This is a genomic window from Pseudomonas oryzihabitans (assembly GCF_032027545.1).
Classification (GTDB): domain Bacteria; phylum Pseudomonadota; class Gammaproteobacteria; order Pseudomonadales; family Pseudomonadaceae; genus Chryseomonas; species Chryseomonas oryzihabitans_F.
This window is the reverse complement of the sequence record NZ_JAVSJB010000001.1, coordinates 1-114171: the sequence shown is the minus strand read 5'-3', so window position 1 is coordinate 114171 and position 114171 is coordinate 1. Positions and strand designations below refer to the sequence as shown.

107 protein-coding genes and 1 pseudogene (1 of these 108 only partly in view) are annotated in these 114171 nt (G+C 64.5%); 62 read left to right on the top strand and 46 right to left on the bottom strand.

From position 1 onward, the window contains the following. The 10 genes from RND78_RS00535 to aroC all read right to left on the bottom strand — a co-directional run. On the bottom strand, positions 1-830 hold the 5' portion of the coding sequence (locus RND78_RS00535) for an alpha-E domain-containing protein (protein ID WP_312725147.1). 124 nt of this gene lie to the left of the window's left edge; the window shows 830 of its 954 coding nt (coding positions 1-830); the start codon lies at positions 828-830; the stop codon falls past the left edge of the window. Between the two features lie 62 nt (positions 831-892). Then, entirely contained in the window at positions 893-2302 is a 1410-nt protein-coding gene (locus RND78_RS00530) for a circularly permuted type 2 ATP-grasp protein (RefSeq protein WP_312725146.1), read from the bottom strand. 255 nt (positions 2303-2557) lie between these two features. Next, positions 2558-2899, bottom strand: a complete 342-nt coding sequence (locus tag RND78_RS00525) for a ribonuclease E inhibitor RraB (RefSeq protein ID WP_295460864.1) — start codon at positions 2897-2899, stop codon at positions 2558-2560. 247 nt (positions 2900-3146) lie between these two features. Further along, positions 3147-3998 (bottom strand): polyamine aminopropyltransferase, encoded by an 852-nt coding sequence (gene speE / locus RND78_RS00520; protein ID WP_312725145.1) that lies wholly within the window; start codon positions 3996-3998, stop codon positions 3147-3149. A gap of 156 nt (positions 3999-4154) precedes the next feature. Next, entirely contained in the window at positions 4155-4367 is a 213-nt protein-coding gene (locus RND78_RS00515; protein WP_372237634.1) for a PLD nuclease N-terminal domain-containing protein, read from the bottom strand. Positions 4368-4470: 103 nt separating this feature from the next. Further along, entirely contained in the window at positions 4471-5157 is a 687-nt protein-coding gene (gene mtnC / locus RND78_RS00510) for an acireductone synthase (RefSeq protein WP_312725143.1), read from the bottom strand. Continuing rightward, positions 5154-5705, bottom strand: a complete 552-nt coding sequence (locus RND78_RS00505) for an acireductone dioxygenase (RefSeq protein WP_312725142.1) — start codon at positions 5703-5705, stop codon at positions 5154-5156. Before RND78_RS00505 ends, mtnC begins: the two co-directional genes overlap by 4 nt. Further along, entirely contained in the window at positions 5702-6316 is a 615-nt protein-coding gene (locus RND78_RS00500) for a methylthioribulose 1-phosphate dehydratase (protein ID WP_059227433.1), read from the bottom strand. Before RND78_RS00500 ends, RND78_RS00505 begins: the two co-directional genes overlap by 4 nt. Positions 6317-6439: 123 nt before the next feature. After that, positions 6440-7603 carry an MFS transporter gene (locus RND78_RS00495; protein WP_312725139.1) on the bottom strand — a complete coding sequence of 388 codons (1164 nt, stop codon included), beginning with the start codon at positions 7601-7603 and terminating at the stop codon, positions 6440-6442. 14 nt (positions 7604-7617) lie between these two features. Further along, complete coding sequence (gene aroC / locus RND78_RS00490) at positions 7618-8709, bottom strand: chorismate synthase (RefSeq protein WP_312725137.1); 1092 nt, start codon at positions 8707-8709, stop codon at positions 7618-7620. A gap of 132 nt (positions 8710-8841) precedes the next feature. Here aroC and RND78_RS00485 point away from each other — a divergent pair, with 132 nt between their 5' ends. The 12 genes from RND78_RS00485 to RND78_RS00430 all read left to right on the top strand — a co-directional run bounded on the left by RND78_RS00485 (position 8842) and on the right by RND78_RS00430 (position 21936). Further along, entirely contained in the window at positions 8842-9810 is a 969-nt protein-coding gene (locus RND78_RS00485; RefSeq protein ID WP_312725136.1) for an alpha/beta hydrolase, read from the top strand. 42 nt (positions 9811-9852) lie between these two features. Next, positions 9853-10632 carry a hypothetical protein gene (locus RND78_RS00480; RefSeq protein WP_312725134.1) on the top strand — a complete coding sequence of 260 codons (780 nt, stop codon included), beginning with the start codon at positions 9853-9855 and terminating at the stop codon, positions 10630-10632. A gap of 139 nt (positions 10633-10771) precedes the next feature. Then, positions 10772-13144, top strand: coding sequence for a penicillin acylase family protein (locus RND78_RS00475; protein ID WP_312725132.1), 2373 nt, complete (start codon positions 10772-10774; stop codon positions 13142-13144). Between the two features lie 198 nt (positions 13145-13342). Next, the gene (locus RND78_RS00470; RefSeq protein WP_312725130.1) at positions 13343-14539 is read left to right on the top strand and encodes a CmpA/NrtA family ABC transporter substrate-binding protein; all 1197 of its coding nucleotides are present in this window, start codon (positions 13343-13345) and stop codon (positions 14537-14539) included. An 11-nt stretch (positions 14540-14550) separates the two neighbouring features. Further along, complete coding sequence (locus tag RND78_RS00465; protein ID WP_312725127.1) at positions 14551-15123, top strand: ANTAR domain-containing response regulator; 573 nt, start codon at positions 14551-14553, stop codon at positions 15121-15123. A gap of 68 nt (positions 15124-15191) precedes the next feature. Next, positions 15192-16436 (top strand): phosphatase PAP2 family protein, encoded by a 1245-nt coding sequence (locus RND78_RS00460; RefSeq protein ID WP_312725125.1) that lies wholly within the window; start codon positions 15192-15194, stop codon positions 16434-16436. 268 nt (positions 16437-16704) lie between these two features. Next, positions 16705-17028: a TM2 domain-containing protein gene (locus RND78_RS00455; RefSeq protein WP_312725123.1), complete on the top strand. Its 324-nt coding sequence runs from the start codon at positions 16705-16707 to the stop codon at positions 17026-17028. 151 nt (positions 17029-17179) lie between these two features. After that, positions 17180-18421, top strand: coding sequence for an alanine transaminase (alaC, locus tag RND78_RS00450; RefSeq protein ID WP_312725121.1), 1242 nt, complete (start codon positions 17180-17182; stop codon positions 18419-18421). 94 nt (positions 18422-18515) lie between these two features. Next, positions 18516-18710, top strand: coding sequence for a hypothetical protein (locus RND78_RS00445; protein ID WP_312725119.1), 195 nt, complete (start codon positions 18516-18518; stop codon positions 18708-18710). Beyond that, positions 18710-19465, top strand: a complete 756-nt coding sequence (locus RND78_RS00440; RefSeq protein ID WP_312725117.1) for a hypothetical protein — start codon at positions 18710-18712, stop codon at positions 19463-19465. Before RND78_RS00445 ends, RND78_RS00440 begins: the two co-directional genes overlap by 1 nt. Before the next feature lie 116 nt (positions 19466-19581). Then, complete coding sequence (locus RND78_RS00435; protein ID WP_312725115.1) at positions 19582-20097, top strand: DUF4142 domain-containing protein; 516 nt, start codon at positions 19582-19584, stop codon at positions 20095-20097. Between the two features lie 627 nt (positions 20098-20724). Further along, complete coding sequence (locus tag RND78_RS00430) at positions 20725-21936, top strand: nitrate/nitrite transporter (RefSeq protein WP_312725113.1); 1212 nt, start codon at positions 20725-20727, stop codon at positions 21934-21936. A 177-nt stretch (positions 21937-22113) separates the two neighbouring features. On the opposite strand, the gene RND78_RS00425 is transcribed toward RND78_RS00430, so the two are convergent. From RND78_RS00425 to RND78_RS00400, 6 genes are read right to left on the bottom strand one after another with little or no spacing between them, the layout of a single operon-like run. Further along, entirely contained in the window at positions 22114-22686 is a 573-nt protein-coding gene (locus RND78_RS00425; protein WP_312725111.1) for a GNAT family N-acetyltransferase, read from the bottom strand. Then, positions 22683-23219 carry a GNAT family N-acetyltransferase gene (locus tag RND78_RS00420; RefSeq protein ID WP_312725109.1) on the bottom strand — a complete coding sequence of 179 codons (537 nt, stop codon included), beginning with the start codon at positions 23217-23219 and terminating at the stop codon, positions 22683-22685. The genes RND78_RS00425 and RND78_RS00420 overlap by 4 nt, the downstream gene beginning before the upstream one ends. Further along, a complete protein-coding gene (locus RND78_RS00415) occupies positions 23216-24868 on the bottom strand; it encodes a dipeptide ABC transporter ATP-binding protein (RefSeq protein WP_312725107.1) in 1653 nt (550 codons plus the stop codon). Before RND78_RS00415 ends, RND78_RS00420 begins: the two co-directional genes overlap by 4 nt. Then, positions 24865-26322: an ABC transporter permease gene (locus tag RND78_RS00410; RefSeq protein WP_312725105.1), complete on the bottom strand. Its 1458-nt coding sequence runs from the start codon at positions 26320-26322 to the stop codon at positions 24865-24867. Before RND78_RS00410 ends, RND78_RS00415 begins: the two co-directional genes overlap by 4 nt. 5 nt (positions 26323-26327) lie before the next feature. After that, on the bottom strand, positions 26328-27305 hold the full coding sequence (locus tag RND78_RS00405) for an ABC transporter permease (RefSeq protein WP_312725104.1): 978 nt from the start codon (positions 27303-27305) through the stop codon (positions 26328-26330). Then, positions 27302-29527 carry an ABC transporter substrate-binding protein gene (locus RND78_RS00400; protein ID WP_312725101.1) on the bottom strand — a complete coding sequence of 742 codons (2226 nt, stop codon included), beginning with the start codon at positions 29525-29527 and terminating at the stop codon, positions 27302-27304. Before RND78_RS00400 ends, RND78_RS00405 begins: the two co-directional genes overlap by 4 nt. A gap of 88 nt (positions 29528-29615) precedes the next feature. Between RND78_RS00400 and RND78_RS00395 the strand changes: the two genes are divergently transcribed. After that, the gene (locus RND78_RS00395) at positions 29616-30125 is read left to right on the top strand and encodes a cupin domain-containing protein (protein ID WP_312725099.1); all 510 of its coding nucleotides are present in this window, start codon (positions 29616-29618) and stop codon (positions 30123-30125) included. 180 nt (positions 30126-30305) lie between these two features. Here RND78_RS00395 and RND78_RS00390 read toward each other — a convergent pair whose 3' ends face one another. The 4 genes from RND78_RS00390 to RND78_RS00375 form a co-directional block, all read right to left on the bottom strand. Then, positions 30306-30752: an Hsp20 family protein gene (locus RND78_RS00390; protein WP_059227389.1), complete on the bottom strand. Its 447-nt coding sequence runs from the start codon at positions 30750-30752 to the stop codon at positions 30306-30308. 129 nt (positions 30753-30881) lie between these two features. Beyond that, the gene (locus RND78_RS00385; RefSeq protein WP_312725096.1) at positions 30882-31040 is read right to left on the bottom strand and encodes a hypothetical protein; all 159 of its coding nucleotides are present in this window, start codon (positions 31038-31040) and stop codon (positions 30882-30884) included. Then, complete coding sequence (locus tag RND78_RS00380) at positions 31037-31621, bottom strand: alpha-ketoglutarate-dependent dioxygenase AlkB (RefSeq protein ID WP_312725095.1); 585 nt, start codon at positions 31619-31621, stop codon at positions 31037-31039. The genes RND78_RS00385 and RND78_RS00380 overlap by 4 nt, the downstream gene beginning before the upstream one ends. 3 nt (positions 31622-31624) lie before the next feature. Beyond that, positions 31625-31891, bottom strand: a complete 267-nt coding sequence (locus tag RND78_RS00375) for an aspartate-semialdehyde dehydrogenase (protein ID WP_312725093.1) — start codon at positions 31889-31891, stop codon at positions 31625-31627. Between the two features lie 106 nt (positions 31892-31997). On the opposite strand from RND78_RS00375, the gene rapA reads away from it, so the two are divergent. Further along, on the top strand, positions 31998-34832 hold the full coding sequence (gene rapA / locus RND78_RS00370; RefSeq protein ID WP_312725092.1) for an RNA polymerase-associated protein RapA: 2835 nt from the start codon (positions 31998-32000) through the stop codon (positions 34830-34832). Between the two features lie 401 nt (positions 34833-35233). Here rapA and dhbA read toward each other — a convergent pair whose 3' ends face one another. From dhbA to RND78_RS00350, 4 genes are read right to left on the bottom strand one after another with little or no spacing between them, the layout of a single operon-like run. After that, complete coding sequence (gene dhbA / locus RND78_RS00365; RefSeq protein WP_409457002.1) at positions 35234-35989, bottom strand: 2,3-dihydro-2,3-dihydroxybenzoate dehydrogenase; 756 nt, start codon at positions 35987-35989, stop codon at positions 35234-35236. Between the two features lie 11 nt (positions 35990-36000). Continuing rightward, positions 36001-36861, bottom strand: a complete 861-nt coding sequence (locus RND78_RS00360; protein WP_312725091.1) for an isochorismatase family protein — start codon at positions 36859-36861, stop codon at positions 36001-36003. Between the two features lie 8 nt (positions 36862-36869). Beyond that, positions 36870-38495, bottom strand: coding sequence for a (2,3-dihydroxybenzoyl)adenylate synthase (locus tag RND78_RS00355; RefSeq protein ID WP_312725089.1), 1626 nt, complete (start codon positions 38493-38495; stop codon positions 36870-36872). Next, entirely contained in the window at positions 38492-39679 is a 1188-nt protein-coding gene (locus RND78_RS00350; protein ID WP_312725087.1) for an isochorismate synthase, read from the bottom strand. Before RND78_RS00350 ends, RND78_RS00355 begins: the two co-directional genes overlap by 4 nt. A 285-nt stretch (positions 39680-39964) precedes the next feature. Between RND78_RS00350 and fepB the strand changes: the two genes are divergently transcribed. Next, positions 39965-40933, top strand: coding sequence for a Fe2+-enterobactin ABC transporter substrate-binding protein (gene fepB, locus RND78_RS00345; protein ID WP_312725086.1), 969 nt, complete (start codon positions 39965-39967; stop codon positions 40931-40933). A 97-nt stretch (positions 40934-41030) separates the two neighbouring features. On the opposite strand, the gene entS is transcribed toward fepB, so the two are convergent. Further along, positions 41031-42260, bottom strand: coding sequence for an enterobactin transporter EntS (gene entS, locus RND78_RS00340; protein WP_312725084.1), 1230 nt, complete (start codon positions 42258-42260; stop codon positions 41031-41033). A gap of 126 nt (positions 42261-42386) precedes the next feature. On the opposite strand from entS, the gene fepD reads away from it, so the two are divergent. The 3 genes from fepD to RND78_RS00325 are packed head-to-tail and all read left to right on the top strand — an operon-like array spanning position 42387 to position 45180. Next, positions 42387-43382, top strand: a complete 996-nt coding sequence (gene fepD / locus RND78_RS00335; RefSeq protein ID WP_312725082.1) for a Fe(3+)-siderophore ABC transporter permease — start codon at positions 42387-42389, stop codon at positions 43380-43382. Further along, positions 43379-44377: an iron-enterobactin ABC transporter permease gene (gene fepG / locus RND78_RS00330; protein ID WP_312725080.1), complete on the top strand. Its 999-nt coding sequence runs from the start codon at positions 43379-43381 to the stop codon at positions 44375-44377. Before fepD ends, fepG begins: the two co-directional genes overlap by 4 nt. Further along, positions 44374-45180: an ATP-binding cassette domain-containing protein gene (locus RND78_RS00325; protein WP_312725078.1), complete on the top strand. Its 807-nt coding sequence runs from the start codon at positions 44374-44376 to the stop codon at positions 45178-45180. Before fepG ends, RND78_RS00325 begins: the two co-directional genes overlap by 4 nt. 139 nt (positions 45181-45319) lie before the next feature. On the opposite strand, the gene RND78_RS00320 is transcribed toward RND78_RS00325, so the two are convergent. The 7 genes from RND78_RS00320 to RND78_RS00290 all read right to left on the bottom strand — a co-directional run bounded on the left by RND78_RS00320 (position 45320) and on the right by RND78_RS00290 (position 55618). Continuing rightward, a complete protein-coding gene (locus RND78_RS00320) occupies positions 45320-49255 on the bottom strand; it encodes an enterobactin synthase subunit F (RefSeq protein ID WP_312725077.1) in 3936 nt (1311 codons plus the stop codon). 11 nt (positions 49256-49266) lie between these two features. After that, positions 49267-49473, bottom strand: a complete 207-nt coding sequence (locus RND78_RS00315; protein ID WP_312725076.1) for an MbtH family NRPS accessory protein — start codon at positions 49471-49473, stop codon at positions 49267-49269. 21 nt (positions 49474-49494) lie between these two features. Continuing rightward, on the bottom strand, positions 49495-50742 hold the full coding sequence (gene fes, locus RND78_RS00310) for an enterochelin esterase (protein ID WP_312725075.1): 1248 nt from the start codon (positions 50740-50742) through the stop codon (positions 49495-49497). Positions 50743-50853: 111 nt separating this feature from the next. After that, complete coding sequence (locus tag RND78_RS00305) at positions 50854-53040, bottom strand: TonB-dependent siderophore receptor (RefSeq protein ID WP_312725074.1); 2187 nt, start codon at positions 53038-53040, stop codon at positions 50854-50856. A gap of 275 nt (positions 53041-53315) precedes the next feature. Further along, positions 53316-53579, bottom strand: a complete 264-nt coding sequence (locus RND78_RS00300; protein ID WP_312725073.1) for a hypothetical protein — start codon at positions 53577-53579, stop codon at positions 53316-53318. A gap of 133 nt (positions 53580-53712) precedes the next feature. Beyond that, complete coding sequence (locus RND78_RS00295; protein WP_312725071.1) at positions 53713-55236, bottom strand: APC family permease; 1524 nt, start codon at positions 55234-55236, stop codon at positions 53713-53715. Between the two features lie 100 nt (positions 55237-55336). Continuing rightward, positions 55337-55618 carry a hypothetical protein gene (locus RND78_RS00290; protein ID WP_312725070.1) on the bottom strand — a complete coding sequence of 94 codons (282 nt, stop codon included), beginning with the start codon at positions 55616-55618 and terminating at the stop codon, positions 55337-55339. 296 nt (positions 55619-55914) lie between these two features. Between RND78_RS00290 and RND78_RS28110 the strand changes: the two are divergent. Together RND78_RS28110 and RND78_RS28105 are read left to right on the top strand one after the other, a co-directional pair. Further along, positions 55915-57333, top strand: a pseudogene (locus tag RND78_RS28110) (methyl-accepting chemotaxis protein); the annotation flags it as partial. Beyond that, positions 57319-58191: a methyl-accepting chemotaxis protein gene (locus RND78_RS28105; RefSeq protein WP_409457007.1), complete on the top strand. Its 873-nt coding sequence runs from the start codon at positions 57319-57321 to the stop codon at positions 58189-58191. The pseudogene RND78_RS28110 and the gene RND78_RS28105, both read left to right, overlap by 15 nt. 31 nt (positions 58192-58222) lie before the next feature. On the opposite strand, the gene RND78_RS00280 is transcribed toward RND78_RS28105, so the two are convergent. Both RND78_RS00280 and RND78_RS00275 read right to left on the bottom strand, forming a co-directional pair. Next, a complete protein-coding gene (locus tag RND78_RS00280) occupies positions 58223-58648 on the bottom strand; it encodes a hypothetical protein (protein WP_312725068.1) in 426 nt (141 codons plus the stop codon). A 316-nt stretch (positions 58649-58964) separates the two neighbouring features. Next, on the bottom strand, positions 58965-59333 hold the full coding sequence (locus RND78_RS00275; protein WP_312725067.1) for a hypothetical protein: 369 nt from the start codon (positions 59331-59333) through the stop codon (positions 58965-58967). Between the two features lie 164 nt (positions 59334-59497). Here RND78_RS00275 and RND78_RS00270 point away from each other — a divergent pair, with 164 nt between their 5' ends. Beyond that, entirely contained in the window at positions 59498-59641 is a 144-nt protein-coding gene (locus RND78_RS00270) for a hypothetical protein (RefSeq protein WP_312725066.1), read from the top strand. A 101-nt stretch (positions 59642-59742) separates the two neighbouring features. Here RND78_RS00270 and RND78_RS00265 read toward each other — a convergent pair whose 3' ends face one another. After that, on the bottom strand, positions 59743-59892 hold the full coding sequence (locus RND78_RS00265) for a hypothetical protein (RefSeq protein WP_312725065.1): 150 nt from the start codon (positions 59890-59892) through the stop codon (positions 59743-59745). 587 nt (positions 59893-60479) lie between these two features. Between RND78_RS00265 and RND78_RS00260 the strand changes: the two genes are divergently transcribed. Next, complete coding sequence (locus RND78_RS00260; protein WP_312725063.1) at positions 60480-60875, top strand: DUF4280 domain-containing protein; 396 nt, start codon at positions 60480-60482, stop codon at positions 60873-60875. A gap of 145 nt (positions 60876-61020) precedes the next feature. On the opposite strand, the gene RND78_RS00255 is transcribed toward RND78_RS00260, so the two are convergent. The 11 genes from RND78_RS00255 to tssB all read right to left on the bottom strand — a co-directional run bounded on the left by RND78_RS00255 (position 61021) and on the right by tssB (position 74168). Then, positions 61021-61578: a toxin-antitoxin system YwqK family antitoxin gene (locus RND78_RS00255; protein WP_312725062.1), complete on the bottom strand. Its 558-nt coding sequence runs from the start codon at positions 61576-61578 to the stop codon at positions 61021-61023. A 1-nt stretch (position 61579) separates the two neighbouring features. Next, the gene (tssI, locus tag RND78_RS00250) at positions 61580-63586 is read right to left on the bottom strand and encodes a type VI secretion system tip protein TssI/VgrG (protein ID WP_312725060.1); all 2007 of its coding nucleotides are present in this window, start codon (positions 63584-63586) and stop codon (positions 61580-61582) included. A 265-nt stretch (positions 63587-63851) separates the two neighbouring features. Continuing rightward, entirely contained in the window at positions 63852-64325 is a 474-nt protein-coding gene (locus RND78_RS00245; RefSeq protein WP_312725059.1) for a hypothetical protein, read from the bottom strand. 383 nt (positions 64326-64708) lie between these two features. Then, positions 64709-65575 carry a hypothetical protein gene (locus tag RND78_RS00240; RefSeq protein ID WP_312725057.1) on the bottom strand — a complete coding sequence of 289 codons (867 nt, stop codon included), beginning with the start codon at positions 65573-65575 and terminating at the stop codon, positions 64709-64711. Between the two features lie 241 nt (positions 65576-65816). Then, positions 65817-68363: a type VI secretion system ATPase TssH gene (gene tssH / locus RND78_RS00235; protein ID WP_312725055.1), complete on the bottom strand. Its 2547-nt coding sequence runs from the start codon at positions 68361-68363 to the stop codon at positions 65817-65819. A 1-nt stretch (position 68364) separates the two neighbouring features. Continuing rightward, a complete protein-coding gene (gene tssG, locus RND78_RS00230; RefSeq protein ID WP_312725053.1) occupies positions 68365-69384 on the bottom strand; it encodes a type VI secretion system baseplate subunit TssG in 1020 nt (339 codons plus the stop codon). Next, positions 69348-71141: a type VI secretion system baseplate subunit TssF gene (tssF, locus tag RND78_RS00225; RefSeq protein WP_312725051.1), complete on the bottom strand. Its 1794-nt coding sequence runs from the start codon at positions 71139-71141 to the stop codon at positions 69348-69350. Before tssF ends, tssG begins: the two co-directional genes overlap by 37 nt. Beyond that, positions 71138-71536 carry a type VI secretion system baseplate subunit TssE gene (tssE, locus tag RND78_RS00220; protein ID WP_312725049.1) on the bottom strand — a complete coding sequence of 133 codons (399 nt, stop codon included), beginning with the start codon at positions 71534-71536 and terminating at the stop codon, positions 71138-71140. Before tssE ends, tssF begins: the two co-directional genes overlap by 4 nt. A gap of 15 nt (positions 71537-71551) precedes the next feature. Then, positions 71552-72049, bottom strand: coding sequence for an Hcp family type VI secretion system effector (locus tag RND78_RS00215; RefSeq protein ID WP_312725047.1), 498 nt, complete (start codon positions 72047-72049; stop codon positions 71552-71554). A 71-nt stretch (positions 72050-72120) separates the two neighbouring features. Then, positions 72121-73599, bottom strand: coding sequence for a type VI secretion system contractile sheath large subunit (gene tssC / locus RND78_RS00210; RefSeq protein WP_312725046.1), 1479 nt, complete (start codon positions 73597-73599; stop codon positions 72121-72123). Positions 73600-73625: 26 nt separating this feature from the next. Next, a complete protein-coding gene (tssB, locus tag RND78_RS00205; protein ID WP_312725045.1) occupies positions 73626-74168 on the bottom strand; it encodes a type VI secretion system contractile sheath small subunit in 543 nt (180 codons plus the stop codon). 195 nt (positions 74169-74363) lie between these two features. Here tssB and RND78_RS00200 point away from each other — a divergent pair, with 195 nt between their 5' ends. The 40 genes from RND78_RS00200 to pilV all read left to right on the top strand — a co-directional run. After that, on the top strand, positions 74364-74825 hold the full coding sequence (locus RND78_RS00200) for a type VI secretion protein (RefSeq protein ID WP_312725043.1): 462 nt from the start codon (positions 74364-74366) through the stop codon (positions 74823-74825). A gap of 68 nt (positions 74826-74893) precedes the next feature. Continuing rightward, positions 74894-76222 (top strand): type VI secretion system baseplate subunit TssK, encoded by a 1329-nt coding sequence (tssK, locus tag RND78_RS00195; protein WP_312725042.1) that lies wholly within the window; start codon positions 74894-74896, stop codon positions 76220-76222. Between the two features lie 23 nt (positions 76223-76245). Continuing rightward, positions 76246-77004, top strand: a complete 759-nt coding sequence (locus RND78_RS00190; protein ID WP_312725041.1) for a DotU/TssL family secretion system protein — start codon at positions 76246-76248, stop codon at positions 77002-77004. Next, entirely contained in the window at positions 77004-80831 is a 3828-nt protein-coding gene (locus RND78_RS00185) for a type VI secretion system protein (RefSeq protein ID WP_312725039.1), read from the top strand. Before RND78_RS00190 ends, RND78_RS00185 begins: the two co-directional genes overlap by 1 nt. A gap of 31 nt (positions 80832-80862) precedes the next feature. After that, on the top strand, positions 80863-81915 hold the full coding sequence (tssA, locus tag RND78_RS00180; protein WP_312725036.1) for a type VI secretion system protein TssA: 1053 nt from the start codon (positions 80863-80865) through the stop codon (positions 81913-81915). Positions 81916-82793: 878 nt separating this feature from the next. Continuing rightward, on the top strand, positions 82794-82985 hold the full coding sequence (locus tag RND78_RS00175) for a hypothetical protein (RefSeq protein ID WP_312725035.1): 192 nt from the start codon (positions 82794-82796) through the stop codon (positions 82983-82985). A gap of 51 nt (positions 82986-83036) precedes the next feature. Further along, a complete protein-coding gene (locus tag RND78_RS00170; RefSeq protein ID WP_312725034.1) occupies positions 83037-83228 on the top strand; it encodes a hypothetical protein in 192 nt (63 codons plus the stop codon). 160 nt (positions 83229-83388) lie between these two features. Beyond that, positions 83389-83772: a GNAT family N-acetyltransferase gene (locus RND78_RS00165; RefSeq protein ID WP_312725032.1), complete on the top strand. Its 384-nt coding sequence runs from the start codon at positions 83389-83391 to the stop codon at positions 83770-83772. Positions 83773-84133: 361 nt separating this feature from the next. After that, positions 84134-84523, top strand: coding sequence for an FUSC family protein (locus RND78_RS00160; protein ID WP_312725031.1), 390 nt, complete (start codon positions 84134-84136; stop codon positions 84521-84523). Between the two features lie 24 nt (positions 84524-84547). After that, positions 84548-85249, top strand: a complete 702-nt coding sequence (locus tag RND78_RS00155; protein WP_312725030.1) for an FUSC family protein — start codon at positions 84548-84550, stop codon at positions 85247-85249. 324 nt (positions 85250-85573) lie between these two features. After that, a complete protein-coding gene (locus tag RND78_RS00150) occupies positions 85574-86434 on the top strand; it encodes a ParA family protein (RefSeq protein WP_312725776.1) in 861 nt (286 codons plus the stop codon). A 1-nt stretch (position 86435) separates the two neighbouring features. Beyond that, entirely contained in the window at positions 86436-87137 is a 702-nt protein-coding gene (locus RND78_RS00145; RefSeq protein WP_312725029.1) for a DUF2786 domain-containing protein, read from the top strand. Further along, entirely contained in the window at positions 87134-88546 is a 1413-nt protein-coding gene (gene dnaB / locus RND78_RS00140; RefSeq protein ID WP_312725027.1) for a replicative DNA helicase, read from the top strand. The genes RND78_RS00145 and dnaB overlap by 4 nt, the downstream gene beginning before the upstream one ends. Next, on the top strand, positions 88543-89133 hold the full coding sequence (locus RND78_RS00135; protein ID WP_312725025.1) for a hypothetical protein: 591 nt from the start codon (positions 88543-88545) through the stop codon (positions 89131-89133). The genes dnaB and RND78_RS00135 overlap by 4 nt, the downstream gene beginning before the upstream one ends. A 364-nt stretch (positions 89134-89497) precedes the next feature. Then, complete coding sequence (locus RND78_RS00130; protein ID WP_312725023.1) at positions 89498-89821, top strand: hypothetical protein; 324 nt, start codon at positions 89498-89500, stop codon at positions 89819-89821. 1 nt (position 89822) lies between these two features. Beyond that, positions 89823-90212: a hypothetical protein gene (locus tag RND78_RS00125; RefSeq protein ID WP_027601808.1), complete on the top strand. Its 390-nt coding sequence runs from the start codon at positions 89823-89825 to the stop codon at positions 90210-90212. Beyond that, entirely contained in the window at positions 90209-90448 is a 240-nt protein-coding gene (locus RND78_RS00120) for a hypothetical protein (protein ID WP_007160909.1), read from the top strand. The genes RND78_RS00125 and RND78_RS00120 overlap by 4 nt, the downstream gene beginning before the upstream one ends. Beyond that, positions 90445-90723: an Arc family DNA-binding protein gene (locus tag RND78_RS00115; RefSeq protein ID WP_145154955.1), complete on the top strand. Its 279-nt coding sequence runs from the start codon at positions 90445-90447 to the stop codon at positions 90721-90723. The genes RND78_RS00120 and RND78_RS00115 overlap by 4 nt, the downstream gene beginning before the upstream one ends. Continuing rightward, the gene (locus RND78_RS00110; RefSeq protein ID WP_312725018.1) at positions 90720-92468 is read left to right on the top strand and encodes a ParB family protein; all 1749 of its coding nucleotides are present in this window, start codon (positions 90720-90722) and stop codon (positions 92466-92468) included. Before RND78_RS00115 ends, RND78_RS00110 begins: the two co-directional genes overlap by 4 nt. Before the next feature lie 37 nt (positions 92469-92505). After that, positions 92506-93282: an STY4526/YPO1902 family pathogenicity island replication protein gene (locus RND78_RS00105; protein ID WP_312725016.1), complete on the top strand. Its 777-nt coding sequence runs from the start codon at positions 92506-92508 to the stop codon at positions 93280-93282. Further along, complete coding sequence (locus RND78_RS00100) at positions 93279-94574, top strand: STY4528 family pathogenicity island replication protein (protein ID WP_312725014.1); 1296 nt, start codon at positions 93279-93281, stop codon at positions 94572-94574. Before RND78_RS00105 ends, RND78_RS00100 begins: the two co-directional genes overlap by 4 nt. Then, positions 94571-95308: a hypothetical protein gene (locus tag RND78_RS00095; protein WP_312725013.1), complete on the top strand. Its 738-nt coding sequence runs from the start codon at positions 94571-94573 to the stop codon at positions 95306-95308. Before RND78_RS00100 ends, RND78_RS00095 begins: the two co-directional genes overlap by 4 nt. Beyond that, positions 95301-96098 (top strand): PFL_4669 family integrating conjugative element protein, encoded by a 798-nt coding sequence (locus tag RND78_RS00090; protein ID WP_312725012.1) that lies wholly within the window; start codon positions 95301-95303, stop codon positions 96096-96098. Before RND78_RS00095 ends, RND78_RS00090 begins: the two co-directional genes overlap by 8 nt. A 5-nt stretch (positions 96099-96103) precedes the next feature. After that, positions 96104-96679, top strand: coding sequence for a DUF3158 family protein (locus tag RND78_RS00085; protein ID WP_312725010.1), 576 nt, complete (start codon positions 96104-96106; stop codon positions 96677-96679). A 1-nt stretch (position 96680) separates the two neighbouring features. Then, a complete protein-coding gene (locus RND78_RS00080) occupies positions 96681-97145 on the top strand; it encodes a single-stranded DNA-binding protein (protein ID WP_312725008.1) in 465 nt (154 codons plus the stop codon). A 433-nt stretch (positions 97146-97578) separates the two neighbouring features. Continuing rightward, the gene (locus RND78_RS00075) at positions 97579-97827 is read left to right on the top strand and encodes a hypothetical protein (protein ID WP_312725007.1); all 249 of its coding nucleotides are present in this window, start codon (positions 97579-97581) and stop codon (positions 97825-97827) included. A gap of 44 nt (positions 97828-97871) precedes the next feature. Then, positions 97872-98132, top strand: a complete 261-nt coding sequence (locus RND78_RS00070) for a hypothetical protein (protein WP_312725005.1) — start codon at positions 97872-97874, stop codon at positions 98130-98132. Between the two features lie 100 nt (positions 98133-98232). Continuing rightward, entirely contained in the window at positions 98233-98433 is a 201-nt protein-coding gene (locus tag RND78_RS00065) for a CrpP family ICE-associated protein (protein WP_312725003.1), read from the top strand. A gap of 97 nt (positions 98434-98530) precedes the next feature. Next, a complete protein-coding gene (locus RND78_RS00060; protein ID WP_312725001.1) occupies positions 98531-99511 on the top strand; it encodes a hypothetical protein in 981 nt (326 codons plus the stop codon). Continuing rightward, entirely contained in the window at positions 99504-101384 is a 1881-nt protein-coding gene (locus RND78_RS00055) for a hypothetical protein (RefSeq protein WP_312725000.1), read from the top strand. Before RND78_RS00060 ends, RND78_RS00055 begins: the two co-directional genes overlap by 8 nt. Next, the gene (locus RND78_RS00050) at positions 101381-103348 is read left to right on the top strand and encodes a DEAD/DEAH box helicase (RefSeq protein ID WP_312724999.1); all 1968 of its coding nucleotides are present in this window, start codon (positions 101381-101383) and stop codon (positions 103346-103348) included. Before RND78_RS00055 ends, RND78_RS00050 begins: the two co-directional genes overlap by 4 nt. Before the next feature lie 445 nt (positions 103349-103793). Continuing rightward, positions 103794-104993, top strand: coding sequence for a TcpQ domain-containing protein (locus tag RND78_RS00045; RefSeq protein ID WP_312724997.1), 1200 nt, complete (start codon positions 103794-103796; stop codon positions 104991-104993). Further along, positions 104990-106726, top strand: a complete 1737-nt coding sequence (locus tag RND78_RS00040) for a PilN family type IVB pilus formation outer membrane protein (protein ID WP_312724996.1) — start codon at positions 104990-104992, stop codon at positions 106724-106726. The genes RND78_RS00045 and RND78_RS00040 overlap by 4 nt, the downstream gene beginning before the upstream one ends. A gap of 4 nt (positions 106727-106730) precedes the next feature. Then, positions 106731-108065 carry a type 4b pilus protein PilO2 gene (gene pilO2 / locus RND78_RS00035; RefSeq protein ID WP_312724994.1) on the top strand — a complete coding sequence of 445 codons (1335 nt, stop codon included), beginning with the start codon at positions 106731-106733 and terminating at the stop codon, positions 108063-108065. Next, on the top strand, positions 108055-108705 hold the full coding sequence (gene pilP, locus RND78_RS00030; protein WP_312724993.1) for a type IV pilus biogenesis protein PilP: 651 nt from the start codon (positions 108055-108057) through the stop codon (positions 108703-108705). The genes pilO2 and pilP overlap by 11 nt, the downstream gene beginning before the upstream one ends. A 31-nt stretch (positions 108706-108736) precedes the next feature. After that, positions 108737-110329, top strand: a complete 1593-nt coding sequence (locus tag RND78_RS00025) for a GspE/PulE family protein (RefSeq protein WP_409457006.1) — start codon at positions 108737-108739, stop codon at positions 110327-110329. Then, positions 110322-111410 carry a type II secretion system F family protein gene (locus RND78_RS00020; RefSeq protein WP_312724990.1) on the top strand — a complete coding sequence of 363 codons (1089 nt, stop codon included), beginning with the start codon at positions 110322-110324 and terminating at the stop codon, positions 111408-111410. The genes RND78_RS00025 and RND78_RS00020 overlap by 8 nt, the downstream gene beginning before the upstream one ends. A 142-nt stretch (positions 111411-111552) precedes the next feature. Then, positions 111553-112020 carry a type 4 pilus major pilin gene (locus tag RND78_RS00015; RefSeq protein WP_177323760.1) on the top strand — a complete coding sequence of 156 codons (468 nt, stop codon included), beginning with the start codon at positions 111553-111555 and terminating at the stop codon, positions 112018-112020. A gap of 6 nt (positions 112021-112026) precedes the next feature. Continuing rightward, complete coding sequence (locus RND78_RS00010) at positions 112027-112962, top strand: ATPase, T2SS/T4P/T4SS family (protein ID WP_312724989.1); 936 nt, start codon at positions 112027-112029, stop codon at positions 112960-112962. Beyond that, positions 112959-114171, top strand: a 1213-nt coding sequence (gene pilV / locus RND78_RS00005; RefSeq protein ID WP_312724987.1) for a shufflon system plasmid conjugative transfer pilus tip adhesin PilV, incomplete at its 3' end; no start/stop codon positions are given. The genes RND78_RS00010 and pilV, both read left to right, overlap by 4 nt.

Genomic DNA, 114171 nt, shown 5'->3' with positions numbered 1-114171 from the left:
CGTGCTTCGAGACCGGCGGCCAGGCGCTTGGTCTCGCGACCGTTGTCCCCCGGCAGGCTGGCCAGGACACGGTGCAGTTCGATCACGCAGGCGAGCAGCGAGCGGGGCAGGTCTTCCTGCAGGAGCAGCAATTCGGCGCCGTTGCGCACGTTGAGAGCATCGCGATAGAGCTCGGTGTAGGCCTCGAAGGCGCTCAGGGCGCGCAACAGGGCGCTCCACTGGTAGAAGCCGCGCGCCGAGGAATCGCTGATGGCCTCGGCCTCCTCCTCCCCCAGCACCTGATAGCGGGCGTCGAGCATGCGCAGGGTGTTGTCGGCGCGCTCGACGAAGGTTCCCAGGCGGATGAAACGATAGGCATCGTTTCTCATGATGGTGCCGACGGTGGCACCGCGGAACAGGTGGGAGCGCTCCTTGACCCACTCGCAGAAACGGCTGATGCCGAAGCGGATCAAGCCGGTGACGGCGATCTCGCGCATCTCCAGCCAGGTGGCGTTGACGTTCTCCCACATGTCGGCGGTGATACGACCGCGCACGGCGTGGGCATTGGCGCGGGCGGCCTGCAGGCAGCAATAGATGCTGCCCGGATTGCGCTCGTCGAGGGCGAAGAAATGCAGCAGGCGTTCAGGGTGCAGGGCGCCATGCTTTTCCCGGTAGTCATCCAGGGTGCCGGTGATGAGCAGGGGCATGGCGAGTTCGTCCAACCCACCCCCCTGCCCGCTCTGCGGCATCATCGACAGCGAATAGCTGACGTCCAGCATCCGCGCGAGATTCTCGGCGCGCTCCAGGTTGCGGGACATCCAGTACAGATCGGCAGCGGTACGACTCAACATGGTGGGGTCGCCTTTCGAGAGTCCTTGCGGGGCCGCCGTGGCGGCCACTGATTCATGGCGGTCTAGTCCTGGACCACCCAGGTGTCCTTGGTGCCGCCGCCTTGGGATGAGTTCACCACCAGGGAACCTTCGCGCAGCGCGACCCGGGTCAGGCCACCGGGCACCAAGCGCGTCTTGCGGCCGGACAGCACGAAGGGCCGCAGGTCGATGTGGCGCGGGGCGATGCCGTTCTCGACGAAGGTCGGGCAGGTGGACAGCGACAGCGTCGGCTGGGCGATGTAGGCACTGGGATTGGCCTTGAGCCGGGCCCGGAAGACCTCGATCTCGGCGGCGGTGGCCGCGGGACCGACCAGCATGCCGTAGCCACCGGAGCCATGGACTTCCTTGACCACCAGCTCGGGCAGGTTGGCCAGCACATGGGACAGCTCCTCCGGCTTGCGGCACTGCCAGGTGGGCACGTTGTAGAGGATCGGCTCCTCGCTCAGGTAGAAGCGGATCATCTCCGGCACATAGGGGTAGATCGACTTGTCGTCGGCCACGCCGGTGCCGATGGCATTGGCCAGGATGACGTTGCCCGCCCGGTAGGCGGCCAGCAGCCCAGGGACGCCGAGCATGGAGTCCGGGTTGAAGGCCAGGGGATCGAGGAAGGCGTCGTCCAGGCGGCGATAGATGACGTCGACTTTCTGGAAGCCCGAGGTGGTACGCATGAACACCTGCTCGTCACGCACCAGCAGGTCGGCGCCTTCCACCAGTTCCACGCCCATTTCGCGGGCGAGGAAGGCGTGTTCGAAGTAGGCGCTGTTGAAGCGGCCGGGTGTGAGTACCGCCACCGTGGGGTTGTTCACCGGCGTCGAGCTGCGCAGGGTATCCAGTAGCAGGTTGGGATAGTGATCGATGGGGGCGATGCGCTCGAGGGTGAACAACTCGGGGAACAACCGCATCATCATCTTGCGGTTCTCGAGCATGTAGGACACCCCGCTCGGGGTGCGCAGGTTGTCTTCGAGCACGTAGTAGGCGCCATCGCCATCGCGGACCAGGTCCACCCCGGCGATGTGGGCATAGATGCCGTTGGGCAGGTCCAGCCCCTGCATCGCCAGCTGGTACTGGTCGTTGGCCAGCACCTGCTCGGCGGGGATGACCCCGGCCTTGATGATGCGCTGGTCATGATAGAGGTCGTGGAGGAACAGATTCAGCGCCTGGACGCGCTGGATACAGCCACGCTCGATAATCTGCCATTCGCTGGCGGGAATCGCCCGCGGCAAGGCATCGAAGGGAATCAGGCGTTCCGTGCCCTGCTCGTCGCCATAGAGGGTGAAGGTGATGCCGGCCCGGTGGAACAGCAGGTCGGCTTCGCGACGGCGCTGGGCCAGCAGCTCGGGGGGTGTCTCGCTCAGCCATTTGGCATAGCGACCATAGTGCGGCCGACACTGCGCCTGGACGTCATACATCTCGTTATACAGTGGGCGGCTCATGCCGATCTCCTTATCACTCGCCTAGCGAGCGTCGCAAGCCGCGTGCCAGAGCGCAAGGTGTCAAACCCTGGCCTTTGCCAGCCCAGAGATCCGACTCTGCACCAGATTCAAGCACACTGCATTGCCCGCGCACCGTTACGTTTCGGTGTTGTGGCTAAGACGGTGCGCGCCAAGGAAAGTGCGATGCCAGGCGGGGGGAGGAGCGGCAAAAAGAAACCGGCGCTGCCTCGCGGCAGGCCGGTTGCGGAGAACGGATCAGGCGTGGGTACGGGTGACTTCCTGGGTGACACCCCAGCCGTCCAACTGACCACCAAGCGGTAACACCACGGCTTCGAGGTCGCTTTCGAAATCGTCGATGGTAGCGTGGGTGGCGAACATCACCTTGCTGACCTGCAAATGCCAACCACCGTCCTCATGGGGCATCACCTGGGTGTTGAGTGACTCACCGTGGAACTGGTCCGCCGCCAGGCGGGCCCTGCGTTCGTCGGCGAAGATGGCGAAGAAGTCGATCGGGTGGAAGCGGGCGAAATCGAAACCGCCCTCCTTCATCCGCTGCAGCAAGTTCAAGCTCACATCATCGGCAAACGACAAGGACATAGGACTTCCCTCCTCTGGTTCGGATGATCTTCTCGTCGGAACGTCATACCGACGTCCGTCGAGTCGCGGCTGAGAACTCGAACGGTGCCGCGACCGCCAGGGCTTAGAAGCCTGTTCACGCTCTCGCGAGCTAGCGCCAAACAAGGCGAAAAGGTCTGAGAAAGCGCAGTTTACGAGTGGTAAATGAGCATTTCGAAGGCCTTTTCAACGCCATTTGGCCGACGCGCAGCAGATCGTGGACAGCTTCTTACGCCTTGCCGATGGCCTCCAGCACGTATCGAGGTAGAGCAAAAGCAGCAGCATGCAGCTCCGGAGTGTAGTAGCGAGTCTGGATGCCTGTATCACTGTAGCGCTGCGCCAGGGTTTCGGCATTCTGCCGACGCAAGGTCGTGTCCTTGCTACCCCAGGCGAGGGTCATGACGCCCCCTATGTAGGTAGGCACCGCCGACAAGTAAAAGTGCCAGTCGGCGAACAGCCCGGCCATCCGGCTGGCGGTGGTCTTGACTTCGTCCAGTTGCAGGAAGGGCGTGCCGTTCTGCGCGACCATCACGCCGCCGTCGTTCAGACAGCGATGGCAGGCCTGGTAGAAGTTCTCCGAAAACAGCACTTCGGCCGGACCGATGGGATCGGTGGAGTCGGAGATGATGACGTCGTAGCGCTCGTGGGTGTTGGCGACGAAGTTCATGCCATCGTCGATCACCAGGTTCAGGCGCGGATCCTCGAAGGCGCCGGCCGAATGCCCCGGGAAGAATTGCTTGCACATCTCTACCACCGAGCCGTCGATCTCGACCATGGTGATGTGCTCGACGCCCCGATGCTTGGCCACTTCGCGCAGGATGCCGCCGTCGCCGCCACCGATGATGAGCACACGCTTGGGCGCCGGATGGGCCAGCAGCGGCACGTGGGTAAGCATCTCGTGGTAGATGAATTCATCGGCCTCGGTGGTCTGGATGACGCCATCCAGGGCCATCACCTTGCCCAGCACGGCATTCTGGAAGATCACCAGATGCTGATGTTCGGTGCGCACCTCGTGGAGCAGGCGTTCGACGGTGAATCTCTGGCCGTAGCCGTCGTAGAGGGTTTCCAGGTAGTCGCTCATGTCGCTCTCCGCAGGTGGCCGGCCGAGACAGACAATGCCCGGCCAAAAGCCGGGCATTGTAAGAGCTGGATGTGACAGGCTCCAGCGTCGCACCTGGGGCGACTGAAGAAAGCCGGGCGCTTCCCCGAGAAAGACCCACCCTTTGCGCCGAGGGCGCTAGCCCTTGTGGGTAGGCGCCGTGGCGGATCGATTGCCGCGCGGACCGGCGGCGGCCCAGGCGATGAGGCCGATCACCGGCAGCACGATGATGAGCACCGTCCAGCCGATCTTGGCGTTGTTGGTGCTGTCACTGCGGATGACGTTGACGATGGCCCAGATGTCGAGCAGGAAGACGATGAAGCCCAGTACACCGCCGATGGTGGAATTGATCATGTCGCGACTCCGTTACGAGGACACAGGTCTCGTCACTTGGGACTGGCGACCACGGCGTCGAGTTCGGCCGGCTCGCTTGGCAGCGTGCCGGCCGCCGAACTCAGCCGAAGCGGGCCAGGTCGATGTCGGCGAAGGACGCAACACAGGGATGATCGCCCAGCTGGCCGCCGGCACGGACCAGGCCGCAGGTCGGCAGGCCCGCCTGGCGCGCGGCGTCCAGCTCTTCCACCACGTCGGAGAGGAACAGCAGCTCCGCCGGCTCGTGGGTGGTAGCCGAAGCGATGCGCGCATAGGACGCAGGCTCGCGCTTGCCGCCGGTCAGGGTATCGAAATATCCGGAAAACAACGGCGTGAGATCGCCATGTTCGGAGCAGCCGAAGATCAGCTTCTGCGCCTGCACCGAGCCGGAGGAATAGACGTACAGCGGCAGCCCGGCGGCGTGCCACTGGCGCAGGGCCTGGACAGCGTCCGGATAGACATGCCCCTTGAGCATTCCAGCGCGATAGCCCTCTTCCCACACCTGGCCCTGCAGGGCCTTAAGCGGCGTGGCCTTGCGGTCGGCGGCGATCCATTCCAGCAGGATGCCGATCACCCGCCCCAGGTCGGCGTCCAGCTCCCCGGCCTCGGCGCGCACGGCGTCGAGCTGTTCGGCCACCGCGGGTTCCTGGGCATGGGCGCGGACATAGGCCGGCAGATGTTCGCGGGCATAGGGAAAGAGCACGTCGAAGACGAAGCTCACGGCGCTGGTGGTGCCCTCGATGTCGGTGAGGATGCCCTTGATGGTCACGCCTCGACCTCCAGACGCGGGAAGCGCCGGGCGATGTCGACACCGGTGAAGTGGGCGACCCAGCCGTCGGGATTGTCGAACAGGCGGATGGCGACGAAGGACGGCGACTCGCTCATGTCGAACCAGTGCGGGGTACCGGCCGGCACCGAGATGAGGTCGTTCTTCTCGCAGAGCACGGCGTAGACGTGATCGTCGATATGCAGGGTGAAGAGGCCCTGGCCGGCGACGAAGAAGCGCACCTCGTCTTCGTTGTGGCGGTGCTCTTCGAGGAACTTGGCCCGCAGCGCCTCCTTCTGCGGATGCTCGGGATGCATGCTGATGACGTCGACGGTCTGGTAACCGCGCTCCTCGATCAGGCGGTCGATCTCCGGCCGGTAGGCGGCGATCACCGCCTCCTGGCTGGCGCCGGGCGCTACCGGGGCGGTGGCCTGCCAGCGCTCGAAACGCACCCCGACCTCGGCCAGGGTAGCGGCGATGTGCTCGCCGTCGCTGATCACCTTCAAGGGTTGGTTGGGTTCGGCATCGTGGTAGACGGTCAGTCGGCTCATGCTCGCAGGCTCCGGGTCTTGAGTTCGCACTCGAAGAGGAATTCGAAGGCTTCCACGTGACGCAGGGCATCGGCCATGCGTGGCCCCCAAGTATAGAGGCCGTGACCGCGGATCAGGTACCCCACGCAGTCGGGATGCACGTCGAGCCAGGTCTGCACCTGGTCGGCCAGGCGCGGGATGTCCTGGTCGTTGTCGAAGATCGGTACCTCCACCCGCACCTCGTGGGTGGTGACGCCATGCAGGGCCTTCTGCAGCTCGTAGCCGTCCAGCAGCAGACGATCTCCCTGCAGCTCGCGGGAGAGCACGGTGGAGTTCACGGAATGGGTATGCAGCACGGCGCCGATCTCGGGTTGCCAGCGATAGAGCTGGGTGTGCAGCGCCGTCTCCGCGGAGGGCTTCTTCGCCTCCAGCGGGGTACCGTCGAGATCGGTGGCGAGGACGTCGTCCAGCTCGAGCTGGCCCTTGTGCTTGCCGGAGACGGTCAGCAGCAGACGACTGTCGGACAGCCGTACCGAATAGTTGCTGCTGGTGGCCGGCGACCAGCCGCGGCCATAGAGGAAGCGACCGGCGTCGATGATTTCCTGGGCCAGTTGCTCACGCTGCTGGATCATGGACGGTTCTCCTAGGTTCTGTACGAAAAGTCGCCGAGCGACGGTCAGGCGAGGCGAAAAATGCTGAGGAAGCGGAGTTTACGACTGGTAAATGAGCATTCCGAAGCGTTTTTCAACGAAGCATCACCGAGCGCAGGCACTTTTCGTGCTGGACCTAACGGACAAGAGGATGAGGAAGGCGCCCACCAACGCCGCCAGGCTGGCGCCTACGAAGGCTGCGAGGGCGCCGGACACCTGCCAGGCATAGCCAGCATACAGGGCGCCGAGCGCACCGCCAGCCCCGGAAAGCGCCGCATAGAGCGACTGCGCCTGTCCCTGGCGACGGCGATCGAAATGGGATTGCACGAACTGGATGGCAGCCGCGTGGAAGCAACCGAAGGTAGCCGCGTGCAACAACTGGGCGAACAGCAGTACCCCGAGCTGGTCGGCCAGGGCGCCCAGCAGCAGCCAGCGTCCGGCAGCGATCAGGAAGGCGGCGATCAGCAACCTGGACAGGGCGATCCGCGCCAGCAACTGCGGCATGACCAGGAAGATCACCACCTCGGCGATCACGCCCAGCGACCAGAGCTGGCCGATGACGCCGCGGCCATAGCCCAATTCTTCCAGGTGCAGGGTGAAGACGGTGTAGTAAGGGCCGTGGGACAGCTGCATCAGTGCGGCCGCCACGAAGAAGGCCAGCACCCGGGGCTGGCGCAGGGTGGTCAGGAAGGGCTCGGCCGGTGGCTCGGGGCGCTGACCGGGGTCCACCTTCACCCCGGGCACCGCGAGGGACGCCAGCAGGATGATCGCCATCACCAGCAGCAGGTAGGCGGGATAGAAGTCCAGACTGACGAACTCGAAGGCACAGCCAAGCCCCGCCACCGCGGCGATGAAGCCGACGGAGCCCCAGAGGCGGATCCGTGCGTAGCGCTGCGGCTGGTCGCGCAGATGGGCCAGGGTGATGGCTTCGAACTGCGGCAAGACGGCGTGCCAGAAGAAGGCATGACCGGCCATGATCAGCGCCAGCCAGGCGAAGCCCTGGCCAAGGTAGATGCCGGAGAAACACAGCAGGGTGCAGGCAGCGCCGAGGCGGACGATGCTCAAGCGGCGCCCCGTGCGATCGGCCAGCCAGCCCCAGAGATTGGGCGCCAGCACCCGCATCAGCATGGGGATGGCCACCAGTTGGCCGATGGCGCTACCGGAAAAGCCCAGATGGTGGAAGTAGAGTCCGAGGTAGGGGGCAGTGGCCCCCAGCAGTGCGAAGTAGGCGAAGTAGAAGCCCGACAGGCGCCAATAGGGAACCGGCATCGTCCGCCCGAAAATCAGAGTTGCGGCAGCACAGGCGTATTGACCCGCACCTCGGCGTTCTGCGCGCGATGGCGCAGCAGGTGATCCATCAGCACCAGGGCCATCATGGCTTCGGCGATGGGCGTGGCGCGGATGCCCACGCAAGGATCGTGGCGGCCCTTGGTGATGACATCGACGGCATTGCCGTGCACGTCGATGGAGCGGCCCGGGGTGGTGATGCTGGAGGTAGCCTTGAGTGCCAGGTGGGCGACCAGGGGCTGGCCGGAGGATATACCGCCCAGCACGCCACCGGCATTGTTGGTCAGGAAACCTTCCGGGGTCAGCTCGTCGCGGTGCTCGGTGCCGCGCTGGGCGACACTGGCGAAGCCGGCACCGATCTCCACGCCCTTCACGGCGTTGATGCTCATCAGCGCATAGGCCAGCTCGGCATCGAGGCGGTCGAAGATCGGCTCGCCCAGGCCCGGCGGCACGCCGTCGGCAACCACGCTAATGCGCGCACCCACCGAATCCTGGTCGCGGCGCAGCTGGTCCATGTAGGCCTCAAGCTCCGGCACCTTGCTGGGATCGGGGCTGAAGAAGGCATTCTCTTCCACGCTGTCCCAGGTCTTGAAGGGAATTTCGATGGGGCCCAGCTGGCTCATGTAGCCGCGCACGCGGATACCCTGGGTGGCCAGGTATTTCTTGGCGATGGCACCGGCGGCCACGCGCATGGCGGTTTCCCGCGCCGAGCTGCGACCGCCGCCGCGGTAGTCGCGCAGGCCGTACTTGTGGTGGTAGGCGTAGTCGGCGTGGGCCGGGCGGAACAGGTCCTTGATCGCCGAGTAGTCCTTGGACTTCTGGTCGGTGTTACGGATCAGCAGGCCGATGGGGGTGCCGGTGGTGACCCCTTCGAAGACCCCGGAAAGTATCTCAACCTCGTCCGCTTCCTGGCGCTGGGTGGTGTGACGGCTGGTGCCGGGCTTGCGCCGGTCCAGGTCGCGCTGCAGGTCGGCGGTATCCAGCGGCAGTCCGGGCGGGCAACCATCGACGACGGCGACCAGCGCCGGCCCATGGCTCTCGCCGGCGGTGGTGACGGTGAACAGCGTGCCGAGGGTATTGCCGGACATGCGAAGGCTCCGCGCTACGGGTGAAAGTGGATGCAACTTAAGTTGGGCGATTTTACACGAGTCGTTGTCTTTTAAACGGATTGTGTGCGGGATAGGCCCCACACGCCCTGTTCTTCCGGTGCTCTCGTCCTCATGCGTCTGCTGTTTTCGATCCTGCTGAGTTTCGCCCTTCCCTCCCTCGCCAAGGCGGCCGATCCGGTGCTGTACCGTCCTATCCAGCTCGATACCGGCAGCGGTGTGCTCCAGGGCAGCCTGATCCTGCCGCGCAGCGAGCGGCCGCAACCAGTGGTGCTGTTCGTCTCCGGTTCTGGGCCTACCGACCGCGACGGCAATGGTCCCGGTGCCCGCAACGCCGCCCTGCAGCGGCTGGCAGAGGCGCTGGGCAAGCGCCGCATCGCCAGCGTGCGCTTCGACAAGCGTGGCGTCGCGGCCAGCCGCGGGGCCGAGCCGGACGAAAGCCATCTCAGCGTGGAGCGCTACGTCGCCGACCTGGTCGCCTGGATCAGGGTGCTCAAGGCCGATCCGCGCTTTTCCCGGGTGATCCTGCTCGGCCACAGCGAGGGCGCCCTGATCGCCAGTCTCGCTGCCGACCAGGTACCGGTCGCCGGAGTGGTGACCCTGGCCGGCAGCGGGCGCCCCATCGACGTGGTGCTGCGCGAACAACTGGCCGGCAAGCTGTCGCCCGCCGCTTTGGCCAGCGCCCAATGGATCATCGACCAGTTGCTGCGTGGCACCCCGGTGCCCGAGGTACCGCGCGAGCTGCTGGTGCTGCTGCGTCCCAGCGTGCAGCCCTACCTGATCTCGCTGTTCCGCCAACATCCGGCCCAGGCTTTCACGGCCATCCGGGCGCCGGCGTTGATCGTCCAGGGCACCCATGACGTGCAGGTGGACGTCGAGGATGCCCAGGCGCTCAAGCGCGCCAAGCCGGACGCCGAACTGGCCATCATCCCCGGCATGAATCACGTCCTGCGCATCGCCCCGGCGGACTTCCGGGCGCAGTTGCCCACCTACGACGATCCCGATCGACCGCTGGCCCGTGAACTCATCGAACGGGTGGCTAATTTCGTCGAACGCTCAGGTTCCGCAGGCCCCGGCCGATAAGCCGGCAAAGGCGCCCAAAGGCGCACCACCTGGAGCCTGCCCGTGGAAGCCCCCGAACAAGAATCGCCGCCCGTCGAAGCCGCTCCCGTCGAGCCCCATCCCTGGGCCGACCTGCCACCCGAGCGGTTCCAACTGCTGCGGCTGATGCCCCTGCCGGTGGATCGGCGGGTCGGCCCGCGGCCGCTACGCTTCGTCCAGCTCGGCCTGGTGGAACGCCACAGCGCGACGGAAAGCCTGCTGCGGCTGACGGTGCAGATCCCTGGCCAGTTGCTGCACCGGGAGGTGAATGTGCTGGAGGTCTGGGTCGACCATCAGCTCGACGAAGTGCGCCTCGGCCCGGAACGCGGTCTGCAGGTCGAACCCGAGGAGCGCGGCCTGGGCCGTTTCCTGCTCGCGCGCGCGGCGGCCTGGGCCAAGCCGCGCTGGGGCCACTATGCCGTGCGCGACCTGCCGCTGGCGCGCCGCGATGCCCTCGACGAAGAGAGCCGCACGCGCCGTGATCACGTCCTCACCAGCCAGGGCTTCGTCGTCGAGGCGGCGGCCGACAACGAGCGCCAGTTGCTCTGCCGGGCCGCCCGGGTCAGCCAATTGCGCGAGGACTGGAATACCGACAAGGTGCAGCTGCTGTCGCTACTGGATGGCGCCACCCTGCTGGAGCAGTGCGACCGCGCCATCGACGAGCGCGACGCCAGCCTGCGCCAGCTGGAGGATCGTATCGCCCTCTATCGCCGCGATGACGTCTCTCTGAGATTCGCCATAGGCTGCCTGGCGGTGTTCTGCCTGTTCCAGGCAGCCCTGCTGATCTGGATGGCGTTGCGCTGAGCGCGTCCCATGGTGGTCGGCCAAGCACGTTCATCGAGCCGGCCATAGCTACCGACCAGCGTCGGCGGACTTGCCCCCGACGTGGACCCTGCTAACGTAGCGCACCCTTGGTATCCACCCACCGGAGTGCCCGCTCTTCATGGTCTCGTCCCTTCGTCTTCGCCAGCGCGCGCCCCTGCGCCTCGCCACCCTCGGGCTGCTGGTCTCCCTCGCCGGCTGCCAGTACTTCGCCGAGGAGTCGCCGACCCGTGGCCAGCCGCAACTCAAGGGCAGCCTGCCGCTACGCGGCCTGGCGCAGACCGCCTCGGTGCGGCGCAACGCCGAAGGCCAGCCGCTGATCGAGACCACCACCTTCCACGACGCCCTGTTCGCCCTGGGCTACGTCCACGCCAGCGAGCGCCTGGCGCAGATGATCGAGCTGCGGTTGCTGGCCCAGGGCCGGCTCGCCGAAGCCTATGGCGACAGCCGGCTGGATACCGACCGCTTCATGCGTGCCGTGGACCTGCGCAAGGCGGCCCAGGTGGCCTTCGCCAACGCCTCGCCGCGGCTGAAGACCTTCTTCGAGGTCTATGCCCGCGGCGTCAACGCCTATCTCTACCGGGCCGGCGAGCGGGTCGAACTGGGCGGGCACGACTATCGCGCCGAATACTGGAAACCCGAAGACAGCGCCCTGCTCTTCGAACTGCTGAACTTCGCCCAGGCCGTGGACCTGCGCAAGGAGACCGCGGCCCTGGCCCTGGCGGCCCAGGTCGGCCCCGAGCGCCTGGCCTGGCTGCTGCCCACCTACCCCGACGAACCCCTGCCCGAGGAGGAGACCGCCAAGCTGCGCGGCCTGAACCTGCGCGGCCAGGTCCCCGGTCTCGATGCCTTGCTGGACGTCCAGCGTCAGCTCGCCCAGCTCGCTCCCTTCGGCGGCCCTACCGGCACCGCCTGGGCGGCGACGCCCGGCCATACCCGCAGCGGCCGCAGCCTGCTGGGCGTGGACAAGGTCAGCGCCTTCAATGGCCAGTCGCCCTTCACCCTGGTAACCCTGCGCGCGCCGCGCTTCGAAGCGGTGGGTACCAACCTGCCCGGCCTGCCGCTGCTGCTGGATGGCTACAACGGCAAGCTGGCCTGGGGCGCAGCCACCCTGATGGGTGATAGCCAGGACCTCTACCTGGAACGCCTGCAACGCCAGGGTGGTCGCCTGCAGGTGCAGAACAACGGCCAGTGGCAGCCCGCCAGCGAGCGGGTGGAAACCTTCTTCGTCCGCGGCGAGAGGCCGCGCCGGGAAACCCTCTACAGCAGTCCACGCGGCCCGCTGCTCAACCTGGCGCTGGCGCCGGACGCCAATGGCTACGGCCTGGCCCTGCGCAGCAGTCGCCTGGAAGCCGACAAGAGCCTGGATGCCCTCTTCGACCTCTCGCGCGCCAAGGACGTGGAACGGGCCTTCGAACTGGCGCGGGACCTGCGCGCCAGCGACTGGAACCTGGTGTTCGCCGATGCGGAGCACATCGGCTGGCAGGTGACCGGTCGCTACCCCAACCGGCGCAGCGGCCTGGGCCTGTTGCCTTCGCCTGGCTGGGACGAGCGCTACGCCTGGGACGGCTACGCCGACCCCATGCTGCACCCCTACGACCAGGACCCCGCCCAGGGCTGGCTCGGCACCGCCAACAACCGGGTGGTGCCGCGTGGCTACGGCATGCAGCTCTCCAGTAGCTGGGCCGGCCCGGAGCGTCAGGAGCGCCTGGCGCAACTGGCCGGCCGCTCCGCGCGTCTGGACTCCCGCGATGCCATGGCCCTGCAGCAGGACCAGACCACCACCCTGGCCGCCAAGCTGAAGACACAACTCGGCGCCCCCGGCTTTGCCGCTCCGCTGCACCAGGCCATCGCCGCGCTGCCCGCCGACCAGCGCCGCGCGGCAGAAGAAACCCTGAGCCGCCTGCTGGCCTTCGATGGTCGCCTGGCAGCCAGCTCGGCCGATGCGGCGATCTACGAGACCTTCCTCCAGGTCCTGGCCGAGCAGACCTTCGCCAAAGCACTCGGAGGGAGCGACAGCCCGGCCTGGCACGCCTTCACCACGCTGAGCGATACCGGCTACAACCCCATCGTCGACCACCTGCTGGCACGGGACGACAGCCCCTACTGGGGCGACGGCCCCCAGGCAGGCAAGCCAGCCGTCTTCGCCCGCGCGCTGGCCGCCACCATCGACCGCTGCGTGGCGCAACTGGGCAGCGACCGCGCCACCTGGCAGTGGGGTCGCCTGCATCGCCTGGCCGGTGCCGCCTCCGGCGGCGATGCGTCCACCCTGGACCTGACCGCCAGCCACTGGGGCGGCAACCAGCAGGCCTGGCTGGCACCGGCCCTGCGCCTGGTGGTGGATTTCGGTCTGACCGAACCGCTGCAGGCAAGCCAGGCCGGCACCGCGGGCAATGGCTGGAGCAAGGGGCAGTACCAGAGTCTGCCGCTGCAACCGCAGAATCTGGACCGCATCTATGGCCGCGACCGACTGCTGTTGCTTCCGCAGCGGTGAAGACCCGTGATGAACCCGCGCCACGTCGCGGGTTCATCACTTCGCAGCGGACACTGGACGAGACGACCGCTGCAGGACCTGGATAGCGCCCTCGCGGGGTTCGCGCCTCTCACAAGGCTTGACGCTGCCCGCGTGCCTGTCACCACAATGATCCACGAAAGGTCGCGTGAACACCCAAAGACAGCCGCCGGAGACCCCATGCCCGCCTCGTCCCCTTCTTCTGCCGCTCACCTCTGGGTCGCCGGTTCGGATGCCCCGGAGAGGCCCGAACTCAACCTGGGCTTCCTGCCGCTGAGCGACGCCGCCTCGCTGATCGTCGCCGCCACCCAGGGTTTCGGCGAACCCCATGGTCTGACCCTGCACCTGCACCGCCAGCCGTCCTGGTCCGCCCTGAGAGACAACCTGCTCGGCGGCCGCCTGGATGCCGCCCATAGCCTCTACGGCCTGGTCTACGGCATTCAGCTGGGCCTGGGCGGCGCCCCGGCGACCGACATGGCGGTGCTGATGGGCCTGGCGCAGAACGGCCAGAGCATCAACCTGGCCCGTAGCCTGGCGCTGGCGGGCGTAACGGACATCGCCTCCTTCGTTGCCCGTGTCCGCGAGCCCGGCGCCCAGCCGCTGACCCTGGCGCACACCTTTCCCACCGGCACCCACATCTTCTGGCTCTATTACTGGCTGGCCGCCCAGGGCATCCACCCCCTGCGCGACGTGCGCACCGTCCTGGTGCCGCCGCCGCAGATGCCGGAGCACCTGGCCGCCGGCCGGGTGGACGGCTACTGCGTGGGCGAGCCCTGGGGCGCGGCCGCGGTGGCCGGTGAGCAAGGCTTCACCCTGACCACCTCCCAGGCCATCTGGCCGGATCATCCGGAAAAGGTGCTGGCCTGCACCCGCGCCTTCGCCGAACGCTATCCCAACACCGCCCGGGCGCTGATCCGGACCCTGCTCGATGCCAGCCGCTTCATCGAGGAAAACGCGGAGAACCGTGCCAGCACCGCCCAGCTCATCAGCGGCGCGGCCTACGTGAACGCCGAGCCGGCACTGGTGGCCGAGCGCTTCCTCGGCCGCTATCAGGATGGATTGGATCACCAATGGGAAGATGCCCACCCCCTGGCCTTCCATCGGCAGGGCGCGGTCAACCCGCCCTATCTCTCCGACGGCCTCTGGTTCCTCACCCAATTCCGTCGCTGGGGCCTGCTGCGCGAAGATCCGGACTACCTGGCCATCGCCGAGGCGGTGCAGTGCACCGCCCTGTATCGTGACGCTGCCACCAGCCTGGGCCTGGACGTGCCGGCCAGCCGGCGCCACAGCGTCCTGCTGGATGGACGCGCCTGGGACGGCAGCGATCCGGCCGGCTATGCCCGCAGCTTCGACCTCCACGCCCTCGCCGACCACTAGGGAGAACGACCTTGCGCATCCTGCTCATCGACGATACCCCCAAGAAGGTCGGGCGGCTGAAGACCGCACTGATCGAAGCCGGCTTCGACGTCATCGAGGAGTCCGGCCTGACCATCGACCTACCGACGCGCATCGAGGCCTTGCGGCCGGACGTCATCCTGTTCGATACCCAATCCCCCGGCCGCGACGTCATGGAGCAGGTCTGCCTGGTCACCCGCGACCAGCCCCGGCCCATTGTCATGTTCACCGACGAGCACGATCCCCAGGTGATGCGCCGGGCCATCCAGTCCGGGGTGAGCGCCTATATCGTCGAGGGCATCCAGACCAGCCGCCTGCAGGCCATCATCGACGTGGCCCGGGCGCGTTTCGAAACCGACCAGGCCCTGCGCGCCGAACTCCAGGCCCGTGAGCAGCAGTTGCTGGAGCGCAAGAAGATCGACCAGGCCAAGGGCTTGCTGATGAAGATGCGCGGCTGCAGCGAGGACGAGGCCTACACCCTGATGCGCCGCCAGGCCATGAGCAAGCAGCAGAAGCTGATCCAGGTAGCCGACCAGATCATCGCCATGAGCGAATTACTGGGCTGACACACTCTGTAACATTCTGGCAATCAGCGCCGCGGAGACTGGAGCAAATTCTCCCGGAGAGCCCTAGCATGCGCCTTGCCATCCTCGCCCTTGCCTGCGGGCTGCTGCTCACGCCCATGACCCAGGCGGCCAGCACCCAACCCCAGGCCTTCCTCACCAACCTGGAGCGGGCCGGCAAGACTGGACCCTTCGCCCAGCTGGAACAGCGTCAACGGGAACTGCTGGTGCAGCGTCTGCGCCAATCCGCCCAGCCCTTCGACCAGAAGGGCATCGAGCACGTCCACCAGGACGCGCCCCTGGCGGACGACACCTGGCTGACCGCCCAGGGCTACGACTTTGCCAAGGAGCAGTTGCAGCAGGCCGACATCCAGGTGCTGGAAGGTTTCCGCCAGGTGCCCGCCAGCCTGCTGGCGGCCAGTACCGCTACCGTCGCCCGCATCAATCACAGCGCCTCACCAGTGCTGCAGGATCGCGCGGTGCTCGACGCCGACGGTATCGCCTTCCTCTACTACCTCGCCGACGCCCTGGGACCGCGCCTGGGCCAGGCCTTTCTCGACACCTACGAGCGTGGCGACCTGGGCAAGGCCGCCGCCCTGATCAAGGCGTCGGAGGTGAGCACTGCGCCGGCCAAGAAGTACTTCGATTATCCACGTCCCTTCCTGCTGCCGGACAAACCGGTGACCCTGGTGCCGGATCGCGTGGTGGTGGGCGATGGCAAACCCTATGTCGCCTCGGCCGGCGCCTTCCCCAGCGGCCATAGCACCGTGGGCTACACCGATACCCTGCTGCTCGCCGCCATGCTGCCCGAGCGGGCCCCGGCGCTGATTGCCCGCGGTGCCGGCTACGGCTACTCCCGGCAGGTGCTCGGGGTGCACTATCCGCTGGACGTCATCGGCGGACGCATGATCGCCCAGTACAACGTCTCCCACTACCTGGCCGATCCGGCCTACCGCCGCCTGTTCGACGAAGCGCGGGAGCAACTGCGCACGGCGCTGACCAAGGCCTGCGGTGTGGCGCTGGCCCAGTGCGCCGCGAGCACCCCGGCCGATCAGGACCCCTGGAACAGCCGCGCGGCCTTCGCCTTCAATCATTACACTCTGACCTACGGCCTGCCCACTGCCGCTGCCGCCACCCAGCCGGTCCAGGTCCCCGAAAACGCCCCGGTCATGGCCGTGGCCATGGCCCCGGGACTCGACGCCACCACCGCGCAAAAACGCCTGGCCAAGCCCCACGGCGTCGCCGAACTGGGCCTGGACCCGGCGCATGCCCAGTGGCAACGGTTGGATCTGCTGGAAGCCATTCATCAGCCCTGAGAACCTGTTCACGATCTGCTGCGCGTCGGCCAAACGGCGTTGAAAAGCCCTTCGGAATGCTCATTTACCACTCGTAAACTCCGCTTCCTCAGGCCTTTTCGCCTTGTTTGGCTCTAGCTCGCGAGATCGTGAACAGGCTCTGAGTGACCAATGATCTGAACGCCAGACAATAGCGGCAGGGACGCCAGTTCGGGCACGTGGCAGGGGACGGAGAAGAGTGTCAAAATCCGCCCTCCACGGACTCGCTCAACCAAAAGGACTTATGCCCATGAGCTCGCTGCAAGCCGAAATGCTGGTCGAACAAAAGGTCGCCAACGCGCGCAAATCCACCGGGGCCGCCTATGTCATCTGGTTCTTCCTCGGCATACTCGGCGGTCATCGCTTCTACCTCGGCCACAATGGCAGCGCCTGCGTCATGCTGGTGCTCTGGTTGATCGGTTGGGTCACCTTTTTCATCCCCTGGATCGTGACCGGCATCTGGTGCCTGGTCGATGCCTTCCTCATCCCCGGCATGATCAAGGAGCATCAGGACAAGGTGCGCCAGCAGGCACGTCTGGAAGTCGCCGTACTGCAGGGCAACCCATCGCTCTGATAGTGGCCGGGGCGCTCGGCACGAGCTGAGCGCTCCGCTCGATTTTTTCCTCGACAAGCGCAGCGACCTGCGGCTAATGTCCGCGGCAGGTCACCTCCTGTGACCCACGTCGCTCGGACGGTTCCGGGCGCTTACGTACTTCGAGGAACGCATGACTGACTCCAGTCCCGTGCGCCGCTTTGCGCGCATCGATCGCCTGCCCCCCTACGTCTTCAACATCACCGCCGAACTCAAGATGGCCGCGCGCCGTCGCGGTGAGGACATCATCGACCTGTCCATGGGCAATCCCGACGGACCCACTCCGCCGCACATCGTCGAGAAACTCTGCCAGGTCGCCCAGCGCGAAGACACCCACGGCTATTCCAGCTCCAAGGGCATCCCCCGCCTGCGTCGCGCCATCTCCCACTGGTACCGCGACCGCTACCAGGTGGAAATCGATGCCGACAGCGAAGCCATCGTCACCATCGGCTCCAAGGAAGGTTTGGCGCACCTGATGCTGGCCACCCTGGATGCCGGCGATACCGTGCTGGTGCCCAATCCGAGTTATCCGATCCACATCTACGGTGCGGTGATCGCTGGCGCCCAGGTGCGCTCGGTGCCCCTGGTGCAGGGCATGGACTTCTTCGCCGAACTGGAAAGAGCCATCCGCGAGAGCATTCCCAAGCCGAAGATGATGATCCTCGGCTTCCCCTCCAACCCCACCGCCCAGTGCGTGGAGCTGGATTTCTTCGAGCGCGTGGTGGAACTGGCCAAGCGCTACAACGTGCTGGTGGTGCACGACCTGGCCTATGCCGACATCGTCTTCGACGGCTGGCAGGCGCCCTCCATCATGCAGGTGCCTGGGGCCAAGGACATCGCGGTGGAATTCTTCACCCTGTCCAAGAGCTACAACATGGCCGGCTGGCGGATCGGCTTCATGGTCGGCAATCCCGAACTGGTCGCCGCACTGGCGCGGATCAAGAGCTATCACGACTATGGCACCTTCACCCCCCTGCAGGTGGCGGCCATCGCCGCCCTGGAAGGTGACCAGCAGTGCGTGCGCGATATCGCTCAGCAGTACCAGCAGCGCCGCGACGTGCTGGTGCGTGGCCTGCACGAAGCCGGCTGGATGGTGCAGAATCCCAAGGCCTCCATGTACGTCTGGGCGAAGATTCCCGAGCCCTATGCCCACCTGGGGTCGCTGGAATTCGCCAAGAAGCTGCTGGCCGAGGCCAAGGTCTGCGTCTCGCCGGGGTTGGGCTTCGGCGACTACGGCGACGACCATGTGCGCTTCGCCCTGATCGAGAACCAGGACCGCATCCGCCAGGCCGTGCGCGGCATCAAGCAGATGTTCCGCACCGATGGCCTGCTGCCCAAGGCTGCGACCCGTAAGTCCGGGATCGAATCGGCGTGAAGCCCCGCCGCGCCGGCGACCGGCGGCGCGGCGAATTCTTGCCGGTTCTGGTGTTCCAAGCTATAAGCGCCTAGTGCATCCCCGGGATATCGTCATGCTAAAAGGCCTGTTCAACCTGCTCAAATCGCCCTCCGCGGACGAGCTCAAGCTGGCCGCGAGCATCAACAATTCCTACAAATCCATGCGCGTCGTCGGTCGCGGTACCGTGCGCATCGATCCAGCGGAAGTCTTCGACTCCCCCGAGTTCAAGGAAGACCTGGCCCGCGCCCGGCGCCTCATCGAACTCTGATGTTCCTGCTGCTGCTCCTGCCCATCCTGGTCAGCGGCTTTCTGGTCTGTCACAAACATCCGCTCTACTTCTATCGCCTGCATCGCTACGAGGGCCAGTACCTCTACTTACAAAGCGCTCGCTTCGGTCTTTTTTGCACGCTGCTCGCCGTCGCCCTTCACCTGGGCATCGCCCAGCTCCTGCAGGAGCGCATCTGGTCGCTGGGCGGTTGGCACTTCTCGCTCGACTATTTCACTGGCCTCGCCGAACTCCTGCGCCGTACCGGCACCTTGGACGATCCGCTGCAAGCCGCCTGGATCCTGCTGGTGACGGTGACCGCACTGGTCGTCCCCAGTGCCTGGGCGGCATTGGCGCGCTTCACCATCCTGCGCAAGTATGGCCTGACGGAAGACAACTACCGCACCTTCATCCTCGCCGGCATCCTCAAGGACAGCCCGCTGGATGACCTGCTGATGACCGCCTCCATCAACAAGGAGACTCTGATGCTCACCCTGGAGGAGCGCAAGGTGTACGTCGGTCGCATCACTACGCTGGGCGAGCCGAGCGAAACGGAAGGGGCAGACCAGGACGTCTGCATCAAGCCGATCATGAGTGGCTACCGCGACAAGGACAAACTCTGGGTGACCTTCACCACCCACTACGCCGACAAGGGCAAGGACATCTACCTGACCCTGAAGCAGAGCCAGATCGTCTCGGCCACGCGCTTCGATTTCGACGCCTACGAGGCGTTTCGCTCAAGCGTAAGCCGCGGCTGACGCGGCTTTCAGGGGCTCCCCAAGGGAACGTATGACTTTTTAGGCAGGTCCCATTTGCAATGGCGGACACCCGGAGGTGCCGCCTTTCATTCTGCCGAGAAATCAGGAGCACCCCCATGACGCCCATGCTGAAGAAAGCCTCCAGCCTGTCCCTCGCCATCCTGCTGGCCGCCGGTGCCAGTCTGGCCCAGGCCGCCGACAAGCTCTCCCCGGCCCAGTTCGTCGACGACGCCTCGGCCAAGGGCATCGCTGAAATCGAAGCGGGCAAGCTGGCGCTGGACAAGAGCCAGTCCCAGGACATCAAGACCTTCGCCCAGCAGATGATCGATGACCACACCAAGGCCAACGAGCAACTGAAGAGCCTGGCCCAGCAGAAGAAGCTGGAGGTTTCCAGCGACGCCGAGCTGATGGACAAGGCCAAGGCCATGATCCTGCAGGTACGCGATGACTCCTTCGACCGCTCCTATGCCAACAACCAGGTCGTGGCCCACGAGCAGACCATCGCGATCTTCCGCAGCGAAGCCCAGACCGGCAAGGATGCCGAGCTGAAGGCCTTCGCCGAGAAGACGCTGCCGGCGCTGGAGCATCACCTGAAGCAAGCCAAGGCGCTGCAGACCAAGTACGCCAAGTAATACCTGGAAAGGCCGTAGGAGCGCCGTTCTCCACACTAGGTGGCCATTATCGTGCAGCTAGGGGCCTATCGCGGCCATGGGCCGCTCCTACAGGTCTCGACCTCATTCGTAGGAGCGGCCCATGGCCGCGATAAGGGCCTTTCAGCAGGCACCGAGGCGTGACAGTCGGTCCGCAGCCTTTCCATCGGGGCTTCGTGGCGAAGGCCCCGCTGCTCTACAAAGCGCCAATAGAGGGCAACCTCCGGCGGCAGCGCCCGATCATTGTGCAGCACTTGTCTTGGCTGAACGCTGCCAGTGCCATGAAGTCCAGCGACCAGCGGGCTTAGAACCTGTTCACGATCTGCTGCACATCGCCCAAACGGCGTTGAAAATGACTTCGGAATACTCATTTACCTCTCGCAAACTCCGTTTCCCCAGCTATTTTCGCGGGGCCGCCTAGGCCTCGTTTAGCTCTAGCTCGCGAGATCGTGAACAGCTTCCTAAGTAACTTGGCGTCGCTCTTGCAAAGCATCCGGTAGCGGTGGCCAACGGCGGTCACCTCAACCGACAAAGGCGTCAGTTCACCTCCCGGCAACGGGGCGGGTGACTGGCGCCTTTTTCATGCCTGCGATGTGCCCGAGGTGCCCCATGAGTCCCAGTTTCTGGAAAGCCGGCCATGCGCCGACCCTGTTCGCCGCCTTCCTCTACTTCGACCTGAGTTTCATGGTCTGGTACGTGCTCGGCCCGATGGCGGTGCAGATCGCCACCGACCTGCAGCTGACCACCCAGCAACGCAGCATGATGGTCGCCACGCCCATCCTCGCGGGTGCGGTATTGCGGCTGATCCTCGGCTTCGTCGCCGACCGGCTGTCGCCCAAGACCGCCGGCATCATCGGCCAGGTGGTGGTGATCCTGGCGCTGCTGGTGGCCTGGCAACTCGGCGTGCACAGCTACGAGCAGACCCTGCTGCTGGGCCTGTTCCTCGGTTTCGCCGGCGCCTCCTTCGCCGTGGCACTGCCGCTGGCGTCCCAGTGGTATCCGCCGCAGCACCAGGGCAAGGCCCTGGGCATCGCCGGGGCCGGCAACTCCGGCACGGTGTTCGCTGCCCTCTTCGCCCCGGCCCTGGCCAAGGCCTTCGGCTGGACCAATGTGTTCGGCTTCGCCCTGGTCCCGCTGGTATTGACCCTGGTGGTCTTCGTGCTCTGCGCCCGCAATGCCCCGGAGCGGCCGGCGCCCAAGACCCTGGGCGACTACGCCCGCGCCCTGGGTGATCGCGACAGCTGGTGGTTCATGTTCTTCTACAGCGTGACCTTCGGCGGCTTCCTGGGCCTGGCCAGCACCCTGCCCGGCTACTTCCACGACCAGTACGGACTGGATCCGGTGGTGGCCGGCTACTACACCGCGGCCTGCGTCTTCGGCGGCAGCCTGATGCGTCCCCTGGGGGGCGCCCTGGCTGACCGTATCGGTGGCATCCGCGCCCTGCTCGGCATGTATACCGTGGCCGCCATCTGCATCGCCGCGGTGGGCTTCCACCTGCCCAGCGCCATGGCCGCCCTGGCCCTGTTCGTGGTCGCCATGCTCAGCCTGGGCGCCGGCAACGGCTCGGTGTTCCAGCTGGTGCCCCAGCGCTTCCGCAAGGAAATCGGCGTCATGACCGGCCTGATCGGCATGGCGGGCGGTATCGGCGGTTTCGCCCTCACCGCCGGCCTGGGCGCGGTCAAGCAGGCCACCGGTGACTACCAGCTCGGCCTCTGGCTGTTCGCCGCCCTGGGTATCCTCGCCTGGTTCGGCCTACTCAGCGTCAAGCGCCGCTGGCGCACTACCTGGGGCTCGGCGGCGGTCACCGCGGCGCGGGTCTGAGACCCTATTCAAAGCCTGCTGCGCGTCGGCCAACTGCGTTGAAAAGGCCTTCGGAATGCTCATTTACCACTCGTAAACTCCGCTTCCTCAGGCCTTTTCGCCTTGCTTGTCTCTAGCTCGCGAGACTTAGAACAGGGTCTGAGGGAAGTCCGGCGGCCAGGTGCCGCCGGTTTTCATTCAGGGGGCGGGACGGACATAGCTGGTGAGCACGTGATCCCGCCAGACGCCATCGATCTCCAGGTAACGGCGCGCCAGCCCCTCGCGTTCGAAGCCAAGGCTCGTCAGCAGGTGGGCACTGCGGGCGTTCTCCGGCAGGTGGTTGGCCATGATGCGATTCAGGCCAAGGTGCTCGATGACGAAGTCCCGCCCCAGGCGGACGGCAGTGCGCATCAGCCCGAGCCCCTGCCAGGTCTCGTCCAGGCCGTAGCCCAGGTAGCAGGCCTGGAAGCCGCCACGCACGATCTGGCTGAAATTCACCGTGCCTATCACCAGAGGTCCCGCGCGCAGGACCAGGCGCAATTCGCTCAGCCCTGGTCCACCCGCGCGATAGGCTGCCCCCTGCCCCTGCCATTGCGCCAGGGTGTAGAAAGCCTCGGAGCGCCGTGGCATCGATTGCGCCAGATGCAGGCGATTGCGCCGGTAGTAGTCGGCCACGGCAGCGGGATCGGCCAGGGTCAGGTCGATCAGCTCCACCGCCTCGGTCACCGCGAAGCGAGGAGGATACTGCAGGGGCACGCTCAGGCTGCTCATCGCGGGGTGTCCGGTGGAAGTTCGTAGACCCAGGTCGCGCAACGTCCGCCGTCGGGGCTCTCGCGATCATCTTGCACTATCCGCACCCGCCGGAAACCGACCCGCTCAGCCAGCCGTTGGCTGGGAATATTGGCAGCCGAGGTGGTGAGATAGAGGCCCGCTGGTCCACGCTGTTCGACGAAATGCCGCAGCGCAGCGGTCATGATGCCCTGGCCGGTATGCAGGCTGTGCATCCAATAGCCGATCTCATAGCGCCGTCCGCCGTCCAGCGGTGTGAGCCCCAGGCAACCGAGCAACTCCTCGCCACGGACCAGGAAGTAACGTTTCTCGCCTTGGGCCAGGGTGAAGGCACCACGGGCGGCGAGCAGGCTATCGCGGGCCTGGGCGACGGTGGTCTGTTCGCGGGCCCAGCCAAGGAAGCGGCGGTGCTCGGCATAGCTCCAGTTCAGCGCTTCGGCGAAGGCCGCGGCCAGGCGAGGCTGCGGCCAGACCAGGTCGAAATCGGCCAGGGCGATGCGCGGCGGAAAGTTCAAGGTATGGTCCCGACATCGAACCGCGGCACGGCGGCCAGCAGGCGCTGGGTCATGGCATGGTGGGGAGCACGCAGCATTTGCTCGGCACTGCCCTGCTCGACGATGCGGCCGCCGTCCATGACCGCAATACGGTCGGCCAGGTATTCGACGACGCCGAAGTTATGGGTGATGAACAGATAGGCCAGGCCCATCTCCGCCTGGAGTTCGCGCAGGAGATCGAGGATCTGCGCCTGCACCGAGACGTCCAGCGCCGAGGTGGGTTCGTCGCAAACCAGCACCTGGGGTTCGACGATCAGCGCCCGGGCGATGGCGATGCGCTGGCGCTGGCCGCCGGAGAACTCATGGGGAAAGCGCTGCAGGGTGTCACCCGGCAGGCCGACCCGCTCCACCAGGACGGCGGCACGGCGCTGGCGCTCGGTAGCGTCCAGCTCCGGGCGCAGGGCCAGCAGCCCCTGCTCCAGGGTGGCGCCGATGCGCATGCGCGGATCGAGGGAGGCGAAGGGGTCCTGGAAGACGATCTGGATCTGCCGCCGCAGCCGTTGCAGGGTGCGTCTATCGGCGCTGAGCAAATCCTCGCCACCGAGATGAGCGCTGCCCTGGATGCGTGGACCGTCGAGCAGCCGCAGCAGCGCCTTGCCGGTGGTGGTCTTGCCGCAGCCGGATTCACCCAGCAGCGCCAGGGTCTCGCCGGCGTGCAGGTCGAAGGTCACGCCATCCACTGCCTTGACCCAGTCGCGGGTCCGCCCCCAGGCGCCACGGCGGATCGGATAGTGTACCGCCAGTTCGCACACCTCCAGCAGCCGCTCACCCGGCCGCCGCTCGGGCAAGGTACGCGGCGTACCGGCCAGGCTCTGACCACGCTTGGCGAAGGTGGGGATGGCGGCGAACAACTCTCGGGCATAGGGATGCCGGGGCGCCCTGAAGAACTCGGCTGCCGGGGCGCTCTCGACGATCTCGCCATGGCGCATCAGGGCCACGTGATGGGCCACCTGGCGCACCACGGCCAGGTCATGGGTGATCAGCAGGATGGCCATGCCCAATTCGCGCTGGATATCGGCGAGCAGGTTGAGGATCTGCGCCTGGACGGTGACGTCCAGCGCCGTGGTGGGCTCGTCGGCGATCAGCAGGTCCGGTTCGGCGGCCAACGCCAGGGCGATCATGATGCGTTGCTTCTGGCCACCGGAGAACTGGAAGGGATAGTCGTCGATTCGCCGCTCCGGCTCGGGGATACCGACCCGGCGCAACCACTCCACCACCTTGGCACGAACGGCGGCGCCGCGCAGCGGGGTGTGGGCACGCAGCGTCTCCTCGATCTGCTCACCGACGCGCATCACCGGATTCAGGCTGGTGGCGGGCTCCTGGAAGATGGTGCCGATGCGCCCACCGCGCAGTTCGCGCAGACGGCGCTCCGGCAGACGGTGCAGATCGGTACCGGCCAGTAGCGCCGCGCCCTGGGTGATGCCCAGCGACGGGGGCAGCAGCCGCAGCAGCGAAAGCGCCGTGACGCTCTTGCCGCTGCCGGATTCGCCCACCAGGGCAAAGGTCTCCCCTTGGGCGATTGCCAGGGCCAGGCCCTTGACCGCCTGGCGGGTACCCTCCTCGCCGTCGACCAGGATCTCCAGGTCGCGAATCTCCAGCACCGGCTTCATGGCTGCACCTCACCCTGGCCAGGGCGGCGTCGGAGCCAGGCCGAGCGCAAGCGGCGACTGCGCGGATCGAAGGCGTCGCGTACCGCATCGGCGAACAGATTGGCCGCCAGCACCAGGGCCAGCATGAAGGCGAAGGCGCTGAGCAGATTCCACCAGATCATCGGCGTTCGCGACATCTCGGTGCGGGCGTCGTTGATCATGGAGCCGAAGGAATTCATGGTCGGGTCGACGCCGATGCCCAGGTAGGACAGCACCGCCTCGTAGAGCACCAGGCTGGAGAATTCCAGGGTCAGGGTGATGAGCACCAGGTAGAAGACGTTGGGCAGCAGATGCCGGCGCAGGATGGTGAAATGGGAAACACCGAAGGCCCGCGCCGCCTGCACATATTCCAGCTCGCGCAACTTGAGCGCCTCGGCGCGCAGCAGGCGGCAGAGGCCGGCCCAGCCGGTGAGGCCGAGGATCAGGCAGAGCATGAAGAGGCGCAGGTCGGCCCGCGCCGCGCCGGTGTCGAACAACTCGGGGTGGCGGTCGATAAACACCTGCATCATCAGCACGCAGGCGGCCACCAGCAGCACCCCGGGAATGGAGGTCAGGGTGGTGTAGAGGTAGGTGATGACGTCATCCACCCGGCCCTTGAAGTACCCGGCGGCCAGGCCGAAGCCGATGGCCGGCGGCAGCATGGCGAGGGTGGTCAGGCTGCCGATGACGAAGGCGGTGCGGATGCTCTTGAGCGACTGATAGAGGACATCGTTGCCGGTGCTGTCGGTGCCCAGTACGTGGTAACCACTGGCCAGGCCGATCACGCTGCCGGTCACCAGGCAGACGCCCAGCCAGGTCAGCAGGATGGCGCGCCAGGGCGTGGCGGCATGGCCACGGAGGATGAGCCCGCAGCGTGCAGTGAAGCTACCGGCCTCGCGCAGCCGGGCCGCCGCCAGGGCAGCGCTGGCCAGGGCGACGGCAAGCCCGCCGAGCAGGCCCAGCGCCAGGCGCCGCAACACGTCGCCCCGCCATTCGCTCGCGGGATCGCCCAGGGTGGTGCCGGCATGCTTGAGGCGCGGGAAGTCCCGCAGTGGCTTGCCGTCGGCGGTGGTGCCCAGGGTTTCCTTGGTGAACTGGTGGGTAGCGAGCGGCGCGGAATAGGTCTTCTCGCGCTGGGTAAGGCTGGTGTCGGCCAGCAGGCCATCCAGGGCCGAGAGCACCGTGGGGGAATAGACCGGCGCCGTGGCCCCGGGCACGGGCGGCAATTGCGGTCGATAATGCACCGAATCCAGCAGGGCGATAGCGACGAAGCTGGCCAGCACCACGGCCGCGCTCATCGCCGGCGCATCCTGCAACACCCGGCGCCAACTGGCACGCAAGGCGGGTTGGCGGCGGGCACGCCAGGCGTAGACCAGGGTACCGGCCACCAGCAGGTAGAGGGCGAGATCGGTCCAGAGCAAGACGAAGGTCGGCATGGCAGCTACTCGAAACGGACGCGCGGATCGGCGAGGGTGTAGGACAGGTCCGCCAGGATCAGCCCAATGATGTAGAGCACCGAGCCCAGGAACACCATGGTGCGCACCACGGCGAAGTCCTGGCCGTTGATGGCGTCGATGGTGTAGCTACCCAGGCCCGGGATGCCGAAGAAGGACTCGGCGATCAGGCTGCCCATGATCAGCAGCGGAATGGCCGAGACCACCCCGGTGAGGATCGGCAGCGCCGCATTGCGCAGTACATGGCGCAACAGCACCTGGCGCTCGGCCAGGCCCTTGGCGCGAGCGGTGCGCACATAGTCCTTGCCGATCTCCTCGAGGAACAGCGCGCGATAGAAGCGCGCCTGGCTGCCCAGCCCGGAAATCACCGCCACCAGCACCGGCAGCACCAGGAAGCGCAGCAGGTTCCAACCCTCCTCGTAGCCGGAATAGGGCACCAGGCGCAGGATCTTCGCGAACAGCCACTGGCCAGCGATGATGTAGAACAGCGAAGAGATCGACAGCAGCAGCACGCAGAGCACCACGCCCCAGAAGTCCAGGCGCGTGGCGCGGAAGAACACCAGCAGCAGGGCGAAGCCGACGCTGGCCACCAAGCCAAGGATGAAGGTCGGCAGGGCCAGCGCCAGGCTCGGCCCGGCGCGCTCGGCGATCTCCCGGCCGATGTCGCGGCCGCTATCGGAGGTGCCGAAGTCGAACATCAGTAGGCTGACCGACCGCTCGAAGAAGAGCGTATCGGTGAAACTCTCCACCCCTGCACGGGTGGTATTGATGAGCAGCGGCTTGTCGTAGCCGTGCTCCGCCTTCCAATCCTCGATGGCCTCGGCGGTGACGTACTTGCCGCCGATGGCCAGGCGCGCCATGTCGTCCGGGGTGTTGACGGTGAAGAACAGCACGAAGGTCAGCAGATTCACGCCGATCAGGATGAGCACACCATAGGCCAGGCGCCGCAGCAGATAGCCGATCATGGCCGTTCCTCCCCTGCCGAACTGCCAAAGGCGGTCTGCCGCTCACGGCGTTTGAGGATGTGCCAGGCCGGCCACACCAGCAGCAGTGCCAGCCCCAACAGCAACCACAGCGGCCAGAGCACCGGCTGGTTCCACTCCAGCACCTTGCGCTCGCGCAGGGCCGGGTCCAGGCGCAAGTAGCGCAGTTGGTCGCGCACCATCTGGGTCGGTTTGGCGTTGTAGACCCACTGTTGGTAGGCCCCCCCGGAGAGCGGATTCCAACCGAACAGCCAGGGCGCGTCCTGCTGCACGATGGCCACCATGCGCCGGATCAGAGCGACCTTTTCCGGACCGTCGTCGAGACTCTTCATCTGTTCGAACAGCCGGTCGAACTCGGGGTTGCTGTAATTGCCGGCATTTTCGCCGCCATGCTTGGCCTTGCCCTGGAGTCCGTAGAAGAGGAAGAGGAAGTTCTCGGCATCGGGATAGTCCGCATTCCAGCCCCAGAAGAACAGCTGCGCCGCGCCCTTGCGCATCTTGTCCTGGAATCTGTTGTAGTCGGTGCCGCGCAATTCCAGCTGGATGCCCAGCTTGGCGGTCTGCTGGCGCATCCAGTCGAACATGGCACTGTCGCCACTGCTCTGGGCATCGTACTGCAGGATCAGCGGCCGGCCGCTCTTGGCGTCGCGACCGTCGGGATAGCCGGCTTCGGCGAGCAGGCGTCTGGCCTCTTCGATGGGCCGCCGCTCGGGCTTGCCATCCACCAGCTTATAGACCACCGGGTTGCTACCCGCGGGGGGCGCCTCGTAGCCCAGCACTCCAGGCGGCAGCGGCCCGTTGGCGACCAGGCCGTTACCGTTGAGGAAGACGGTGATGTAGCTCTCCCAGTCGAAGGCGATGGACAGCGCCTGGCGCAACTTGCGATTGCGCTCCTGCTGATCGGGCGTGGCGCCCTGCCCCACCACCGGGTCCAGCCAGTTGAAGCCCAGGTACCAGTTGGAGGCCTCCACCGCCGTGGGCAGCTTGAGACCGCGCTCGCGATAGAGTTCGGCGGAATCGGCCGAGTCGCCGGCACGGGTGCGCAGGGCCACGCCGTATTCGCCGCGCTCGATCTGGGGGGCGTCGTAGTAGCCCTGGATGAACTTGCCCATCAGCGGCACGCCTTCCTTTTCCAGGCTGAACACCGCCCGGTCGATCAGGGGCATGGGCTGGCCGCAGTCGTCCAGCCGGCCCTGTTCGCGATCACCGGGCTCACCCTCGCAAGGATAGGGATCGGCGTGATAGTTGGGATTGCGCTCCAGCACGTGGCGACGGTTGGGAATGGACTCGGCCAGGCGATAGGGCCCGGTGCCTACCGGCCAGCTGTTGAGGCTGAGATTGTGCTCCGCCATGCCGGGCTGGCTGTAGAAGCGCTCCGCCTCCCAGGGCACCGGCGCGGCGAAGGTCATGGCCAGCCAATAGTTGAACTGGGGATACTTGCCGATCACCCGCAGCCTCAGGGTGTGGTCATCCAGCACCTCAACGCCGGGCAGGTCGCCCTGGCGCAGGTCCAGCCAGGGTAGCGGCGCGCCCTTGGGCAGGTTGGCCCGCAGGGCCTTGTCGGCGGCGCGCAGGCCATCGCCGAAGGCCTGCATGCCGACCAGGTGCTCGGCGAAGATGGCGTAGCTGGGTGAGACCAGGCGTGGACTGGCCAGCCGGCGCAGGCCATAGGCGTAGTCGGCGGCGGTCAGGGCGCGGCTGTCGGTCTCGGGGAAGTCGGGAATCTGGTAACGATCGGCCAGATCCTCGGGCTTGATCGGGAAGTAACGATAATTGCCCTGGGCATCGCGGGCGAAGGCCGGATGGGGCGCGTAGCGGGCGTCCCGGCGGATAGGGATGTCGTAGACGCTCTGGGCGATCCGTTCCGGCGGCGCATCGTCCGGCAGCCGCCGGCCCTGGGCGTCCAGGTAATAGGGCGCGACCACCCGCTCGGCGCCACGCGGGATCAGCTCGTAGGGTCGTTTGAAATAGTGGTAGCCGTAGAGCGGCTCATAGATGTTGTAGGTGAAGTTGGTCTCGTCGCCAGAATAGGAACTGGCCGGATCGAGGTACTTCGGCGAACGGGTGGTGAAGGCGGTATAGAGGGTATTCTGACCCTCGGCCCCGGCGCGGTACGGGCTGTTGATCGGCGTGTCGCTTGGCGAGCAGCCACCGAGCAGCGCCAGGCTCAGCAGCGCGAGGAGTTGTCTGGACAGTCTGGGCATCGCGTTCCTGCACCGATGGATACCTGAGGCGGCAGCATCCGCCCAAGCGGCTAAGCTTGAGCTATTTTCCCGCGAGGCGCAGCACCCCATGCAATCCCGGAAAGATTTCGACAAGATCGTCCACTGGTCCCGGCTCCAGGCTCCCGAAGGCCCCGGCTATCCGGACAGCGACGAGTGCTTTTCCCTGGGCGCCGCCTTCGGCCGCCACTTCGGCTTCGCTCGCCTGGGCATCCATCACGAGCTGCTACCACCCGGCCGCCGCACCTCGCGGCCCCACGCGGAAGCTACCGAGGACGAATTCATCTACGTGATCTCAGGCCACCCCACCGCCTGGATCGACGGCCATGCCCATCGACTCAAGCCGGGTGACGGTGTGGGTTTCAAGGCCGGCGACGGCGTCGCCCACACCTTCATCAACGAGACCGACGAGCCGGTGGAATTGCTGGTGGTGGGTGATATGAGTCGTCCGGACAATCGGCTGCACTACCCGCTGCATCCGGAATTCACCGAGAGCCTGGGTGACAAGCAGTGGCGGGACTGTCCGCAGCGAGCCCTGGGGCCGCATCCAGGGCGGCATGCCCCTGAGCTTGAGAAATAGCCCGCCGCAACGGCTTTCGCGGGCAGCCTCCACGTGGAAACGCTGCGCGGCTTTCCACGCTACGCCAGGCTCGCCATTGGCGCCCCCTCTCCCCTTGGGAGAGGGCCGGGGTGAGGGCTGCCCCAAACGAAGAAGCCCCAGCACGGGGCTGGGGCTTTCCTTGGCAGGACGCCTGGACGATCAGTGGTCCAGGGCCGGGCGCTGGCCGGCAATGGCGATGCGCTTGGGCTTGGCTTCTTCCGGGACCACCCGTACCAACTCGATGCTCAGCAGGCCATGCTTGAGATCGGCGCCTTTCACCTCGATATGGTCGGCGAGGCGGAAGGACAGCTTGAAGGCACGTTGGGCGATGCCTTGGTGCAGGAAGGTCACGCTCTCGGCGCTGTTTTCGCGCCGGCCACCCTTGACGGTGAGCACGCCACGCTCGACTTCGATTTCCAGGTCATCCTCCTGGAGACCGGCGGCGGCGATCACGATGCGATACTGGTCGTCACCGTGCTTCTCGACGTTGTAGGGTGGATAGGAGCTGCCAGCGTCGTTGCGCAGCGCGGATTCGAACAGGTCGTTGAACCGGTCGAAGCCGACGGAATGACGGAACAGCGGAGCCAGGGATAGTACGTTGCTCATGGTGAATCTCCTGATAGGTTCAGCAAGTTTCGGTATTGCCTGCGGGACCCGACTTCGGCATCCCGCACGAACCTAGATAGGAATTCGCCAAAAAATTTCAAGGGCGAAACCCGACGAACGGTAGTACCCCTAGCTCTTCTTCGGCTTGCGCTTTTTCTTCTTGGCCTTGGCCAGCGGCAGCGCCTGCTCGAAGGCCGAACGGACCTCCTGCAGGCGGCGCTCCTTGAGGTCGTGGATGCGCTTGCCGCGTTCGGTGGTGAAGTCGATGAGATTGCTGTCGTCGCTCATGTCACTATCCGGCGAAAGGTGAGATTCAGCCGCAGCCCGCTGGCTCTGCGGGTCTTGGCGATCTGATGCTGCCAATGATGCTGGGTCGCGCCGGCCATGACCAGCAGGCTGCCGTGCCCGAGTTCCAGGGAATGGCCGATGCGGCTGGTGCCCTTGCGGCGAAAGTCGAAGCGCCGCGCAGCGCCCAGGTTTAGCGAGGCGATCAGTGGATTGGCGCCGAGACTGGTCTCGTCATCGCTGTGCCAGCCCATGGAGTCCTGGCCATCGCCGTAGCGATTGAGCAGCACACCATTGAAGGCCTGGCCGCAGGCCGCCTCGACCGCCGCGCGGATCTCCTCCAGCAAGGGTGTCCAGGGCAAGGCCGCGTGGTCCAGGCCGGCGTAGCCGTAGACTACCCCGGGATCGGCGTACCAGGCGACCTGCCGCGGCACCGGGTGCCAGCGGTTGAACACCCGCACCTGCGGCTGGGTCCAGGGGGTTTCGGCCTCCAGCCGCTGCAGCCAGGCGTCGGCTCGTTCCGGCGGTAGCCACTGGGGGTGGAAGTCCAACTCGGCGTCGTCCAGCTCGGGAATACCGACCATGGGCTAGACGCGCAGATCCACCTGGGCGCCCACCTGCTCGGGCTCTTCCAGCACCTGGGCGCGCTCGGCACCGAGGCCCTGGCGCAGGGCTTCGCGCTGACGGCGCCGCCGGCGGGCCTCGCGATCCAGGGTGGCCTCGTCTTCCAGGGGGGCATGGGCCGTCTCGGCCGCCGGTTCCACGGGTGCCACCGGGGCCACGGGTGGGCGTACCGGGGCCGGGTCCAACTGGTTCGGCGGGGTCACACCAAGGGGTGGAATGATGGGGATCATGACGGGCACCTCGAATTTAGCGGCCTGCGGCAAACAGCAGGTTGGGCTTATGACTCCGCTTTGGCTAAAATAGCCGGCTTTTTGATAGCAGGGGAGAGGCTTCTACATGGCGTCACATCAACCGGGACAACGCTGGATCAGTGACAGCGAGGCCGAACTGGGCCTGGGAACCATCCTGGCCCTGGACGGCCGCCTGCTCACGGTGCTCTATCCAGCCACCGGTGAGACGCGCCAGTATGCCCAGCGCAATGCGCCCCTGACCCGGGTGCGCTTCGCGCCGGGCGACGAGGTGACCCATTTCGAGGGCTGGAAGCTCACCGTGCGGGAGGTCTCCGAAGAGGACGGCCTGCTGACCTACCACGGCTTCACCGCCGAGCGCGAGGCACGCAGCGTGCCCGAGGCCCAGCTGTCGAACTTCATCCAGTTCCGCCTGGCCAGCGACCGCCTGTTCGCCGGGCAGATCGATCCCCTGCCCTGGTTCGGCCTGCGCTATCACACCCACGAGCACCGCAACCGGCTCTTGCAATCCAGCCTCTGGGGCCTGGGCGGCGCCCGCGCCCAGCCCATCCCGCACCAGCTGCACATCGCCCGCAGCGTGGCCGACCGGGTCGCGCCGCGCGTCTTGCTGGCCGACGAAGTGGGCCTAGGCAAGACCATCGAAGCCGGCCTGGTGATCCATCGCCAGCTGCTCAGCGGTCGTGCCAGCCGCGTGCTGATCCTGGTGCCGGAGAATCTCCAGCACCAATGGCTGGTGGAGATGCGCCGCCGCTTCAACCTGGAAGTGGCGCTGTTCGACGCCGAGCGATTCATGGCCAGCGAAGACGGCAATCCCTTCGAGGACGCCCAGCTCGCTCTGGTCTCCCTGGACTGGCTGGTACGCGACGAAAAGGCCCAGGATGCCGCCTTCGCCGCCGGCTGGGACCTGCTGGTGGTCGACGAGGCCCACCACCTGGTCTGGCACCCCGAGGGCGCCAGCCGCGAGTACAGCCTGGTCGAGCAACTGGGCGAGGTCATCCCCGGCGTGCTGCTGCTCACCGCTACCCCCGAGCAACTGGGCCAGGACAGCCACTTCGCCCGGCTGCGCCTGCTCGACCCCAGCCGCTTCCATGACTTCGCCGCCTTCCAGCAGGAGTCCCAGCACTACCGCCCGGTGGCCGAAGCCGTGCAGCAACTGCTCGACGCCGGCGCCCTGAGCCCGGCTGCCCAGGACGCCATCGGTGGCTTCCTCGGCCAGGAAGGCGAGACCCTATTGGCTGCTGCTGCAGCCGGCGATGCCGACGCCCGTGCCCGCCTGGTGCGCGAGCTGCTGGATCGCCACGGCACCGGCCGGGTGCTGTTCCGCAATACCCGCGCCGCGGTCAAGGGCTTCCCCGAGCGCGAGCTCCACGCCCACGCCCTGCCCTTCCCGGATGCCTACCTGGACGAGGGCGTGATGCCCGGCCAGTCACTGCAGCCGGAAACCGAATTCGCCCCGGAAGACGACGACGACCGCTGGTGGCGCCACGACGGCCGCGTCGAATGGCTGATAGACACCCTCAAGGCGATCAAGCCGCACAAGGTGCTGGTCATTTGCGCACGCATGGAAACCGCGCTGGATCTGGAAGACGCCCTGCGGCTGAAGTCCGGTATTCCGGCCACGGTGTTCCATGAGGGCATGAGCATCCTCGAACGCGACCGCGCCGCCGCCTACTTCGCCGACGAGGAATTCGGCGCCCAGGTGCTGATCTGCTCCGAGATCGGTAGTGAAGGCCGTAACTTCCAGTTCGCCCATCACCTGGTGCTGTTCGACCTGCCGGCCCACCCGGACCTGCTGGAACAGCGCATCGGCCGCCTGGACCGGATCGGCCAGCGCTACACCATCCAGCTGCACGTGCCCTATCTCGAAGGCAGCCGCCAGGAGCGGCAGTTCCAGTGGTACCACCAGGCGCTGAACGCCTTCCTGGCTACCTCGCCGACCGGCAGCGCCCTGCAGGCACGCTTCGCCAACGAGCTGGAGCAGCAGCTGGCCGGTGGCGACGATGCCGCCTGGCAGGCCCTGCTGGAACAGGGCGCCCAGGCACGCGCCGCCCTGGAGACCGAGCTGCACAATGGTCGCGACCGCCTGCTGGAACTCAATTCCTCGGGTGCCGGTGCGGGCGAGCAACTGGTCGAGGACATCCTCGAACAGGACGACCAATTCGCCCTGCCGATGTACATGGAAGAGCTGTTCAACGCCTTCGGCATCGACAGCGAAGACCACTCGGACAACGCCCTCATCCTCAAGCCCAGCGAGAAGATGCTCGACGCCGGCTTCCCCCTGGGCAACGACGAAGGCGTGACCATCACCTATGACCGCAACGTGGCCCTGGTCCGCGAGGACATGCAATTCCTGACCTGGGAACATCCCATGGCCCAGGGCGGCATGGACCTGGTGCTGTCCGGCTCCATGGGCAACACCGCGGTGGCGCTGATCAAGAACAAGGCGCTCAAGCCGGGCACCGTGTTGCTGGAGCTGATCTACGTCAGCGAGGCGGTGGCGCCGCGCGCCCTGCAACTGGGTCGCTACCTGCCGCCGCTGGCGATCCGCTGCCTGCTGGACGCCAACGGCAACGACCTGGCCGCCCGGGTGGCCTTCGAGACCCTCAACGACCAGTTGGAAAGCGTGCCGCGCACCAGCGCCAACAAGTTCGTCCAGGCCCAGCGCGACTCCCTGGCCAAGCTGATCGGTGGCGGCGAAGACAAGGCCCTCCCCCGCCACGAGGAGCGCGTCGCCAAAGCCCGCGAGGCCTATCTGTCGGGGATGGACGAGGAAATCGCCCGCCTGGAAGCCCTGCGCGCGGTCAACTCCAGCGTCCGCCAGGACGAGATCGACCGCCTGCGCCAGCAGCGCGAAGAAGGCCTGACCTATCTGGACAAGGCTTCGCTGCGGCTGGAAGCCATTCGGGTGTTGGTGGCGGGCTAAAGAGCGTTGATGCCGGGGCTTGGTTGACAAGCTCCCGGCGACTCCAATCGCGGCCAGGGGCCGCTCCTACGAGAGCATCGTTGCCTGTAGGAGCGGCCCATGGCCTCGATTGGTTTCATGACAATGCCCTGCATGGTGACGGGGTTGGCCAGGTCCGTAGCGTGGAAAACGGCGCAGCCTTTTCCACTGATATTTCTTGGTTCGAGGGCGCCCTCACCCCAACCTTCTCCCGAGGGGAGAGGGAGCTATCCGAGCGAGCGCTCCGCTTCATCAGCCCCGGCAAGCTCGTGATCGATCACCGCGCCCAGTCTTAGGTTGGGTTGAGACGGCTCCATCGTCGAAGCCCAACGGACGGACGCGAACCCACCGCGCTGGCGCTCAACCCAACCTACGCAAGACCCTCAAGCCGCCAAGGTCGCCCCACCGTCCACCACGATGTCCTGCATGGTGATATGGCTGGCCAGGTCCGAGGCCAGGAACAGCACGGTGTTGGCGATCTCGTCGGGCTGGGCGATCTTGCGCAGCGGGATGCCCAGCTTGAAGTCTTCCGGCAGGCCGTCCACCAGCCGCTGATAGCCCTCGGGCGAGCCGAGCATGCCGGCCAGCATGGGCGTCGCCGTGGAGCCCGGCGAGACCACGTTGCAACGTACCCCAGACCCCGCCAGCTCCAGGGCCACGCAGTGGCTCAGGGAGACCAGCGCCGCCTTGGAGGTGCAGTAGCCGGCCATCTGCAGGCGTGGCACGTGGGCGGCATTGGAAGCAATGTTGACGATGGCGCCCCGGCCCTGGGCCTTGAACAGCGGCACCAGCTGGCGGAACAGGTAGAAGGGCCCGGAGACGTTGACGTCCAGCAGCGCCTGCCAGTCGTCCAGGCTCAGGCTGTCACTGGTGCCCAGGCGCAGCACGCCGGCACCATTGACCAGCACGTCCAGGCGCCGTTCTTCCGCCAGCAGCCCCTGGCAGACCTCCTCCACCTGGGCCGCGTCGGCGACGTCCAGCTGCTGGGTGCGAAAGGGATAGTCGCTCTCGGCGAACTGCCGGTCGAGACCGATCACCTCGGCGCCCGCGGCCTGGAAGCGGCGCGCCACCTGTAGGCCGATGCCCTGCCCCGCGCCGGTCACCCAGACGCGCTTGCCGGTGAAATCCAGTTGCGTCATCAGGAGATTCCTCAGGCGCGCGCGCGCAGCAGATCCAGCCAGCCCTGCAGGGTCGGCTGGGCGGCTAGATCGGCGAAGGTCACCGACAGGCCACGTTTCTGCCAGTCGCCCACCAGGGTCATGACTTGCACCGAGTCCAGTCCGAAGTCGGTGAGGTTGTCGTCCAGCGCCGGCTCTTCGTCGTCGGCGTCCAGCAGCGGCTGGACCTGGGCGCGCAGCCAGGCTTCGTCCAGGGTCAAAGCGCCACCGGTGACCTGGGCGGTGCTCAGGGTGCTACCGCAGCGGGTGGCCACGTAGCGCAGCGCCATGCGGTGCTCTTCCTCGCTGAAGTCGGCCACGGCGTCGCCGACCAGAAAGGCCTGGATGTCCCTCATGAAGGCGTCGGTACAGGTGGTCAGGCAACCGATGTGGGCATAGACGCCGCAGACGATCAACTGGTCGCGCCGCCACTCGGTCAGCAGGTCCTGCAGGTTGGATTTGTGGAAGGCGCTGTAGCGCCACTTGGTCAGCACCAGGTCACCGTCCTTGGGCGCCAGCGCGTCCACCACCTGCTGCAGCGCGGGATCGGCCTGGGTCAGGCCCGGGCCCCACATGTCGTTGAGCAGGGCGCGGTCGGCCGGCGGCTGGTCGGTGGGCTGGGCGGTATAGACCACCGGCACGCCCTGGGCATCGGCCCAGGCGCGCAGGGCGGCGATATTGGCCACCACCTGGTCGATCAGCGGGCTGTTGTCGCCATAGAAATCGACGAAATAGCGCTGCATGTCATGGATCAGCAGCACGGCGCGATCGGCAGCGGGGGCCCAATCGACCTTGTTGGCGGGAAAGCCGTCGGGCTGGGGCAAGGGATAGGAGGCAAGACGGGGAATAGCCATGGGAAACCTTAGGAACGCTCGGTGGAAGGGGTCTGTAGCTGCTCGCGCAGTCGCCGCTTGTCGATCTTGCCGACGGCGGTGAGCGGCAGCTGGTCGAGGAATTGGAAACGGTCGGGCAACTTGTACTCGGCCACGCCCTGCTCGCGCAGATAGCGACGCAACGCCACCGGCTTGAGCGCCGGATCGCTGACCACCAGGCAGGCGCAGCTCTTCTCACCCATCAGCTCGTCGGCGATGGCCACCAGGGCCGCGTGGGTGATGCCGGGATGCCGCAGGAGCAGGCCCTCGATCTCGGCTGCGGCAATCTTCTCGCCACCGCGGTTGATCTGGTCCTTCACCCGACCGACCACCTTGAGGTAGCCGGCGGCATCGCGCTGGACCACGTCGCCGGAGAAGTAGAAACCCTCGGCATCGAACACCTGGGCGTTATGCTCGGGGCTGCGGTAGTAGCCGCGGAAGGTGTAGGGACCGCGGGTCGATAGCAGACCGGGCTGGCCATCGGGCACCGGGTTGCCGTCTTCGTCGGTGATGCGTACCTCATCATCCGGGCTCATGGGCCGGCCCTGGGTGGTGAAGATACGCTCGGGGTCGTCGTTCAGCCGGGTGTAGTTGACCAGGCCTTCGGCCATGCCGAACACCTGCTGCAACTGGCAACCCAGCTCGCCGGGCACGCGGCGGGCCTGGGCCTCGGCGAAGCTGGCACCGCCCACCTGCACCACGCGCAGGCTGGCCAGCCGCGCGCGCTGCTCGGGTGCGGCCGCGGCCTGTAGCCAGAGCGCCACCGCCGGCGGCACCAGGGCCACCCAGTCCACCCGATGGCGTTCGATCAGCTCGAAGCAACGCAGCGGCTCGGGATCGCGCGCCATGACTACGCAGCCGCCGGCGATGAAGACGCCCAGGGCGCCGGGCGAGCTGAGGGTGTAGTTGTGCCCGGCGGGCAGCGCGCAAAGAAAGCGCGTCGCGGGGCTCAGCTGGCAGATTTCCACACTGCGCCTGAGGCTGTAGTAGTAGTCGTTGTGGGTGCGCGGAATCAGCTTGGGTGTGCCGGTGCTGCCGCCAGAGAGCTGGAAGAAGGCGACCTCGCCACCAGCGGTGGGTGTCAGTTGGTAGCCTTCGAGCGGGGTATCGAGGCGCCGTTGCAGACTGCGCGAATCCTGCGCGCCGTCCAGCAGTACCTCGGTCAGCCCGGGCGCCACGTCGCGCAGCTCGTTGACGAAGGTGTCGTCGCGGAACAGGTTGTGCTCGGTGGAAGCGATCAGCAGCCTGGGCTGGATCTGCTGGGCATAGGCCAGGAGCTCCAGCTTCTGGTGGCTGAACAGTGCGTTGACCGGTGCGATGCCGGCCTTGAGCAGCGCGAAGAAGACCACATAGAACTCGGCCACGTTGGGCAGTTGCACCAGGGCCGTATCGTGGCGGCGCAGCCCAGCGGCCTGCAGGTGGGCGGCCAGGCGACTGGAGCGCTCGTCCAGCTCGGCATAGCTCAGCTGCCGCTCGCCACAGAGGATCGCCGGCGCGTCCGGCAGGGCGGCGCGGCTGCGGGCCAGGATCTCGGTCATCGGCAGGTCGAGCCAGTAGCCCAAGGCGCGATAGCGGGCCGCCAGGTCGTCCGGCCAGGGGGTGAATTCCAGACTCACGCGGGGTTCTCCTCGTCGAGCAAACCACAGGCGGCACGCATGGTGCCCAGTTTGGCGGTGACCTCGGCCCACTCCGCCGCCGGATCCGAGGCTTCGACGATGCCGGCGCCAGCGAACAGCCGCAGCCAGTCGCCCTGCACCGTGCCGCAGCGGATGGTGACCACCCACTCGCCGTTGCCCTGGGCATCGCACCAGCCGACCATGCCGGTGAAGAGGCCGCGGTCGAAGGGTTCGATGCGCTCGATCAACTGGCGCGCCGCCGCCGTGGGATAGCCGCAGACGGCCGGCGTGGGGTGCAGGCGGCAGGCCAGTTGCAGGGCCGAGGTGCGGCTGTCGGCCAGTTCGCCGTCGATGGCGGAGGAGAGGTGCCACATGGCGTTGGTGCTGAGCAGCGACGGGGCCTCGGGCACGTCCAGCCGGCTGCACAGGGGTGCCAGCTGCTGGCGGATATCCTCGATCACCAGGCGGTGCTCGTAGTGGTCCTTGCTGGAATCCAGCAGTTCGCGGGCGACCCGCTGGTCTTCCAGCGGATCGGTACGGCGCTTGGCGGAGCCGGCCAAGGGGTTGGTATGCACCCGGGCGCCCTGCTTGCGCACCAGCAACTCGGGGCTGACGCCGACCAGTTCGCCGCCCGCGGCAATGGGGATGCGGAACTGGTAGCCGGTAGGATTCTGCCGCGCCAGGCTGGCAAGGATGGCGTCCACGTCGGCGGGGTCGGCCAGGCGGATCTCCTGGACGCGTGACAGCACCGCCTTGCTCAGCTCACCGCGGCGGAAGGCGTCGATGGCCTCCTCCACCGCCAGGCAAAAACCATCCTGGCTTGGCAGGTTGCGCACTTCGCGCACCTCGGCCGGTGCCACCGCCGCCGCGGCGACCGGCACCGGCCGCGCCATCCAGGCATGCTCCCGGGGCACATAGAGGCAGGAAGGCTTGGTGGTATCGAAGGGAATGGCGCCCATGATCACCGGCTCGGCGATGCCGGCCTGGCGGGCACGGGCGAAGGCGTCTTCCACGGCATGCAGGAACAGGCTGTCTCTATGGGCACCGCCACTGGCGGGTGTCTCGACCCGGGCACAGATGCCGTGCCCTTGCAGCACGCGGTCACCCGACTGGAACAGGAAGGCGGCCTGTTCCTGCTGCTCGGTGGCGATCTGCCCGACCACGTCAGCCCTTTTACTCGACATCGCTGTGGACCTCTACATCAAATGATAATGCTTATCAATAAGAAGAAATTAACTTTTGTATCCGCGGAAGTCAATTCGTTAGCTGCCAAACGGTTTCCATCCACACCACGCCACTCCTGGATCTCTCCGCCCAATCACCACTGGGCAGAACAGCGGAAAAGGCTGTTTGATCGCTCTGGCATGCGGCTTTACGCCTGCTCCCCCTCGGCTACCAACCGCAGCCCTTGCTGTCGCGGGGTGCATCTTTGAAAATGAGAGTGATTATCTTACAACCGGAAGGCGTCCATGTTCAGCTTGTTGTCATCGTTTCGCATTCTCACCACCCTGACACTCGCCATCCTGGCGCTGGGTGGCACCGCCCAGGCGGCGGGCTGGCCGCGGCAGATCAACGCCGACGGCAGCCAGGTGACCCTGCCGGCCAAGCCGCAGCGCATCGTCTCCACCAGCGTCACCCTCACCGGCTCCCTGCTCGCCATCGGCGCGCCGGTGGTGGCCAGCGGTGCCACCGCGCCCAACAACAGATTCGCCGATGACCAGGGCTTCCTGCGCCAGTGGGGCCAGGTCGCCAAGCAGCGGGACGTGAAGCGGCTGTACATCGGCGAGGCCAACGCCGAAGCCGTGGCCGCCGAGGCGCCGGATCTGATCCTGGTCAGCGCCGCGGGCAACGATTCGGCCCTGCGCCTGGTCGACCAGCTCAGGGCCATCGCGCCGGTGCTGGTGGTGGGCTATGACAATCGCAGCTGGCAACAGGTGGTGGAGCTGCTTGGCCAGGCCACCGGTCGCGAGGACGCCGCCACCCAGGTAGTGGCCGATTTCGACCAGCGCGTAGCCAGTCTCAAGGCACGCCTGCAACTGCCGCCGCAACCGGTCTCGGCCTTCGTCTACAACCCGGCGACGCGCCAGGCCAATCTCTGGACCGCGGCCTCCTCCCAGGGTCAGTTGCTGGAAAGCCTGGGCTTCACGTTGGCGGAGCTGCCAGCCGGCCTGAAGACGGGCCACAGCCAGGGTCAGCGCCACGACATCCTCCAGTTGGCCGGGGAGAACGTCGCCACCGGCCTCAATGGCCAGACCTTCCTGCTGTTCGCCGCGGATGCCAAGGAAGCCGAGGCGGTACGCGGCAATCCGCTGCTGGCGCACCTGCCGGCGGTCAAGGACAACCGCGTGGAAGCCCTGGGCGCCGAGACCTTCCGCCTCGACCCCTACAGCGCCAACCTGCTGCTGGATCGCCTGGAACAGCGCTACGCCAAGCCTTGAGCAGCCCGTAGCGTGGACAACGGCGCAGCCTTGTCCACTACTCATCACCATGGCCCAGTGGAAAACGCTGCGCGGTTTTCCACGCTACTTACAGCAATCAGGCGCCGAGGCTTTGCGCCCGACGCAGTCCGCTGGCCAGCGCCCAGCACAGCGCTGCCACCAGCATGGCGACCAGACCGAAGACCAGCGCGGCCTGGGCCGGCAGCAGCAGACTGGCCAGGCCGCCGAACAGCGCCGCGCCGATGGCCTCACCGCCGATGTTCTGCGCGGTCCACAGCGCATTGATACGCCCCAGCAGGCGATCCGGGGTGAGTTTCTGGATCAGCGCGTACTGCACCAGGGCATTGAGCGCGCCCAGGTAGCCGAACAGCACCAGGCACAGTGCCGCCAGCCAGAAGCTCGGCAACAGGGCGAAGACCGCCACGGTCAGGAAGGTGGCCACCGCCGTCATCAACAAGGTCCGTCCGGGGCGTGCCGACTGGTTCAGGCGACCACTGGTGAGGGCGCCGAGAGCCGCGCCGAGCGGCGCGGCGGCGTAGAGCCAGCCAAGATGGCCGGTATCCAGCCCCCAGCCCTCCCCCAGCGCCGGATAGAGCACCCGCACCGCATTGGCCATGGTCACCAGGGCGCCGACCAGGGCCACGGCGCCCAGCAGGCGGTTCTCGAAGAGGAAGACGATACCGCCACCCAGAGCCTGCCAGGGTGTCTCGCGCGGCTGTTCCGGCGCAGGCAGCGGCGGCAGGCGCAAGAGCACCAGCAGGGTGATCAGGGTGCCGCAGGCGGTCAGGCCATAGTTCCAGACCACGCCGCTCTGGGCGATCAGCAGGGTACCCAGCGGCGGCGCGACGATGGCCGCCACCCGCACGCTGAGCATGTTGAGGGCGCCGGCCTGCACCATGGATTCGCGGCCGACCAGGATCGGCGTCACGGCGAGCAGCGCGGTCACCCCCAGGGCGCCGAAGAAGCCGTCCCACAGGGCCAAGAGATAAATGGCGGCCAGCGACGGCGCGGGCAGGCTGGCATTGATGGCCAGGGCGATGAAGCCCAGCCCGCAAATGGAGCGCGCGGCCAGGATCAGCCGACGCCGCTCCAGGCGATCGGCCAGCACCCCGCCGGTGAGCAGGCCGACGAACATGCCGATCCCGGCCAAGCTCAGTGCCAGGCCCACCTTGAGTGGCGAGTCGGTCAGGGCCTGGACCTGGATGGGTACCGCCACGGCCAGCAGGCCGAGGGACAGTACGGATACCAGGCGGGCGATGAACAGGGTGCGAAAGGCGGTGTGGGACCTGAGCAGGCCGAAGTCGAGCAGGAAGGACGTCTTGGACATGGATCACCGGAAAAACACGGGGGACGCTATCGAGCCGCCGAGGCAAGGCTGTTAGCATGTAATACAGACTAGCATGTGTTAATACGCCTTGTTCTCACTTACCCCTTCCCTCGCCTGCCGTCACGGATGACCATGCGTCGCTTCCTCGTCCTCGGCTGCGCCGCTTTCCTGCTGCTTCTGGTGCTGGCGGCCAGCCTGGCACTCGGCTCGACCGCCATTCCCCTGAGCGAGGTCTGGCAGGCGCTGGGCCACGGCTGCGGCGAGCCGGCCTGCCTCATCGTGCGCGAGGCACGGCTGCCGCGGACCCTGGCCGGTCTGCTCGCCGGCGCCGCCCTCGGCGTGGCCGGCACCTTGATGCAGGCGCTGACCCGCAATCCCCTGGCCGACCCAGGCATCCTCGGCGTCAATGCCGGCGCCAGCTTCGCCGTGGTGCTGGGCATCGCCCTGTTCGGCGCCAGCGGTCCCGAGCACTACCTGGGCTACGCTTTCGGCGGCGCCCTGCTGGCCAGCCTGGTGGTGCTGCTGGCCGGCATCGCCGGTGGCGGTGGTTTCAACCCCATGCGCCTGGTGCTGGTCGGCGTGGCCCTGGGGGCCATGCTCGAAGGCGTCAGCTCCGGTATCGCCCTGCTCGATCCGCAGGTCTACGACCAGCTGAGATTCTGGCAATTCGGCTCGCTGGACGTGCGTCAACTCGAGCTGCTGCGCAGCGCCAGCCTGCCAGTGCTGGGCGGGGTGGTGATCGCCCTGCTGCTGGCCCCGGCGCTCAATGCCCTGAGCCTGGGCAGCGATCTGGCCGTGGCCCTAGGCACCCGGGTACGCCAGGCCCAGCTGCTCGGCCTGCTGGCCATCACCCTGCTCTGTGGCGCCGCCGCGGCCGCGGTCGGTCCCATCGCCTTCGTCGGCCTGATGGTGCCGCACCTGGGTCGCTGGGCCATCGGCGAGGATCATCGCTGGCTGCTGCCCTTCGTCCTGCTGTTCACCCCTAGCCTGCTGCTCACCGCCGACATCGTCGGTCGCCTGCTGGTGACCAACGAGCTGCGCGTCTCGGTGGTGACCGCCTTCCTCGGCGCACCCTTGCTGATCTGGCTGGCGCGCCGTCAGCGCCAGGGAGGTCGGGCATGAGCCGCCCAAGTCGCCTGCGCCTGCCCGGCGTACTGCTCGCCCTGCTCGGCGGTGCCCTCTTGCTGGCCGTGTTCGCCCTGGGCAGTGGCAGCCTGGCCCTGGATCCCTCCCAGGTACTGGCCGCGTTGCTCGGCGAGGCCCCCCGCGGCATCGAACTGGTGGTCAGCCAGTGGCGCCTGCCGCGGGTGGTGCTGGCGCTGCTGATCGGCGCCGCCCTCGGCCTGAGCGGCGCGCTTTTCCAGTCGCTGCTGCGCAATCCCCTCGGCAGTCCGGACATCATGGGCTTCAACACCGGCGCCTACAGCGGGGTGCTGGTGGCCCTGGTGCTGTTCCAGGCCAGCATCCTCTGGAGCACCACCGCCGCCCTGATCGGCGGCCTGGCCAGCGCCGCCCTGGTCTACGCCCTCACCTGGCGTGGCAACGGCGTGGATACCCTCAGGCTGATCATCGTCGGCATCGGCGTGCGCGCCCTGCTGATGGCACTCAACACCTGGCTGATCGTCCACGCCTCCCTGGAAGCCGCCTTCAGCGCCGGCCTGTGGAGTGCCGGTTCGCTTAACGGTACCACCTGGGCCAAGGCCTGGCCGGCGGCGGTCTTCATCCTGCTGGCGGGCGCGGCCAGCCTGGCGCTGAGTCGCCGGTTGTTCCTGCTGGAGATGGGCGACGACACCGCCTGTGCCCTGGGCGTGCCAGTGGAGCGCACCCGGTTGACGCTGCTGGGCCTGGGCGTGGTGCTCACCGCCGCCGGCACCGCGGTGGCCGGGCCTATCTCCTTCATCGCCCTGGCCGCACCGCAGATCGCCCGTCGGCTGACCGGCACCCAGCGCCTGGCGCTGCCGGCCGCCGCCCTCACCGGCGCGGTCTTGCTGCTGGGTGCGGATCTGCTCGCCCAGCGCCTGTTCCTGCCCTATGTCCTGCCGGTCGGCCTGGTCACGGTGAGCCTAGGCGGGCTCTACCTGATCGGCCTGCTCATCTGGGAGTCCCGCCGCTCATGAACGACGCCCCCACTTCGCGCCTGCACGCCGAGCGCCTGACCCTGGGCTATGGCCGCAAGCTGATCGCCGAGGACCTCTCGCTGGCCATCCCCGATGGCGAGCTGACGGTCATCATCGGTCCCAACGGCTGCGGCAAGTCGACCCTGCTGCGCACCCTCAGCCGGCTGCTGGCGCCCAGCCAGGGCCAGGTCTGGCTGGACGGCCAGGCGATCCAGAGCTATCGCACCAAGGAGGTGGCCCGTCGGCTGGGGCTGTTGCCGCAAAGCTCCCAGGCTCCGGGCGACATCTCGGTACGTGACCTGGTGGCCCGCGGGCGCTATCCGCACCAGACGCTGTTCGGGGGGGTGCGCGCCGATGACGAGCGCGCGGTGACCCACGCCATGCAGGCCACCGGCGTCTTCGAGCTGGCCGACCGGGCGGTGGACACCCTCTCTGGCGGCCAACGCCAGCGGGTATGGATCGCCATGGCCCTGGCCCAGGAAACCCCGCTGCTGCTGCTCGACGAGCCCACCACCTGGCTCGACATCACTCACCAGATCGACCTGCTGGAATTGCTGGAAGACCTCAATCGCCAGCAGGGCCACACCCTGGTGATGGTGCTGCACGACCTCAACCACGCCTGTCGCTACGCCACCCACCTGGTGGCCATGCGCGACGGCAAGGTACTGGCCACCGGCCGCCCGCGCGACGTGGTCACCCCCGCGCTGATCAAGGCGGTCTACGACCTGAACTGCCTGATCATCGACGACCCGGTGGCCGGGACCCCCATGGTGGTGCCCCTGGCGCGGCGCTCGGCTGTCTAAGGCTTGTCTGAAAAGTCGCCGAGCGAAGGTCAGGCAAGGCAAAAATCCGTGAGGAAGCGCAGTTTACGCGTGGTAAATGAGCATTCCGAACGGATTTTTAACGCCGCATGACCGAGCGCAGGCACTTTTCAGGCAAAGCCTAGAGCGCCTTCAACGCCCGGTTGAGCACTGGGCCGATCTGCGCCAACTGGGCCGGGGCGATGATGTCGACGTGGGCGCAATCCACCTCATGGGCCTGCAGACGGGTGATCCAGGGTGCCCAGGTAGCCTTGACGTCCATCCCCGCCCGCAGGGTGCGCCGGGCGACGAACATCAGCGCCTCGCCGTCGAAGCGGGCACTGCGCGCCGTGGCCAGCAGCCGTACCGAATCGGCATAGTTGCCCTCGATGGTGGCGAACAGCTCGGCCCCCTCGCCCAGCGCCGGATCGGCCAGGCCCTGCTGGGCCGCCAGGAAGGCTTCGCGCTCGCGATTCACCTCGGCCAGCACCTCGGGGTCCAGCTCGCGCTGGCCTTCACGCTCCTGCCAGTTCTGGGTTTCCGGCGGATAGGTGTCGAGCAGGCCGAGGAAGGCGACCTCCTCCCCTGCCGCCTGCAACCGCGCCGCCAGCCCCTGGGCCAGGGTGCCGCCCAGGGAGTAGCCGAGCAGATGATAGGGACCTTGCGGCTGCACCTCGCGCAGGGTGCGCAAATGGCGTTGGATGACGTCTTCCAGATCGGCACCCTGGGCCAGCGGACCGTCCGGCCGTGGCGACTGGATGCCGAGCAGCGACCAACGCGGATCGAGATGGCGTTGCAGTACGCTGAATTGCCAGGCGAAGCCCGAGGCCGGGTGGAAGCAGAACAGCGTCGGCCCATCGCCCGGGCGCAGCGGTAGCAGGGTCTCGAAACCGGCGCGGCGATCAGGGGCATCCTGCTCCAACTCGCGCGCCAGGCGGGCGACGCTGGACGCCACCATGATCTGGCCGATGGACACCGGCCGTGCCAGGCGCCGCCGCAGATTGGCCGCCAGGGTCATGGCCAGCAGCGAATGGCCGCCCAGGGCGAAGAAGTCATCGTCCGCGCCGACGATGGCGCAACCGAGCACCTCGGAGAAGGCTGCAGCCAGGTCGCTTTCCAGCCCCGGCGCCAAAGGCCGGCTAGCCGCGCGGGTGACGCCTTGGGGCGCCGGCAGGGCCTTGCGATCCAGCTTGCCGGTGGCGCCCAGGGGCAAGGTGTCCAGCTCGACCAGCGCCACCGGCACCAGATGTGGCGGCAGGCTTGCGCCGAGGCGGGCACGCAGACGCTCCAGATCCAGGGCGGCACCGGGTTGGGCGATCAGATAGCCCACCAGTTGGCGGGCATCGCCGCCGGTGGAATTGGTCGCCTCACCCAGCACCCGCGCATGGGTAACCGCCTGGGCGACGCCGGGCAGCGCCAGCAGGGCATGGTCGATCTCCGCCAGCTCGATGCGCTGACCCCGGATCTTCACTTGGTCGTCACTGCGGCCCAGGTATTCGACGACGCCCTCGGGCAACCAGCGCGCCACGTCGCCGGTGCGATAGAGCCGCTCGCCCTGGCCGCTGGGCGCGGCGATGAAGCGCGCGGCGGTCAGCTCGGGGCGGCCCAGGTAGCCGTCGGCGAGTTGTACCCCGCTCAGATAGAGCTCACCCGCCACACCCGGCGGTACCGGTCGCAGGCGTTCGTCGAGGATGTGCAGCCCGGTGTTCCATACCGGCTTGCCAATGGGCACGCTGCTGCCACTGACGGCGGCCAGGGCGGCGCCATGGGCCGGATGGTAGGAGACGTCCACCGCGGCCTCGGTCGGGCCATAGAGGTTGTGCAGGGGCGCGCCGACGCGACGCTCCCAGGTGCGGGCCAGCTCGGTGGGCAGGACCTCGCCGCTGCAGAAGACCTGGCGCAGACCGACGCAACGGGCCACCGCGGCCGGCCCGTCCAGGCTGGCGACGAAGGCCGCCAGCATCGAGGGCACGAAATGCACCGTGGTCACCCGCTCCCGGGCGAACAACTCCTGCAGCGCCGCGGGATCGCGATGGGCCTCGGGCGGCGCCAGGTACAACCGGGCGCCCACCAGCAGCGGCCAGAAGAATTCCCAGACCGAGACGTCGAAGCTGCTCGGCGTCTTCTGCAAGACGGTGTCGCCGGCGCCGATGGGATAGCTGTCCTGCATCCACAGCAGGCGGTTGACGATGGCGGCATGCCCCACCACCACGCCCTTGGGTCGTCCCGTGGAGCCAGAGGTATAGAGCACATAGGCCGGATCGCTGGGGCGCGGCCCCTCGAAGGTCGGCGCGTGATCCAGCCCCTTCAGGGGTGCATCGAGGATCAACACCTGGTCGTCGCCTAGCCCTGGGAAACGGCCACGCTGGCTGGGGTCGGTCACCAGCACCCGTGGCCGGGCATCGTCGAGCATCAGCTGCAGGCGTTCATCCGGGTAGCCGCTGTCCAGCGGCAGGTAGGCGGCGCCCAGCTCGACCGTGGCCAACAGCGCCAGGGACAGGAACACCGAGCGTGGCAGCGCCACCGCGACGATATCGCCCCGCCCTACCCCGGCCGCGCTCAGGTGCTGGGCCAGGGCCAGCACCTGCTGGCGCATCTCTTGGTAGGTGAAGGCCAGGTGTCCATCGGCTAGCGCCGGAGCGGCAGGCGTACGGGCCGCTTGCTCGGCCAGCAGGGACGCCAGGGTAGCGGGCGGCAGTGCGCGTTCGGTGGCATTGATGTTCGCCAGCCAGGCACGGTCCGCGGGCCCCAGCAGCTCGGCCTGCCCCAGCATGAGTCCGGGCTGCGCGGCGAATTGCTGCGCCAGCAGGCCGAAGCGCTCGACGTGCCCCTGTAGCAAGTCGGCGGCGTAGCGCTCGGCGTTGCCCAGCAGCTTGATGTCCAGGGCACCGCTCGCCTCCAGATAGAGGGCGATTTCCAGGTCGCGCACCGGTCCCGAGGCCAGTTCGTGGGTGATGCCGGGCACCCCGGCGAAATCCAGGGCGAAGTCGAACAGCTTGAGGTTGATGACCGGCCCGGTCAGGGGCTCGGCATCGCCTGGCCGACCCAGATCACGGGCGATCTGCTCGGCGTCGTAGCGCTGGTGGCGGCGGATCTTCTTCAGCTCGGCGGCCAGCGCCGCGGCGAGCTGCGCCAGCGTCTGGGTCGCGTCGGTGTGTACGCCGAGGGGCAGGACGTTGAGCGTCGCGCCGCCCGACTTGAGCGCCACCGACCCCATCCGCCGCATGAAGATGAAACCGGCACTGAAGGCGGGCTGGCCGCTCAGACGCGCGAACCAGGTAGCGGCCAGGGCCACGGCCAGATCGGCGGGGGTCACGCCCTGGGCCTTGCCCTGCTCGGCCAGGGGCACGAAGACCGCGGCGGGCACGCGCGTACGGGCCTCCACCACCCGCGGCGTCGGCACCTGGCCAGCCAGGCCGCCCGGCGCCAGGGAGGCAGCCGGCGGCAACATCGCACCCCGCTCGCGCCAGAACGCCGCATCGCGCTCGCGAACCGCCGATTGCTGATAATCCTGATACTCGCGCACCACCTCGACGAAGGAGACGAAGGGCGACGCCTCAGGCGTCTCGCCCCGCACCCGGGCGCTGTAGAGCGCTGCCACCCGTTTGGCCAGGGCGGCGAAGCCATAGCCGTCGATCAGCAGGTGGTGATAGCGCTGGTACCAGAACAGGTGGTCGTCACCCAGCTGGAAGATCCGGTTGAGCCACAGCGGACCGCCGCGGGTGGCTCTCAGATCGCTATCGAGATCGGCACGAATGGCCGCTCGCGCCGCGCCTTCCGGATCGCTCGCGGTGCGCAGGTCCAGCCATTCGGGCGCAGGGATGGTCGTCTCGGCATCGATCCATTGCACCAGCTCCCCTTCCTGCTCGGCGAAGTTGAGTCTCAGACTGTCCAGCTCACCCAGCCCCTGGACAATGGCCGCGACCAGGGCCTCGCCCTGGAGGGGGCCGCGCAGCTCCACCAGATGGGCCACGGCGAAGGCGTTGGCGTGGGGCGATAGCTGGTCGGCCATCCAGATGCCGGGCTGGGCGGCGACCAAAGGCAGTTCGATGATGGAAGAACGGGCAGAAGAAGACACGATGACTCCTGTCAGGAAGGGGAAGCGACGACTGGGTGGATGTCGCGCCAGTGGGCCTTCAGCCAGTCGTCGCAGGCGGGGCGCAGGGCCGGGCCGAACACCGGCGTCCAGCCAGCGGGACAGGCCATGTCCTCGGGCCAAAGGCTGCACTGGCCCTGGGCGTTGCGCAGGATCACCAGCACTTGCGCGGGATCATCGAAGGGATTGGGAGCGTCCATCGGGCCTCCAGGCGAAAAGGGTTAGCGGTCGGGATGACGCGTCGGCAAGGGTTGCCAGAGCCGCACCAAACCATCGAGCAGGCCGCCGCGCCACCAGAGGGCGTCATGACCGCCGTCGATCTCGCGATAGTCGAGTGCATGGCCCTGCTCGCGCAGCCGCGGAACCAGGGCGCGCGACGCCTCGAGAATGGCCGGCTCGCGCAGTCCGGCCTCGATGAACAACCGCAGCGGCTGTCCGGTCCCCTGCCCCGCCTCCAGCGCTTCGAATAGCCGACCCGGCGCACCGCGCTGCGGCCACCAGAAGGAGCCGGATTGGCTCAGGGCGCAGCCGAAACGCTCTGGCCAATGCAGGGCGGCATAGAGCGCCGCCAGGCCGCCGAAGCTTTGCCCGGCGACGACGGTCGAAGCGGATGCCTGGGCATGAGGCACCCAGGCCCTGACCTGCGGCAGCAATTCTTCCTGCACCGCCAGCCAGAACTCCGGATTGCAGGGCAGCTCGCGGCTGCGCAGGGCGCGGTCGCTGTTGTCGATCAGCAGATAGACCGCCTCCGGCAATTGACCGGCATCGGTGAGCCACTGCAGCGGCGCGCCCACCGGCATTGTCTGCGCCCAGAACTGCCCATCGAGCAGAATGGCCAGCGGTCGCTCTTCAGGGGCGGTATTACCGGTAGTGAACCACCAGACGGTTCTGCTGTTGCCGAGGCGCGCGCTGTCCCAGCGCTGCTGCTGCAGCCTGGGCGAGACAATCGTCGGTGCGTCGACGGCGGCATCGAAACCGGCCCAGGCCGACTGCGGTGTCGCCTCGGGCAGGTGTACCCCCGAGACCGCCAGGCCGCGACCACCCTGCCAGGCGCGGCGCGGGTTGAGACGATCGGACTGGGCCAGGGGGAAGACGCTGCGCCACCAGAGACGGATGCCCTGGAGGTCGGGCTGGGCCACGTCTTCGAAGTGTGCTGGCTCATCGGTGGGGATCAGGCAATAGCTGCCCCGCCAGCGACCGTCCAGTTCGATCTCCCAGGCCCAGACATCGGTGCCCGGCAGTCGCTGCAGGCTCTGCGGCAATCCTGGCTGGTGGTGATCCGTCACCCCGGTGACATTGAGCCAGACCCGCTGGGTGCCGGACGCCACCCCTGCAGGATCTCGCCAGAGAAAGGTCAGGCGATAGCGCCCGCCCACGGTGGGTTCGATCAGCGGCGTACCACGCTGGGCCACGGCCTGCCACCAGGGCTCGCTGCCCAGGTCGTCACGCTGGAAAAGGGAATCGTTCATCGCGTTGCAGTACATCGTCTCGAAGGATCGTCGGCGGCTAACTCAAGGTCACCGATTCTGAAGCTCCTGTCCGGGCGGAACGCCTGAAGCGCCACCCGGACAGGGAGAGCGTCAGAAGTCGTAACGCGCCCCGACCATCACGCTACGCGACGGTCCCTGGAAGTTGAAGGTGGAAACCGAACCTACGCGGGACCAGTATTCCTTGTCGAGCAGGTTGTTCACGTCCAGGGTCGCGGTGAGCTGCTTGGTCACTGGGTAGGAGAGTTTGGCATCCACGGTGGCGTAGCCGGGCGCTGAGACGGTGACGTTGTTGTTGGTCTGGGAGAAATCGCTCATCGCGGTCACTCCGCCGCCGATGCTCAGCCCGGTCAGCGGCCCGCCCGCCAATGTGTACTTGGTCCACAGCGAGGCCATGTGCTTGGGCATGCTCTCGAAGAGGGTATTGGCCACGCCGCTGAGATTTTCGCTGCGCATGTAGGTATAGCCGGCCAGCACCTCCCACCGCTCGGTCAGCTTGCCGCTGGCCTCGATCTCGGCACCCCGTACCCGCGTCTTGCCCGAATTGGTGTAGAAGCCGGTGGAAGTGCCGTTCGGATTGAGCAGCGCGCCAGCGCGATTTTCATCGGTGAGCTGGAACAGCGACAGGCGTGTATTCAGGTCGCCGTGGAAATAGCTGCCCTTGATACCGGTCTCGTACTGCTCGCCTTCGCGCGGATCGATAGGACTGCCGTCCGCTTCCAGGTAGGAAGTTTGCGGCTTGTAGACCCTAGAGTAGCTGGCATAGAGCGAATGATGATCGTCCAGGTCATAGACCAGGCCTGCGTAGGGCGTCACATAGCCGTCATGGCTCTGATCGGCAGGCGCGTTACGTTCCGGGGCGCTCGCGGTGGCGAAGGTCCTGGTATTAGCCTCACCGCGGTACCAGCCGACCCGGGCGCCACCGATCAGCGCCAGTCGCTCTATCGGGCGGAAGGTCAGCTTTGAATAGAGACCGAATTCCTTCTCGTCGCTGGTGACCTGGGTCTGATAGCTCTTCGCCGGCTTGGCAAACAGTGTCGGCCTATAGGTCGCAAGATCGATGCTACCCAGATTGATGTTCCCATTGAGATAGTCGGTGTCGTAATGCTTGTAATCAGCACCTACGACGAACTCGCTGACCTGTCCCAACGCCTCGAATGGCTGACTGTAGCTGGCGTCGAGCGAATAGGCATCCTGCTTGAAATCGCGGTTGCTGGCCTGGAGTCGATAGGCGTTGTTGTTCTGGGCGGTGAAGGCATACAGATAATCCGCCTCCCGATGCGACGCCCGCGCCGCCACCCGCCCATAGCCGCCGTTGTCGAATCTGTGGGTCAGCTCGAAGATGCCGTCGGTGGTCTGGCCATCGAAGTAGTTCCAGTCGGCGCCAAGGAAGCGCGATTGGCTGAAATCCAGCAGGTTGCCCCTGGCATCGGTCGGATAGCCGTTGTTCGGCGTGATGTCCTTGACCTGGTGGATCAGGCCGAAGGAGATCTGGGTGGCGTCGGACAGGTCGATGTCCAGGTCGCCGTAGTAGCTCTCGTTGGTGCTGGCGTTGTAGTCCACCTCGCCATTGGTGTCGGCGCGGGAGGCGACGAAGCGGCCGCGTACGTTCTTGCTCTCGGTGAGCGGGCCGGCCAGGTCGATTTCCTGGTAGTTGGTGTCCCAGGAGCCGTAGCGCCCGGTGATGTGCCCCTGGAAGTCCTCCGTACCACGCTTGCGCACCATGTTGACGATGCCGCCCAGCTCGCTGGTGCTGTTGAACAGCCCCGAGGGCCCGCGCATGATCTCGACCCGGTCGAAGGGCGAGAGGATGGGCACGGTGCCGAAGATGCTGGTCATGGGCGCCGGCAGGCCATCGATGTTGTATTCATCGTACTCGTAGCCGCGGGAATAGATGGAGGAACGGCCGCTGTCGTTGGTCAGCACCCGCAGGCCGGCAGTCGACTTGGCCAGGTCGTCCAGGGTGTTGAAATTGCGATCCTTGATGTAGTCGTTGGTGTACGAAGTGATCGACTGGGGAATGTCGCGCAAGGCGGCTGGCGTCTTGGTGCCCACGGTCGCCGAATCCACGGTGTAGCCGCCGCTCTGCTCCGAAGGCGCCATGTCGTAGAGACGGTTGCCTTCGATGGTCAGGGTGTCCAGTTCCGTGGCGTTCTGCTCAGCCACCGTGGCGGCCAGGGCCGTCAGGGGAAAGGGTATCAGCGCACTGACCAGCAGCAACTGACGAAGGACGCCGCGCGCTGGGCGGACGGGCTGGCAGAGGGTTCCTTGGGCGTTCATGGTGATCCTTGTGACCGGGGCGTTGCAGCGACGCCGTACACGTAAGGCTGCGCTCCGCGAGACTCGCGAGGGCCAGCACTTTAAATGATAAAAACTCTCATTATCAAATGTTACGTGCGGTAAAGCGGACTGACGTAGCGGACAGGGGCAGGCCGCGACGTCCGGCGAGCGGCGTCAGGGTGCAGGGGCAGGAAGAACGCGACGGGCAGCCGGAACGCGTGCGAGGCGCTAGGCAGAAGGGATCAGCAGGAAGATGCGGGACGAAACGACAGCGATCAGAGGCCGGAGACGGCCGGCGTCTTGCCCGCTACCTGACCGAGGACCGGGCTGGGCAACCGGCAAACGATCTCGCCGATGGCATTCATCCGCGCCAAGCCGCCGTCGCCCTTGCAGGCGTGGTAGTCGGCCAGGTGCTCCGCAGGCGAATTGCGCAGACCCTGGTCACAGGCGACCAGCAGCGCGATGGCGGCCAGCACCAGCGCCACCACTTCGAACGTGGGACGGGTACGATACCAACGGATGGATCGCGAAGGGCTCATGGCGGCTCCTGGGCGTGGGCGCGAGGGCAGCTCCTCTCGTGGAGCGCCGGACGCCCTACTTTAATCACCCTGGCCCTAATGTAAACAGCCGTTGCTCGGCGGACGAGCAGCACACCCAGCCCGCGGAACTGCCCTACCTACGCGGCCCGGCCTGGGGTCCTTCGCCCAGCGTCGCCCCGGCGAAGAAGGCCGGCGCGCGCCAGCGAAACAGCAGCATGAGCGCCAGCCCCAGCAGGAATATGACCAGCGCGATGACGAATACCAGGCCAACCCCACCAATGTGGGAGCCACTGCCGAAGTCCGGCGAAAGACTGTCGAACACCGTCTGCAGGAAGATGACGGCCAGCGCCAGGCCACCCACCAGCGGGCAGAATCCGCGCAGCAAGAAATGGCGCGGGCCGTCCAGCAGGCTATGGCGGAAGAACCAGACGCAGGCGAAGGCCGTCAGCGCGTAGTAGAAACAGATCATCATGCCCAACGCCGTGATGGTGTCAGCCAGGACGTTGTCGCTGAGCAGCCGCATGCTGACGTAGAAGGCGGCGGCCGCGAGGCCGGCGCATAGGGTTGCGAAACGCGGGATCTGGGCGGCACTGACCCGGGCGAAACGCTTGGGCAACGCGCGATAGTGGCCCATGGCGAATAGGGTGCGCGCTGGCGTGATGAAGGTCGATTGCAACGAGGCGGCCGTGCTGGCCAGCACCGCGACCGACATCAGGATCGCCAGCGGCCCCAGCACCGGCCCGGCCAGATGGGCGAAGACGTTCTCCTGGATCGCCGGATTGCCCAGTCCCAGGCCGGACTCCTCCACGCCAGCAAAGGTCAGGGTGGCGATGGCGGTCAGCAGATAGAGCAGCAGGATCAACAGCACCGTGCAGGTGGCTGCCCGCCCCGGCACGGCGTGGCTGCTGACCGCCTCCTCGGTGACCGTGAGGCAGACGTCCCAGCCCCAATAGACGAAGATCGACAGCGCCAGACCCGCCGCGAAGGCGGAGAAGGATTCGATGGCCAGCGGATTGAACCAGTGCCACTCGAAGCTCGGCACCCGCGCCTCGCGCTCCAGGGCGAAGGCCGCCACGCAGAAGCCCAGCAGCACCACGACCTGCATGGCGACCAGCGCATACTGCACCCCCAGGGTGGTGGCCAGGCCACGGCAGCATATCCACACCGCCAGGGCGATGAACAGGCAGCAGGTCAGGACGTTGATCCACAGCACGCCGCTGAGTTCGGCCAGTTCCGGTCGCCCGAAGGCCTGAGCGAGAAAGAGGTAGAAGAAATCCACCGCCACCCCGGCCAGGTTCGACAGCACGATGGTGGTCGCCGCCACCATGCCCCAGCCACCGATCCAGCCGACGGTGGGACCGAAGGCCCGTGCCGACCAGGTGAAGGAGGTGCCACTGTCCGGATCGGCGGCGTTGAGTTCGCGGTAGCCCAGGGCGACCAGCAGCATGGGCAGGAAGCCCACCAGGAAGACCGCGGGCAGCTGGGTGCCCACTTCGCGAACCGTCGGCCCCAGGGCGCCGGTCAGGGTATAGACCGGCGCGATGGTGGAAATCCCTAGCACCACGCAGGCCAGGAAGCCGAGGCGGCCCTGGGCGAGTCCCTTGTTGCCGCCGGACGCCGCGACCACTGGCGCCTGTTCGGTGATCCGCTCGCTCATGGCCTGGCTTCCGGTTGTACGGTCACGTCATCAGGCCGACGCCTGCCTGTCGGCACTGCCCACTTCGCCCTGGAGTGACGCCAGGGCGCTGGGCTCGACCTCAGGGCGTGTTCTTGTCGGGCGCCTTGATGTATCCGGGCACCGCCGAATCCGGCGGCGCGTTACGCCCCTCGTTGGCTGCCGCGGCATTGGCCTGGCCACGATCCTCCTGTGCCTTGGCCTGTTCCTGGGTCGCCCGCTGGACCTCGCCTTCGGCAGCGTGCTCCTGGGCGTTCTGTGAATGGGCCTTGGCCTCCCGAGCATGATCTTCGGAGGTCTTGTCGCAGGCGGCGAGGGTCGTGGCGGCAGCCAGCACGAGCGCTGGCAAGAGAAGCTTCGACATCGGGCGTTCCTTGAAAAAATACACATTCCACAGACCAGCACCACCCCGGATTGGTTTCGGCTGATCGCCCCGGGTTTGCCACGCGAGATGTCTAATCCAAGGGTCACGCCGTCTTCGACGGCACCGCTTCCTACCTGAGGCCAGCCGTTTCGGCCGGCAGCTGTCGGTCACAAGACGAGGGTGCGGCTGCCGGTCGCGTGATTCTTCCAAGGCCACAACGCCTGCCTGCCAGCGCAGCTCTGGCTCTCGCCTGCCAACCGTCCGGCAAAGCCCCTGGAGCTACCCCGGCTCCCGTTATGGCCGGTGGTAGACCGCGTCTATCCCAAGACTTCCAAGGCAACCGCGCCGGGAGCAGCGCCGCTCATCCTCATACCAGCGCCGGCCATCCAGCGACTTATGTGATTCGCATCACTTTTTGCTGTTTCGGTAGTCTCTTGCAACCGAAGCGGTGCACTTGTCTGCGCCCGATCTCGCTTCTGCCTAGACGGCTACCTCGCCGATACGAGTCAAGGTCCCTGACCTGCCGTACGGGCGGTCGTCCGACGGAGTCACCAGAAGCTGAGCCGGCATGGCAAATGATAATGATTGCAATAACCAAAACCGGCGAGTTTCGCTGCGCGCGACGCTCTGTCCTTGACGGTCTTCTCCAGGTAGCCCCTATGTCCAAAAACGGCTCGAATCTGTTCACCAACCTAAGCGTCCGCGCCAAACTCTCGCTCGGCTTTTCGCTGCTCATCGGCATGATCCTGCTGGTGGCCTACACCGGCTGGCAGGCGACCGATACGCTGCGTGATCGCAGCGAGCGGATCAGCGATATCGCCACCTTCAGTACCCAGGCCAGGAACATGCGGATCGAGCGGCTGATGTACATCATCAAGGCCGACGACGCCCAGGCCGCGAAATGGCTCGCAGCGCTGGACAAGACCGACACCCAGCTGCAGGGCATCACGCCCAACTTCACCTCGAAGGTCAACGAGGCGCTGATGAGCGAGGCGAGCGCCACGATCAAACGCTATCGGGACTTCTACAATCAGGTCGTGACGGCAACGCGCGAACGTGAAGCTATCCAGAAGATGGCCACCGCCTCGGCCGAAACGGCCAACAATCACCTGCTGAGCCTGGCCGAGGCCGCCAACGCCGAGGGCGGTCGCTTCGAAGACCGCCAGCAACTGGCGGCGCTCTTCATCAGCCTGCAGAAGATGCGCATCAGCCTGCGCAATTACGCGGTGACACCGAGCAAGGAAGGCGAAGCCGCTGCACGCAGTGGCATCGATGGCGTTCATGCCCAGGTCCAGGCACTGGCTAGCACCGGCCTGCCGAGCGATGTCCAGAAGAAGCTCGAGGGTGAGATCGATGGCTATCAGCAGCGCCTGCAACAGCTGGTCGCCCAACAGGCGAAAGTGGACGAAGGCCAGGCCGGCATCTCGGCATCCATCACCACGATACTGTCCATCACGGACAAGTTGACGGCGATCCAGAAGGAATTCCAGGCCGAGGACGTCGCCGGCGCCCGGCAACTGCTGCTGGTATGGCTGGCCATCGCCATCGCCCTGGGCCTGCTCGGCGCCTGGCTGATCACCCGCTCCATCGTGGGCCCGCTGAAGGACACCGTGGCGCTCGCCGAAACCGTGGCCAACGGTGACTTCACCCATCAGCAGGAAGTAACCCGCAAGGACGAGCTGGGCGCGCTCCAGACCAGCATGCAGCGCATGACCCTCAACCTGCGCCGGCTGATCGGCGACATGAAGGATGGCGTGGTCCAAGTGGCCAGTGCGGCCGAACAGCTGTCGGCGGTGACCGAACAGACCAGCGCCGGCGTGCAGTCGCAGAAGGTCGAGACCGACCAGATCGCCACGGCGATGCAGGAAATGACCGCTACCACCCACGAGGTCTCGCGCAATGCCGGTGCGGCAGCCAAGTCCGCGCTGGAGGCCAGCCAGCAAGCCCTGCAGGGCGACCAGGCCGTCACCAAGGCGGTGACCCAGATCGAACTCCTCGCCACCGAGATGGAATCGACCAAGACCGCCATGGCGACCCTGCGTAGCCACGCGGAAAGCATCGGCGGCGTACTGGACGTGATCAAGGCCGTGTCCGAGCAGACCAATCTGCTGGCGCTGAATGCCGCCATCGAAGCCGCGCGCGCCGGCGAAGCCGGTCGCGGCTTCGCCGTGGTCGCCGATGAGGTCCGCGGACTCGCTCAGCGTACCCGCTCCTCCACCGACGAAATCGCCCAACTCATCACCGGCCTCAACCAGAGCACCGACCGCATGGCGGCGGTACTCGACCAGAACGTGCAACTGACCGAAAGCAGCGTCGGCCTCTCGCGCGAAGCCAGCGAGATGCTCAAGCGCATCACCCGTTCGGTGAAGGACATCGAGTCCATGAACGAGCAGATCGCCTGTGCGGCCGAACAGCAGAGCGCCGCCGGGGAAGAGATCAGCCGCAGCGTGACCAACGTCCGCGACATCTCCGACCAGACCGCCGCGGCCAGCGAAGAAACGGCATCCTCCAGCATGGAGCTGGCCCGCATCAGCGTCAGCCTCCAGGAGATGACCCGCCGCTTCAAGGTCTAGGGCGGGCCGGACCGCCCGCGTGGAGCCTGGCCTAGAACACCGCCAGGCTGTCCATCACGGCGCTGTAGATCGCGGTGCCGTAGGTCAGGACGCCCAGCGGCACCCCCACGGCCGCGCCGACGATCAGGGCGCACAGCAGTATGGCCAGCACCGGAATGTCGAACGGGTGGTGTTCCAGCGCGTGGTCGCCGCTGGCCTTGGCCTGGCCCTGCGGCGAGGGGTTGGTGTTGGCGTTGGCGACGCCGGGTTTGCCGCTTCCGGGTTGCGCGCGCGACGGCTGGCCAGGTTGCAGCCGCGCGGGATGGGCCTTCCCCTCCAGTTCGATGAGGTCGGCGATATCGGCCAGGGTGCCGTTGTTACGGGTGATCTGCTGGTGGGCGGCGCGAAGCGAGTCGGGCTTGGCGCTCCGGCCAGCGGTGCGAGGAGGTCTGCGTGAGGCGGTCATACGGACGGGCAATTACTGATAAGGCGTTGAGTGGCCATAGTCTGGCTAATGATTATGAACATTACCAATGCTAAAGCCACCCGTGTAGTGGCTTTTTGACACTATCGAATGCAGTCTATCTGAACCTTTTTATTGCAGGTGGTGAAGAGATGAGCGTGGCGTCATCCAAGACGTTCATCCCTCGACCGCTCAGGTGCCAGCGATCCGTTATTGGCCACCTTCTTGCGGGGATTGGCAAAGCCGCTCCCTAGGTGCACAAGAGCCTGAGCCCAGGGTGCGTGATCGATCAGCCATTCCGCGAGCTGATCGAGCGCCTCGCTGTCGATCCCTATTGAACACTCCGGCTGACCTTGACCTCCTTGAACAACAGGAACACAACCACGGCCGCCAGCGTCTCCAGCGCCGCCACGAAGTACAGGCCGGCGGCCAGGCTGCCGGTCAGGGTGCGCAGGAAGCCGATCATGTAGGGCGCGACGAAGCCTGCCAGGTTGCCGATGCAGTTGATCAGGGCAATGCCGCCCGCCGCTGCCGTACCGGCCAGGAAAGCCCCGGGGATCGACCAGAGCACCGGGAAGGTGGCCAGGATGCCAGCCGACGCGACCGTCAGGGCGATCAGCGCCAGGGTCGCGTTGCCCAGGCACAGGCCGGTCGCGATCAGGCCCAGTCCGGCCAACAGGGCCGCGACGGCGCAATGCATGCGCCGCTCGCGGGTTTTGTCGGAATGGTGCCGTCATCAACCGCGATATGCTGGAAGAACCGCTGTGGGAATCCTTGGCCTGGCTAGCGCGCTAATACGATTTCCGCGGCTGCTGGTCCTTTCCGGTGGAAACCGCGGAGGGCGAAAGCCCAGGTTCTCTGGCGATGTATTTCGAGCTCCCCCAGCTGCCCGATGCCGTCGATCTGGAACTGGCCGCCGCCTTCACCCACACCGCCGCGATCATCATCTGGCGGCCCCTGCAATCCCCGCAGATACAGCCATCGAGCCCGCTAGTAGCGTCTCGATGAGTGCCTCTACCTTGCCGAAACGGCTGCAGTTCCTGTCGCTGAATCGACGCGTTGCGGGAGGGCCAGACGACGCCTCCTCCCATCAGTACGACCGATGCCCCCTAGTCCCGATAGTTGAGCCCCACCGAGGAGCGGCAGTTGCGGCGCTCCAGGCTGCCAGGCTTGAAGGGCCAGCATGCCCGGTCCTTCATGCTGGACGTCTGAGTGACGATGGTGACCTTCACCTTCTCGGCAGGAGTCTCTGGCGGCACGGCCTCCCGGATAGGCTCGCCCAGACGAAGCACGTTGTCGGCCCCCCTCGGCGTGAAATTCTCATCGTTGAAAACGGTTTGCCTGCCAGCGCCAATGGCGGGCCTTGGGTGTTCCATGCGAGCGGCAGGAACGCTCGCCACGTCTGGCTCAGCCGGCGTTGGCGAAGTGCGTTTGACTATTCCGCTCGAGGCCGGTGTTGGATGGGGCTTCACCGCTACGACACCTGGATCTCGCTGCGCGATTGGCTCTGCCATCTCGTGCGTGGGAAGCGCTCGGCTGCCGAGCGCTAGGAGACCAATTGTAAGCAGACTGCCGATGATCAGAGAGGTGACGATAGCGAGCGGACGCGTCTTGCTACGTTTCTGAAGGAGCCAGTCTGGTGCATCGTCGGGCTCAGCATTCATTGCCATCTGTCCTAATCCCTTAGCCTTCGCCATCGTCCCACCTGCTGCGATACGCCTGCTTATCGCCAGGCGCCGTCTCGCTACCCTGCAATAACGCAGCAAGAGTGAGACACCCTAGCAGATGCCGCCTATAGTGAGCACTGCGGGAGCCGCGAGTTTCCACGACCACGGAAGGATCTGACATGGCTTGCCCACAGGTATGTGCCGGCGCAACCCTGCAATGCAGCTTCGGCGCCGCGCCCTCGGCGCTCAATGTGCTGCCGGTCAATCGGGTGCTGGTCGGCGGCATGCCCGCCGCCAATCTGAACGACCATATTCCCCTGGTGAACATCCTGCCGTTCGGCGTCTGCAGCAGCCCGGCGAATCCAATGGTGGCGGCTGCCACCGCCGCGGCCTTGGGCGTGCTTACGCCCATGCCGTGCATTCCAGCCACCGCCTCGCCCTGGATTCCGGGGGGCGCGCCTACGTTCATGATCGGCTCGATGCCGGGCACAGACGCCAATAGCACCCTGATGTGCAACTGGGGCGGCGTGATCAAGGTAGCCTATCCCAGCCAGGTGCAGACGCTGATTCCCTGACCTTAGAACCTGTTCATAATCTGCTGCGCGTCGGCCAAACGGCGTTGAAAAGACCTTCGGAATGCTCATTTACAACTCGTAAACTGCGCTTCCTCACGTCTTTTCGCCTTGTTTGGCTCTAGCTCGCGAAATTATGAACAAGCTCTCAACCCGGCGGCGGCTCCTGCCAGCGCCGCCACCACCACAACGGGCGTGCCAGGGGGCGGCCTTTGGCGTCCAGCGGGCGGCCGTCGGCGGCAAAGGTTTCCGCCGCGTCCACCAGCAGTCCTTGATGATAGGTGCCGCGAAACGCCAGGGTGCCGTTGGGATGAAAGCGCTGCAGCACTCCGTGCAATACGCCCTGGCGATAGAACTCCTGCTCCACCAGGATGCCATCCGCCAGGTAGGTCTTGACCTCGCCATGCAGCAGCCCGGCGCGATAGTTGGCTTCGCGTTGCAGACGGCCATCGGCGAAGAAGAAGCGCGCCGGGCCGTGCAGCTGGCCAGCGGTGAAGTTCAGCCGCGCGCAAGCCTTGCCGTTGGGATGGAAGAGCACCAGGGGGCCGTGTAACTGGCCGTGCTGGTAGCTCAGGGCCGCCTGGGGACGGCCGGCATGGGTGATCTGCGCCGGGCCATGCAACTGGCCCTCGGCGAGGTTGGCATTGAGCCGATCCTGGTCGCGCTGGACCACCACGCTAGCCGATCCCTGTGGCTGGTCGCTCATGCTAGTTCGCCTTGATCAGGCCGCCCTTGAGGGTCAGCATGACGCCACCGTCCACGGTCTGCTCGGCACCACCCTTGTTGGTCAGGCTGATGCCGGCATCGTTGACCAGGGTGGTGCCGGCCTTGTTGTCCAGGGAGGTGCCCGCCTGATTGGTAATCGAGGTACCGGCCTTGTCGGTGAGCGCCAGGCCAGCCTGAGTGGTGAGATTCTGGTCGCTCTTGGCGGTCAGGTCGCCGGTGCTCTGTAGGGTCAGGGTGCCGGTCACCTTGATGGTGAGGTTGCCGTCCACGGTCAGCTCGTAGTTGCCGCTCACCTTGTGGCTGAAGTTGCCGCCGGTGCTGTGGGTCTGGTTGCCGCCCACCTTGAGGGTGCGGCTGTCCTTCACATCCAGGCTGTCGCTGCCGGTCTGGATGGTCACACTGCGCTTGCCCTTCTCCAGGGTGACGGTCTCGTCGCCCTCCTTCACCGTGCGGGTGCGGGCATTCTGCACCGTGAGGGTCTCGTCGTGGCCGATGGTGGCGGTGCTGTCGTTGAGCACGTTGACCTTGAAGTCCTTTTGCGCCTGGAGAAAGACCTCCTCGGCGTCCTTCTTGTCCTCGAAGCGCAACTCGTTGAAGCCCCCACCGCCCTTGGAAGAATTGGTCCTAATGCCGGACTGGGTCTGGTTGTCCGGCAGTGCGTAGGGCAAGGCATTGTCGCCGTTGTAGACGCAGCCGGTGACCAGCGGGCGATCCGGGTCGCCGTCGAGAAAGGTGACGATCACCTCCTGGCCGATGCGCGGCACGAATTGCATACCGAAGCCCTTGCCGCTCCAGGGTAGCGCCACCCGTACCCAGCAGGACGAGGTCTCGTCGTTCTTACCGTCGCGATCCCAAGGGAACTGGATCTTGATCCGGCCGTACTGGTCGGTCCAGATCTCCTCGCCGGCCTTGCCCACCACCTGGGCGGTCTGGGTGTGCATGCGCGGCTTGGGCGTTAGCCGTGGCGGCCGGTAGGCGGTGGCCTTGGGGATGGCCTCGAAGCGGTTGCGGTAGTGCTCGTGGCTGACATCATGGGTCACCGACGTCACCACCCAGTCGATATTGAGGCTGGCGTCGTCATGTCCGGTCAGGGTGAACCAGTGGCCGGGCACCAGCCAGCGGCAGTCGCTCTCGCCGATCAGCCGTTGCTCCTGGCTGCGCAGCCCGTCCACCCGCTGCTTGGTCAGGGCATCGCCGCGCGCCTTGGCGATATAACCGCCCGGATGCTCATACATCGACAGTGGCCCGGCCACTGCCTGCGCCTGGCTGTAAAGCGAGGTACTGGGCGTGGCGAAGGCATAGTCGGTGGCACTGTACACCCCGCTCACTGCTTGCACGCAATACTGCGCCGAACGAATGCCATGCAGCTCGCGCTCGCCGATGCCCTGGCCCAGGTAGCGCACCTTGGGGCCATTGGGGATCTGCGGGAAGGCATCGTTGCTATCTCCCAGCACCAAGGTGTGCTTGCCCTTCTCATGGGTAAAGAACCAGAAGATGCCCTCCTCCTCCAGCAGCCGCGAGACGAAGGCAAAATCGCTCTCGCCATACTGCACGCAATACTCACGCGGCTCGTAGCTGCCGGAGAGCGACAACTTGAAATCGGTGAACCCGTGGGCCTTGAAGATTTGGGTGACGATGTCCGAGGTGGAAAGGTTCTGGAAGACGCGGTTGTTGCTGGCCAGGGTGAGCCACCAGAGCCAGGGGCGCAGCAGCACCTGATAGCGCTCGGCGGTAGCGTCGGCGGGGAGTTGGCGGATCTCGGCGACCAGGGCGTCGAGGGGGCGTTGGTGGGCGTCATTGTACAGGGTGGCGGTGATATGGGTGGCTACGGCACTGCTCAAGATCAGTGCCGTGGCGCTGTCGCCATTGAGGTACAGCCTGCCCAGTGCGTTCAACGCCTCGTCCCCGGAAAGCGTCCGAGGGTAAAGATCCGTTAGGGCGGAGGCACTGACGAAGAGGTTGGTGGTGGTGTCGGTGGGGCGGGGCATTAGAACCTCGTGCACATCGCTGCACTGTGGAGCAGATAATAAATCTGCCCCTTTTGAATTCTTGTCCAGGAAAACGCCGTGGATAGATATTTTCCGAAATCTATTTTGATAATAAATACATGGTACTGACTTAGGTAGACTGGATAAACCGTTTCTATTTGCAGACTGTAGAGGGCTGAATCAACACTGCTTTCTGCGCCAAGAAATTACTCTAGATTGGCACAGATCCGACATTTATAAGCCCTCACCTCTAGGCCATCTTTAGCTAAGTGTATCCGTTCTCAATGTTACCAATTGCTACATGGGGATAGTTTGCCGCATTATTGACAATTTCGCGAATAAGTACACCTTGCAAGCACCCGACCTGCCCAGGGCTATTCATTATTGAAAACAAATCGTTAATAACTGCTGCGTAAGGCTCTCCAGCCCTTGTACTTAAAAAATCTATTATCATTGTCAGCGCATAGTAAATGCAGTTTCCACCTTCATTATCCCCAATTCTATCTGGTCTAAACCTAAAAGTTGGAAAGTGCCTGGCATTAACTGCAATATGCTGGTTAAATGCGTTGACCTCAGCAACAGTGACGGGAATTTCTAAAGAAACTGCCCGTGGATCATGCAGCATTGGAGCATCATCACCCGCCTGGCCGGGGGCCTCGCCGAATAGGCCCATTTTAGCTAGAGAAAGTACGTATTTAAAAGTATTGCTTGCATCTGGCACAAATCCAATTGTGTACATTATACGGCCATTACGCCTGCCTATCAGGGCAGTATGACCATATAGCGTGTAGTCCCAATGTGTGAAATTTAATCCATACGAGAACATTCGACCCAAACTATCCCACCGCCCATGCTGAGTAGATGAGGGGACAGAAACGAACCCTATTGTGCTTCCAAGTTGCGGCCTAGCTATGGGGACGGTCATTTAGGTTGTGCCCTCTATGTTATTGCTATAAACTTAGCAACACCAATAGTTGCGCCAATAGATAAAGCTGCTCTGTTATTCTTAGTAGTATTGCATTTGGGAGATGCGCTGTTCTAGGCTTATCCTTGAACGATTCATGTCTGGCGTAGGCGGCAGTACACCTACCCCTTAGCCTGTAATCAGCAACCCGTCTACTCTTATAACTTTGATAGTCGTAAGCCCTCATGTTGTGGCTTATCTTTTGAGTGAACAAAAGACACGGGTGGTTTAGGTGGTGTATCTGGGAGATAATTAATAATCCCACCGTCTACTGTAGAGGCGCCTGAGATTACCTCATGATAGGTATGTGTAGAGCTTTGTGATGTGGGCATGAAATGGAAGAAGGCAGCAATGCATAGCGCCAATGCGGCTACTTCTTTTTCATTGATATGGCAAACCAGTTTTGCAACTTGAACAATATCCATTGTAGAGCCAGACTTTCCCGCCCAAATTGATATGCCTTTTTTTCGGGCGGCAATAACATCCACATGACTCTCGCTTAGACTGTACTTATTGATGCGCATGTCGCGATGATCGTTGCGCTTTTCATGCAGAAACTCATTATTCCCTCGGTTTACCTGAGAGAAGTCATGTATCGCTGCAATCTTCTTGTACAGCCTTTCAATCGGCTGGGCGTCTTTTAGTTCTTCTACAATATCCTTGGTCCAATCTACTACAGCCGCCGGACCATACGTTGACTTCCCGGCGAGCGGAGATTGGTATTTGTTGCAAGAAATAAGTGCTTTCATCCCTCTTATTACCTTGTCTACGACGAATTCCTCATAGGTTGCGAGGTTAGCAAGTACGTCAAGCGCAAGATTTTCTTCCTTTCTTCGGCATTCAGTGGCTGCTAGATTACCCATTAAAGCGATCACAAGATAATCAATGTTTTCGAAATATTTGTGCTGAGTGCTTTGTATTATACTATCCGCTCCCTGCGAAAACCTGCTCTTTGAGTCTAAAGATATATATCTACCCTCGCTACCAAACTTTATGGGCGCTACTATCCATTCGTGAAATAACATCTTAAGCACTCCATGGATCTGTTTTGGTATGCGAGGGGAAAAACATGCCCACGCCATATCTTCAGTGCATGTTTCCACAAACGCTTGCTCTCTTGACTTTAATAGATATTCCTTTAGATCTTTTAATGGAAAGATGCTTTCATCATTTGGGTTTAGCACCTTGTCATGGGATATTATTAAGGTGTTTTTTGAATTAATATTAACTATTATCATACTTCACCATAGTATATAGACTGAATTTTCACTCCAACACCCACTCCGCCAACTTCCCCGTCACCTGCGCCATCAACACATTCTCGATATCCCGCGCCCCCGCCGAACTGCACTTGGCGAGTACAGCCTTGACGATATCCGGATCGAAATCGAATTGTTTGCCGGTCGCAGTCTTATAGCGCTCCCGCAATTTCTCCAACTTGGCGACCACGATGCCCTCCAACGTCGCCTCATCCAGCGGCCGATAAGGCACCACGGTCATCCTTGCGAGAAAAGCCGGGCGGAAGGCCTTTAGCAGTACCTGGCGCAGCCGTTCATTGAAGACGTCACTTCCAAGTTGGTCAGCCGGCATATCCAGAACCAGTTCGGCGCCAACGTTACTGGTGGCGAGGATGACGGTGTTCTTGAAGTCCACCACCAGGCCGGTGCCGTCTTCCATCAGGCCTTTGTCGAAGACGTTGTAGAAGGCTTCCAGCACATCGGGGTGGGCCTTTTCGATCTCGTCGAGCAGCACCACCGAATAGGGTCGGCGGCGGACCGCTTCGGTTAGCACGCCACCGCTGCCGTAGCCGACGTAGCCGGGCGGTGCGCCCTTGAGTTGGCTGACGGTGTGGGCTTCCTGGTATTCGGAGAGGTTGATGCTGATGAGGTTGCGCTCGCCGCCGTAGAGGGCGTCGGCCAGGGCGTAGGCGGTTTCGGTCTTGCCCACGCCGGTGGGGCCAAGCAGCAGGAAGACGCCCACCGGTTTGGCTGGGTCGGTGAGGCCGGCGCGGTAGGCCTGGATGCGTTGGGCGATGGTGTCCAGCGCATCCGCCTGGCCCATCACCCGCTGGCCGAGGCGTTGGCCGAGGGTGCGGATGGCGTGGGCCTCGTCGGCGAGCATCTTGCCCACCGGGATGCCGGTCCAGCCGGCGATGACCGCAGCCACCACCTTGGAGTCGACCTGCTCGGGCACCAGGGGGTCGTCCTCGCGGATGGCGTCCAGCCCCGCTTCCAGGCGTACCAGTTCGGCGGCGAGGTGGTCGAGGCGGCCGTCCAGCTCGCGGTCGGGTTGCGCGGCTTCGGCACTTTCGCTCAGGGCCAGCAGCTCGCGGCGGGTATCGAGCCACAGGGCCACCGCCTCGCGCTCGTCCTGCCAGCGACGCTCCAGGGCGGCGATGGCCAGGCGGTTTTCGGCGGACTCTTCTTCCAGCGCGGTGATGCGCTCGCGGTGGGCCAGGCCCGTGGCCTGTTCGCGGCGCAGGCGCTGCAACTCCTCCTCCAGGGCCTGTTCGCGGTGTCTCAAGGCTTCCAGCGGCGGCGGTACGTCGTGCTGGGCCAGGGCGACCCGAGCGCAGGCGGTGTCCAGCACGCTGATGGCCTTGTCCGGCAACTGGCGGCCGGAGATATAGCGATGGGAGAGCTTGACCGCATCCTGGATGGCGGCGTCGAGCACCTGCACGCCGTGGTGTTGTTCCAGCTTGGCGGCTACGCCGCGCAGCATCTCCACGGCGGTGGCTTCGTCCGGCTCCTCTACCTGCACCAGCTGGAAGCGACGCGTCAGGGCCGGGTCCTTCTCGAAGTATTTCTTGTATTCCAGCCAGGTGGTGGCGGCCAGGGTGCGCAACTCACCGCGGGCCAGGGCCGGCTTGAGCAGGTTGGCGGCGTCGCTGCCGCCTTCGGCACCACCGGCACCGATCAGGGTATGGGCCTCGTCGATGAACAGGATGATCGGCTGGCGGCTGTTGCGCACGGCGTCGATCACGCCCTTGAGGCGCTGCTCGAATTCGCCCTTGATCCCGGCACCGGCCTGCAGCAGGCCGAGGTCGAGCACCCGCAGGCTGACATTCTGCAACGAGGGCGGTACTTCCCCAGCGGCGATGCGCAGGGCCAGGCCCTCGACCACGGCGGTCTTGCCTACACCGGGGGCGCCGACCAGGATGGGGTTGTTCTGCCGACGGCGCAGCAGGATGTCGATACTCTGGCGGATCTCGCCGTCGCGGCCGACGATAGGGTCGATACGACCGGCACGGGCATCGGCGGTAAGATCCTGGGTGTACTGCTCGAGAAAGGCGTCACCCTCCTCCCCGCCCTTGGCCGCGCCTGCGGCGGCCGTCGCGCGGCGCGGCGTTTCCGTGGAGGCGGCGAGCCATTCGTCCAGGTGCTGGCGGAGCGCCTCACAGGGGATGCGCAGCAGGCAGGCGGCGCTGCCCAGCAGCAGGCTGCGGAATTCGTCGCGATCGAGCAAGGCCAGCAGCAGCACGCCGGAGCCCAGGCGTTCCAGACGGCGCACGCTCTTGAGCAGCACCGCCTGTTCCAGCCAGGCTACCAGGTGGCTGCCCAGGGAAGGCGTGCGGGTGCTGCCGGCCTTGAACAGTTGCAGGGTATGCTGGAGTTCCGCCTCCACTTCTTCGCGGCTCAGGCCGCAACGCGGCAACAGCACGGCCAGGTCGCCACCGCGGATGTCCAGCAGCTCCAGCAGCAGGTGCTCCACTTCCACCTGGTGGTGGGTCAGCCCCATGCAACGCTGCGCGGCGCGTTCCAGGGCCTGGCGGCAGGGTGCGTTGAGGTGGGAAATCAGCTCGCCCAATTCCATGTCAGGCCGCCTCCAGGTCCAGTTGCAGGGTCAGGGTGTGCAGGCGCTCGGGGGCGGCGGCACGCAGCAGTTGGGCGCCACGGCCGAAGCGCGGGGGCGCCTGGCGCGCCAGCACCATGGGCCGGGCGCCGCGCAGTTGCAGCTGCAACCGGCAGCCCAATTCGGTGCCGAAGTAGCAGATCCAGAGCGCCACCAGTTCGGCATGGCGTGCCCCGCCGGGCAGAAAGGCTTCGCCCTGAGTGGTGGCCAGCGGCCCCAGCTCCAGCTGTACCCCGGCCTGGTCATCCCAGACATGGGTGCCGAGCAGGGCGTCGCGGCCGAGGCGCAGATTGCTGCCGCCCCGCGCCAGTTGGCTGCGGTTGGCCTCTGGCAGGGTTTTCCAGGCGCCCACGAAGGGCTGCGCCTGGGCCGGTACCCGGAAGTGTTGGCGGATCAGGTTGACGAAGCCGGCCAGGGAGCGGCGGCTGTTGCCGAAGAGCGCCACGCGGGCGGTGAAGGCGCTATCGGCCAGGCGTTGGCGGCCTTGCAGCGCAGCGGAGGCTAGGCCGACCAAGGCCTTCAGCGGCAGCTGCAGCGGACTCCGCTCGGGCGGCTGGAAGCCAACAGCCGGGCGAAGGTGCAGGTCGATGCGATAGAGCAGGCTAAGCAGGCGGTGCTGGAACAGATCGAGAAATTCGGCCGGTGCCGCGTCCTTGAGCCGGCTGCGCTGTTGCAGCCATTCTTGGTAGGCATAGGGCAAAGGACCATCGGGACCGCCCAGGCCGAACACCGGGGTGTGCAGGACCGGACGGTGCTGGGAATCCAGCTCTAGGTCATCGATCTGGTTGGCGGCGAAACCGGGTGTCAGCGGGCCCTTGAGACGCACCGCCTCACGCCGGGGGTCGTCACCCTGCCCCAGTGGCAAGGCCTGTGGCCGCAGGCGCTCCAGCAGCAGCAGCGCCTGGGTCAGCTCGAAGCGCTGCGGGACGGCCCGCAACAGCGCCGCTAGAGCAGCAGGGCGTTGCCGGTCCATGGCTGCCATGTCTTGATCTCCTTGTCCGCGAGGATCAGCACCGTGCGCACGAAGCAGTTGGCGCTGACGTAAAGGGTGAGAAAGCGTGCGACCACCGCCGCGAACAGCACCGGGCTGGTGCCGTGGAAAGCTTCGGGGTCCAGCGTCAGGCGCACCTCGTAGCCCTGGCGCCAACCGCGCCAGGCATCGTCGCCGACGCGGTCCATTACCTTGCGCGTGGTCAGGCCACTGATGCCCTGAATCTGCCGACGCAGGGTGTCGTCGCCGCGCAGGTTGTGCAGCGCCAGCATCTCCTTAAGCGCCTCAAGCGCCCCGGGACCTTCCACCAGCGATTGCTGGTTGAGCGCGAGCAGCGAAACCAGTTGCCAGCGCGAGGCGCCCTGCAGATCGGGCGTTACCTGGTCGCTGGGTTTGCGCAGCAGCTCGATGCGGGTGACCGGGCCGGGCCGCTCGAAGAACAGGTTGGCGCCGGCCGGCAACGCCTGGGCCTGGCCGCGATTGGTACAGAGCACCTTGGCGGTGAGGCTGGTGATCGCTGTGGCAACCGTGGGGTCCAACTGGGTATCCACTAGGCTGAGCTGCATGTCCGAGCCACGCCGGCTGGGATTTAGGCCCTCGCTGCGCCGGGTGTGCCAGTACAGAGATGTCGAGGCTAGTAGGTGACCATGGCCATAGTAGGGAGCCACATCCACCACGCCCGTAGCGGTCATGGCCCGCAGGCTACGGACGCTGTGGATCTCGACACTGTCCTCGCGATGGGCGTCGGCCACCAGGCGATATTCGCTCTGGGTACCGCTGGGCCGTAGCGGCTCGGCGGTACGCGGAAAGAGATTGACCATTGGGGTACAGCCGAGCTGCAGGTCATCGCGGTGCAGGCTGGGCAGGTGGCGCGGCAGGCGCTGGAAGACCACGTATAGGCTGAGCTGGTTGGTGGCCCCTGGCGGGATCGCCAGGGGCACGTCGAAGAAGGCGAATTTCTCGGTGAAGGCGAAGTATTCGTACAGCAGTCTCAGGCCCGGATGGACGCTTTCCTCATCCGGCAGTAGTTGCTCGCCCTCGGCGAAGCCGACGAGGGTCACCGCCCCCGCCACCGGCTGTAAAGGGCCGTCGGGCAGGCCACAGAGCACCGTCTGCACGCTGGCCTGCAGCAGGTCGGTGAGTTCGGCGACGATGCGTGCGGCGCAACCGAGGTGAAGGCGCAGCGAAGTGATCGGTAGTTCGGGCAGCAGATGCTCGCCCAGCGCCTGGAGATCGATACGCAGTGCCGACTGACCCGCGGCGATCCCGGTGAAGGCCTGGGTTTCCTCGGCGCCGAGAAAACGTACGGCGGCGATTTCCAGCGGCCAGAGGGTGACCGGATAGGCGGTGCGAAAGTGCAGGCTCTCGCCAGCGGCGTTGGCGGTGAACAGCGGGGTATCCCGCGGTAGGTGGAAGCCCCCCTTGAGCGTGCCCTGGGTGGCATCGGGCTGGAAGCGGACGATGCCGCAGGACGGCACGGGACGTAGCGCCAGCGGATAGAGCTGTTCGAGCAGGGCGTTGCTGAAGTCGCCGTAGCCATCGTCCAGGCGCCGCTGCAGGCGAGCGGTGAGCAAGGCAAAGCCTTCCAACAGGCGCTCCACATGGGGATCGGCGCATTCGCTGGCGGACAGTGCCAGGCGCTGGCCGACCTTGGGATAGCGCTGGGCGAATTCCTGTCCGGCGCGACGCAGCCAGGTCAGCTCGCGCTGGTAGTGATCCAGGAGTGTGGTGTCGATGGAATCCGTCATGGACTAGCCGATCCGTTCTCGCTCACATCCATATGAAAGGGCCGCTCCGCCTCGCCATGCCGACCCGGCAGGTAGCCCTCGATCACCAGCCGCAACGCGGTCGCCGCCGGTGCCACCGGTTGCAAGGTCACCGCCACCAGCCGCAGCCGCGGCTCGAAGGCACGGATGGCAGCGGCCACCTCGCGGATCAGTCGCCGCCGCTCGTCATCGTCGTGCGGCGACGCCGCCGTCCAATCGGCGACGCCATAGTCGAGGATGGTTCGCTGCGTGCCCGCCTGCTCAATACTCGCCATGCGAGTATTGAGCAGGCGGCTAAGCTCGTCGCGTACCGACTCGGCGAGCCCGGCACCGGCGCTGCCCTCCTCCGCCAGCCGATCAAACAATCCCTGGGGCACGGACGGCTGCCCCCGTTAGCTGGCGAGCTTGTTGGCGGCCAGGTCCCAGGTCGCCGCCGAGGTGCCTTCCTTGGTGCCATTTTCCTTCTGGGCGGTCAGCTCCCATTTGATCTTGGTGAAGTTGAGCGACAGGGTTTCCACCGGCTTGCCGCCAGAACCACCGCTGACGCTGACATTGGAGATGACCGCGTTGGTCAGGGTGTAGACGATGAAGGGCAGGACCTTGCCACCGGATTCAGCGGCGTTGCGGCCGATGATCACCTTGGCCTCGGCGATGGACTTGCCGGCGCAGCAGTACTGGTTGAGGTTGGGGGTGGAGGTGTCGACGAACTTGGTCAGGGTGAATTCGCCGATGTGCGGCTTGCCCGAGGTACGTTCCGAGTTGCTGACGTCGTTGGTGACCTGCATGGCCACGTTGTGGCTGAAGGACATGACCTCGATCTTGTCTTTGTAGCCTTCGATGAGGGAATCGCCTTTGATATCGGCGCCCAGGTCCAGAATGATCGCGTCCATAGCGAAGAGCTCCTAACGAAATGAAGGTGTAAGGTGCCGCCGGCAAAATGCCCGCGGCGGCAGACCCGGACTCAGGCGGCGGCCGGCGGCGGCAACTCGGCCACCAGGCGGATGGAGGCGGTGAGGCCTTCGAGCTGGAAGTGCGGTCGCAGGAACACCGTGGCCCGGTAGGTACCCGGCTTGCCTGCCACCTCGAACACATCGACCCGCGCCTCGCGCAGCGGATACTGCGCCTTGATGCTCTGGGGCGCGTTGTCGTTGATCAGCACGTAGTCGGCGATCCAGTTGTTGAGGTAGCTCTCTACGTTGTCGCGGGTCATGAAGCTGCCCACCTTGTCGCGCATGATCACCTTGAGGTAGTGAGCGAAGCGCGAGGCCGCCAGCACATAGGGCAACATGCCGGAGATGCGCGCGTTGGCGTTGGCATCCGGGGTGTTGTAGACCTTGGGCTTGTTCGCGGTCTGGCCGCCGAAGAACACCGCGAGGTCGCTGTTCTTCTTATGGCAGAGGGCGATGAAGCCCAGTTCGTCCAGTTCCTTCTCACGGCGGTCGGTGATGGCCACTTCGGTGGGGCACTTGAGGGTCAGGTCGCCGGAGGCGGTGGTAAAGGTATGCGCCGGCAGCCCCTCCACCGCGCCGCCGCCCTCGACACCACGGATGGCGGCGCACCAGCCGTACTTGGCGAAGGCATCGGTGATGCGTTGCGCCAGCAACCAGGCGGCGTTGCCCCAGAGGTACTTGTCGTGCTCGGTACCGTTGACATCCTCGACGAAGTTCATGCCTTCCACCGGATGGGTGTCCGGGCCATAGGGCAAGCGCGCCAGGTAGCGCGGCAGGGCCAGGGAGACGTAGCGCGAATCCTCGCTCTCGCGGAAGGAGCGCCATTTGATCAGCTCCAGGCTCTCGAAGATCTTGGCCAGGTCGCGCGGCACGGCCAGCTCACCGAAGCTGGACATGTCGAACAGCCGTGGACTGGCCCCGGCGATGAAGGGCGCGTGGGCCGCGGCGGCGACGTTGGAGAGTTTTTCCAGCAGGGCCACGTCCTGGGGATGGCGACCGAAGGCGTAATCGCCGATCAGCAGGCTGAAGGGATGGCCGCCGAAGGTGCCGTATTCCTCTTCGTAGATCTTCTTGAACAGGGCGCTCTGGTCGAATTCGACCGCCTTCTCCAGGTCGGTCTGCAGCTCCTGCTGGGTCACGTTGAGCAACCGCAGCTTGAGCCGGGTGCCGGTCTCGGTATTCATCACCAACTGGTGCAAGCCACGCCAGGAGGCCTCCAGCTTCTGTACCTCGGGGTGATGGAGGATCTCGTTCAGTTGCGCGCTGATCAATTCGTCGATGCGCGCGATGCGCTCGTTGATCATGGCGACCGTGTCCTTGTCCACCACCATGCCCTCGTCGAGGACCTGGGTGGCGAATTCCGCGAGCATGTCGCGGGCGTAATTCTGCTGGCTGTCGTCGTGCGCCATGCGCCCTTCGGCGATGATGCGATCGAGCAGCGTCAGGGTGGTCGTCTCGCTAGTGGACGCCTCAGCTTGTTGCTTGGCCATGCTGCTTCTCCTTCCTTGAGTTCAGATCAGGCGGTTTCTTCGGGCCTGGCACCAGCGGCCGGCGCGTCGGCCTGGGCGGACGCACGCGCGGTTTTGATTGCCTCGAGCTCGCCGGTATTGGCCACGACCTGCTGCAACAGGCTGTCGAGGTCGTCGTTGCCATCGAGCTTGGTAAGCAGATCGCGCAGGCGCTGGCGCGCCTCGAACAGGCGGCGCAGGGGCGCGACCTGGCCGACCAGCCTGGCCGGGTCGAAGTCGTCGATATGGGAGAAGCGCAGCTCGACGTTGAGCTTGCTGCCATCGCCGCTGAGGGTGTTGTCCACCTGGAGCGTGGTGCGCGGCGCCAGGGAGGCCAGGACGTCGTTGAAGTTGTCGCGGTCGATGCTGACGAAGCGACGTTCGCCGAGCTTGGACAGCGGTGCCTCCGGCTTACCCGACAGGTCGGCGAGCACGCCGACCACCAGTGGCAACTCCTTCTTCTCGATGGCGCCGCCGATCTCGACGTCGTAGGTGATCTGGACCCGCGGCGGGCGCACGCGGTCGAGCTTGTGCTGGGTACTTTCGGCCATCATTCCTCTCCCTGGACACGCACCTGCCGGCACCTTGCGTATCCCTGCAATGCAGCTGATCTTGAGGTTGCCTCACACCGTTATGGCAAGACATCCATCCCTGAAAAAAGTTCAGTCCGGTGAACTGGTAAAGACAGTAAATTAGGGTTATAAATTTTGGAAGGGACTTTTTAGATTTTTTCGATGGATCGAATAATGGCACTTTCAAATCACCGCTTTTTGTGTAGGCACGTTTTTTTCTCATGCCTGCTGCTTTTTTCTGGATGCGCTTTTTTTGGCTCGAGAGTTGCACTTAACAATGTGACGATCGAGGTCGAACGCAACGCCAACGGCAATTCTCCCGTCTCCGTCGATTTCGTTGCCACTCCCGATGCGACCCTCACTCAGAGCCTGAAGGGCCTGACGGCCAGCCAATGGTTCGCCCAGCGCGAGCAGCTGCAGCGCGATAATCCCGGTCGCCTTGATGTCTGGAGTCTCGAGGTCGTTCCCGAACAGTTCGCGGTTTTTCGCGACATTCCGCTACACGGCGTCAAGGCGCAGGACGTGCTGGTCTACGCCAACTACAGCACCCCTGGCGCCCATCGCCTGCTGATCACCACGGAAAAGCGTATCTGGCTGAAATTGGACGCGCGCGAGATGCAATTCATAGCTCCCTAACTTAATCTGCAAAATACTTGAGATTAACTATGGGCGTTGTCATTAGTTCGACTTATCGAAGGTCTTTCATGCAAAAGATTCCCGATGCAGTTCAATGGCATGAAGGGCTGCAATTATTGCCACAGCACTTTCAATTACAGGATTTGCGGGCGGAAACCCTGGCAGCGGCGCTAGTGGCCAGTGCGCATCCCTGGTATTGGGGCATCGAGAACTATGAAATAGATTCATCTTCCCTGCTCGGTGGACGTATTCGCCTACTGAGCCTGAGCGCCATCCTGCCGGATGGTCTGCCGGTAGCCTTCGACGCCGGTTGCGATGCGGTCGTCGAGTTGGACGTGACCGAGCAGCTCGCCCAGACACCCGGCCAAGACCTGCTGGTATCCCTTGCCGTTACTCCACTGCAGCGTGGTGGCCAGTTGCTACCCCTCAAAGGTCGGCTGCATTCGGTGGCGGGGCCGGCGATTCCGGATCTCGCCAGCGGCGAATTTCCCGAGCCGATCCCGGTATGGCGGCCGGCCCTGCGACTGGTGGTGGAAGCCACGCGGAATGACTCGGTGTCTCTGCCGCTACTCAAGATCGGTTTCGATGGAACGGCTTATGTTCGGCGCCCCTATCTGCCACCGACGCCCCTGCTGCTACCGGAGACCGACCTCGGGCAGCGCATCGCCGCGCTGTGCGTCCAGGCCCGGGAAAAATGCCAGTTCCTGGCCAATCGTCTCCGCCAGGCCAGGCAGAGCGCCGAATTCGAGGATATCCAGGAGATCCGCAGCCAACTCGCCGCGGTCTGGTCCGAGCTGCCCGTGGTCGAAGCCGTGCTGGGTAGCCGTATCGCACACCCTGCCCAGGTGCATCGCGAGCTGGTGGCCATGGCCGGCGCCCTGGTGGCCCTGGACCCGGTCGCCGGCCTGCCGGTGTTCCGGCCGCTGCGCTACCGGGAGCTGCTGGCCGGCTTCGACGAGGTGTTGAGTTGGCTCGAGGCCGCCCTGGCCAGCATCCGGGGCGCCTATCGGAGCATCCTGTTCCAGCAGGCCGAGCAGGTCTTCTCGGTGGAGTTACCGAATCGCCAGGCGGCGCGGCAAGAGCTGGTCGTGGGGCTGCGCATGCCGCTGGGTGCCACATCGGCAGCGGCTCGCGAATGGCTGGAGCGCTGCGTCCTCGGCTCGGCGAGCGTGATAGAGACACTGCGGCGGCAACGCATGCGCGGCCTGTCCTTCAGGCCAATGGAGCACCGGGAGCAGATCGCCTACAGCGTTGGCGAGGATACCCGGCTGTTCGTGTTGTATGCCCAGGGCGAATGGTTCCGCCCCGAGGAGCCGTTGCAGGTCGCCGCCTTCCATGACCAAGCGCTGGTGGTGCCACGTGAGCTCGTATTGTTCCAAGCCAACGAAACGTCTTGATCACCACCAACCAGGGATCCTCTATGGACAGTAGCCCTTCCCTCGTCAATGCCAGCCGCTATCCACTCAGTACCGCCTTCGCCAGCGCCTGGAGCGAGTGGATGGACGCCTGGGAACGACTGAACGTCCTCGACTCCGTGGCGGCGCAAGCGGCCTTCGCCACCGAACAGGGCTGCGCCATTACCCACCGGCTTTGGCGGCGCGTCGCCCAACTGGCGGGAGACGCCCGAACCGAGCAGGCCAAGGCTGTTCTCTACGCCTTCGTCGCGTTGCTCGACGAGCAACTACTGTTCCAGCCCTGGCCAGGCCAGGCCGACTGGAACGCGCGCCTGCTGGAGGCAAGGCTGTTCAAGAGCCACGCGGCAGGTGAACGGGTGCCCCTGGCCATCAGCCGCGTCTTGACGGCCAGAGACCCTAGTGACCGCGACCTGGCCAACGTCTACCTGCAATGCCTGATTCTCGGCTTCTACGGACGCCTGCGCGGGAAAAAGGGCGCCGCGCTGCACGAGCAATGGCGCAAGACGCTGTTCGAATTAGTCCATCAGCGGCCGGCTTCCACCGAGGGGCTGGGCGCCATGCTCGGCCGCCTGGCCAGCGAGGTCCCGCCCCTGCAGCAGCCGCCCAAGGAAAGCCTGCCGGATTCGCTACGCCTCGGCGTCGTGCTGGGCGCCATGTTCATGCTGCTGCTCGTGGCCAGCCTGGTGCTGTGGTGGGACATCGGTCGGCCCCTGGACCCGCTGCTGGCCGAACTCGACAGCCCCCGACAGGAGCAGCAGCGCTGATGCAATCGCTCATCGTGCTGGTTATCGGCGCCCTGCTTGTCCTGGCTGCCCTGGCGCTCTGGCTGAAACTCTCCAAGGTCAGGCTGGATGGCACCAGCCGCAGCTTCTATGGCGCGCTACGGCAGTGGGAGCAGGACGCCGACGTCGCCGACCGCTATCGCGCGCAATGGGTCCTGGCGCTGGGTGAACAGCGCGACACCGAGCACCTGGTACGCGCCTGGGGGCTCAACCCCGCGGGTCAGCCGGGCTGGTTCGGACGCTGGTGGTATGGTCCGGAAGGCGGGGTGCTGGTCACGCCCAGCCTGTTCTTCAGCAAGTTGCCGACGGTCTCCATCCATCTACGGCTGTGGCAGCGCCTCTTGCGGCTGCTGCTCAAGCTGCGCGCACGGCGACCGCTAGATGCCGTGCTCTGGGTCTGCCCGCTGGAGCTATTGCTGGACGAGGAAGGCTTGCCGACGCTCGCCGCCACGGCACGGCGCAAGCTCCTCGACGTGCAGCAGACCCTCGGCCTGAATCTCCCGGTGTATCTGGTCATCACCGGTCTCGAAGCGTTGCCGGGGGTTACGGACCTGTTGGAGCGGGCACCGGCGGAGACCTTGCGAAAAGCCCTGGGCTGGACCAATCCCAGGCCATTGGAAACCCCCTGGCAAGCCGACTGGATCGATCAGGCGTTCGCTCAGTTGGTCAGCGAACTGGCCAATGCGCTCAGTGAGATCGGTACGCTGAACGGAACCCTGACGCCGCAGCTCTATGCCCTCCCTCTCACCTTGCAACGGCTTACCACTCCCCTGCAGTCCCTGGTCGCTCCCGTGTTCGAGGGGATAGCACCAGGTGAAGCGCCCCGGCTGCGGGGCTGCTACTTCTCCGCCGCACACCTGGATGATGATCGCATCCAGGCAGCGGATAGCCTGTATGCCGAGCCCTCGGCGTCCGAAGCGCCACGCCAGGCATTCGGCGCCGCGCTATGGCGCCAGCGGATTGCCCCGGAGCGAGGCCTGGCGCAGCCCATCGCCCGGGTCGTGCATATCCGCCGGCGTTGGCAACGGGCGACGCTGCTCGCGGCCTTGCTACTGGGTTGCGGCTGGGCCGGTGCGATGGCGTGGGCTTGGTATGGGCGTACCCAAGACGCCCAGGCACTGGCCACCCTGCTCGAGCCCCCTGGGACGACGGCCGATCGCCGCGATACGCTGCTGCAGAGTTCGCTGGCCCAGAGCTGGCCCCTGTTGAGCCAGGCGCCACGCTGGCAGTTCACCAGCCTCGTTCTACCAGCGTCCTGGTTCTCGCCGCTTGACACCCAGTTGCAGGCGCTGTTGCGGGAACGCCTGCAGCAGCAACTCCTGGACCCCATCCACCACGGACTGGTCCAAGCCATCGATGCGCTCAAGACACCGGGCGCCACTGGCCGCATCGGCGGCCGCAGTGCGACGAACGAGGACGACTATCTACGCCAAGCCCGCGCGTTGGTGGCTCGAGCCACGCGACTGCAGGCACAGGAAAACCGCTACCTGCAGGCCACCCGCAGCAGCGCGACGCCCATGGACGAGTTGGTCGGCCTGGCCAACGAACTCGCCAATACCGCCTACCAACCGCAACAGCTGCGCTTCCTGCACTACTACAATGCGACCTTGCAGCCAGATGCCAGCCGGCCTCCGGCGGTCTTCCCGCTAGCAGCCGCCAAGCAGGAGACCGGGGCACGCTTTCTCACCCTGATGCGGCTCTGGCTCGACCGCTTCTTCGGTACCGACGACTTCGCCAGCATCGCCGGCTACGTCGCCAGCGGTCTGCAGAATCTGCAGACCGGCCAGCGCATGAATCTCCAGGACCTGGAGGACCTGGATGCGAATATCGACGAACTGCGTCGCCTCGTCGAACTCACCAACGTCGCCTGGCAACAGACGACTAGTAAGGAACTGGTCCCTGGTTATCAGGAACTTCTGGACCATGCTCGGGAAACCACCTTGATCGGTCCTGACGTGGTCGACCAGGTCGACCACTATGCCCAGACGCTCAAGCGCACCTTCCGTGATCGCTGGATAGGCCAGCAGAGCACCCGGGTGGGCGTACTAACGGAGCAGGGCAGCGGCCAATTACAGTTGCAAGCCCCCGTGGTCAAGGTCGACCAGGCGATAGAAGCCTTGAAGCAGCAATCCTTCAGTCAGATTGCCCTTGCGGATTCAGCGATCAAGGACAGTGCCTCCCTATCGGCGATGGACGACAACAGCCTCACGACCGCCTTGGCTTACTACGACGATTATCAGCGCTACCTCACGCAAGATGTCGCCGAGTTACCGCCGACCTATCGCCGAGCCCTGCTGGCCACCGCCCGGGAGGCCGCCCTGACCGCGCTCTGGCAGGCGCTCAGCAGCAAGACGCTGGGCCAACCCCAGGATTTCAATGGCCTCTCGGGCACGGCGTTCGCCGTCAATATCGATAGAAGCAACCAGATGCTGGCGGTGCTGACACAGCTGGGCGATCCCATACGCGCCGAGATCCTGCGTCGTGAGCTGAATCAGCGAGCCCTTCAGGATCTGCGGCATGCTGCAAACGACCTCTACGCACTGCCGATCTTTGATGAACGCCTGAACTTCGCCAACTGGGATGGCCGTGCGAACTTCGTGGTCAACACCTACCGAGTAGCTAACATTCAACGCTTGAAACAGACGCTCGCCCAGCAATTCATCCTCGCCAGCACCTATCTGCAGCGCATCCGGCCGGCGCTCACCTGGCTGGATACACAACGCGCCTCGCTTGGCGCAGGCGATCTAGAGCAGCTCCATCTGCTTTCCGACATGGCTCTGGAGCTGAAGAAGTACGCCGAGCAAAATCCGACTTCATCGCCAGCCCTCTACGAGCAACTGGTCGCCCAAGATCTCAACCAGATGGACGCGACCAACTGTGGGGCAACCTTGTCCGCGGCGATACTGCCTACAGGCGACGGTGCCCTGTCCCGGCAGATCCGCAATCTCAAGGTCAGTGCGGACAGTCGCTGCGCCAGTCTCCAGCAAGGCGCGGCCCAAGCCGCCTGGCAGCAGTTGGCCGACTACTTCCAACGCTACCTCGCCGGGCGCTTTCCTTTCAGCTTCGAGGAAACCGCGGCCGATGCGAATCCCGAACGGGTGAGCGCCTTCCTGCAACTGATCGACCAGGCGGCGCCGACGGCCCTGGCTGCCGCCAAGGCGTCGCCTTCACCCAACAGCGCTGCAGCGATCGCCTTCCTGGAAAGCCTGCAACAGGCCAAGGTGTGGCTGAGCCCGTTGCTGGTCGGAGACAAGGACACCACGCGCGGGGTCGATGTGGAGGTTCGCTGGCGTACCGACCGCCAGGAAGAACGCCGCGCCGATCAGCTCATCGACTGGAGTCTGTACGTGGACGGTCGCAGCATCAGCTTCCCCGGCAACCTGGTCGGCCAGTTGCGTTGGGGCCTCGGCGAGCCCGTGAAGCTGGTACTGCGCTGGGCGACCGGCAGCACCCAACGCCCGCTGGCCGATCCCCGCCAGGCCGCGCTCGCGGTCTACGACACCGAGGCCGGCTGGCAGTACGAGGGGCCGTGGGCGCTGTTGCGCTTCATCCGCGACCACCAGGCCTACGAGCGGCTGCCGACCCAGGATCTCAGCGATCGGCCGCTGGCCTTCCAGGTCCCTACCCGCTCTGCAGTGCCGGGCGAAACCTCGATGCTGGCCTTTATTCGCGTGTCGCTGATGGGCGTGGGCAGCAAGCAGCCCTTGATGCTGACGTCCCTGCCGACCAGTGCGCCCCTGTCGCCCTTTGCGATGCCCTCCACCGTTCCTCCTACCGCGAGCATTACGCCCAATGTCATCGGTCCCTAGACAGCAAAAAATCGCAGAGGTCTGGCAACACTTGCTGGCACCGCTGGCGGAACCGACGCCCACTGGCGTCAACCTGAAGCACGGCAACGCCCTGCATGACCTGCGGCGCCTCCGAGAAGAGGATGATGCGAGCCTGCCTATGGGCGTCTGGCAGAGAGAACTCAAGCGAAGTGACTGGCACCAGGTCGAGGCCTTGGCCTGTTCGCTACTCAGCAGCCAGAGCAAGGACCTGCAGGTGGCCGCCTGGCTAGGCGAAGCCTGGATTCATCGCTATGACCTGCTGGGCCTCAGCTCGGCATTGGAACTGCTCGCCGAACTGCTCGAACGCTACCCCGATACGCTCTACCCGAAGGGACCGGATGGCGACATGGACTGGCTGGCAGGCCCCTTGTCCTGGATCGCCAAAAACTATTCACAATTGGCGCACATGAAGATGGAGCTGCCAGGCAAGGACGAGGAGCGTTCCGGCATCACGCTGTACCTGTGGGAATCGACCCAGCAGCGCCTGGTCCTCCAGGGCGGCGACAGCAGGCAGAAGCAAAACCAGGCCGAGGCGCAGCAGCAGTATCGCGAACTCTGCGAAACGCTCAGCAGCCTGCCGCTGGAGAGCCTACTCATGCAGCGGCACCTAGTCGAAGAAGCCCAGGCACTCGTCAACCGGCTGGAGTGCTGGATCGATGACCATCTCAGCGATGACCCACCGTCGTTGCAAGCGCTGCATGATCGACTCAGCCGTTGGCAGCGCCTGCTGGAGGAAGCCATGAAATTGCATCCAGACCAGGTCGAGCCCGAGATTCAGCCCCCAGACCAAGAACCCCTAACCGGCACAACGGAAACAGCGATGAGTGACAAGGCTATAGAAGCGGCCAATCCCTATTCGCGCCAACAGGCCTACCGACAGCTCAAGGACATCGCGAACTTCCTCCGCCAGACCGAGCCACACAGCCCCGTCCCCTATCTCTTGGACACCGCCGTTTCCTGGGGCAACATGACGCTGCAGGAGTTGCTGCTGGACATCCTGTCGGCCGGTATCGACGAGCGCAAGATATGGGAAAAGATCGGGGTCATCCCCAAGCAGAGCTGAACCGGTTCGCCGATAGGCCTGCGTTGTCTCCCGAGTAACATCTAGCGGTTTGGTTCTGGTCGCACTGCGCGACAAGCACGAGACAGTAGGACACACGCCGCCAAGGGAGTGGCCTGGCCACCGCGATGGAGGTGGCCATTGCTAGGTCTCACTCGAATCCAATCCAGGTGGTTGACGATGCAGCCTAACAGCGCCACTTGGATCGGTTCAGGAACAATGGCATTTCCAAGTTCACGCATCACCGCCTACGCCTGGCTGAGTGCGGAGGCGTCTGACGGAGGCCGGGTACTAACTAACGTCAAGCTACTCACCACCAAACTAACCGAAGTCCAGGTCTGCTTCGCTACGCCGACGCCACCAACGGTCAAACCATCCTCACCTCCAACCCCACGACCAGATCCCTTGGGTAAGCTTTCCGATACCAGAACCCACCCCTGGTAGTACTAGCGTACGCGACGCTATCGCCTGGTCTGCGCAGCTCGACAGCTGCGCTTCTACCTCAGTGCTCTTTCCCCGATTTTATAGGTTCTGACTTCTTTCCCGAGACGCGACTGACGACCAGGTGATGAATCAGCAAATAGACTGCAACACCCAAAGTACCAACAAGCAGCATAAGACCGAGCTTTTCGTGTGCGAACATCAAAGGCACCCCCGCAGTAGACGGTAGAGACATGGCTGCTTATGTCTGTAATTAAACAAACAATTTGAGCCTAGCCCTCGACCTTCAAAATGCAAGGCCGGATATCGCATTCGCTCGAATCACCTAGTTGTCTACCAAGGGCAACCTGGTATCGCTACCGCGCGCGGTGCTGCTACCTATCGCGGTGTACCTCACCATCAGCAACTGCAAGGAAACACCTCTGCCCCGGAGCTCTCCGATGCGCCGGGCCTCCCTGCTACTCAGTTCCGCCGGCCCTGGCCGCCAGCGACCTGCAGGTGGCTTCTCCCCTGCGATCGATGGCTCCTCCGCGCTCGACGTGGTGACCAATGGCATCGACTCCGCCCATTACCAGGCCCTGGTAGCGGCCTATAGCTTTACCAGCAAGCCCGTCGCCCCTGCGCCGCCGTGACCTTCCCGGCAACCAGGGCGTGCTGGTCCGGCTAATAACCGCTACGCGATCATGCCCAACAAGTTCATGGTCATCGGCGGCCAGGCGGTGGAGACCGGCTCCTTCGACCACACCCAGACCGCCGCCGAGCGCAGCGCCGAGAACGCTCTGCTGCTGCACAAGGTGCCGTACCTGGCGCGGGCCTATATCCAGGACTTCCAGAAACGCTGGAACAACGGCCAGCCGCTCAGCCCGCGCTATTGAGCTATGGCGGTTCTACCGTCAGGAAATCGACCAGGGCGCTTCCGCTTGTTATGTTGATGCATCATCAGCGCGCCACGTAGCTGACATCCACATGAAGCCTAGCCTCACACCCACAAACTCATCTGATGCGGATGTACTGGTGAGCATCAGGATTGCCGCCATGCGCGACAGCCTGGAGAGGATTGGGCGCTTTGATCCCCAGCGTGCCAGAGAGCGTTTTTTGGCGTCTTTCGACCCTATGCTGTGCCACTTCATCGAGATCGATACGGTGAGGGTTGGATTTTGCGTAGTCCGTCCTTTGCCAGATCTGTTGCACCTTGATCACCTTTACCTCCTGCCTGAATACCAGGCGAAGGGAATTGGAGGTGCGGTGATGACCCTGATTACTGTCGAAGCTGACGCTAAAAACCTCCCAATCCAGGTAGGTGCCTTGCGTGGCAGCAAAGCTAACTCCTTCTATCAGCGACACGGCTTCGAGCAGGTAGACGAGGCAGAGTGGGACATCTATTACAGACGCCAACCCCGCCCTGGAACGGAGCGCTAGATCTAGGCCTGACTGGCCGAAGCCCTGGCCCTGGCCAACGACAGGCCCGCCGTCTTCGCCGCCTAGGCCTACACCCATAACCCGGAGCGGGCGTTCCGGATGGTCAAGGTCCGGGTTAACGGGGAGCTGATTTCGTAGCCCCCTTCAGTGGATAAAAGCCTCCTGACTCGGCCGTGAAGGCGCTCAGTCGGAGCCCTACCTGACGCCGAGCGGCGATACCTGCTCGTGCATGGGAAAAAGCACGAGTAACTACCCGGATTCGCTGGATTTTCGGTCAAGCCGTCCCGTAAGGGGTCATTGCTGCCGAAAGTCGATCAGGCGCTGTAGCATAGGTAGTTATCACGGCAATCATCAGGGACCCATGCCACCCTCCCAGGCGCTGTCGGAATTCAAGCAGTTGCTGCGGGATCTCGCCGGAGATCTCCGGCAGTTCGGTCGTGATCGCCGCCGCCTGATCGACGAAGTCGAAACCCTGGCCTCGGTACTGCTGGCGATCCTTCTAGGCCACTTGGCCGAGGTCCAGCATGTCGGCTGGGCGGCCTTCAGTGGCTATATCGTGATGAGGTCGAATGTCCGCGATAGCTTCGCTCGTGGCTACCTGCGGGTGCTGGGTACCTGTATCGGCGCCGGAGGAGGCTTGCTCGTCCTGCGTCATCTGCACCTGCAAGCGCACGAACAGGCGGTACTGCTGGGCATCGTGGGGAGCCTCACACTTTATCTGACCCTCGTGGGGCGCCACGGTTACGCCTGATTGCTGGGGGGCCTCACCTACGCCATGGTCATCCTGGCAGGCCTCCAGAGGCCCGATCAGATCGAGCTATTCGCCTGGTCACGCCTGCTGGAAGTCGTGCTCGGCACCTCCGCTTGCGTGCTGGTAAGCGCCCTGTCCACCTATGCCATACGCAACCGCTGGTTGCCCAAGATACCGGACACGGCGACGGCAGAGCCGCTTGCCCTCGCCTTCTGGCAACCCTCAGCGCTGCGCCATGCCGTGCAAGGCGGCCTTGCCTTGGCGTTGTTGTCACTAATGGCAGCATGGAAGATCAACGTGGATATCAGCCAGGCGGCCATTACCATCCTGGCCGTCATGGTCGTTCCACCCGATAGGCTGGGCGACGCCAGCAAGGCAGTGTCCAAGCGGCTATTGCATCGAATGCTCGGCTGCCTCCTCGGCGGTGGCCTGGCCGCCCTTCTGCTACTGGTCAGCCAGGACAGTCTCTGGCTGACCCTGGCGGGTGTGGCCATAGGCGTGCTGATCGGCCGACATATCGAAAATGGGCCGCTCGGTATCGGCTATCTCGGTATGCAGTTCGCGCTGGCTTTCCTCGTGGTGATGGTGCCTGACCACTATGATCACCTAGACCCTGTAGCGGGGCTGGAGCGACTGGGCGGTATCCTGCTGGGCTTTGTCGTACTGGAACCACTGTACTTCGCCTCGACCTGGCTGATCAGCCGGCATTCAGCCGGCAGACGCTAGCGACTATCTACACCAGGCAGCCCTAGGCCAGGGCTTGACCAGGCCATTCTCCGCAGCAGCGCTGCCTGGCCACAACTTGAAGCCAGGAGTTACTGGAGCACTTCAAGCAGGACAACCCGCTTCTTCCCGAGACATTCGCGATGCCAGAAACGCAAAAACCCTCCTTGCGGAGGGTTTCTGGTGAAGATGGTGGGTCGTGTGGGATTCGAACCTACGACCAATTGGTTAAAAGCCAATTGCTTTTGACCCACCATTGCACCCAGGCGCGACGCGCCTCTCAGTGAAAACAAGCGGCCTCTAATGAACCCATTAGAGGCTGCAAATTTGAAAACCACATCTGCGATTTCGACCAAGGGCGGTACAGGGAAAACCACCAAGACCGCCAACCTAGGCGCGTTCTGTGCCGATGCGGGGCTCCGCACCCTACTGATCGATCTGGATCCTGTCCAGCCTTCCCTCTCGTCCTACTACGACCTCGTCGAGCCTGCTCCCTGCGGCGTCTTCGAGCTGATCGCCAGCAACGAGACACGTCTCGACCGCATCGTCTCCAAGACGAATATCCAAAATCTGTCGCTGATCTATTCCAACGATCCGCACAACCACCTGATCAACCTCCTCCTGCAGGCACCTGATGGCCGGCTTCGCCTGGCTCATCTCAAAGACATCTTCCAGGACGACTTCGACCTGGTGCTGATCGATACGCAGGGCGCCCGCACCGTGCTCCTCGAGATGGTGATGCTCGCTTCGGACCTTGCCGTCTCCCCCCTCCCCCCTGAAATGCTGTCCGCCCGCGAATTCAACCGCGGCACTCTGCAAATGCTGGACGGACTCCGACCCTATGCCCGCCTTGGGCTGCCGGTACCGCCCATCAAGGCCGTAGTGAACGGTCTGGATCTCACCTCAGACGCGCGTCAGCTGAATGCGACGATTCGTGAGACCTTCCGGGGCCATTCCGATATCCAGGTCATAGATACCGTCATCCCCGATGCAGTTGTCTATTGCGAGTCGGCCACTCATGGGGTGCCTGCACACCGCCTGGAGTACAGGCAGCCCAGCAACCGTCAGGCACCCGCTGCCCTGCAGGTCATCCGCAACCTCGCCATCGAACTCTTCCCTGAATGGGCTGATCGCTTCACGGCCCTAGACGAAGCTGTCGTGCATGCCCTGGTGAAAGAGGGCAAGTGAGATGGATGCCAACAAGCAGAAGATCCTGGAGCGCGTCGCTAAGTGCTTCGCCCTGGCCAAGGACGCCGGCGCCGCGCCGAATGAAGCTGAGATCGCGCTGCGTCAGGCGCGCAAGCTCATGCAGCAGCACAACCTCATGGACGTTGACGTCCAGGCAGTGCTCGCCAGCGAAGCAGTCGTTGCCACCGGCACCCGCAAAGCACCCGCCCATTGGCTTCACCAGCTCGCACTGGTGTGCGCCCAGGCATTCGATTGCGATCCCCTGGCCTATCGCGATCAGCGCCTGGGATGGGCATTCAAGTTCGTCGGTATCGGTGTCGGGCCTGAGATGGCCAGCTACGCCTATTCCGCGCTTCACCAGCAGCTCCTGGCCGCGCGCAAGGTCTTCGTCCGCAGCCAAACTCGCTGCAAGCTGGCTACCAAACGCCGTCGTGGTCAGGTCTTCGCCGAAGGCTGGATCGAAGCAGTCAGCGTCAAGGTCCACCAGTTCGCCAAGGGCAAACCAGATGAGACCCAGCGCGTCATCGACGCCTACCTGGCCGTTCACCATCCGGACCTGACCACCGTGGAGCTTGAGCATCTCGAGGCCAAAGGCCACGACGTGCGGGCGCGCTACCAGGGCTACGAGCTGGGAACTCAAGCTCAGCTCCACCGCGGCGTCGGACAGCGCGGCGACCAGATAGCGCTGGGAGGTCGGCCATGAGCGTAGTGCAGCTCCTGGAAGCCCCCTCCCATGATCTCTCCGTACATGTCTCAGACGCTGAGCGCGTAGCAGCCAGTTTGGTCCCGCCTCACTCTCAAGAGGCCGAGCAGGCCGTACTGGGCGGACTGATGCTCGACAACAGCACCTGGGACCTGATCGCTGACGTATTGCTGGAGGAAGACTTCTTCTTCCGGCACCACCAGCTCATATTCCGGCGAATCGCCCTGCTCGCCTCTCAGTCGCGGCCCTTCGATGTCGTGACCCTCGCCGAGGTGATGCCCGACGTCGACGAGGTGGGCGGCCTTGCCTATCTGGGGACCCTGGCCAAGGACACCCCCTCGGTGGCCAACATCGTCGCGTACGCGGAGATCGTCGCCCAGCGAGCCCATCTGCGCCGCCTGATCCTGCTGGGCTTTGCCAGCAGCCGCGAGGCGTCAGCACCAGGTGCCAATGCCGCCCAAGTGCAGGAGCAGACCGAGCAGCGGCTGTTCGCGCTTGGCCAAGACCGCAAGGGCGCCGAGTTCTGCAACGTCACTGCAACGTTGAGCAAGCTGATCGACACCATCGACGAGCGCTTCAACAACCCTATGCCGGTGACGGGCGTTCCCTCAGGCCTGAACGATCTGGATGTCCTCACCTCGGGATGGCAGGACACGGACCTGATCATCGTCGGTGCCCGCCCAGCCATGGGCAAGACCGCCTTCTTGCTCAACTGCATTACCAGGGCGCTCCAGCATACGCAGAACAAATCGGTGCAGGTCTACAGCCTGGAGATGCCGGCGGAGCAGCTGATGCTTAGGCTGGTGGCGATCATCGGCCGTATCGATGCCACGAAGCTCAAGAGCGGCCAGCTGGAGGACGAGGACTGGCCGAAGCTGACCATGGCGGTCAACACCATTAACAGCTTTGGCGATCGCCTGGTCATCGACGATGAGGCTGGCCTGTCCCCCACGATGCTACGCGCCAGAGCCCGTCGTGCCGCGCGCCGTTTCGGTCCGCCCGCGCTGATTCTGGTCGACTACCTGCAGATGATGCGCTGCGATGGCCAGGAGAATCGTGCCAACGAGATCGCCGAGATATCCCGCTCGCTCAAGGCGTTGGCCAAAGAGATGAAGTGCCCTGTGATCGCACTTTCTCAGCTCAATCGGGGACTGGAATCTCGGCCGAACAAGCGGCCTGGCCTTGCCGATCTGCGTGAGTCCGGCGCCATCGAGCAGGATGCGGACGTGATCATGTTCCTGTACCGCGACGAGTACTACCACCCGGAAACCGAGTTCAAGGGCATTGCTGAGCTGATCGTTGGCAAACACCGGAACGGCGAAGTCGGCACGGTCCGCGCAGCCTTCATCGCCAAGCAGACGCGCTTCGAGAACCTGAGCGCGCAGGCTTGGCAGGAGATGAACGCATGATCCCGCTGATCGATTTCACCACTGAGTCGCTGATCCCGCTGCTGCACAAGCTCGCCATTGAGGGGTTGGAAAAATCACCCTGCCCCTCTGCGTGGTGGATGGAAGACAGCTTGTGGATCGAGGACCCCTGGCTTGCCGCGGGCCTGAACATCGAGCTGAATCACCTACCTCAACAGTTGAAACCCAACGACTGGGCAAACCTGCTGGTCACGCAGGGGCTGATATCGCGGCCGCAACGCTATGTACTCGATTACGACTCGAAGTTCGGAGGTCGCGCGCGCTGGCGTCATCTCGTGCGGGTCACCCAGGACGTGCTTCCCATCAACGTCATCGAGGCTGCCTACCCATGGCATCTCTACGAGATTCAGGACCATCCATTCATGGAATGGGGAATCCCCGGGGATACGCATGCCACACGTCCTCTGACGAGCCACTGGCGTTTAGGTCTGCTGCTTCCCGATCCCGCCACGCTTGATTCGCATCGTCGGCCGTCTTCAGTCCTGCCAGTTCCTCATGCAGTGATAGCCACTTATCACGAGGCGATAGTTGCCGGATCTGATCGGGCAGCCAGGAGTGACGCTGAATGAGCGCGTACTCGATGGCTTCCAGACCTGCCAATGTCCAGCCTCGGGCTAGAGCTAACGCATCACCCAATGCGCAAAGGCAGAAGGTCTGCTCGTACCACTCACGCGCGGCGATGTGCTCATCCTGGCCAAAGCGTGCCTCGGCCTCTGCCCATATCGCTTCGGCCAATTCGCTGTACGTCTGTACCTCTCTAGGTTTCATGCCGGACCTCCTGTGGTCTGGGTGGGTTTGGTTGGCACCGCCGACCTTACCACCGGATGCGTCCGGCACCCTTTCGCGCCCGGCGGCCCCCGCCGCCAGACCGGTGCTTCTTCCCTGCCCTTTCCCTCGATCGTTCGCCGGCGGGAGCCGGCTAGGAGCTGCTCGATGAGCCCGCAAGCCATGTTGTCTGGGGTTACTCACCAGTGCCGCAACTGCGGCCATCACCTCTGCCGCCGCCCCCTCACCGCTGATGAGTTCATAGCCTGCAGCGTCTGCCATTCGCTCGACGTGGAGCGCTTGCAGATGTTCGATCAGCCAGCACCGGGGCCCTTCCACGACACCACCGTCGTCTTCCGCGTCGCCGGCTCCCGCAATGACGCGGCAGGGCTGATCAAGACCCTGGACCTGCTGTTCAAGGACGATGGTCTGGCCGAGATCGTCGCCATCGAATCGGGCAACCAGCTCCAGCACCGGGCGGGAGGCCAATGACATGCTCTCCCATCACACCCCTGAACAGGATCTCCCTTCTCACACCGATCGCGAACGTGACCGGCAGAGGCTGGATGCAGCGCTGAACGACTTCCTGGCCAAAGGTGGCCAAGTTGTCGAAGTGAAGCCCACCGAGCGCGCCGTCGGGGGCCCGAGCTTCGTCATCAGCGCGCAGCGCGAGGAGCTTCGCCAGCTGGCCGAGGCCAAGCCGGCAACCGAAGTTTCCGACGAGGACCTGGTGCGGCTCCTTCGAGCCCGCGCCTTGCTCGGGGATACCCTTCGCACCGCGTCCAAGCGCCTGCAGCAGCCCCTGGAACGCTGTCATGCCCTTGCTCGTGCGCATCGCCTGCCTTTCAAAGTGGGGTACGTGAAAGGAGGTAGCCGCACATGACGACGCCCGCCCATGCGCTACGTGGTGCCAATAAGAACCTGCAGGACCTGGTGGCCTTCGCCTTGGACGAGGGCTGGATCGTCGCCCGTACCAAGGGCGGCCACGTCAAGTTCTTGAAAGTTGGCTACTGCCCCATTTTCACGTCTTTCACGCCCAGCGATCGCCGCGCCGGCCTCAATGCCCGCGCCCAGCTGCGCCGTGCCCAGCCTATGAACGAATTGGACCAGACCCTATGACTACCGCAACCAAGCGCAAGCCATCCGTACGGAAATCTGCAACAGAGGATGAGAAGTTCGTCGTCCGCTTTCCAAAGGGACTGCGTCCCCAGATCGCCGAGGCGGCCAAGCAGGCCCATCGCTCGATGAACGCCGAGATCATCATCCGCATGGGCCGCACGCTCGAGCTAGAGGATGAGGTGTTTCGTCTGCAGCGGGTGATCGACCAGCTGCTGGCCGCGAATGATGAGCCCAGCCGGCCCGCCGCTCGTAGTGCTCAGGAGATCCACGCATGAGCAAGCCCAGCAACGAAGCAGTCACTCAGCGTCTATTGGCCGGCGGCTTCGCCGGATCGAGCACTCCTGTCGCACGCCTGGCGGATCCGATCAAGGAAACGCCCATGGTCCTGACACTGGATGAGTTGGCCCCTTACAACCGCAACCCTCGAACAACCCGAAACCCGCAGCACGATGAGATCAAAGCATCCATCCAGGCAAGGGGATTGGACACTCCTCCGCCAGTCACCAGACGGCCGGGTGAAGATCACTACATCATCCGTACTGGTGGCAACACCCGTCTGGCAATCCTCAATGAGCTGTGGAAGGAAACGCGGGACGAGCGTTACTACCGCATCCATTGCCTGTTCCGTCCTTGGACCGACCGTGGCGAGATCGTCTCGCTGACCGGCCACCTCGCAGAGAATGATCTGAGGGGTAATCTCATGTTCATTGAGCGCGCAGTCAGCATTGATGCAGCTCGGGAGCTCTATGCTCAAGAGGCGGGGAAGGACATCTCCCAACGTGAGTTAGCGCGACTGCTAAAGGAAGATGGTTACTCGATATCTAACTCCCATATCAGCCGAATGCAAGAGACGCTACGCACTCTATTGCCGGCAATTCCCGGATTGCTTTATTCAGGACTGGGTAAGCCGCAGATCGAGAAGCTGCTTAATTTGCGCAGTGCTGCTCTCAAGGCTTGGATCAGCTTTAACGGTCATGAAGCTGACTTCGAGCTGCTATACCAAGATGTCCTCAACAGCTTCGACGGCCCCACTGACAACTTCGTATTTGAGACCATCCAGGACGAGCTGATCGGTCAAATCCGAAGGACTCAAAATGTCGGCTATGAGGAAGTACTCAAGGCTGTTCTGGACCATCAGGACAGCAGCCGGCGCTCGCAGCTTGTTGGTGTCCAGGTGCCCGATGGTCTGGCTCCGCAGGTTCCTGCTACCGGTGCTCTACCTCCCGCGCCTGGCAACAGCCTTACGCTGGAAAAGTCTTCTGGAACGCCCAGCAAGCAGAAGCAGGGAGCGGTCTCCCCTTCCACACCACCGCCACACCCTGAGCGTACCGGTGGCTCCGGTGCAGTCGACACTACTCCGCCGCAGCACACTCTGCCGGATCCCGAGCAGCTCTCTGAAGAAGAACGAGCCGCTCGCCTGAACGGCCACATCGTCACGCCCGATGGCATTGGCCAGAAGGTAAGGGACGTTCAGCGCCGCATCGCGGCCGAGCACGGCGAGACCCTGCCTGACTTCAACAGTGATGCCCTGCGCGCGATCCCTGTCCAAGCCGGCGGCCTGCATGCCATCTCGGACGTCTGGTACATCGAGCGCAACACCGATACCCCTGAGGAGTTGCGTAAGGGCCTGCGAACGCTGGTCTTCGAAATTGCCCAGCTGTGTGACGTTCCTGGTGAGCTGCTCAAGCCCACCGATTTCGCACTCGGCTTCACGCTCTCTACCCCTCAATCAGAGCTGACCGCACGTGGAACAACGTCTTGGCAATTCCTGCAGTCGTTGACGGGCATGTACAGCTACGTGGTGTCGCGTGATCCAGAGACTGCCGAGGAGCTCAAGGCAAGCATCGCGGAAGAGAACGCGACCTTTGCCCTGAACCTGGGCCAGTTGCTCCTTGGCGATCCCCTTTTCGATAGCAAGCCAGCCAGCACCGAAGGCCGCATGACCGATGCCGCCGTCGTGAAGCTGTTCAGGGTGATCCGTCTCGCCCGCCGGCTGATCGAACTCGAGGCCGGGCAGTAGCCCGGTCACCTTCTGGACCTGCATTAGGAAGTCGCATATGTCCACGAAGTACAACCCCATGAACCAGGCGCTGATGGATCAGATCCTCCATCACCTGCGCAACGGCCAGGTCCAGCGCTGCCTGGACATTGGCCTGGACGTTGAAGTCTTGAACCTGCTGCGTCAGCCCCAGGCTCACAGCATCCTGAAAAATGCCCCGGCGCGCTGGTGCAAGGTCCAGATCGATCTCGACATGGTCAAAAAGCTCCTGGAGAACTGCGAGCGCGATGAGCGCGAGACCCGCCTCGTGCATCGCGCCATCCAGTTGGGCGCTACCAACGGGATGATCCGCGAGTTCTTCGGCATGGCCCCCAGCGAGATCAGCGTGGTGCGCCAGCTTCTGAACGTCCCTGGTCGCTCCGGCCGGGTGGCAGGGCTCAACGATACCGATCAGGTCTGGTATCGCTTTCTCGACCTCATGAACGCTCACGAGGTGGATCACAAGGACGCCATCGCTCTGCTCGACATCTGCATGATGATCACCGAGGAGTTTAACGGCCCCTTCGAGTCCATCAAGGACAAGCACGACCAGATCACCCTCGGCCTCATCTGGAATCTCGTACAGACCTGGCTCAACGAAGGCCTCTACCCACCCAAGATCGCCCGGGCACCGCTCTTGCTGATTTCCGATGCGAGGAAGCGGCGAGACCGGCAACTCGGTGAGGAGCAAGCCGTCGACGATGCCCTGCCCCAAGCGCAAGAAGAGGATCAGTCCGCTGCCCTCGGGCAAATGAGCTTGATCGAGCTGGATTCGGCAGAAGGCGACAACAGGTGAAAACCACTGCTCCACGCGGCTCCCATCTACTCGGTCGCGCCCTGGACGTTGCAGCGTCACACCTGAACGTCCATGTCCAAGCCCAGCGCGACTACAAGCAAAAAACCGGCGAAGACCTACCCAAGGAATTCGCCGGCATCGTTTTCAGTGGTAACCCTCACGAGACCGTTCCTCGTCGACTGCTGCTCGATGATCGGCTCTCGCCCCTAGAGCGCAATGCCTGGCAGGTGTTCCGCCTGCTCATGAACGGTGATGGCGTCACTGCCTTCCCGACCTACGACCAGCTGCGCCCCTACCTGGGCAACAACCCGGGCCGCCCTGCTTCGCGTGAGACCGTGGCCAAGGCCCTGACTGTACTGCGCCTGACTCGCTGGCTGAGCCTCGGCCGCCGCGTTCGCGACGCGATCACCGGCCAGGTCCAGGGCAACATCTACATCCTGCACGACGAGCCCGTGGCCTACTCCGAGGCCATACAACTCGACCAAGATTTTCTCCCCCTAGTAGCTAACGGCCTCGAGCACTCGAACAGCTCAATCCGCGAGATCGCCGGCCTGACTTTTGACGAGATGCTTGTCAGCGAGACCCAGGACCTACCCACTCGCGTGGAGGTGTTCAGAGAGCGCTTCCGCGCACAGGGACTCGAAGATCCGGCGCGTGCAGCGACGCCACCCGCTGAGTTCGGATTCCGAACTCCGGTTTTGGCAGCTATGGATCACCTGAGTTCGGATTCCGAACTCAGTCAAAAAAGCATAGGTGATCAGGCCTTGAGCCTCAGTTCGGATTCCGAACTCTGTGAAAATCAGGGGGTTTCACCCTTAGTTCGGAATCCGAACTCATCTAGTACGTATACGAATACAACTACTGATGTATCTAAAAGCTCTGTACTGCGCGAGCAGGCAGACGCGGATCTTGTGTGGCCTAGCGCCTATCAGCTGATGACGTCGGAGCAGCAACAGCGAGCCCAGCTCGTGATCCTGGCTGTTCCCGCAGACATACGGGTGCTCTTGGTGAAGCAATGGGGCGTCCGCTGCGTCTCGGGCAAGGTAGCAAAGCCCTTTGGCTACCTGATGAAACTCATCCAGAAGGCCCAGACCGGTGACTTCAACGCCGATTGGCAGCCCGCCGCAGTTCAATCCGCCGCTTCAACCATGCCCACCCAGGCCCCTTCGGTGCTGACGATCCCGAGATTCGAGCCGGCCGCTGTCCAGCCAAAAGCTGTAGCCGATGCTCAGACTGGACGGGATGCCTTGAAAGGCCTCAGGAAGCTAATAGGGCGTGGAGGCGTTGAATGATCGATCATTATTTGATTCGCATAACTGCCACCTCGATGGCCATGAGTGTTGCCACTGGCAACACTCCAGCGGTGAAGCTCCAGGGTGTTGCCACTGGCAACACTCCAGCGGTGAAGCTCCAGGGTGTTGCCACTGGCAACACTCCAGCGGTGAAGCTCCAGGGTGTTGCCACTGGCAACACTCCAGCCGTGAAGCTCCAGGGTGTTGCCACTGGCAACACTGCAGCCGTGAAGCTCCAGGGTGTTGCCACTGGCAACACTCCAGCCGTGAAGCACCAGGGTGTTGCCACTGGCAACACTCCAGCGGTGAAGCTCCAGGGTGTTGCCACTGGCAACACTCCAGCGGTGAAGCTCCAGGGTGTTGCCACTGGCAACATTCCAGCGGTGAAGCTCCAGGGTGTTGCCACTGGCAACACTCCAGCGGTGAAGCTCCAGGGTGTTGCCACTGGCAACACTTCAGCCGTGAAGCTCCAGGGTGTTGCCACTGGCAACACTGCAGCCGTGAAGCTCCAGGGTGTTGCCACTGGCAACACTGCAGCCGTGAAGCTTCAGGTTGTTGCCACTGGCAACACTCCGGCAATTGGTGGTCAGCGCATCACGCCTCCGCTGGGTATCCATAAAGCTCACCAGCAACCTCTTCGCACCCAAATACGGTTTTCCGCTGCCCGCCAGCGCCAGTCTCGGCACCCTGCCCGAGCGTCATCTCACAACCCAAGGAATCCTTCTCATGGCTGATACCTTCCAGCTCAACCTGGGCTCGCTCAGATCGAGCGTCAATCTCACCCTGCATACCCATCATGCTTCCCGCCTCTGGTTCGGCCGGCAGCGCTCCGACAACAAGCCCGGCATGATCGGCTTGTCCGGCTTTTCCAACATCATCAACCGCATCTCCGCCGGCGCAGCCAAGGACGATCCCTACTCCGATCTCTTCCTCCTCATCATCGAGGACAAGATCGAGGAGTCCGAGCAGCAGCTGACCGCGATCGACGAGCGACTGGACCAGGTCATGGCCATGCTGCCCAAGCAGCTCGACGTGGGGACCAATCTGTCGATCCAGCCGCTCAAGCTGCCGCTGTACCTGAACTCGCCGCTGGCCTTTAAAGGCGTGTACCTGCTCACCCGCTATGACGAGCTGGTGCGCCGGATCCTTCTGGCCGCTCATATCGGCTTGATCGACAACGGCTCCAAGGAAGCCTGGCTGGACGAAGGCGCTGCCGTCCTTCGCCGCCTGTACGGCGTGGGCCAGCGCTACAAGGGCTACAGCGGGGCGTCGCGCGACGACATCGCCGCCAACAATGCCCGCGCCACCAACGCCCAGCAGATGTACAGCTTCCTGGAGATGCCCAAGGACGTCCTGGAGGGGACCCGCCGTAGCAAGTTCGCCCCGGCGATCCAGCGTCCCGGCGATGTCCCGGCCAGCTCCAGCAATGGCGACGAGGGCTTCGATGGCGACTCCGCCGACGAGGATGAGCATTTGAGCGCTATGACTAGCGCCCAAGCCGTCCCCGAGATGAGTGAGGCCTGATCGCCATGGCACTGCAACAGTCCACTCAAGGTTCGAAAACCGCAGACCTGCAACAGGCCGCCTTCCAGCCCCTGCAACAGGATGTCTTCGCGAACCTGCAACACGCTCCCTTCTACAAAGGGCTTTTAAAACCCTTTAAAGGTAAGGGAGCACTGGACCAATTAGCCGAGCAGTGCCGTTCCCTTGAAGCCGACCTGAACACCCTGGCCCAGGAGCGGATTCTCGCGCAGGCCCATCGCTTCCCCTTCACGCTCTTGCCGATTCGGATGACCCACCAGCACACCTCCGCGGGCCCAGTCTTTCTGCGCTGGCAGCAGAGTGGGACACGAAAGATGGGCGTGGGGCTCTGGGCGGACCTGTGCCGCCACGACCTGGTCACCGAAACACTGCTCCAGGACCTTCACGCCATGGAGCTGCAGCGCATTGCTTTGAATATGCAGATCAGCCTGGTCCATGCCATCGGCCGGCAGGCCGCCGAGTGCGCCGAGAAGATGGCCCAGGCCGATGCCGTTTACACCGAACAGCTGCAACAGATCATCCAATCCCGCGGCGAAGACGCCGCATCCCAACAGGAGGCCTGACATGGGCACAGCAGTAGTATGGGAAGGCAACATCGGCTCCGCACCCGAGTACAAGCGGTTTCAGAAGGACAACCAGGATCCGCGGCACCTGCTCCGGCTGAACGTCTATTTCGATAACAGCATCCGCCTGCAAGATGGCTCCTACGAGGATCGCGGCGGCTTCTGGGCCAACGTCGAGCTCTGGCACCGCGACGCGGAAAGCTACAGCCGGCTGTACCAGAAAGGCATGCGTGTGTTGATCGACGGCCGGGCGGTCTTGGATACCTGGAAGGATGGCAACGGCGAGGAACAGGCTGCGATCAAGGTCCAGGCCAACCGGATTGCGTTCCTGCCTCAACGCATCGAGTCCATCACGATGGGCCAGAGCACGGGGCAGAGTCAGGCGCGCCCGGCCACGACTGGTTCGGCAGCTGCTCGCGCTCCGTCACCCACCGGGGACGGCTTCGACGACGATATCCCCTATTAGAACTCCTGAAAAATTTGCGCCCCTGCGGGAAGCTGCTGGATAGCTGCACTCATTCAGCGTGATCCTGCAGCACCCATGGTCACCGCAGGGAAGGAAGCTGATTAGTGAGAATACCTCGCAAACAGCTTTGACTTGCGAATGAGAATTGATACTATCAGGTCAGCCGGTCGCGAGATCGGTCGAGATCTAGGGGTCCTGCGGTCGGACCTTTGGGTTATCTGCTCATCAGGCTAATCACGGTTTGGGCCCGGCACTGCCGGGTCTTTTTTTGTCCGCGATTTGGCATCCATGATAGGTCGCGCCTCAACGTGACGCTGCTGGAGGAATTCAACTCACCCCCCGCCTCACTTCAGCTGCGCATCAACTCTGATGTGCAAGCTAACTCGCAAAAGCTAATCAGCTAAGATGCTGAGTAGGGTGTCAGAGGACGCATATGTCAAACCATGAGTTCGAAGCTGAATTCGCAGAGCAATTTGCGGCCTTGCGCGCTATCTGTATCGAGATAGAGGCCATAGACGAACGAATCGAACTTCATGAGCAGACGATTGCTTCGGAGCGCCGCAAGCGACGCGTGTTGAGCGACAAGTTGATGGAGGCCAAGATAGCCATGGCGGAATGGGAAGTTGAGCAGATGGCTAAGGCTAAGCAGCGGGCAGCTCAACAAGCGGGCAGCAAGGGCTGAGTCTCAGCAGCTTATGAAGCTTGGAGGACCGCGGAGGGCCACTTATGACTGATGACGCTAGCTATCCTGGCTTTGACAAGCACATGCATGCCATTCGCGAAGTTCGCGCAAAAATGGATGATATTCAGGCGAGGATTGACCACAAAAATCTTGAAATCATGCTTGAGCAGCGCAGGCTTCAGGAGCTCAATATGGAGCGCATGCAGATCGAGCGGGCATACTGGGAGTGGGACCATCAGGAGCGGAAGAAACGCAGGCACGACGCATTGATCGAGGTTGAAATGCAAGAGCAGATGCCTGACTGACGTCGAGTATCGCCTCCACTGATCCCACGGCAGCTCGATTTTTGTCGCGCCCCTACGTGGATCCTCCGGTTCGTTTTAGTTCGCTCAGCGTGGAGCTACCGTGCCGGTCGAAACTCGCCCCGATATAGATACCACTTGCTCGCACGCGAGCAACGCCCCACATGCCCGAGCGCATCGTGAAGGCGCCGAAGCAGCAAGGACCGGCGCCGCTATTCACACCTGCCCTTATCGAAGTCCTGGCCTGCGGACCTCATGGCTTCGGGGGTATGCCCGAGCCCAGCAGCAGAGCTTTGACTTCTAGGTCAACCTGTTCGGGCCTGGATAGGGTTTCACCTTCCTCAGACACCTGACTCACCGCGACCCTAGACCTTTCTGCTTTTCGAACGAAGGTCTACGCGATGTCTCCTCTGACAATACTCTGCTTGCTTATCGTCACGGCCTTTGCGACTAGCGCCGCAAGGGTGCTTGGGCCTTACAACTACTTCGCGTCTACTGAGGTTCAATCCCTGATCAATCTCGGGTTTAGCGGTATAGCCGTCGCATGGGGAGCGTTGGTAGGTATCTGGACATGGAAACTAGCCGCGAAAGCGCTGCTTTTCACACGGCAGAAGGTTCAGGATTATCGGCGGCGGAAAGAAGCCCAAGAGTGGTACGTCGAAGCCCTTGGCGGGAATATCAATCAACACCAAGTCAACCTCATCAATGAGCGGCTGACCTATGGTGATCGCTGGGAAGCGGCGGAAGGATTGCTCAGGGCCTACTACGGCCCTGGTATCGAAACCAGCGACATCCAGCGCCTGGATGACCTCGCGGATCGCGGCTGGCGAGTAACCGGCAAGCTCCAGGTCGACGCCCTTTGCTTGAGCCTTGCCGGCAGGCATCAGATCTACACTCCACTGCGGCTGCTGCCCCAGCACTCGAAAGCACCCTTACCGGCCTCGCCTCCTTCTCCTTCACCCTTGAAACCCTTCCGTGAGAACGATCCCTGGTACTCGCCCGATATCCTGAAATTTTTTGCCGCGCGAAACACCTTCACGCTGTTCCAGCGGCATGGCGGCATCGATCTCGACTGGACGCGCAGCGAAGGACAGCGCACGCACCCTATTTCGCGCGATGACTGCCAGGCCATGCTCAAGAGCATGCAAGCCTGGGTCAGGCGGAAAACGTCCGAGGCCGAGGCGACGGCGTTAGGCACTGACCTCGAGTACGTACGACACGACATTGCCCATATCACCGAGGCGCTCGCCCGTGAGCAGCATCGGCATTGTCACAGCGTCATGTGGGAAGCAACCAGGGACGATAATCGGGAGCGCGACAAGGACGAGCGCCGGGCGGACGAGTATTGCCATCGGCTGTATTCCGGGCCTGCCGATGAGTGAACTCCCCAATGCATGCAGAGCTTCCAAGTTCAGCGAGCGGCAGCTCGCCGTTGCTCATACCTGGGCCTCGCACTTCAAGATCGACGGCCTAAAGCGCGACACCTTTATCGACCATTACCTTCGCTCTACGCGGTTCACTCGCTGCTGGTGTGTGAGCGTCCAGGTACCCGACCGGGAAAGGCCGGTCACCATCCTTCGCCTGGGTGACTTGGTGCAGCTCTACGATGGGGTCAGCATCCGGGCGAAGAAGGTCAAGGCCATCGACCGCATGCCCAAGCGAAAGCCGGCGGAGCAATCGGCCCTGCGCTTGGCCAGGTACCTGTTACTGCCTCACATCAGCTGGCCGCTCCAGCCGCTGATGACGTCATTCTGCGACTCAGGCCGATCGGTTGCCAGGCAGTTGGCCTGCGACGATCTCGGGGCCTTCGGGAAGGCATGGGACATCGATGGCCATAGGCACAACCGCTATTTCAGTCCCCGGACGGCCTACTACCTCACACAGATCGGCGCAGCGCTCAAAGCCTTTCTCGCGGCACTCGATCAACCGCGACTGTTCGCGATCCGCTCCGCGAACTGCCCTTCGGCTGAACTCTACAACTGGCTGTCGCGGGGCAATACCGAACGACGGCATCAGGCATTGCGGTCACAGCCGATCCTGCTGCCGCTACTGGTGCTGTGCGAGGACGACGACTGGCCTGTAGGACGCCGGCACTTCGCTAATGCACCAGTGCAGCTACAGGCATCGCTTCGGCTTTATCACCCTAGCGACTCAACCCTAAGCGAGATGCTACTTGGCGCTGCTGTAGACGCAGGGCTACCTCTGGTGCGGTTGCTCGCCTGGGTGTTTGGGACACCAGGCGCCTCGATCCGTTTTCTGGGAAGCGTCCGCCCCAACTGCGCCGGCACCGCCCTCAGCCTCATCAAGCGGGAGGGGCGTGGCTTGGGATGGCTAGGGCTGCTGGTGGGCGCCCAACTAGGCAATCGCCGACCTCAAAACCGCCGTGACTGGCGGGCCATCCATGAGCTGCACCGCTGCGTGCCCCACAGCGCCGCTGGTGCCATCGACTGGTCGCGTCTACTCGCCGGTACTCCGACGGCATGGGATGACCCCCGATGGCCAGGCATCCGCGCGACGCTGACGGACGTCAGGGAGCTGCTCAGCGCTGTGTGTGATGAGTCACCGAGTGCCCAGCGCGCCGCCAAGGGCCTTGAGGATTTTCTTGGACGTAGCTCCTACGCCCAGATCGCCCGCCTGGTGGGTGACTTCCACGAGGCCATGACCAGGGCCCGGGAGTTTGCCGACAGCCAAGGTCCGCTTCGGGAGACAGATGCGCACACTCCCTGGCCGCCGCTGCTGAGCAAGTCGCGCACCGTCGATTGCCCGAATGGCCTGCAGATCCTGGAGCTGGTGTGTCCTGCTGACCTGATGAATGAGCACCTCGCCCTGGGTCATTGCATCGATAACTACGACTATCGCGCCTATTCCGGCGCCTGTCGGCTGTTCTCCGTCCGGGAGTCAGGCCGCGCTCTGGCCTCGGCGGAGCTGGTCATGCCCCTCGAACGGCTCACCAAGAGCGCCCAGACGCAGCGGCTGACTCGCTCGCCCAGCGAGCTACAGGTGGTACAGCTGCGCGGACGCCTCAATCGGGCCATTGCAGGTGACGAGCCTGCAGGGGTTGCGTTCGACTGGTTCATGACCGCCCTACGGCGTGGCCGACTGTCGGTCACCCTGGAATGGCCCGATGTCTCGCAAACCATGAGTCGATTCGCCAAGGATGCCTGGCGTATGCACTATCAGCGATTCCTGTGGGAGTGGCTGACGCACCGTTTGGGCCTTGCTGACGCTGTCGCCGGCCTGGCTCACACGGCATGAAGCGGCCCTCCCTTCGCAATACCTCAGGCACATCCCAGCTCCTGCAGCGCGCCGTGTTCGACGGCTATGATTTTGGCCTCAAGATGCCCTATCTGGAGGGGGCCAACCGCCTGCTGACGGGCCGGGGCGGCACCTTCATTCGCCGCGGCGAACATCCGTTGTCCGGGTATTGGCGGCTGCCTCAGCGGCGGCTGCTGGAAGACCTGGACGTTCTCTTTCACCAGCTGGGTGAGCTGGCCGATGGTCGCTTTGCTCAGGACTGGTCTGGATTCAGCCGCAAGATCGCCGACGCCCAGGCAGATGCCCGGCGAGACCTTTTCATCTGGGGCATGCGCCTGCGCATCGCGCCGCTGTCCGGGGGCGGCGTGGTGCTGTCCGGGGACTATCACCCGGGATGCGTCGCCGTGGCCAAGCGCATGCACGGCGCTTTCTTGTCCACGAGCCGCGCATGGCGGGTGCCAGCCTCGCCCGAGATCGTGCGCAGCAACCTGATCCTGGAGCTTGGACTGCTCGAGGAGCAGTTCGAGATGCTCGACGTGCTCCAGGAGCTGCTGTCCGATGGCTCGGTCAGCGCCGCCCGTGACGTCACCGCGATGTCGATTGGTGGACCGCCCCAGGAGCGAAGCGCGGCCTCAGTCGACGAGGACAGTGCTGCGGACGTCTACCTGGCCGCAGTGCCTGACATCGCCAAGACCAGCTGGACGCTGCACGCCATCGAGGCCGAGCTCAAGCCGTATTCGCTGATGTCCCACCAGCCCGCTGGGATCCGCCACCTGCTGCAGCGCACCAGCGCACTGCTGGCCGATGACATGGGGCTGGGCAAGAGTCGCCAGGCGGTGATCGCCGCCGGCATACAGTCCGCCGGCCACCAGATCCTGGTGGTGGTCCTGGCCAGCCTGGTGATCAACTGGGAGCGGGAGATCCTGGCGGTCTATCCGGACGCGCGAATCGCCCGGCAGCGCTATCAGGCTGAGGCCCAGTGGGTGATCGTCAACTACGAGCGCCTGGGGGACTTCGTCGCGCTCGCCGATCAGTTCGCGGTGATGATCATCGACGAGGCCCACCGGCTGAAGGAGCCCACGGCCGCCTGGACGCGCAACGGCTTCGACATCGCTGCCAAGGTGCCCAATCGCTACCTGCTGACCGGGACACCGGTGCTCAACCGAGAGTCGGAGCTCCACACCCTGCTGCGCCTGTCAGGCCATCCTATCGGGCAGCTGCCGCTCAAGGACTTCTGTGAGCGCTTCGCCGGCAGCTCCGAATTTCGCCAGGGGCTGCGCGCCGAGATCAGCGACTGGATGCTACGCCGGCGCAAGGACGTGCTGCCCGACCTCAAGGGCAAGCAGCGGCAGACCGTACCGGTCGTGCTCGATGAGGCGCAGCACGCCGAGTACAACGCCATCCGCAATGCCGATCAGCCGGTGTTCGCGCGGCTGGGTCGGCTTCGCCAGCTCCTGGAGCGCGTGAAGGTGCCGGTGGTGATGGAGCTGCTGGGCGAACTGGATCCCGAGGACAAGGTGATCCTCTTCTGCGAGTACAAGGAAACGGTTACCACGCTGCAGCAGCTGTGCGAGGCTGCAGGGCTTGGATGCGTCACCCTGGTGGGCACTGATAGCCTGACGAAGCGGCAGCGAGCGATCGATCGTTTCCAGCAGGACGCTGATTGCCGCGTTTTCATCGGCACGACGTCGGCGGCCGGGACCGGCAACAACCTGACCGCCGCCAACTACGTGTTCTTCCTGGGATTGCCCTGGACGCCCGGCCTGCAGGACCAGGCCGAAGATCGGGCCTACCGCAATGGCCAGCGGCGGCTGGTGGTGGTCAAGATCCCACTGGTGGAGAACAGTATCGATCTGCAGCTGTGGCAGATGCTCCGGGACAAGCGACGGATTGCCCAGGACCTCATCGAGCCAGTCGCGGTCAATAAGGCTCAGGAACGACTCGCCAGAGATCTATGCCCGTGAACGACATGCACAGAGCCCAGGCGTTTGTCGCCCGGCTGGAGCGCGAGTTTCCACACTGTAATTGCCTGATGAGCGCAGTCTGTCTCGATGGGGGAGCTGCGCTGTGTGTGATGCCCAAGCATTCGAACAAGACTATCACCCTGCAGCTCGACGTCCCGCGGCTACGTGATGCTGGGTACGTGGACTTCATGCTGCAGTTGATCCGTGAACAGCTGCCCCGTAGTTGAACCACGAGCACCTCGCTGGGTCAGTCTTTTTGAGTGCTCCACACTCATCCCCTTCAGGTTGGCAAATCTGTTGGCTTCAAACTGAGCTCACCCCCGCCGGATGCGGGGGATTTTTTTGCCCGCCGCTAACCTCTTTCGCTCCAGATACAGTTATCTCCTGCTTTCCAGACAGGTGACTGGCACCGTGAGCCCCACTACGAAACGGGGCCTCACCGCACATGATCTGGAAGCTCACCACCCTCTCGCCGCTCGCCTTCGCCGTCGCATTGGTAGGCTGTGCTCAGCAGGAGCCTGCGCCCAGCGCACCCGGCCCCGACAGCTCGCGTAATCCGGAGCTGCTACAACCCGATCTCTATCCGAAGGGTGCTGTGTCAGAGCCCCAGGTCCGGTACGGCCGCTACACCTTGGTCAACACTGCGCCGGAGACCGAGCAGCGGGACCTGATGGCCCAGATCATCGACGTGAACATTCCGGCCAACATGAAGCCGACCGTTCGCGATGCCATGCAGTACGTGGTCAACCGCTCCGGTTACAGCCTGTGTGGCCCTGAGCAGGGGCACGTCAACATCCTCTTCACCCGGCCGCTTCCGGCTGCCCAGTACAAGCTCGGGCCCATGAGCCTGCGCAACACCCTGCAGGTGCTGGCCGGCCCCGCCTGGCAGGTGAAGGTCGACGAGGTCATGCGGTCGGTCTGCTTTGTGCTCCGCCCGGGCTACCAGCTCCCGGAAGGCCAGCGCTACGCCGCCGTGCCGGCAACGGCTTCTTCTACGTCCGCCGTGAAGCCAGCGCCAACCCCGTCCAGCTCGCCGGTCACCGTCGCCACCGTACCAGTGGCTAAGCCGTTGGAAACGCACACCGAACCGGCCAAGCCGGTAACGAACGCCGCTACCCCGCTAGCGGTCAAACCTGTGCCCGCCGGCGCGGCGCTGACATCCGCGCCGGTCAATGCGCCTGGGGAGGCCTTGTCTGTCAGGCAATCTCCGAATGCCTCCTCGGCGAAGGGCACTTCTGCCAAACCTGCTGCCCCTGCACCTGCGGCTAAGCCCACGAACGTAGCGGTCACCACACCAGCAGCGAAGCCTTTAACCACTGCTGTCTCAACCCCTTCCGCCACGTATCCCCTGCCCTCGGTCCGCCTGACCGAACCGGCTTCGGCTATGACCCAGACCTGGGATGCACCCCTCGGCAGCACCCTGCGGCAGTCCGTCGAGGCCTGGGCCAAGCGCGCCGGCTGGCAGGTGGTCTGGGAACCCGATGACCTGGACTACCCCATCGAGGCCGCCCTGCACTTCCGCGGCACCTTTGCCGAAGCCGTTGCCCAGGTTTTCCCGCTCTACGACGGCGCTCGCCGCTCCTTCATCGTCGATGGCAATTCCAGCCAGCGCATCGTTCATGTTTCCGAGAGGAAGAAGTCATGACCCGCCCCCTTCGCCTGAGCGCCCTGGCCGCGGCGCTCCTGCTCGCCAGCTGCTCGGTGCAGCGGGTGGACGAATCGGCTCAGCGCGCCGAGAACGATGCCGCCATGGCCAGCCAATATGCAGCCCTGCTGCGCAACCAGCAGCAACAGCCCAAGCGTGAGACGGTCGTGTTCAGCGACAAACCCTGGGTCTCCACACAACCGGTGGTGGCCAAACGTGGCATGCCCTCCGCGCTGGACTGCGAGCTGAGCTATCGGCCGTCCGGTAGCGTCGGCATCACCGAGATTGCCCAGTACATCACCAGCCAGTGCGGTATCGCCGTGTTGGTCTCGCCCGATGCACTCAATCCCAATGCCGCAGCGCCCAGCGCACAATCAGCCAGCGCCGCACCGGCGCCGATCGGCAATCCCAGCCCAGATAGCCTGGCAGGCCTGCTGCCTGCAGGTGTGATCACCAACCCGGCGACGATGGGCGCCGCGGCGAGCGCTACTGGCTTAGGGTATCGCGCGTCCGACTCCACCAGCCTGGGCGGCGGGAGCCAGGTCAGCGGCCTCAAGTACAGCGGCAAGGCCTCCGGCCTGCTCGATGAGGTCACCGCGCGCCTGGGCTTGGGGTGGCATTACTCGCCGGTCGAGCGTGCCGTGCGGATCAGCTACTTCGAGACGCGGGTCTTCGACGTCTGGTCCTTTGGCGACAAGCAGGTCATCGCCAGCACCGTGAAATCCGGGATGGCCACCGCCGCCGGTACCAGCGGCAGTAACTCGGGCGGATCGAGTACCAGCTCCGGTGTTTCGGGCGACTCGGGTAGCAACCAGAGCACCACCGTCACCCTGGAGTCCTCAATCCTGCAGGACATCCAGAACAACGTGAAGGCGATGCTCAGCGTCGCCCCGGCCGGGCGGATGTACCTGGCCCCCTCCACCGGGACCCTGACCGTCACCGACCGTCCTGAGGTGATCTCGCGGATCGAGGCCTACCTCAACAACACCAACCGCAGCATCACCCAGCAGGTGCTGTTCAACGTCAAGGTCTTCGAGGTCACGCTGACCGACACGGACCAGCTCGGCCTCAACTGGGCGGCGGTCTACAGGTCGCTTAATACCAAGTGGGGGCTCTCACTTTCCAACACCGTCTCCGGTATCAGCACCAGTGCGACCTCGGCGTCTATAGGGATCGTCAACACGGCTGATTCTGCCTGGGCTGGCTCCAATGCCATCGTCCAGGCACTGGCCGAGCAAGGTCGCGTCTCGAACGTCCGCTCTCCGTCGGTTACCACCCTCAACCTGCAGCCGGCGCCCCTTCAAATTGGCAACGTTCAGGGTTACCTGGCCTCCAGCCAGACGACGTCCACGGCGTCGGTTGGCTCCAGCACCTCGCTCACGCCCGGCACCATCACCAGCGGCTTCAACATGACCCTGCTGCCACGCGTGCTCGAGCACGACGAGATGCTGCTCATGGTGTCGATCAACATGAGCAGCAAGCCGACCTTCCAGACCTTCACCAGCAACGGCTCCAGTGTCCAGCTGCCGGACTATGACGCCAAGTCGCTTTCGCCCAAGGTAAAGCTGCGTAGCGGCCAGACACTGATCCTGTCCGGGTTCGAAGAGCTCAGTGAGGATGCGCGCAAGACCGGTGTTGGCGACCCGGGCTTTCTGGGCCTGGGCGGTAGCCGCACGCGGACCTCGGGGCACAGCGTCTTGGTAGTGCTGATCACGCCAATCGTGACGGGCTGACCGTATGGCCATTGTCAGCACATTACCGGTCGCCCCGGCGCAGACTGCCCAGATCCTGAGCTACCACGGCAAGAGCTTTGTCTCCGGTCTGCAATGGCATCCGTTGGGCAGTCTGACCGGCTACATGAAGGAAGCCCGCGAGTACGGGCGCCTGCATAAGATGGACATCGTCGCCATCCGGCGCACACCCAATGTCATCCAGGCCGGCTTCGTCGCGCGCAGCGCCGGGGCCATGAAGGGGATGTACTCGCTGGCTGCGGCGCTGGCCGGACAGTTGGGCCAATCCTGGCTGGCCGCCTGGCAGGTGCCTGGCGATGAGCCTCGCTATGCACTGGTGGCCGTGATCGACGGCGCCGTCATTCCCGGTTACGACCTGGTGGGCTCGGCCACCGAGATTCAGCGCAAGGTCGCCCAACTCGAAAGCCGCGCCCTGACCTTCGATGAGACCTATTTGCCGACAGAGTTTGGCTTGGGTGGCAAACCGCTCGACATTGACGAGCTGTTGCAGCCTGGCAATTTGAAGCGCGACTACGCCCTCAAACCGCTTGCCTTCGGGATGAGCAAGGGCGAGTGGCTTCGCGTAGGGGTCGTCGGACTCATCGTGGTGGCCGGGATTATCGGCTACAGCCAGTGGGAGGCGCATAAGCGCGAGCAAAGGCGACTCGCCGCCGTCGCGGCCGAGGCCGCGCGTCAGGCCGAACTGCAAGCGATCAACGAGCGCTCCAAGGAGCAACAGACCATTCAAGCCCTGGAGCACCCGTGGGCGAAGCGCCCGGGCGTGCCGGACTTTCTCCTAACCTGCAACGGCGCTATCGATAGGCTTCCACTGTCCATCGCCGGCTGGCTGTTCACCTCGGCCCAATGCGATGGCGTGTTGCTGTCCACCAACTACAAGCGCGACGGCAACAGCACGGCTTCAGCGTTTGTCGCGGCTACGCGTGGTCACTTCGCTGATGAGCCGGCCTTCTTTGACGAAGGCAATGGCGCCGCCCTCAAGCTGACCTTCGAGCCCCCATTGGCGGGCGACGATGAGCTGCTGCAGGCCACACCAGCCCTGGCTGATCTGACCTCCTGGCTGCATGGCCAAGGCTTGGCTCCGATCATCAAGGAAGTCCCGGTGGTCATTCCGGCGCCTCAGGCCATGCCTGGCCAGCCGGCCCCCCCTGCGCCACCGCCCCCGGACTTCAAACACTTCGAGCTGACCTTCAATACCGCGCTACCGCCGGACATTGTCCTCAAGGACGTGCCCCACCAAGGCCTGCGACTGCGCGAGATCAAGACCCTTCTACAGAGCGATCAGCTGGCCTGGTCGGTGACCGGTGACCTCTATGTCAAATGACTTCTCCCTCGCCGTGCTCGGCGCCCTGATGCTTGCAGTGACCGCCCCAGTCATCGCTGCCGAGGCAAAGTCCTCCGACCCAGACGGCATCACCGTCGGCGAACTCTCCCGGGTACAAAGCGAAACCATCCTCTACAAGGCCCAGGGTGAGCGCGCCAAGGCGCTGCGTGAGCTTAACGATGGCGGTACTCAAGCAAAGGTGGCGACGCAGCCCAGCTACCTGCCGCAACCTGTTGTCGCTCCCACCAGTCGGGTGAGCGGAGCGATTGGGCAGACCGGTGCCGTCGAGCAGTTGCCGGTGGTGAAACTGGTCTACGGCACGGGTACAGCACTGCACGCCACCCTGCTCTACGCAGGTGGCTTCGAGATCGATGCCTCCCCAGCGTCGACCGATCTCCCCGGTGGCTACCGTGTGGCCAACCTGACCTTGGACAGCGTAGTGCTCACTCGCGGCGGCAAACGCTATCCGCTGGGGTTCTCCAACCGCGCGCCCAGCTATCCAGTAGCCACCGCCGCGGCGGGTCAGGCCTCCGTGTTGCCAGTGACCGTCACACCGATGAATCCGGTAGCGCCGGTGCCTGTGCCCGCTCCAGCCCCCATTGCCCTTCCGGGCTCCGCGCCTACCGCCCTTCAACCCTGAGGTGACCTTGATGAGTTCGAGCAATCACGTTGTGTCCGCTGCGGACGAGACGGAAGGCGACGCCAAGGCTATTGGCCAACGGTTGGCTGGGGAGCTGGTCAGCGAGCTACTCCCGCTCCAGCCCCGTCGCGTTCTCACCGCCGAAGGCGCCCTATGGGGCTCGCTTAAGCCGGAACTGCGTCAGCTCCTGGCTCTGGTGGAAAGCGCACGGCCTGGCGACCATGCGCAGCTTCTGGTGTCAGGACAGCACCTCCGCGATCCCTTCGTCATGGCCTTCATGGGCGAGCTGGATCGTGCGGACCTCGACTATCGCGTCGTTCCCAGTACTCTGAGCGAGATCCAAGCGCTGTACCAGGTCGATACTACCCGCGGCAGCAGCAGCACCGGTCTCGACAGCACCTCTCGCCAGCAAGAGGTTATCCGCCTACTCGGGGAAGCTCATAGCCGTGGGGCGTCGGACGTCCACTTCGTGGTCGGTCGTGAGATCACCCACATCCTCTTTCGCATCCATGGCCTGCTGACCGAGTACGGTCAAATCCAGAGTCATATGGGCCGCGAGCTCTGCTCAGCCCTATACAACTCCATGTGCGACGTGGCCGAGGAACACTACCAGCCCGAGATCAGCCAGGACGCACGGGTCAAACACGCCTTCGTGGCTCAGCTGGGCCTCTTCGGCGCCCGGGTTGCCTCTCGGCCGTTGGTAGAAGGGCCGCTCATGGTCCTGCGACTGCTCTATGACGAGAAAGCCAAGCAGTCCCTGGATGAGCTGGGCTTTCTGGCCGAACAGATCGCCCTGCTCAATCGACTGCGCGGACTTCCATACGGCGTCATCCTCATTACCGGTCCGACCGGATCCGGTAAATCGAAGACCCTGCAGGTCACCCTCAATCAGCTGCACAGCGAGACCGACGGCACCCGCCACATTCTGTCCGTCGAAGACCCGCCTGAGTATCCCATCAAGGCCAACCAGTCGCCGCTGGGCCATGCCGAAACCTGGGACGGCGCCATCACCAACACCATGCGTCTGGATCCGGACATCCTCATGTATGGCGAGGTGCGTGACCTCGCCACCGCCCAGGCAGCGTTTCGCGGGGGCATGACCGGTCACCTGGTCTTCTCGACCCTGCACACCAACAACGCGGTGGCGAGCCTGCAGCGGCTCATCGACATGGGCGCCGACCCGAGCCTGGTGACAGACCCTGCGCTCATGTCAGGCCTCATCAACCAGTCGCTGTTACCGGTGCTGTGTACGCATTGCGCCCAGCCACTGGCCTCTCAACGCGACCAGCTGAACCCGGCCCTTATCGAGCGACTGGAACGGGTCATGGATACCGCGAAGGTCAGGCTGCAGGGTCCTGGCTGTGCGCACTGCCGCAACATGGGCGTCTCCTCGCGGACGGTCGTCGCCGAGGTTCTGATCCCCAACCATCGCTTCATGCAGATCTTCCGCGACCAGGGTGCCAGCGCGGCGAAAACCTACTGGGTCAAGGACATGGGCGGGATCACCAAGATCCAGCACACCATTGGCAAGGTCGCTGCTGGGCTGATCGACCCCCGGATGGCCGAGACCATCATCGGGCCGCTGGACCTCGAGCTTTTCGTGCTGGAGCAGCCCAATGCTTAGCCGGATTCTGGACAGTTGGACGACCTTTGCCGATGCCTGGTACGCCAAGCAATTCGGTAGCAAGGAGCGCATCCAGTTCTACGAAAGCCTCTGCGCGCTCCTGGAGAACGGCGTCGGTATTGACAATGCCCTGGAAGAGCTACGCGCAATCTTCAGCGATGGCGGCAAAAAGCGCCGGGACCCGACCGCCTTGGCTACGGCTGGCATCAGCCAGGCCGTGCGAAACGGTAAGTCCCTGGGCGATGCCTGTCAGCGTTGGATGCCCTACCAAGAGACCGCAATCATCGCCGCCGGCGAACGGTCGGGTGCCTTGGTGCAGGCCTTCCTAGACTGCGTGCAGATGATCGAGGCACGCGGTCGGATCCTATCCCTGATCCTGTCCGTGACCGTCTATCCCATCATGCTCTGGGCAATGATGGCCTATCTGCTCCACGTCATCGCCTCGCGCATGGTCCCGGCCATGACCCGGGTCTCCAACCCCGAGGGCTGGACCGGCATCCCCTACCTGCTCTATCAGGTCTCCAGCTACGTCAATAACTGGGGCCTGCTGACCCTGATCGTGGTGCTGAGCGTCATTATCTTTGCCATGGGGTCACTGCCCTACCTGACCGGACCACTGCGCGTCAGGCTCGATCGCGTACCGCCTTGGTCGATCTACAAGGCCCTCCACGGCTCCACCTTCCTGCTCAACATCTCGGTAATGCTCAAGGCCAACATCAATCAGATCGAGGCCTTGCAGTCCCTGCAGCGCGGCGCCACGCCCTGGCTGCGTGAGCGGCTGATCGCGGCCATCTACGGCGTCAATCAGGGCAAGAACTTCGGCGAGGCCCTGCGTCTGGCTGGGCACGAGTTTCCCGATAAGACCGCCGTCCAGTTCCTCTGCGTATTGGCGACCCGCAAGGGCTTCTCCGAAGCCATTCACCGGTTCAGCAATCGCTGGATCGAGCAGACGCTCAAGCAGGTGGAGCGCTACACCAAGGCGTTTCTCACCTTTTCGACCATCGCCATGGGGCTCTTGATGCTCCTGGTCGTCAGCGGCGCCTTCAGCCTGCAGAGCAACGTTGCCAGCCTCCACCACTAGACCCACCACCCAAGGAACCACCATGAGCCAACCCTGCACCAGCCTCACTCCCACGGACGTCGAAACGTCGCACAAAACGGTCGAGTCCAAGCCATTTCGCCTGCCGCCGCGTCACCGGCAGCGTGGCGTATTCAGCCTGGAAATGATGTTCGTCCTGATCATCGCCGTGGTCGCCCTGGGCTACATCATCTACAACGGCGGCAGCCTCATGGGCTCCCAGGATGTGACCAACGAGCAGTCCAACATCGGCACCCTCATCGCCAATACCCGCAAGCTCAAGGCCAGTAGCGGCTACGGGACGTCCGGTACCAGCCTGGTTTCCCAACTGGTGGCCAGCAAGGGCCTGCCCAACATGAGCGTCAATGGCAGCAACCTGTACAACGCCTGGGGCGGTTCGGTCACCGTAGTGTCGAGCGGCATGACCTTCACTATCACCGAGAACGCGCTGCCTCAGGATGCCTGCGTCACCCTGGCCACCAAGATCAGCCGCGGCACTAAGGTCACCACCGCCATCAACGGCGGTACCGCAGTCACCGGCGAAGTAGATCCCGGCACCGCCACCAGCGGCTGCAGCAAGGACAGCAATGTCGTGGCCTGGACGGTTTACTGAGTTCGCATGAGCCTGATCACGCAAGCCAACTTCGTCGACCTCTTCCTTGGCCCGGACTTCTCGGACGTGAAGGGCCTCGACGGCTCCGGTAGCCGGCGGGAATCTGCGCCGGCTACCTGGAGCAAAGAGCTGCAGGCGCTGCGCGAGCAGTGCCAGGCAAAGTCGATTGAGTTCGGCGATCCGGAGTTCTCGCTGGTCCAGGACGGCATCGTCCTGCGGGTGACGCAGATCAAGGATGCCTTCTCGGAAGACGTCTTCATCATCCGCAAATCCAATGCCCAGATCCGCCCCTTCCACATGCTGGGGTTTCCCGAATCGCTGGCCACCGCCATGCTCAGTGACCAGGTGCGCGGCCTGGTGATCTTTTGCGGCGAGATGGGTACCGGCAAGACCAGCAGCGCCGCCTCGCTGATCGCCGCACGGCTGCAGGCCTGCGGCGGCACGGCGCTGGCGATCGAGGATCCGGCCGAGACCAACCTCAATGGTCTGCACGGCGAGGGTCGCTGCATCCAGATGCAGGTATCCCGGCGCACGGGGGGCTATGAGGAGGCGCTACTGCGCGCCTTGCGCACCGGTGCCGACATGATCCTCATCGGAGAGATCCGCGACATCCCTACCGCTGTTCAAGCGGTACGGGCCGCCATCAATGGCGTCTTCGTCGCCACCACCTTCCATGCCGGCAACCCCGCCCAGGCGCTGGAGCGGGTCCTGGCTCTGGCCAGCAATGAGATCAAGAACGCTCGCGAGATCCTGGCTCAGGGTCTGGTAGCGGTGGTGGCTCAGACGCTGGAAACCCGCAATGACCGCCGCATCCTCAAGGTGCGCAGCCTTCTGGTCACCGGCGAAGACGGGCCCAGCATCCGCGAGAAGATTCGTGCAGGGCAAATCGCGCAGCTGGACCAGGACATCGACAACCAACTCAAACGAGACCTCTGGGGATGAACATCTCACGCCGCTACGCCGCACAGCGGGGCTTCATCGCCCTGGATATGCTCTTTGGCCTGATCGTCTTGGCGGCCGTCATGACCGGTGCCGCGGTCCTGGTAGCCAATCAGATGGACTCTCAGAATTATCGGATCGCCGCGGACCAGCAAAAGCAGGTTGCCGACGCCGCGGCCAAGTACCTGAAGGACAACTTCGCCACGGTCTATGCAGCGGCCGGCACCACGACGCCGGCGCAGATTACTCCAGCGATGCTGCGCAACACCAACTACCTCCCTGCTGGCTTCACCGATGCCAACGCCTTCGGCCAGACCTTTGTGGTGCTGGCCAGGCGGGTGGCGACCAACCAGCTCGAATCCATCGTGCTCACCACCGGTGGCCAGGTCATCGATGAGATAGGCACCCGTGAGATCGCCGAAAACCTCGGCGCCCCGGGCGGCTTCGTACCGGTGGCGAACACCGGCATCGTCCAGGGCGTGCGGGGTGGCTGGTCCTTGGCGCTGAGCAATTACGGAGTCAACCCGGGCGCGGGCCACACCGCCAGTGCCCTGTTCCTGCAGGATGGAACCCTGGCCAACGACTATCTCTACCGCAATGCCATCGCCGGAAAGCCCGAGCTAAATCGGATGAATACTGCGCTCAACATGGGCGGCAATGACCTGAACAATGCGGCCAACATCACCGCCTCCGGTACCGCTAGCATCAGCGGCGATGTCAATGCTGGCCGCAACGTCAACGCGACGGGCAACGTAAACCTCAATGGTACGGTCACCGCCGGCGGCGACCTCCGGGCTGGCTCGATGTACCTGCAGGGCAACGCGTCCATGAACGGCAGCGCCACAGTCGGCGGGAATGTCGCTGTCACTGGAGACACAACCACCGGCTCGATGTATGCGCGTGGCAACGTCCAGGGCGTCACCGCCAGCATGTCGGGGGAGACCTATACCACGGGCTGGTTCAGGACCCGTGGGGATACCGGCTGGTACAGCGAGAAATGGGGCGGTGGCTGGCACATGACTGACAGCGACTGGATCCGGGCCTATGCCGGCAAGAATGTCTATACACCCGGGCAAATGAGAGGTAACAGCCTATTCTCTGAAGGCCGTACCTATGTCGGGGAGTATCTCCAGCTCAATGGCACTGCGAGCGAGAACGCAGGCTGTAGCCCAAATGGGATGGTCAGCCGTACAGGCGATGGTTTGCTACTTT

What these genes read in the sequence shown, in the direction of transcription:
- RND78_RS00530 (WP_312725146.1), bottom strand. Translation starts at nt 2,302, where the DNA reads ATGAGCCGCCCACTGTATAACGAGATGTATGACGTCCAGGCGCAGTGT.
- RND78_RS00525 (WP_295460864.1), bottom strand. Translation starts at nt 2,899, where the DNA reads ATGTCCTTGTCGTTTGCCGATGATGTGAGCTTGAACTTGCTGCAGCGG.
- speE (WP_312725145.1), bottom strand. Translation starts at nt 3,998, where the DNA reads ATGAGCGACTACCTGGAAACCCTCTACGACGGCTACGGCCAGAGATTC.
- RND78_RS00505 (WP_312725142.1), bottom strand. Translation starts at nt 5,705, where the DNA reads ATGAGCCGACTGACCGTCTACCACGATGCCGAACCCAACCAACCCTTG.
- RND78_RS00500 (WP_059227433.1), bottom strand. Translation starts at nt 6,316, where the DNA reads ATGATCCAGCAGCGTGAGCAACTGGCCCAGGAAATCATCGACGCCGGT.
- RND78_RS00495 (WP_312725139.1), bottom strand. Translation starts at nt 7,603, where the DNA reads ATGCCGGTTCCCTATTGGCGCCTGTCGGGCTTCTACTTCGCCTACTTC.
- aroC (WP_312725137.1), bottom strand. Translation starts at nt 8,709, where the DNA reads ATGTCCGGCAATACCCTCGGCACGCTGTTCACCGTCACCACCGCCGGC.
- RND78_RS00485 (WP_312725136.1), top strand. Translation starts at nt 8,842, where the DNA reads ATGCGTCTGCTGTTTTCGATCCTGCTGAGTTTCGCCCTTCCCTCCCTC.
- RND78_RS00475 (WP_312725132.1), top strand. Translation starts at nt 10,772, where the DNA reads ATGGTCTCGTCCCTTCGTCTTCGCCAGCGCGCGCCCCTGCGCCTCGCC.
- RND78_RS00470 (WP_312725130.1), top strand. Translation starts at nt 13,343, where the DNA reads ATGCCCGCCTCGTCCCCTTCTTCTGCCGCTCACCTCTGGGTCGCCGGT.
- RND78_RS00460 (WP_312725125.1), top strand. Translation starts at nt 15,192, where the DNA reads ATGCGCCTTGCCATCCTCGCCCTTGCCTGCGGGCTGCTGCTCACGCCC.
- RND78_RS00455 (WP_312725123.1), top strand. Translation starts at nt 16,705, where the DNA reads ATGAGCTCGCTGCAAGCCGAAATGCTGGTCGAACAAAAGGTCGCCAAC.
- alaC (WP_312725121.1), top strand. Translation starts at nt 17,180, where the DNA reads ATGACTGACTCCAGTCCCGTGCGCCGCTTTGCGCGCATCGATCGCCTG.
- RND78_RS00445 (WP_312725119.1), top strand. Translation starts at nt 18,516, where the DNA reads ATGCTAAAAGGCCTGTTCAACCTGCTCAAATCGCCCTCCGCGGACGAG.
- RND78_RS00440 (WP_312725117.1), top strand. Translation starts at nt 18,710, where the DNA reads ATGTTCCTGCTGCTGCTCCTGCCCATCCTGGTCAGCGGCTTTCTGGTC.
- RND78_RS00435 (WP_312725115.1), top strand. Translation starts at nt 19,582, where the DNA reads ATGACGCCCATGCTGAAGAAAGCCTCCAGCCTGTCCCTCGCCATCCTG.
- RND78_RS00430 (WP_312725113.1), top strand. Translation starts at nt 20,725, where the DNA reads ATGAGTCCCAGTTTCTGGAAAGCCGGCCATGCGCCGACCCTGTTCGCC.
- RND78_RS00425 (WP_312725111.1), bottom strand. Translation starts at nt 22,686, where the DNA reads ATGAGCAGCCTGAGCGTGCCCCTGCAGTATCCTCCTCGCTTCGCGGTG.
- RND78_RS00415 (WP_312725107.1), bottom strand. Translation starts at nt 24,868, where the DNA reads ATGAAGCCGGTGCTGGAGATTCGCGACCTGGAGATCCTGGTCGACGGC.
- RND78_RS00410 (WP_312725105.1), bottom strand. Translation starts at nt 26,322, where the DNA reads ATGCCGACCTTCGTCTTGCTCTGGACCGATCTCGCCCTCTACCTGCTG.
- RND78_RS00405 (WP_312725104.1), bottom strand. Translation starts at nt 27,305, where the DNA reads ATGATCGGCTATCTGCTGCGGCGCCTGGCCTATGGTGTGCTCATCCTG.
- RND78_RS00400 (WP_312725101.1), bottom strand. Translation starts at nt 29,527, where the DNA reads ATGCCCAGACTGTCCAGACAACTCCTCGCGCTGCTGAGCCTGGCGCTG.
- RND78_RS00395 (WP_312725099.1), top strand. Translation starts at nt 29,616, where the DNA reads ATGCAATCCCGGAAAGATTTCGACAAGATCGTCCACTGGTCCCGGCTC.
- RND78_RS00390 (WP_059227389.1), bottom strand. Translation starts at nt 30,752, where the DNA reads ATGAGCAACGTACTATCCCTGGCTCCGCTGTTCCGTCATTCCGTCGGC.
- RND78_RS00385 (WP_312725096.1), bottom strand. Translation starts at nt 31,040, where the DNA reads ATGAGCGACGACAGCAATCTCATCGACTTCACCACCGAACGCGGCAAG.
- RND78_RS00380 (WP_312725095.1), bottom strand. Translation starts at nt 31,621, where the DNA reads ATGGTCGGTATTCCCGAGCTGGACGACGCCGAGTTGGACTTCCACCCC.
- RND78_RS00375 (WP_312725093.1), bottom strand. Translation starts at nt 31,891, where the DNA reads ATGATCCCCATCATTCCACCCCTTGGTGTGACCCCGCCGAACCAGTTG.
- rapA (WP_312725092.1), top strand. Translation starts at nt 31,998, where the DNA reads ATGGCGTCACATCAACCGGGACAACGCTGGATCAGTGACAGCGAGGCC.
- dhbA (WP_409457002.1), bottom strand. Translation starts at nt 35,989, where the DNA reads ATGACGCAACTGGATTTCACCGGCAAGCGCGTCTGGGTGACCGGCGCG.
- RND78_RS00360 (WP_312725091.1), bottom strand. Translation starts at nt 36,861, where the DNA reads ATGGCTATTCCCCGTCTTGCCTCCTATCCCTTGCCCCAGCCCGACGGC.
- RND78_RS00350 (WP_312725087.1), bottom strand. Translation starts at nt 39,679, where the DNA reads ATGTCGAGTAAAAGGGCTGACGTGGTCGGGCAGATCGCCACCGAGCAG.
- fepB (WP_312725086.1), top strand. Translation starts at nt 39,965, where the DNA reads ATGTTCAGCTTGTTGTCATCGTTTCGCATTCTCACCACCCTGACACTC.
- entS (WP_312725084.1), bottom strand. Translation starts at nt 42,260, where the DNA reads ATGTCCAAGACGTCCTTCCTGCTCGACTTCGGCCTGCTCAGGTCCCAC.
- fepD (WP_312725082.1), top strand. Translation starts at nt 42,387, where the DNA reads ATGACCATGCGTCGCTTCCTCGTCCTCGGCTGCGCCGCTTTCCTGCTG.
- fepG (WP_312725080.1), top strand. Translation starts at nt 43,379, where the DNA reads ATGAGCCGCCCAAGTCGCCTGCGCCTGCCCGGCGTACTGCTCGCCCTG.
- RND78_RS00325 (WP_312725078.1), top strand. Translation starts at nt 44,374, where the DNA reads ATGAACGACGCCCCCACTTCGCGCCTGCACGCCGAGCGCCTGACCCTG.
- RND78_RS00315 (WP_312725076.1), bottom strand. Translation starts at nt 49,473, where the DNA reads ATGGACGCTCCCAATCCCTTCGATGATCCCGCGCAAGTGCTGGTGATC.
- fes (WP_312725075.1), bottom strand. Translation starts at nt 50,742, where the DNA reads ATGAACGATTCCCTTTTCCAGCGTGACGACCTGGGCAGCGAGCCCTGG.
- RND78_RS00305 (WP_312725074.1), bottom strand. Translation starts at nt 53,040, where the DNA reads ATGAACGCCCAAGGAACCCTCTGCCAGCCCGTCCGCCCAGCGCGCGGC.
- RND78_RS00300 (WP_312725073.1), bottom strand. Translation starts at nt 53,579, where the DNA reads ATGAGCCCTTCGCGATCCATCCGTTGGTATCGTACCCGTCCCACGTTC.
- RND78_RS00295 (WP_312725071.1), bottom strand. Translation starts at nt 55,236, where the DNA reads ATGAGCGAGCGGATCACCGAACAGGCGCCAGTGGTCGCGGCGTCCGGC.
- RND78_RS00290 (WP_312725070.1), bottom strand. Translation starts at nt 55,618, where the DNA reads ATGTCGAAGCTTCTCTTGCCAGCGCTCGTGCTGGCTGCCGCCACGACC.
- RND78_RS28105 (WP_409457007.1), top strand. Translation starts at nt 57,319, where the DNA reads ATGCAGCGCATGACCCTCAACCTGCGCCGGCTGATCGGCGACATGAAG.
- RND78_RS00275 (WP_312725067.1), bottom strand. Translation starts at nt 59,333, where the DNA reads ATGCATTGCGCCGTCGCGGCCCTGTTGGCCGGACTGGGCCTGATCGCG.
- RND78_RS00270 (WP_312725066.1), top strand. Translation starts at nt 59,498, where the DNA reads ATGTATTTCGAGCTCCCCCAGCTGCCCGATGCCGTCGATCTGGAACTG.
- RND78_RS00260 (WP_312725063.1), top strand. Translation starts at nt 60,480, where the DNA reads ATGGCTTGCCCACAGGTATGTGCCGGCGCAACCCTGCAATGCAGCTTC.
- RND78_RS00255 (WP_312725062.1), bottom strand. Translation starts at nt 61,578, where the DNA reads ATGAGCGACCAGCCACAGGGATCGGCTAGCGTGGTGGTCCAGCGCGAC.
- tssI (WP_312725060.1), bottom strand. Translation starts at nt 63,586, where the DNA reads ATGCCCCGCCCCACCGACACCACCACCAACCTCTTCGTCAGTGCCTCC.
- RND78_RS00245 (WP_312725059.1), bottom strand. Translation starts at nt 64,325, where the DNA reads ATGTACACAATTGGATTTGTGCCAGATGCAAGCAATACTTTTAAATAC.
- RND78_RS00240 (WP_312725057.1), bottom strand. Translation starts at nt 65,575, where the DNA reads ATGTTATTTCACGAATGGATAGTAGCGCCCATAAAGTTTGGTAGCGAG.
- tssH (WP_312725055.1), bottom strand. Translation starts at nt 68,363, where the DNA reads ATGGAATTGGGCGAGCTGATTTCCCACCTCAACGCACCCTGCCGCCAG.
- tssG (WP_312725053.1), bottom strand. Translation starts at nt 69,384, where the DNA reads ATGGCAGCCATGGACCGGCAACGCCCTGCTGCTCTAGCGGCGCTGTTG.
- tssF (WP_312725051.1), bottom strand. Translation starts at nt 71,141, where the DNA reads ATGACGGATTCCATCGACACCACACTCCTGGATCACTACCAGCGCGAG.
- RND78_RS00215 (WP_312725047.1), bottom strand. Translation starts at nt 72,049, where the DNA reads ATGGACGCGATCATTCTGGACCTGGGCGCCGATATCAAAGGCGATTCC.
- tssC (WP_312725046.1), bottom strand. Translation starts at nt 73,599, where the DNA reads ATGGCCAAGCAACAAGCTGAGGCGTCCACTAGCGAGACGACCACCCTG.
- tssB (WP_312725045.1), bottom strand. Translation starts at nt 74,168, where the DNA reads ATGGCCGAAAGTACCCAGCACAAGCTCGACCGCGTGCGCCCGCCGCGG.
- RND78_RS00200 (WP_312725043.1), top strand. Translation starts at nt 74,364, where the DNA reads ATGGCACTTTCAAATCACCGCTTTTTGTGTAGGCACGTTTTTTTCTCA.
- tssK (WP_312725042.1), top strand. Translation starts at nt 74,894, where the DNA reads ATGCAAAAGATTCCCGATGCAGTTCAATGGCATGAAGGGCTGCAATTA.
- RND78_RS00190 (WP_312725041.1), top strand. Translation starts at nt 76,246, where the DNA reads ATGGACAGTAGCCCTTCCCTCGTCAATGCCAGCCGCTATCCACTCAGT.
- RND78_RS00185 (WP_312725039.1), top strand. Translation starts at nt 77,004, where the DNA reads ATGCAATCGCTCATCGTGCTGGTTATCGGCGCCCTGCTTGTCCTGGCT.
- RND78_RS00175 (WP_312725035.1), top strand. Translation starts at nt 82,794, where the DNA reads ATGCGCCGGGCCTCCCTGCTACTCAGTTCCGCCGGCCCTGGCCGCCAG.
- RND78_RS00170 (WP_312725034.1), top strand. Translation starts at nt 83,037, where the DNA reads ATGCCCAACAAGTTCATGGTCATCGGCGGCCAGGCGGTGGAGACCGGC.
- RND78_RS00165 (WP_312725032.1), top strand. Translation starts at nt 83,389, where the DNA reads ATGCGCGACAGCCTGGAGAGGATTGGGCGCTTTGATCCCCAGCGTGCC.
- RND78_RS00160 (WP_312725031.1), top strand. Translation starts at nt 84,134, where the DNA reads ATGCCACCCTCCCAGGCGCTGTCGGAATTCAAGCAGTTGCTGCGGGAT.
- RND78_RS00155 (WP_312725030.1), top strand. Translation starts at nt 84,548, where the DNA reads ATGGTCATCCTGGCAGGCCTCCAGAGGCCCGATCAGATCGAGCTATTC.
- RND78_RS00145 (WP_312725029.1), top strand. Translation starts at nt 86,436, where the DNA reads ATGGATGCCAACAAGCAGAAGATCCTGGAGCGCGTCGCTAAGTGCTTC.
- dnaB (WP_312725027.1), top strand. Translation starts at nt 87,134, where the DNA reads ATGAGCGTAGTGCAGCTCCTGGAAGCCCCCTCCCATGATCTCTCCGTA.
- RND78_RS00135 (WP_312725025.1), top strand. Translation starts at nt 88,543, where the DNA reads ATGATCCCGCTGATCGATTTCACCACTGAGTCGCTGATCCCGCTGCTG.
- RND78_RS00130 (WP_312725023.1), top strand. Translation starts at nt 89,498, where the DNA reads ATGAGCCCGCAAGCCATGTTGTCTGGGGTTACTCACCAGTGCCGCAAC.
- RND78_RS00125 (WP_027601808.1), top strand. Translation starts at nt 89,823, where the DNA reads ATGCTCTCCCATCACACCCCTGAACAGGATCTCCCTTCTCACACCGAT.
- RND78_RS00120 (WP_007160909.1), top strand. Translation starts at nt 90,209, where the DNA reads ATGACGACGCCCGCCCATGCGCTACGTGGTGCCAATAAGAACCTGCAG.
- RND78_RS00115 (WP_145154955.1), top strand. Translation starts at nt 90,445, where the DNA reads ATGACTACCGCAACCAAGCGCAAGCCATCCGTACGGAAATCTGCAACA.
- RND78_RS00110 (WP_312725018.1), top strand. Translation starts at nt 90,720, where the DNA reads ATGAGCAAGCCCAGCAACGAAGCAGTCACTCAGCGTCTATTGGCCGGC.
- RND78_RS00105 (WP_312725016.1), top strand. Translation starts at nt 92,506, where the DNA reads ATGTCCACGAAGTACAACCCCATGAACCAGGCGCTGATGGATCAGATC.
- RND78_RS00095 (WP_312725013.1), top strand. Translation starts at nt 94,571, where the DNA reads ATGATCGATCATTATTTGATTCGCATAACTGCCACCTCGATGGCCATG.
- RND78_RS00090 (WP_312725012.1), top strand. Translation starts at nt 95,301, where the DNA reads ATGGCTGATACCTTCCAGCTCAACCTGGGCTCGCTCAGATCGAGCGTC.
- RND78_RS00085 (WP_312725010.1), top strand. Translation starts at nt 96,104, where the DNA reads ATGGCACTGCAACAGTCCACTCAAGGTTCGAAAACCGCAGACCTGCAA.
- RND78_RS00080 (WP_312725008.1), top strand. Translation starts at nt 96,681, where the DNA reads ATGGGCACAGCAGTAGTATGGGAAGGCAACATCGGCTCCGCACCCGAG.
- RND78_RS00075 (WP_312725007.1), top strand. Translation starts at nt 97,579, where the DNA reads ATGTCAAACCATGAGTTCGAAGCTGAATTCGCAGAGCAATTTGCGGCC.
- RND78_RS00070 (WP_312725005.1), top strand. Translation starts at nt 97,872, where the DNA reads ATGACTGATGACGCTAGCTATCCTGGCTTTGACAAGCACATGCATGCC.
- RND78_RS00060 (WP_312725001.1), top strand. Translation starts at nt 98,531, where the DNA reads ATGTCTCCTCTGACAATACTCTGCTTGCTTATCGTCACGGCCTTTGCG.
- RND78_RS00055 (WP_312725000.1), top strand. Translation starts at nt 99,504, where the DNA reads ATGAGTGAACTCCCCAATGCATGCAGAGCTTCCAAGTTCAGCGAGCGG.
- RND78_RS00050 (WP_312724999.1), top strand. Translation starts at nt 101,381, where the DNA reads ATGAAGCGGCCCTCCCTTCGCAATACCTCAGGCACATCCCAGCTCCTG.
- RND78_RS00045 (WP_312724997.1), top strand. Translation starts at nt 103,794, where the DNA reads ATGATCTGGAAGCTCACCACCCTCTCGCCGCTCGCCTTCGCCGTCGCA.
- RND78_RS00040 (WP_312724996.1), top strand. Translation starts at nt 104,990, where the DNA reads ATGACCCGCCCCCTTCGCCTGAGCGCCCTGGCCGCGGCGCTCCTGCTC.
- pilO2 (WP_312724994.1), top strand. Translation starts at nt 106,731, where the DNA reads ATGGCCATTGTCAGCACATTACCGGTCGCCCCGGCGCAGACTGCCCAG.
- pilP (WP_312724993.1), top strand. Translation starts at nt 108,055, where the DNA reads ATGTCAAATGACTTCTCCCTCGCCGTGCTCGGCGCCCTGATGCTTGCA.
- RND78_RS00020 (WP_312724990.1), top strand. Translation starts at nt 110,322, where the DNA reads ATGCTTAGCCGGATTCTGGACAGTTGGACGACCTTTGCCGATGCCTGG.
- RND78_RS00015 (WP_177323760.1), top strand. Translation starts at nt 111,553, where the DNA reads ATGATGTTCGTCCTGATCATCGCCGTGGTCGCCCTGGGCTACATCATC.
- RND78_RS00010 (WP_312724989.1), top strand. Translation starts at nt 112,027, where the DNA reads ATGAGCCTGATCACGCAAGCCAACTTCGTCGACCTCTTCCTTGGCCCG.